Origin of the sequence: Leptolyngbya sp. UWPOB_LEPTO1 (genome assembly GCF_017302695.1) — a bacterium.
GTDB lineage: Bacteria > Cyanobacteriota > Cyanobacteriia > Leptolyngbyales > Leptolyngbyaceae > Leptolyngbya > Leptolyngbya boryana.
The window spans coordinates 1-115,343 of the sequence record NZ_JAFLCJ010000011.1 but is presented as its reverse complement, the minus strand read 5'-3'; the positions used below and the strand labels follow the sequence as shown (position 1 = coordinate 115,343).

At 47.4% G+C, this 115,343-nt stretch carries 108 protein-coding genes and 1 tRNA gene; 61 read left to right on the top strand and 48 right to left on the bottom strand.

The annotated features are described in order from the left end of the window. Positions 1-520: 520 nt before the first annotated feature. The 5 genes from J0L70_RS17445 to hpxO form a co-directional block, all read right to left on the bottom strand. The gene (locus J0L70_RS17445; protein ID WP_287455368.1) at positions 521-994 is read right to left on the bottom strand and encodes a nucleotidyltransferase domain-containing protein; all 474 of its coding nucleotides are present in this window, start codon (positions 992-994) and stop codon (positions 521-523) included. Next, positions 991-1,548 (bottom strand): SLATT domain-containing protein, encoded by a 558-nt coding sequence (locus J0L70_RS17440; RefSeq protein WP_287455367.1) that lies wholly within the window; start codon positions 1,546-1,548, stop codon positions 991-993. The genes J0L70_RS17445 and J0L70_RS17440 overlap by 4 nt, the downstream gene beginning before the upstream one ends. A gap of 279 nt (positions 1,549-1,827) precedes the next feature. Next, positions 1,828-3,060, bottom strand: a complete 1,233-nt coding sequence (locus J0L70_RS17435) for a Zn-dependent hydrolase (protein ID WP_287455366.1) — start codon at positions 3,058-3,060, stop codon at positions 1,828-1,830. Then, positions 3,057-3,557, bottom strand: coding sequence for a 2-oxo-4-hydroxy-4-carboxy-5-ureidoimidazoline decarboxylase (gene uraD, locus J0L70_RS17430; protein ID WP_268241903.1), 501 nt, complete (start codon positions 3,555-3,557; stop codon positions 3,057-3,059). The genes J0L70_RS17435 and uraD overlap by 4 nt, the downstream gene beginning before the upstream one ends. After that, entirely contained in the window at positions 3,554-4,714 is a 1,161-nt protein-coding gene (gene hpxO / locus J0L70_RS17425; RefSeq protein WP_017287003.1) for an FAD-dependent urate hydroxylase HpxO, read from the bottom strand. Before hpxO ends, uraD begins: the two co-directional genes overlap by 4 nt. 314 nt (positions 4,715-5,028) lie before the next feature. Between hpxO and J0L70_RS17420 the strand changes: the two genes are divergently transcribed. The 3 genes from J0L70_RS17420 to xdhB all read left to right on the top strand — a co-directional run bounded on the left by J0L70_RS17420 (position 5,029) and on the right by xdhB (position 9,299). Next, complete coding sequence (locus J0L70_RS17420) at positions 5,029-5,430, top strand: gamma-glutamylcyclotransferase family protein (protein WP_017287004.1); 402 nt, start codon at positions 5,029-5,031, stop codon at positions 5,428-5,430. 135 nt (positions 5,431-5,565) lie between these two features. Continuing rightward, a complete protein-coding gene (gene xdhA / locus J0L70_RS17415; protein WP_287455365.1) occupies positions 5,566-6,975 on the top strand; it encodes a xanthine dehydrogenase small subunit in 1,410 nt (469 codons plus the stop codon). Next, entirely contained in the window at positions 6,972-9,299 is a 2,328-nt protein-coding gene (gene xdhB, locus J0L70_RS17410; RefSeq protein WP_287455364.1) for a xanthine dehydrogenase molybdopterin binding subunit, read from the top strand. The genes xdhA and xdhB overlap by 4 nt, the downstream gene beginning before the upstream one ends. On the opposite strand, the gene J0L70_RS17405 is transcribed toward xdhB, so the two are convergent. Beyond that, positions 9,277-10,296 (bottom strand): DUF389 domain-containing protein, encoded by a 1,020-nt coding sequence (locus tag J0L70_RS17405; RefSeq protein ID WP_287455428.1) that lies wholly within the window; start codon positions 10,294-10,296, stop codon positions 9,277-9,279. The two genes, xdhB and J0L70_RS17405, sit on opposite strands and share 23 nt — an antisense overlap. Before the next feature lie 237 nt (positions 10,297-10,533). After that, positions 10,534-11,763 carry an LL-diaminopimelate aminotransferase gene (locus J0L70_RS17400; protein ID WP_017287009.1) on the bottom strand — a complete coding sequence of 410 codons (1,230 nt, stop codon included), beginning with the start codon at positions 11,761-11,763 and terminating at the stop codon, positions 10,534-10,536. 170 nt (positions 11,764-11,933) lie between these two features. Here J0L70_RS17400 and mrdA point away from each other — a divergent pair, with 170 nt between their 5' ends. Both mrdA and J0L70_RS17390 read left to right on the top strand, forming a co-directional pair. Continuing rightward, entirely contained in the window at positions 11,934-13,703 is a 1,770-nt protein-coding gene (mrdA, locus tag J0L70_RS17395; protein WP_017287010.1) for a penicillin-binding protein 2, read from the top strand. Between the two features lie 55 nt (positions 13,704-13,758). Then, positions 13,759-15,609 (top strand): DNA polymerase III subunit gamma/tau, encoded by a 1,851-nt coding sequence (locus J0L70_RS17390; protein WP_287455363.1) that lies wholly within the window; start codon positions 13,759-13,761, stop codon positions 15,607-15,609. A gap of 16 nt (positions 15,610-15,625) precedes the next feature. Here the strand turns inward: J0L70_RS17390 and J0L70_RS17385 are convergent, their stop codons facing one another. From J0L70_RS17385 to J0L70_RS17360, 6 genes are all read right to left on the bottom strand, one after another. Beyond that, positions 15,626-15,901, bottom strand: a complete 276-nt coding sequence (locus tag J0L70_RS17385; protein ID WP_190647393.1) for a hypothetical protein — start codon at positions 15,899-15,901, stop codon at positions 15,626-15,628. Between the two features lie 103 nt (positions 15,902-16,004). Continuing rightward, complete coding sequence (gene trpB / locus J0L70_RS17380) at positions 16,005-17,246, bottom strand: tryptophan synthase subunit beta (protein ID WP_026148491.1); 1,242 nt, start codon at positions 17,244-17,246, stop codon at positions 16,005-16,007. A gap of 33 nt (positions 17,247-17,279) precedes the next feature. Beyond that, a complete protein-coding gene (locus J0L70_RS17375) occupies positions 17,280-17,876 on the bottom strand; it encodes a hypothetical protein (protein ID WP_268241910.1) in 597 nt (198 codons plus the stop codon). 110 nt (positions 17,877-17,986) lie between these two features. Then, positions 17,987-19,063, bottom strand: coding sequence for a magnesium-protoporphyrin IX monomethyl ester (oxidative) cyclase (gene acsF, locus J0L70_RS17370; RefSeq protein WP_017287015.1), 1,077 nt, complete (start codon positions 19,061-19,063; stop codon positions 17,987-17,989). Between the two features lie 211 nt (positions 19,064-19,274). After that, positions 19,275-20,063 carry a YdcF family protein gene (locus tag J0L70_RS17365; RefSeq protein WP_017287016.1) on the bottom strand — a complete coding sequence of 263 codons (789 nt, stop codon included), beginning with the start codon at positions 20,061-20,063 and terminating at the stop codon, positions 19,275-19,277. A 113-nt stretch (positions 20,064-20,176) separates the two neighbouring features. Beyond that, positions 20,177-21,073 carry a glycoside hydrolase family 19 protein gene (locus J0L70_RS17360; protein WP_287455362.1) on the bottom strand — a complete coding sequence of 299 codons (897 nt, stop codon included), beginning with the start codon at positions 21,071-21,073 and terminating at the stop codon, positions 20,177-20,179. A gap of 274 nt (positions 21,074-21,347) precedes the next feature. Here J0L70_RS17360 and J0L70_RS17355 point away from each other — a divergent pair, with 274 nt between their 5' ends. Then, a complete protein-coding gene (locus J0L70_RS17355; protein WP_017287018.1) occupies positions 21,348-21,536 on the top strand; it encodes a DUF2949 domain-containing protein in 189 nt (62 codons plus the stop codon). Here J0L70_RS17355 and ftsE read toward each other — a convergent pair. Together ftsE and J0L70_RS17345 are read right to left on the bottom strand one after the other, a co-directional pair. After that, the gene (gene ftsE, locus J0L70_RS17350; protein ID WP_353736643.1) at positions 21,533-22,273 is read right to left on the bottom strand and encodes a cell division ATP-binding protein FtsE; all 741 of its coding nucleotides are present in this window, start codon (positions 22,271-22,273) and stop codon (positions 21,533-21,535) included. The genes J0L70_RS17355 and ftsE overlap by 4 nt on opposite strands. A gap of 124 nt (positions 22,274-22,397) precedes the next feature. After that, entirely contained in the window at positions 22,398-24,047 is a 1,650-nt protein-coding gene (locus J0L70_RS17345; RefSeq protein WP_190647386.1) for a mechanosensitive ion channel, read from the bottom strand. A gap of 488 nt (positions 24,048-24,535) precedes the next feature. Between J0L70_RS17345 and J0L70_RS17340 the strand changes: the two genes are divergently transcribed. Next, positions 24,536-24,982 carry an SRPBCC family protein gene (locus J0L70_RS17340; protein WP_017287021.1) on the top strand — a complete coding sequence of 149 codons (447 nt, stop codon included), beginning with the start codon at positions 24,536-24,538 and terminating at the stop codon, positions 24,980-24,982. A 48-nt stretch (positions 24,983-25,030) separates the two neighbouring features. On the opposite strand, the gene J0L70_RS17335 is transcribed toward J0L70_RS17340, so the two are convergent. From J0L70_RS17335 to J0L70_RS17315, 5 genes are all read right to left on the bottom strand, one after another. Further along, a complete protein-coding gene (locus J0L70_RS17335) occupies positions 25,031-25,855 on the bottom strand; it encodes a SirB1 family protein (RefSeq protein ID WP_268241912.1) in 825 nt (274 codons plus the stop codon). An 11-nt stretch (positions 25,856-25,866) separates the two neighbouring features. Further along, on the bottom strand, positions 25,867-27,429 hold the full coding sequence (locus J0L70_RS17330) for an FAD-dependent oxidoreductase (RefSeq protein ID WP_287455361.1): 1,563 nt from the start codon (positions 27,427-27,429) through the stop codon (positions 25,867-25,869). Positions 27,430-27,546: 117 nt separating this feature from the next. Next, the gene (gene lgt, locus J0L70_RS17325; protein WP_190647382.1) at positions 27,547-28,389 is read right to left on the bottom strand and encodes a prolipoprotein diacylglyceryl transferase; all 843 of its coding nucleotides are present in this window, start codon (positions 28,387-28,389) and stop codon (positions 27,547-27,549) included. Positions 28,390-28,423: 34 nt separating this feature from the next. Next, positions 28,424-28,627: a sulfur carrier protein ThiS gene (gene thiS / locus J0L70_RS17320; RefSeq protein WP_287455360.1), complete on the bottom strand. Its 204-nt coding sequence runs from the start codon at positions 28,625-28,627 to the stop codon at positions 28,424-28,426. Then, entirely contained in the window at positions 28,628-29,683 is a 1,056-nt protein-coding gene (locus J0L70_RS17315; RefSeq protein ID WP_017287026.1) for a thiamine phosphate synthase, read from the bottom strand. It lies immediately after the preceding gene. 281 nt (positions 29,684-29,964) lie between these two features. On the opposite strand from J0L70_RS17315, the gene J0L70_RS17310 reads away from it, so the two are divergent. The 3 genes from J0L70_RS17310 to J0L70_RS17300 all read left to right on the top strand — a co-directional run bounded on the left by J0L70_RS17310 (position 29,965) and on the right by J0L70_RS17300 (position 33,083). Beyond that, positions 29,965-31,605, top strand: a complete 1,641-nt coding sequence (locus tag J0L70_RS17310) for a DUF1565 domain-containing protein (RefSeq protein ID WP_287455359.1) — start codon at positions 29,965-29,967, stop codon at positions 31,603-31,605. Between the two features lie 96 nt (positions 31,606-31,701). Further along, positions 31,702-32,256 carry a phycobiliprotein lyase gene (locus J0L70_RS17305; protein WP_190647378.1) on the top strand — a complete coding sequence of 185 codons (555 nt, stop codon included), beginning with the start codon at positions 31,702-31,704 and terminating at the stop codon, positions 32,254-32,256. Between the two features lie 80 nt (positions 32,257-32,336). Then, positions 32,337-33,083, top strand: a complete 747-nt coding sequence (locus tag J0L70_RS17300; RefSeq protein WP_268241916.1) for a ferritin-like domain-containing protein — start codon at positions 32,337-32,339, stop codon at positions 33,081-33,083. A gap of 177 nt (positions 33,084-33,260) precedes the next feature. On the opposite strand, the gene rsfS is transcribed toward J0L70_RS17300, so the two are convergent. After that, the gene (gene rsfS / locus J0L70_RS17295; RefSeq protein ID WP_017287030.1) at positions 33,261-33,662 is read right to left on the bottom strand and encodes a ribosome silencing factor; all 402 of its coding nucleotides are present in this window, start codon (positions 33,660-33,662) and stop codon (positions 33,261-33,263) included. Further along, positions 33,663-34,382, bottom strand: coding sequence for a bis(5'-nucleosyl)-tetraphosphatase (symmetrical) YqeK (gene yqeK, locus J0L70_RS17290; RefSeq protein ID WP_017287031.1), 720 nt, complete (start codon positions 34,380-34,382; stop codon positions 33,663-33,665). It abuts the gene before it with no gap. Positions 34,383-34,665: 283 nt separating this feature from the next. Between yqeK and J0L70_RS17285 the strand changes: the two genes are divergently transcribed. Beyond that, entirely contained in the window at positions 34,666-35,352 is a 687-nt protein-coding gene (locus tag J0L70_RS17285; RefSeq protein WP_017287032.1) for a zinc metallopeptidase, read from the top strand. 193 nt (positions 35,353-35,545) lie between these two features. Here the strand turns inward: J0L70_RS17285 and J0L70_RS17280 are convergent, their stop codons facing one another. Continuing rightward, entirely contained in the window at positions 35,546-36,742 is a 1,197-nt protein-coding gene (locus J0L70_RS17280) for an HhoA/HhoB/HtrA family serine endopeptidase (RefSeq protein WP_190647376.1), read from the bottom strand. A gap of 642 nt (positions 36,743-37,384) precedes the next feature. Between J0L70_RS17280 and J0L70_RS17275 the strand changes: the two genes are divergently transcribed. Then, on the top strand, positions 37,385-37,774 hold the full coding sequence (locus J0L70_RS17275) for an AbrB family transcriptional regulator (protein ID WP_026148493.1): 390 nt from the start codon (positions 37,385-37,387) through the stop codon (positions 37,772-37,774). Between the two features lie 145 nt (positions 37,775-37,919). Here J0L70_RS17275 and J0L70_RS17270 read toward each other — a convergent pair whose 3' ends face one another. Continuing rightward, positions 37,920-39,842, bottom strand: coding sequence for a chloride channel protein (locus tag J0L70_RS17270; RefSeq protein WP_017287036.1), 1,923 nt, complete (start codon positions 39,840-39,842; stop codon positions 37,920-37,922). A gap of 355 nt (positions 39,843-40,197) precedes the next feature. Here J0L70_RS17270 and J0L70_RS17265 point away from each other — a divergent pair, with 355 nt between their 5' ends. From J0L70_RS17265 to clpB, 3 genes are all read left to right on the top strand, one after another. Further along, positions 40,198-40,587, top strand: coding sequence for a hypothetical protein (locus J0L70_RS17265; RefSeq protein ID WP_017287038.1), 390 nt, complete (start codon positions 40,198-40,200; stop codon positions 40,585-40,587). Between the two features lie 371 nt (positions 40,588-40,958). Further along, complete coding sequence (locus J0L70_RS17260) at positions 40,959-44,945, top strand: magnesium chelatase subunit H (RefSeq protein ID WP_017287039.1); 3,987 nt, start codon at positions 40,959-40,961, stop codon at positions 44,943-44,945. Between the two features lie 278 nt (positions 44,946-45,223). Continuing rightward, positions 45,224-47,911 carry an ATP-dependent chaperone ClpB gene (gene clpB, locus J0L70_RS17255; protein ID WP_287455358.1) on the top strand — a complete coding sequence of 896 codons (2,688 nt, stop codon included), beginning with the start codon at positions 45,224-45,226 and terminating at the stop codon, positions 47,909-47,911. Between the two features lie 88 nt (positions 47,912-47,999). Here clpB and J0L70_RS17250 read toward each other — a convergent pair whose 3' ends face one another. Beyond that, positions 48,000-48,458, bottom strand: coding sequence for a GatB/YqeY domain-containing protein (locus J0L70_RS17250; RefSeq protein WP_190647370.1), 459 nt, complete (start codon positions 48,456-48,458; stop codon positions 48,000-48,002). A 519-nt stretch (positions 48,459-48,977) separates the two neighbouring features. Here J0L70_RS17250 and J0L70_RS17245 point away from each other — a divergent pair. Further along, a complete protein-coding gene (locus J0L70_RS17245; protein ID WP_017287043.1) occupies positions 48,978-49,970 on the top strand; it encodes a ribose-phosphate pyrophosphokinase in 993 nt (330 codons plus the stop codon). A gap of 166 nt (positions 49,971-50,136) precedes the next feature. Beyond that, complete coding sequence (locus J0L70_RS17240; RefSeq protein ID WP_190647366.1) at positions 50,137-50,370, top strand: LapA family protein; 234 nt, start codon at positions 50,137-50,139, stop codon at positions 50,368-50,370. On the opposite strand, the gene J0L70_RS17235 is transcribed toward J0L70_RS17240, so the two are convergent. From J0L70_RS17235 to J0L70_RS17225, 3 genes are all read right to left on the bottom strand, one after another. After that, complete coding sequence (locus tag J0L70_RS17235) at positions 50,367-51,239, bottom strand: transposase (protein WP_190647364.1); 873 nt, start codon at positions 51,237-51,239, stop codon at positions 50,367-50,369. The two genes, J0L70_RS17240 and J0L70_RS17235, sit on opposite strands and share 4 nt — an antisense overlap. A gap of 208 nt (positions 51,240-51,447) precedes the next feature. Continuing rightward, on the bottom strand, positions 51,448-52,542 hold the full coding sequence (locus J0L70_RS17230) for a hypothetical protein (protein ID WP_268241922.1): 1,095 nt from the start codon (positions 52,540-52,542) through the stop codon (positions 51,448-51,450). A 36-nt stretch (positions 52,543-52,578) separates the two neighbouring features. Further along, a complete protein-coding gene (locus tag J0L70_RS17225; RefSeq protein WP_017287047.1) occupies positions 52,579-53,250 on the bottom strand; it encodes an Npun_F0813 family protein in 672 nt (223 codons plus the stop codon). 276 nt (positions 53,251-53,526) lie between these two features. Here J0L70_RS17225 and J0L70_RS17220 point away from each other — a divergent pair. Both J0L70_RS17220 and J0L70_RS17215 read left to right on the top strand, forming a co-directional pair. Beyond that, positions 53,527-53,599, top strand: a tRNA-Arg gene (locus J0L70_RS17220). Between the two features lie 189 nt (positions 53,600-53,788). Further along, positions 53,789-54,736, top strand: a complete 948-nt coding sequence (locus tag J0L70_RS17215) for a DUF1517 domain-containing protein (protein WP_017287048.1) — start codon at positions 53,789-53,791, stop codon at positions 54,734-54,736. A 92-nt stretch (positions 54,737-54,828) separates the two neighbouring features. Here the strand turns inward: J0L70_RS17215 and J0L70_RS17210 are convergent, their stop codons facing one another. After that, on the bottom strand, positions 54,829-55,281 hold the full coding sequence (locus J0L70_RS17210; RefSeq protein ID WP_017287049.1) for a hypothetical protein: 453 nt from the start codon (positions 55,279-55,281) through the stop codon (positions 54,829-54,831). Positions 55,282-55,477: 196 nt separating this feature from the next. Between J0L70_RS17210 and J0L70_RS17205 the strand changes: the two genes are divergently transcribed. The 4 genes from J0L70_RS17205 to J0L70_RS17190 all read left to right on the top strand — a co-directional run bounded on the left by J0L70_RS17205 (position 55,478) and on the right by J0L70_RS17190 (position 58,264). Beyond that, positions 55,478-55,657 carry a hypothetical protein gene (locus tag J0L70_RS17205; protein ID WP_026148494.1) on the top strand — a complete coding sequence of 60 codons (180 nt, stop codon included), beginning with the start codon at positions 55,478-55,480 and terminating at the stop codon, positions 55,655-55,657. A 141-nt stretch (positions 55,658-55,798) separates the two neighbouring features. After that, the gene (locus tag J0L70_RS17200; protein ID WP_190647358.1) at positions 55,799-56,611 is read left to right on the top strand and encodes a carbon-nitrogen hydrolase family protein; all 813 of its coding nucleotides are present in this window, start codon (positions 55,799-55,801) and stop codon (positions 56,609-56,611) included. A 145-nt stretch (positions 56,612-56,756) separates the two neighbouring features. After that, on the top strand, positions 56,757-57,722 hold the full coding sequence (gene pip / locus J0L70_RS17195; protein ID WP_268241924.1) for a prolyl aminopeptidase: 966 nt from the start codon (positions 56,757-56,759) through the stop codon (positions 57,720-57,722). A 242-nt stretch (positions 57,723-57,964) separates the two neighbouring features. Beyond that, entirely contained in the window at positions 57,965-58,264 is a 300-nt protein-coding gene (locus J0L70_RS17190; RefSeq protein ID WP_017287053.1) for a ferredoxin, read from the top strand. Between the two features lie 126 nt (positions 58,265-58,390). Here J0L70_RS17190 and J0L70_RS17185 read toward each other — a convergent pair whose 3' ends face one another. Next, positions 58,391-60,010 carry a SpoIID/LytB domain-containing protein gene (locus tag J0L70_RS17185; protein ID WP_287455357.1) on the bottom strand — a complete coding sequence of 540 codons (1,620 nt, stop codon included), beginning with the start codon at positions 60,008-60,010 and terminating at the stop codon, positions 58,391-58,393. A 240-nt stretch (positions 60,011-60,250) separates the two neighbouring features. On the opposite strand from J0L70_RS17185, the gene J0L70_RS17180 reads away from it, so the two are divergent. The 5 genes from J0L70_RS17180 (at position 60,251) to J0L70_RS17160 (ending at position 63,957) form a co-directional block, all read left to right on the top strand. Beyond that, a complete protein-coding gene (locus J0L70_RS17180) occupies positions 60,251-60,511 on the top strand; it encodes a sulfiredoxin (protein WP_017287055.1) in 261 nt (86 codons plus the stop codon). 51 nt (positions 60,512-60,562) lie between these two features. Continuing rightward, complete coding sequence (locus J0L70_RS17175; protein ID WP_017287056.1) at positions 60,563-61,039, top strand: Dps family protein; 477 nt, start codon at positions 60,563-60,565, stop codon at positions 61,037-61,039. Positions 61,040-61,446: 407 nt separating this feature from the next. Further along, positions 61,447-61,797: a DUF1815 family protein gene (locus J0L70_RS17170; protein ID WP_026148496.1), complete on the top strand. Its 351-nt coding sequence runs from the start codon at positions 61,447-61,449 to the stop codon at positions 61,795-61,797. A gap of 156 nt (positions 61,798-61,953) precedes the next feature. Beyond that, positions 61,954-62,835 carry an alpha/beta fold hydrolase gene (locus J0L70_RS17165; protein ID WP_287455356.1) on the top strand — a complete coding sequence of 294 codons (882 nt, stop codon included), beginning with the start codon at positions 61,954-61,956 and terminating at the stop codon, positions 62,833-62,835. Between the two features lie 207 nt (positions 62,836-63,042). Further along, entirely contained in the window at positions 63,043-63,957 is a 915-nt protein-coding gene (locus tag J0L70_RS17160) for a DMT family transporter (protein WP_287455355.1), read from the top strand. 49 nt (positions 63,958-64,006) lie between these two features. Here the strand turns inward: J0L70_RS17160 and J0L70_RS17155 are convergent, their stop codons facing one another. Then, positions 64,007-65,254 (bottom strand): methionine gamma-lyase family protein, encoded by a 1,248-nt coding sequence (locus tag J0L70_RS17155; RefSeq protein ID WP_287455354.1) that lies wholly within the window; start codon positions 65,252-65,254, stop codon positions 64,007-64,009. A gap of 143 nt (positions 65,255-65,397) precedes the next feature. Between J0L70_RS17155 and J0L70_RS17150 the strand changes: the two genes are divergently transcribed. The 9 genes from J0L70_RS17150 to J0L70_RS17110 all read left to right on the top strand — a co-directional run bounded on the left by J0L70_RS17150 (position 65,398) and on the right by J0L70_RS17110 (position 76,670). Next, entirely contained in the window at positions 65,398-66,216 is an 819-nt protein-coding gene (locus tag J0L70_RS17150; RefSeq protein ID WP_017287062.1) for an acyl-CoA desaturase, read from the top strand. Between the two features lie 424 nt (positions 66,217-66,640). Further along, a complete protein-coding gene (locus J0L70_RS17145) occupies positions 66,641-68,257 on the top strand; it encodes a serine/threonine protein kinase (RefSeq protein WP_287455353.1) in 1,617 nt (538 codons plus the stop codon). Between the two features lie 70 nt (positions 68,258-68,327). Next, entirely contained in the window at positions 68,328-68,660 is a 333-nt protein-coding gene (locus tag J0L70_RS17140; RefSeq protein WP_017287066.1) for a DUF6825 family protein, read from the top strand. 34 nt (positions 68,661-68,694) lie between these two features. Next, positions 68,695-70,542: an ABC1 kinase family protein gene (locus J0L70_RS17135; protein ID WP_017287067.1), complete on the top strand. Its 1,848-nt coding sequence runs from the start codon at positions 68,695-68,697 to the stop codon at positions 70,540-70,542. Positions 70,543-70,638: 96 nt separating this feature from the next. Then, complete coding sequence (locus J0L70_RS17130) at positions 70,639-71,364, top strand: PP2C family protein-serine/threonine phosphatase (protein WP_287455352.1); 726 nt, start codon at positions 70,639-70,641, stop codon at positions 71,362-71,364. A gap of 522 nt (positions 71,365-71,886) precedes the next feature. Beyond that, entirely contained in the window at positions 71,887-73,194 is a 1,308-nt protein-coding gene (locus tag J0L70_RS17125) for a hypothetical protein (protein ID WP_287455351.1), read from the top strand. A 158-nt stretch (positions 73,195-73,352) separates the two neighbouring features. After that, positions 73,353-73,760 (top strand): hypothetical protein, encoded by a 408-nt coding sequence (locus J0L70_RS17120; protein WP_287455350.1) that lies wholly within the window; start codon positions 73,353-73,355, stop codon positions 73,758-73,760. Positions 73,761-74,254: 494 nt separating this feature from the next. Then, the gene (gene metK, locus J0L70_RS17115) at positions 74,255-75,511 is read left to right on the top strand and encodes a methionine adenosyltransferase (protein WP_017287069.1); all 1,257 of its coding nucleotides are present in this window, start codon (positions 74,255-74,257) and stop codon (positions 75,509-75,511) included. 199 nt (positions 75,512-75,710) lie between these two features. Further along, positions 75,711-76,670: a glycosyltransferase family 9 protein gene (locus tag J0L70_RS17110; RefSeq protein ID WP_017287070.1), complete on the top strand. Its 960-nt coding sequence runs from the start codon at positions 75,711-75,713 to the stop codon at positions 76,668-76,670. A 114-nt stretch (positions 76,671-76,784) separates the two neighbouring features. On the opposite strand, the gene J0L70_RS17105 is transcribed toward J0L70_RS17110, so the two are convergent. Continuing rightward, the gene (locus J0L70_RS17105) at positions 76,785-77,219 is read right to left on the bottom strand and encodes a pentapeptide repeat-containing protein (protein ID WP_017287071.1); all 435 of its coding nucleotides are present in this window, start codon (positions 77,217-77,219) and stop codon (positions 76,785-76,787) included. A 405-nt stretch (positions 77,220-77,624) separates the two neighbouring features. Here J0L70_RS17105 and J0L70_RS17100 point away from each other — a divergent pair, with 405 nt between their 5' ends. From J0L70_RS17100 to dacB, 4 genes are all read left to right on the top strand, one after another. Then, positions 77,625-78,035 (top strand): hypothetical protein, encoded by a 411-nt coding sequence (locus tag J0L70_RS17100; RefSeq protein ID WP_017287072.1) that lies wholly within the window; start codon positions 77,625-77,627, stop codon positions 78,033-78,035. Positions 78,036-78,090: 55 nt separating this feature from the next. Continuing rightward, positions 78,091-79,404: a four-carbon acid sugar kinase family protein gene (locus J0L70_RS17095; RefSeq protein WP_287455349.1), complete on the top strand. Its 1,314-nt coding sequence runs from the start codon at positions 78,091-78,093 to the stop codon at positions 79,402-79,404. A 131-nt stretch (positions 79,405-79,535) separates the two neighbouring features. Beyond that, on the top strand, positions 79,536-80,495 hold the full coding sequence (nadA, locus tag J0L70_RS17090; RefSeq protein WP_287455348.1) for a quinolinate synthase NadA: 960 nt from the start codon (positions 79,536-79,538) through the stop codon (positions 80,493-80,495). 112 nt (positions 80,496-80,607) lie between these two features. After that, the gene (dacB, locus tag J0L70_RS17085) at positions 80,608-81,969 is read left to right on the top strand and encodes a D-alanyl-D-alanine carboxypeptidase/D-alanyl-D-alanine endopeptidase (protein ID WP_287455347.1); all 1,362 of its coding nucleotides are present in this window, start codon (positions 80,608-80,610) and stop codon (positions 81,967-81,969) included. Here dacB and J0L70_RS17080 read toward each other — a convergent pair. Both J0L70_RS17080 and J0L70_RS17075 read right to left on the bottom strand, forming a co-directional pair. Beyond that, positions 81,966-82,187, bottom strand: coding sequence for an Asr1405/Asl0597 family protein (locus tag J0L70_RS17080; RefSeq protein WP_017287076.1), 222 nt, complete (start codon positions 82,185-82,187; stop codon positions 81,966-81,968). The genes dacB and J0L70_RS17080 overlap by 4 nt on opposite strands. Then, positions 82,168-82,542, bottom strand: coding sequence for an IS1 family transposase (locus tag J0L70_RS17075; protein ID WP_017287077.1), 375 nt, complete (start codon positions 82,540-82,542; stop codon positions 82,168-82,170). The genes J0L70_RS17080 and J0L70_RS17075 overlap by 20 nt, the downstream gene beginning before the upstream one ends. Before the next feature lie 238 nt (positions 82,543-82,780). Between J0L70_RS17075 and dpsA the strand changes: the two genes are divergently transcribed. Beyond that, positions 82,781-83,311, top strand: a complete 531-nt coding sequence (gene dpsA / locus J0L70_RS17070) for a DNA starvation/stress protection protein DpsA (protein ID WP_017287078.1) — start codon at positions 82,781-82,783, stop codon at positions 83,309-83,311. A gap of 234 nt (positions 83,312-83,545) precedes the next feature. Here dpsA and hbs read toward each other — a convergent pair whose 3' ends face one another. Then, positions 83,546-83,824, bottom strand: coding sequence for a non-specific DNA-binding protein Hbs (gene hbs / locus J0L70_RS17065; RefSeq protein WP_017287079.1), 279 nt, complete (start codon positions 83,822-83,824; stop codon positions 83,546-83,548). Positions 83,825-83,952: 128 nt separating this feature from the next. Between hbs and J0L70_RS17060 the strand changes: the two genes are divergently transcribed. The 4 genes from J0L70_RS17060 (at position 83,953) to J0L70_RS17045 (ending at position 88,261) form a co-directional block, all read left to right on the top strand. Further along, complete coding sequence (locus tag J0L70_RS17060; RefSeq protein WP_287455346.1) at positions 83,953-85,278, top strand: glycoside hydrolase family 76 protein; 1,326 nt, start codon at positions 83,953-83,955, stop codon at positions 85,276-85,278. Continuing rightward, positions 85,275-85,949: an SGNH/GDSL hydrolase family protein gene (locus J0L70_RS17055; protein ID WP_287455345.1), complete on the top strand. Its 675-nt coding sequence runs from the start codon at positions 85,275-85,277 to the stop codon at positions 85,947-85,949. Before J0L70_RS17060 ends, J0L70_RS17055 begins: the two co-directional genes overlap by 4 nt. A gap of 159 nt (positions 85,950-86,108) precedes the next feature. Beyond that, on the top strand, positions 86,109-87,152 hold the full coding sequence (locus J0L70_RS17050) for a hypothetical protein (RefSeq protein WP_287455344.1): 1,044 nt from the start codon (positions 86,109-86,111) through the stop codon (positions 87,150-87,152). Between the two features lie 185 nt (positions 87,153-87,337). Continuing rightward, positions 87,338-88,261, top strand: a complete 924-nt coding sequence (locus tag J0L70_RS17045; protein ID WP_287455343.1) for a hypothetical protein — start codon at positions 87,338-87,340, stop codon at positions 88,259-88,261. Between the two features lie 89 nt (positions 88,262-88,350). Here J0L70_RS17045 and J0L70_RS17040 read toward each other — a convergent pair whose 3' ends face one another. Genes J0L70_RS17040 through J0L70_RS17025 form a run of 4 tightly spaced genes read right to left on the bottom strand, consistent with a single transcriptional unit; the run spans position 88,351 to position 91,691 of the window. Beyond that, positions 88,351-89,151 carry a uroporphyrinogen-III synthase gene (locus J0L70_RS17040; RefSeq protein WP_051077779.1) on the bottom strand — a complete coding sequence of 267 codons (801 nt, stop codon included), beginning with the start codon at positions 89,149-89,151 and terminating at the stop codon, positions 88,351-88,353. Beyond that, positions 89,148-89,858 (bottom strand): uroporphyrinogen-III C-methyltransferase, encoded by a 711-nt coding sequence (gene cobA, locus J0L70_RS17035; protein WP_190647328.1) that lies wholly within the window; start codon positions 89,856-89,858, stop codon positions 89,148-89,150. The genes J0L70_RS17040 and cobA overlap by 4 nt, the downstream gene beginning before the upstream one ends. A gap of 3 nt (positions 89,859-89,861) precedes the next feature. Further along, a complete protein-coding gene (locus J0L70_RS17030; protein WP_287455342.1) occupies positions 89,862-90,812 on the bottom strand; it encodes a homogentisate phytyltransferase in 951 nt (316 codons plus the stop codon). 39 nt (positions 90,813-90,851) lie between these two features. Then, the gene (locus tag J0L70_RS17025; protein ID WP_287455341.1) at positions 90,852-91,691 is read right to left on the bottom strand and encodes a methyltransferase domain-containing protein; all 840 of its coding nucleotides are present in this window, start codon (positions 91,689-91,691) and stop codon (positions 90,852-90,854) included. A gap of 513 nt (positions 91,692-92,204) precedes the next feature. Here J0L70_RS17025 and J0L70_RS17020 point away from each other — a divergent pair. Then, positions 92,205-92,504, top strand: a complete 300-nt coding sequence (locus J0L70_RS17020; protein ID WP_017287086.1) for a Mo-dependent nitrogenase C-terminal domain-containing protein — start codon at positions 92,205-92,207, stop codon at positions 92,502-92,504. On the opposite strand, the gene cobW is transcribed toward J0L70_RS17020, so the two are convergent. Together cobW and J0L70_RS17010 are read right to left on the bottom strand one after the other, a co-directional pair. Further along, positions 92,501-93,544, bottom strand: coding sequence for a cobalamin biosynthesis protein CobW (gene cobW, locus J0L70_RS17015; RefSeq protein ID WP_287455340.1), 1,044 nt, complete (start codon positions 93,542-93,544; stop codon positions 92,501-92,503). The genes J0L70_RS17020 and cobW overlap by 4 nt on opposite strands. 205 nt (positions 93,545-93,749) lie before the next feature. Next, positions 93,750-94,466 (bottom strand): biliverdin-producing heme oxygenase, encoded by a 717-nt coding sequence (locus tag J0L70_RS17010; protein WP_287455339.1) that lies wholly within the window; start codon positions 94,464-94,466, stop codon positions 93,750-93,752. Between the two features lie 288 nt (positions 94,467-94,754). Between J0L70_RS17010 and J0L70_RS17005 the strand changes: the two genes are divergently transcribed. The 6 genes from J0L70_RS17005 to J0L70_RS16980 all read left to right on the top strand — a co-directional run bounded on the left by J0L70_RS17005 (position 94,755) and on the right by J0L70_RS16980 (position 99,790). Continuing rightward, positions 94,755-95,369 (top strand): TVP38/TMEM64 family protein, encoded by a 615-nt coding sequence (locus tag J0L70_RS17005; protein WP_287455338.1) that lies wholly within the window; start codon positions 94,755-94,757, stop codon positions 95,367-95,369. Continuing rightward, on the top strand, positions 95,366-96,859 hold the full coding sequence (locus tag J0L70_RS17000; protein WP_287455337.1) for a mercuric reductase: 1,494 nt from the start codon (positions 95,366-95,368) through the stop codon (positions 96,857-96,859). The genes J0L70_RS17005 and J0L70_RS17000 overlap by 4 nt, the downstream gene beginning before the upstream one ends. 73 nt (positions 96,860-96,932) lie before the next feature. Beyond that, the gene (locus J0L70_RS16995; RefSeq protein ID WP_287455336.1) at positions 96,933-97,790 is read left to right on the top strand and encodes a metallophosphoesterase; all 858 of its coding nucleotides are present in this window, start codon (positions 96,933-96,935) and stop codon (positions 97,788-97,790) included. Between the two features lie 83 nt (positions 97,791-97,873). Then, a complete protein-coding gene (locus J0L70_RS16990) occupies positions 97,874-98,902 on the top strand; it encodes a response regulator (RefSeq protein WP_051077780.1) in 1,029 nt (342 codons plus the stop codon). A gap of 137 nt (positions 98,903-99,039) precedes the next feature. Further along, a complete protein-coding gene (locus J0L70_RS16985) occupies positions 99,040-99,237 on the top strand; it encodes a hypothetical protein (protein ID WP_017287095.1) in 198 nt (65 codons plus the stop codon). 64 nt (positions 99,238-99,301) lie between these two features. After that, complete coding sequence (locus tag J0L70_RS16980) at positions 99,302-99,790, top strand: Tic20 family protein (protein WP_017287096.1); 489 nt, start codon at positions 99,302-99,304, stop codon at positions 99,788-99,790. Here the strand turns inward: J0L70_RS16980 and J0L70_RS16975 are convergent. Next, complete coding sequence (locus tag J0L70_RS16975) at positions 99,787-100,584, bottom strand: fumarylacetoacetate hydrolase family protein (RefSeq protein ID WP_017287097.1); 798 nt, start codon at positions 100,582-100,584, stop codon at positions 99,787-99,789. The two genes, J0L70_RS16980 and J0L70_RS16975, sit on opposite strands and share 4 nt — an antisense overlap. A 189-nt stretch (positions 100,585-100,773) precedes the next feature. Between J0L70_RS16975 and rpsF the strand changes: the two genes are divergently transcribed. Then, positions 100,774-101,088, top strand: a complete 315-nt coding sequence (gene rpsF / locus J0L70_RS16970; RefSeq protein WP_017287098.1) for a 30S ribosomal protein S6 — start codon at positions 100,774-100,776, stop codon at positions 101,086-101,088. Positions 101,089-101,316: 228 nt separating this feature from the next. Next, positions 101,317-103,866: an amino acid permease gene (locus tag J0L70_RS16965; RefSeq protein WP_017287099.1), complete on the top strand. Its 2,550-nt coding sequence runs from the start codon at positions 101,317-101,319 to the stop codon at positions 103,864-103,866. 18 nt (positions 103,867-103,884) lie between these two features. Here J0L70_RS16965 and J0L70_RS16960 read toward each other — a convergent pair whose 3' ends face one another. The 4 genes from J0L70_RS16960 to leuC form a co-directional block, all read right to left on the bottom strand. Continuing rightward, a complete protein-coding gene (locus tag J0L70_RS16960; RefSeq protein ID WP_287455335.1) occupies positions 103,885-104,670 on the bottom strand; it encodes a class I SAM-dependent methyltransferase in 786 nt (261 codons plus the stop codon). A gap of 87 nt (positions 104,671-104,757) precedes the next feature. Then, complete coding sequence (locus J0L70_RS16955) at positions 104,758-105,234, bottom strand: DUF4279 domain-containing protein (RefSeq protein WP_287455334.1); 477 nt, start codon at positions 105,232-105,234, stop codon at positions 104,758-104,760. 39 nt (positions 105,235-105,273) lie between these two features. Next, the gene (locus J0L70_RS16950) at positions 105,274-105,432 is read right to left on the bottom strand and encodes a hypothetical protein (protein ID WP_287455333.1); all 159 of its coding nucleotides are present in this window, start codon (positions 105,430-105,432) and stop codon (positions 105,274-105,276) included. Beyond that, positions 105,432-106,835 carry a 3-isopropylmalate dehydratase large subunit gene (leuC, locus tag J0L70_RS16945; RefSeq protein ID WP_287455332.1) on the bottom strand — a complete coding sequence of 468 codons (1,404 nt, stop codon included), beginning with the start codon at positions 106,833-106,835 and terminating at the stop codon, positions 105,432-105,434. Before leuC ends, J0L70_RS16950 begins: the two co-directional genes overlap by 1 nt. 147 nt (positions 106,836-106,982) lie before the next feature. Between leuC and J0L70_RS16940 the strand changes: the two genes are divergently transcribed. The 6 genes from J0L70_RS16940 (at position 106,983) to J0L70_RS16915 (ending at position 114,036) form a co-directional block, all read left to right on the top strand. Further along, on the top strand, positions 106,983-107,582 hold the full coding sequence (locus J0L70_RS16940) for a DUF8166 family protein (RefSeq protein WP_026148500.1): 600 nt from the start codon (positions 106,983-106,985) through the stop codon (positions 107,580-107,582). Positions 107,583-108,101: 519 nt separating this feature from the next. Then, entirely contained in the window at positions 108,102-109,454 is a 1,353-nt protein-coding gene (locus J0L70_RS16935) for an FAD-binding oxidoreductase (RefSeq protein ID WP_287455331.1), read from the top strand. A 180-nt stretch (positions 109,455-109,634) separates the two neighbouring features. Beyond that, complete coding sequence (psb34, locus tag J0L70_RS16930) at positions 109,635-109,805, top strand: photosystem II assembly protein Psb34 (protein ID WP_017287107.1); 171 nt, start codon at positions 109,635-109,637, stop codon at positions 109,803-109,805. 203 nt (positions 109,806-110,008) lie between these two features. Continuing rightward, positions 110,009-111,955: a tetratricopeptide repeat protein gene (locus J0L70_RS16925; RefSeq protein ID WP_287455330.1), complete on the top strand. Its 1,947-nt coding sequence runs from the start codon at positions 110,009-110,011 to the stop codon at positions 111,953-111,955. A gap of 104 nt (positions 111,956-112,059) precedes the next feature. Continuing rightward, positions 112,060-112,950 (top strand): acetylglutamate kinase, encoded by an 891-nt coding sequence (gene argB, locus J0L70_RS16920; RefSeq protein WP_017287109.1) that lies wholly within the window; start codon positions 112,060-112,062, stop codon positions 112,948-112,950. A 42-nt stretch (positions 112,951-112,992) separates the two neighbouring features. Beyond that, a complete protein-coding gene (locus J0L70_RS16915) occupies positions 112,993-114,036 on the top strand; it encodes an alpha/beta hydrolase (protein WP_017287110.1) in 1,044 nt (347 codons plus the stop codon). Positions 114,037-114,042: 6 nt separating this feature from the next. Here J0L70_RS16915 and J0L70_RS16910 read toward each other — a convergent pair whose 3' ends face one another. Both J0L70_RS16910 and J0L70_RS16905 read right to left on the bottom strand, forming a co-directional pair. Further along, complete coding sequence (locus tag J0L70_RS16910; RefSeq protein ID WP_190647303.1) at positions 114,043-114,255, bottom strand: hypothetical protein; 213 nt, start codon at positions 114,253-114,255, stop codon at positions 114,043-114,045. Positions 114,256-114,743: 488 nt separating this feature from the next. Continuing rightward, a complete protein-coding gene (locus tag J0L70_RS16905) occupies positions 114,744-115,232 on the bottom strand; it encodes an IS110 family transposase (protein WP_287455329.1) in 489 nt (162 codons plus the stop codon). Positions 115,233-115,343 lie beyond the last annotated feature (111 nt).

Below are 115,343 nucleotides of genomic sequence, written 5' to 3'. Positions count from 1 at the left end.
AGCCAATTGTTACAGCAAGAGCGACGTGACAAACGATCGCACTGAATAGAAACTCGCTTCTCGTCAAGAATTAGTGAGAAGCTATAGGCATTTTAGTGAATTAGCCTGCCACGGGCATCAAAACGCTGCTCAAACGGGGCATTGGACTCAAGGCATTGCTGTAAAAAATCACTAATATCCTGTGAAAAATTGTAATCAGCTTTGTATGGAAGCAAGTTGTTTGTGCTGCCAAACAGGAGGGTTTTTCGATCGCGATCACTTTTGGTGAGAGGCTTCATACGTCATAAGAGTTCATGGGCTTCAACTGAAACTGACCGATAGATTTTATTAATACGGCTTAATGACTATACTATCTATCGGTTCTGCTGTTCCTTGCCAAAATGGTTAAAGTACCTTGTCCCACTGACAGCATTACAGCGAATTGATTTCAAGTACTGACAGATGAGATTTACCCCCCCACCAAAGGCTTGAAGCATAGCATTCTCAATCAGCGAACACAAATACTTTTTGCAGTTATTGGTTACTTGACTTTGTCCCGCTGCATTGAGAGCGTTATACAATCATGAATATTTTGAACTCTGTCCCAATTATTCAACTCTTGATTGATACGTTTTTCGTAATCAAGTGTAGTTACTGGTACTAGCATATTTCGGGCGAGAATGTGTTCGACATTGAACATCCAGTCAGTATTTCTAATCCACCTGCCATTAATCTTATTCTCTGGGTTGCCCATCACTTCGATGGTACAGCCATCCATAACAGCTTGGAAGAAGGCGGATCTGACGTTTTCTGCCTCGGAGTAAGATGGTTTTCCTTTTGCGTATTTTTCTAGTTTGGCAAAAATCGATATTACACCATCGCAGCTTGTAATAATATCAATGTCGCTAGTAGATTGCAGGCAATTTCTCAAATATAGATTACATCCGCCCGCAATAGCCCATGAATAGTTCAATCCATCTAATTGCCGAACTATTTGTTCAACCGTAGATATCATTGCCGTTTTCCCTCTTCAAACGAGTACTTTGACACATCTTTATTACCAGATTTTGCTCTCATTTTCCCGATCTTTCGCCAGAGTACCGATGACAGATGAGGTGCGTCGCGATTGATATCATTCAATTGCTCTCTGTATTTCTGAACCACCAGTCTAGCCTGTTCTATTGCTGAACCATCTGGGAAATCCGTTTTCCAATTCTTACATGCTCTCCAGAGAGTATGGTACCTCTTGGCTGCCTGCTCGTGACTAACAGCCTTATCCTTGAATCGAAAAACATGTTCAACAATTGTTAGTACGGACACAATAATAGCTAACACCGTAGGTGTTGCCCTTACTATTGCATTATCTTTGGGAAGAAAACCCTCGAATTGAGTGCTCAACAACCAAGCTGTTATGACTGTCAGTCCAAATGACTGGCAATAGTAAAGCATATTTGCTTTTTCATAGTAGTAGTCAGCAAGATCGAAGTGTGCACGCTTGGAATCATGACAATCAACTAAATGCCTCTCGAACTCATCTTCTATTTGTTGATATGACAAGCCAGTATTCATAAGATGTTCTACAGACAAACTATTTCGTATTTATATGCTATTCAGCACTGTTGTGTAACAATTGTTTAGATTGAGATTTCCATATGTCACACTAAATCGACACACTACACAAAAATATTTCCGTATATCACACCGTTTTGGGATGCTATACGGAAATATTTCTGCATACTACGCTTATATAGATGAATACACGGAAGATTTCAGCATATTTTCCACTTCACATTGAAAATACACCTTATGGCAAATCCGAAATTCAACTTTCGATAAGTAACACCAAGGTTACCGATACAGACGATCGAGCTTCAAAAACGTCTGTAGCAAAACATTCGTTCCCTGCGCACACTCTTCGGGTGACGTATATTCTTCTTCCGAATGGCTGATTCCCGCCCGACTCGGCACAAAAATCATGCCCATGTCAGTCATCCGCCCGACTTCTTGAGCATCATGCCCCGCGCGGCTTGGAAGCTGGATATTGGGCAGTTTGAGATCCCCGCAGATTTCCTCGATCGCGCTCATGATCCTCGGGTCTGCCAACGTCGGAAGAATGTGTAACGTCTGCCGCATCTCGATTTCTGTCAAGGTTGAATCCGCGATCGCTGCAATCCCAGACTTTAATTGTTCTACTAGCATCTCTAAATGCGATTGCGACAAATCTCGCAAATCAATTCTTAGATCCACCTCTCCTGGAACTGTATTCGTTGCATTCGGGGAAACGGTCAAATAGCCAACCGTTGCCACCTGATCACCCGGAGTCTCTGAAGCAATTTGATTCACGAGTAAAACAATCTGCGCGGCAGCAACTAAAGCATCTTTGCGGAGATGCATTGGAGTTGTGCCCGCATGATTTGGGCGACCTTTGATATTGACAGCAAAGCGGTACTGTCCAACAACACCGCTAACCACACCAATCGGAACCTGTGCATGTTCCAGCACACCACCCTGCTCGACATGCAATTCTACAAATGCAGCAATATCAGTGCGTTGAGCCGTTTCAATCCGTTCCCAATCTCCACCCACTTTTGCTAAACAGTCTTGAATCGGCGTACCATCTAATCGCACATAGTAATCTGGATCTTCATGGACTTCGCCAGACATCGCTTTACTACCAATCACCGATCGCTCTTCGTCGCTAAAAACAATTACCTCGATCGGATGATCCAGCCGAATCTTGTTCTCTTGCAATGTCCGAACGACTTCAATGCCTGCTAACACACCCAAACACCCATCGAACTTACCGCCGACCGGAACAGTATCAATGTGTGAACCCGTTGCTAAAGCAGGTGCATCGGCAATCTTACCTGCATATCGACCAATCACATTTCCCGCAGCATCAATCCGAGTCGTCATCCCTGCTGCTTCCATCCAAGCTTGAACGGTTTGACGAGCTAGTAAATCCGCATCTGTAAAAGCAAGCCGACAGACCCCACCATTTGCGAGTCTGCCAATATTAGCAAGGTCAGTAATACTTTGATTTAAACGAGCACAATTAATCGATAAAAGGGTCAAAGTCATGAGGTTACCTGTTGGATAAGACGAAAATAAGCAATCTGGGCAATTTCAGCGATCGCAGTTTGCATTTCTGCACTCTGAGAATGCTCTAAGCGCGTCACAAACGCTTCGAGAATGCTGTCCTTTGTATGATTCTTCACCGCAACGATGAAAGGAAAACCAAACTGAGCTTTATAGCGTTCATTTAACTGATGAAAGCGATCGTATTCTTCAGGGCTAAGCCGATCTAATCCCACTCCTGCCTGTTCTTTCACAGAAGCATCTGCCATTTTTGCTTTACTGCCTAAATCTGGATGGGCACAGATTAAAGCTAGCTGTTGTTCAGAGGTCATCGACTGCACGATCGAGATCATGGCTTGATGCAGATCCTCCACACTCTCGAACGGTCGCTGCTGCCAAGCTTGAGCCGCGATCGTCGGAGTCTGTTCAAAAATCTCGCCCAATGCATCGGTGAAGGCAGATTGTTCCATTTGATTGAGCGCTGAGAGTGAATAGGTCATTGCAAGGGACCTGTGAGAATCGTTTTTGCGATCGCATCGGTGACATCACTGGGCGATTCTTGCCGCAGTTGGTCATACCATTGAGCCGTCACTTCAGGATCTTTTCCGTGAATGACTTCTGCACGATTGCGCGCTTTTTTGACGATCGAGCGAGTTCGATCTTCTCTCGCTGCTTCATAGCGTTTCAACGCATCCTCAACGCTAATATTCGTTGTCAGTAAGAAATGGTTCAGCATGTAGACATCTTCGAGTGCCTGACAGCCACCTTGACCCAAATCGGGACAAGTCGCATGAGCCGCATCACCCAGTAAAGCTACTCGTCCGCGCACCATACGATCGACTGGACCAACATCTGAAATTTCTAAGCGATTGGTCTGCTCTGGATTGATTCGCTCGATCAACGTTTGAACGGGTTCAGCCCAACCTTTGAAATGCTCAGCCAGTTCAGAGCGAATTAATTCAGGCGGCGCACTCGTTCCGAGGGGTAAGGGCACATCAAAAAAGAAATACAAGCGATCTCCGCCCACAGGCATCAGGGAAGCGCGTTGATGATTGCCCACATAGATTGTCCAAGTATTCGCCGGAGTTAACGCTTCGTCGGCTGCGACTAATCCATTCCAATTCACATAGTCGCGATAAGTGGGATGCACTTCTCGATCGAGAACATATTGCCGCAAGCTCGATCGCACGCCATCTGCCGCAATCAACAAATCTCCGGTCGCTTTATGCCCATTCTCAAACTGCGCCGTCACTTGCTCTCCATGTTCCTCAACTGAGAGACAGCGATATCCCAAATTCACAGTTCCCGGAAATTTCTTTAACAGCATTGCCTGTAAATCGGCTCTGGCGACCGGATAAGGACGCTGCCCAACCTCTTCAATCAAAGGATGCAAATTAACATGATTCAGTACCTCTCCCGAAGTGCTGAGGTACTGCATAAAATCCATTTGCCCGCCGATTTCGGCAATGTCTTTCCCCATGCCAAATCGGTTCAGGACTTTCACCCCATTCGACCAGAGTGAGATGCCTGCTCCACGGGGACGCAGTTCTTGTGCCCGCTCGTATACTTCGACGGTGTGACCTGACTGCGAAAGCGCGATCGCGGCAGTCAGCCCACCGATTCCCGCCCCGATAATCACCACCTTTAGCCCATCCATACCGAACTTCCTCGCGAAATGATTATCCCGTACCTTGATTGTTACAGAATTTCAGAATACTGTATACAATCAAGCTTGCTTAAGAATAGCTTGTGATCTCATTGTGTGAATGACCACATGCTTGAAGCAAAATTATCAATTTAGTCGAGTCACCTCCGACACTGATAGGCTGAGCCATCAATCGGCTCTCACCCAGATGATAAGGGAATCTTGACAGCATGAAGAAAGGTAACAAACCTGTCTATTCTGCACTCTGATCCCGCCTTAGAGTTCTACAACATACACAAGGAGTAGTTAGTATCGTGACGAGCAATATGACCTCAAACAATCGACGTGTGTTCATTTGTGGTTCTGCCTTGCGGGGACAGCCAGACCATCAAAACCTACAAGATGCAGTCTTTATCGGTGCGACTGCCACTCAGCCGCGCTATCGGCTGCATGTCGCGGGTGACGATTGGCATCCTGCCATTCATGAGGTCGAATCAGGCGGCATTTCGATTCCAGGAGAAATTTACGAGATGACGCAAGCCCAATTTGAGTATTTAGAGGCGAATGAACCGCCGAATATGTATGCAACGGATGTGTATTTGGAGAATGGGGAAGTCGCGACGGCTTTCTTGTATCCGAAGGCACTGATCGATGAGCACAATTTGCCGGACATTTCTAATACGTATGGGGGTTGGGCGGCTTATAAGGCGAGAGAGGTGAAGGTTTAGAGAGGCGGGGAGTGGGGAGTGGGGAGATGAAGCAAAATTGTGGATTCAATTCTCAAATCTCCACTCTGCATTCTCCAATCCCCCTATCTCTCAATTCCCCTACTCCCCACTCCCCACCCTCTATCGAAAAAACCCATGACCCATCAGGCTTTAGAGAACCAATTATTTCTCACCCTCAACGGAGAACGAGTTTGCCTCAAGGGTGTTTCGCCATCGATGACTTTGCTGCAATATCTGCACCAGTCGCGGCGGACGGGGACGAAAGAAGGCTGTGGGGACGGTGATTGTGGGGCTTGTACAGTTGCGATCGTGGGTCGCAATCCTGATGGTCAGGCATGTTATCAAGCGGTCAATAGCTGCTTGATTCCGATAGGCGCGATCGCAGGTCGGGAGATTATCACAGTTGAAGGAATCGCTAACGGAAAGCTTCACCCCGTTCAAGCGGCAATGGTAGAAGCCGGAGGATCTCAATGTGGGTACTGTACACCTGGCTTCATCATGAGCCTGTTTTCTGCCTACTATGACGGTCGAGTGGATGATTTCTCAGTAGAAGGAAATCTTTGTCGCTGTACAGGTTACATTCCGATTCGCAAAGCGGCTCAGAATGTGACGAATGCTCCGCCTGCGGATCAATTCTCAGAACGATTAGAACAAGCTGCATTAGATCTCAGTTCAGTTGCCTATTCCAATCAAACGCAACAGTTCTATCGTCCCACTCAACTCTCAGAAGCATTAGAACTACTACAACAGTATCCAGAAGCAACTTTAGTTGCAGGCGGTACAGACTTAGGCTTGGAAATGAGCCATCATCGGCGATCGTTTCCGATTCTGATTTCGCTAGAAGGAATTCGAGAATTACAACACATTGAACAAGATAGTAACCGACTGACTATCGGTGCAGCCGTTCCTCTACATACAATTGAAACAACTCTGAAAGGAGTTTTTCCTAGCCTTGATGAAATGCTGCATTGGTTTGCGGCAAGGCAAGTTCGGAATCGAGCCACGATCGGCGGAAATATTGGCACTGCTTCACCGATTGGAGACTTACCTCCGGTTTTACTCGCTTTAGATGCAGAATTGACGATCGCGAATTTAGCCGAAACTCGAACGATTCCTTTATCTGACTTCTTCAAAGGCTATCGTCAAACGGATCTCAAACCCGGTGAAATCATTGTTTCTATTAGCATTCCGAAATCAATTCACGGAGTCAAACGCCTCAGCCAATCCTACAAGATTGGCAAACGCGGAACCGATGACATTAGCATTGTTGCTGCTGCTTTCGTAATTGATGTAGATCAAAACAACACCATTGTTCATGCTCGACTAGGATATGGGGGTGTCGCAGCAACTCCAATTCGAGCGATCGAGGTTGAAAATTTGCTGATCGGTCAGCCCTGGACGATCGAAACGATTCAACAAGTCAAACCCGTTTTACGAGAAAGCTTTACCCCTTTAACTGACTTCCGAGGAAGCGCTGCATATCGCAAGCTGTTGGTCGCGAACTTATTAGAAAAATTCTTTGTAGAAATGGAGGAGCTATCATGAGCGTCGGTAAACATAAGCCTCATGAGAGTGCAGAACTGCATGTGACCGGAAAAGCCATTTACACCGATGAGCAACGTCCTCCACTGGGAATGCTTTCGGTTTATCCAGTCATTGCTTCTCACGCAAAAGCAAAAATTCTCAGCATTGATACGTCTAAAGCTGCTGAAGTCGAAGGCTTTGTCACAGTGCTCACGGCTGAAGATGTTCCAGGTCGGAACAATACAGGCGTGATTGTTCAAGATGAAGTGCTATTTCCAACCGAGGAAATTAGCTATTGGGGACAAGCAGTGGTTTGGGCAGTGGGCGAAACTGAGGAAGCAGCACGCCTAGCAGCCTCGAAAGTAACAATCGACTATGAGCCACTTGAACCCATTTTGAGCATCAAAGATGCGATCGCTCATCAAAGCTTTCACTCAAAAGCAAATCCCGTCAAACGCGGCAATGTTCAAACCGCACTCGAAAACTCTGCTTTTACTTTGAGCAGCGAAGTGTCCATGAATGGACAAGATCACTTTTATCTGGAAACTCAAACTAGTTGGGTGATTCCTGATGGGGAAGGGAACTATCAAGTTTATTCTTCGACTCAGCATCCGACAGAAACTCAAGTCATTATCGGTCGAGTATTGAATCTCCCCTCGAATCAAATTACTGTGACTTGTATTCGTATGGGTGGAGCCTTTGGTGGGAAAGAATCTCAGGCGAATCCTTACGCTGCGATCGCGGCAATTGCCGCTCATAAAACAGGTCGTCCGGTGCGCGTGAAACTAAAGCGATCTCACGATATGACTTTAACTGGAAAGCGTCACGGCTTTCTCGGAACTTACCAAGTCGGGTTTAGTGAAACTGGAAAAATTACGGCATTAGATGTTGATCTCTATGCAGATGGAGGCTGGAGTTTAGATCTCTCTCCCCCTGTATTACTTCGAGCCATGCTGCATGTTGATAATGCCTACTACATTCCAGATGTTGAAGTTCGAGGTGCAATTGCTAAAACGAATAAAGTCTCAAACACTGCCTATCGAGGCTTTGGTGGGCCTCAAGGTATGATTGTGATTGAGGATATTGTCGATCGTATTGCTCGAACTCTGAATCTGCCACCTGAGCTTGTTCGTGAACGGAATTTTTACTATGGTTCGGATGAGACAAATACGACGCATTACGGACAAGAACTCTTTGATAATCGCCTCGATCGCATTTGGAGCGAAGTGCAAGCCAATGCGAATTTTGCAGAGCGAAAAATCGCGATCGCTGAATTCAACCAAGCTCATCGCTACAAAAAACGTGGCATTGCTATCACTCCTGTTAAGTTCGGAATTTCATTTAACAAGACCCAATACAACCAAGCAGGCGCACTCATTCACATCTATACCGATGGCAGTATTCAACTGAATCATGGCGGCACCGAAATGGGGCAAGGTTTACACACGAAAATGCTCCAAGTTGCCGCATCTTCGCTCGGGGTGAAGCTCGATCGCTTTCGCATGATGAATACCAGTACAGATAAAGTTCCAAACTCCTCTGCCACAGCCGCTTCTAGTGGTTCTGATCTCAATGGTCAAGCGATTAAAAATGCTTGTGAAACTTTAAAGGCTCGCCTTGCTAATGTGGCGATCCAACTGCTCGACCTAGACACGCCAGAAGATCTAGTCTTTGAAGATGATTGGATTTACTGTCGGAGCTATCCAAGTGCGAGAGTCAGCTTTGCAGAAGTGGTCGATCGAGCTTATAACGCTCGCGTTTCTCTTTCTGCAACAGGATACTATCGCACTCCCAACATTCATTGGAATCCCGAAACTTGTACAGGCAGACCGTTTTACTATTTTGCTTACGGGGCTGCGGTCAGCGAAGTAGAAGTCGATGGCTTTACTGGGACTTACAAGCTGCGTCAAGTTGATATTGTGCATGATGTGGGTGAATCGCTAAACCCACTTGTCGATCGTGGTCAAGTTGAAGGCGGATTCGTTCAAGGAATGGGCTGGCTAACGATGGAAGAGCTAGTCTGGGATGAGCAAGGACGACTTCGCACCGATGCGCCAAGTACTTATAAAATTCCAACGATTTGCGAGATTCCAGAAGCTTTTAATGTTCACTTGCTCAAACGTGCTGCTCAAGATGGAGTGATCTATGGCAGTAAAGCTGTAGGTGAGCCGCCGTTTATGTTAGCCATGTCCGTGAGAGAAGCCATTCGAGCCGCGATCGCTGCCTTTGGTCAGACCGATACGGTTTCCTTACCGTCACCTGCGACCCCTGAAACAGTCTTATGGGCGATCGAATCCGTGCGAACCCATTCAAGCCAAGAAATCACCGTCTCTTCTGAGGCGTAGAGTTAGAGGGGTTTGGTTGCCCTCGAACTTCTTCAATTTGACTCGCCGAAAAAATCAGCGTGAATTGCCGTCCCATTTCTCGCTGAATAAACTGTTCCAATAACTGCACCTGATTCGGTGTGATTTCTCCTCTTGAGCGCACACTCAAATACACTTCGGGCGGTGTCGTCAACCAATTCGTTTGAATATTGAGCAGTTCCATGCGTTGAAACGTGACCGTGCGATTGAGTAACGCCCGTTCAAGACTCATTTCGAGCTGTGCTTGACGTACCAATCGTGCAAAGCTCACTCCCAAAGGAAGCAGCAAAACAGAGGTCAGCACCAGCATCCAAATCAGAGCTTTCCGAGCACGTTTGAATGGAGCATATCCAATCAGCAAGAACGTTAGCGCACAAGAGAGCGCAATGCCCAGGAGATTAGTCAAATAGAGCAGAGTTGCGCCGAGACTCAGAGAACTATTCGTCTGCGCAAGTCCTAACCCAATCGTACACACCGGAGGCATTAGTGCAACGGCGATCGCGGTTCCTGCCAGAGTTCCAGAAATTCTCGGTTCTGCCTTAGCGTAGGCACTAATTGCCCCGGCGACCACGGCGACCCCCAAATCTAAAAGGGTCGGTCGCGATCGAGCAAGCACTTCACTTCCATAGCTCGGTAATCCAACCATCAGTCCTAGCAGCAAAGACATCAGCAAGGCTAAAAGCGTCCCGACAATCACTGCGATCGCACCCTTGCGAAATAGCTCTAAGTCTCCTGACAAAGCACCAAAAGCAATTCCGCGAATCGGTAACATCAAGGGAGCAATAATCATCGCGCCAATAATCACAGCCGCACTGTTTGAAAGCAACCCAAAAGTCGCGATCGCGCAGGAACCCATGATCAGAATGAGGTAATGCAGACTGAGTGTTGATTCGTCGAGCAATTCTGTCTGCACTTGCTGAATCCGATTCGGATGTCCTTTTTTCTTTCTAAACCTGGAGAAGCGATTGCGAATGTTCATGATCACGAGCTGATTCCTCCACTAAACAATCGAGCAGCACCAATGCACTCCCAAATTGATAAATTGATTTGAGGAGACAAATTTCCACCGCCTTCGGTTGGTCAAGCTGTTTTCCCAACTCCTTGTTCAAAAGTAGCAAGAGATCCCCCTACATTCCGCTTTCCTCTCAAACAAAGAGGAATTAAGGAAGAGTGAGATCTCTCGCAACTACAAATTCAGTACGATCGACAACTTGTGCTAAAACTTCGCCGTAATCCGCTTCATTGCCTCAATCACATTCTCGCGACTGTTAAACGCTGAGATGCGGAAATAGCCTTCACCTGCCGCCCCAAAACCTGAACCGGGAGTTCCAACCACATTACATACATCCAGCAACTTATCGAAGAAATCCCAACTTGATAATCCATTCGGAGTCTTCACCCACACATAAGGCGCATTCACTCCACCATACACAGACAGACCTGCTGCCGTGAGTTGTTCCCGAATGATCTTGGCATTTTCTAAGTAGAAGTTGACTAAGGTCTTCGTCTGGGCTTGACCAGCTTCCGAGTAAACCGCTTCTGCACCGCGCTGAACAATGTAAGACACGCCGTTGAATTTAGTCGATTGCCGACGATTCCACAGTTTCCACAATTCGACATCTGAGCCATCAGCTGCTTTTGCCGTCAAAGTTTTGGGCACCACGGTAAACGCGCATCGGGTTCCGGTAAAGCCTGCATTTTTCGAGAACGATCGAAATTCGATCGCACAATCACGCGCGCCTTCAATTTCATAAATCGATCGCGGCAGACTCTCATCGGTTACGAAGGCTTCATAAGCCGCATCAAAGAAAATGATCGTGCCATTTGCCTTTGCATAATCCACCCAAGCTTTCAGATACTCTTTTGTCGCTGTTGCACCCGTTGGATTATTCGGAAAGCAGAGATAGACTAAATCCACTTTCTGAGACGGAATCTCAGCCGTGAAGTTATTCTCAGCCGAAATCGGCAAATAAACGAGTCCAGCATACTCGCCTTTCTCATTCGCGTCTCCGGTATTCCCTGCCATCACATTCGTATCGACGTACACAGGGTAAACCGGATCAGTGACCGCGATCGTATTGCCTTTTCCAAAAATTTCCAGAATATTGCCCGTATCGCACTTCGATCCATCCGATACGAAAATCTCAGACGCATCAATCTCACAACCCCGCGCCTGAAAATCGTGTTTCGCAATTTTCTCTCTGAGCCATTCATATCCCTGCTCAGGTCCATAGCCTTTGAAGAGACCACGATCGCCCATATCTTCCACCGCTTGAATCATGGCGGTTCGACAGGCTTCCGGTAAAGGCTCAGTCACATCTCCAATGCCTAAGCGAATAATTGGAGCATCCGGATTCGCCTGAGCGAAAGCATTGACCCGGCGGGCAATTTCGGGGAACAGATAGCCTGCTTTCAGCTTCAAATAATTGTCGTTAACGGTGGCCATGTCGATTAAGTTAAATCAGGTTCAGCCCACTATTATCGTTGATTGTTCGCTTAAATCTCCGGAGCGTATCAAATCGCACTTGAAATCTCTGAAGGAGACTTGTCGGAGAACTCCGTAGTCGCAAAGTTTCTGTTACAGTAATTTCGATCCATTGAATTCGTCTTGACCTTATGGCAAACCTTTCCGTCTCTGCCAGTTCTTGGGTAAATAAAGCGCGATCGCAACGGTCTTTCCGAGCGGTGATCTTGTTTATGCTTGCCAGTGGTTTGATGAGTATCTGTGGCTTCCGGTTAGCATATTTACAACTGGTCGAAGGCAGCCGCAACCGTCAACTGGCTGACCAGAACCGAATTCGATCCATTTCGATCGTGGCAGATCGGGGAAATTTAATCGATCGCAAAGGTACGCCGATCGTCGTGAATCGACTTTCACGATCGGTCTATCTCTATCCACGCGAGCAAACCAAAGAGCAATGGCAGGTTTCGGCTGAGAAAATTAGCCAACTTTTAGAGATTCCCAAAGAAGAAATTCTTAAAAAACTAGAAGCGGTTCAATATAAATCAGTGGCTCCGGTCAGAATTTTGCGCGGCATTGACGAGAAGAAATACACCGCAATTAACGAAATCGGGCAGATTCGCGGCTTAGAAGTGCAAGCTGAATCAACTCGACAATATCCGTTTGGCAGCCTAGCAGCCCATGTTTTAGGGTACATCGGTGAAGCAACCGCAGAAGATCTCAAAGCGCATCCTGAATTTCCCAATGGCATGTTAGTCGGACAAATGGGAATTGAGCGCATTCAGGATGCAGTACTCCGTGGAACCTGGGGAAATCGCCTCATCGAAGTCGATTCGACTGGCAGAGAGCTAAAAATGCTAGGAACTCAGCAGCCTGTGGCAGGACAGCCGTTACAACTCACGTTAGATGTAAAACTTCAACAAGCCGCAGAACGAGCATTAGGCGGTCGGCGCGGCGCGGTCGTGGTTCTCGATGTCAAAACAGGAAGCGTGTTGACAATGGCCAGCGGACCAACGTTTGACCCCAACATGTTTACGCGCAAAATTAGCCAGAAAGCTTGGGATGAATTGCAAAAGAAAGAGCATCCTTTCTTAAATCGTGCCCTGCAAGGCTATCCACCCGGTAGTACCTTCAAAATTGTCACGGCAATGGCAGCCATGAAATCCGGTAAGTTCAATGCAACTTCGATGCTGCCGACCTACAGCGCTATGAACATTGGCGGCACACTGTTCCACGAGCACGGCGATGCAAGCTATGGCACAATCGGGTTTAAGGATGCCCTAGCAGTCAGTAGTAATTCATTCTTCTACCAACTCGGCATGTCAATTGGACCTGAAGCGATCGCGCAGTGGGGTGGTAAATTTGGCGTGGGCACGACTTCGACGATGGGTTTAGATGGGGCAAGTCATGGCATGATTCCGACCCCAAAGGAGAAGGAAAAGGTTTTTAACGAGCAGTGGTATGTCGGGGATACAGTCAGTACCTCGATCGGGCAAGGCATGGTGCAGATGACCCCACTCGAGATGGCAGTCATGGTGTCAACGGTGGCAAATGGGGGCAAGCGCATCAAGCCGCACTTATTTGCCCATCAGACTTATCAGCCGAATATGCAACCTGAATCGCTCGCATTTGACCCTGCTGCTTTGAAAGTGCTGCAAGAGGGATTAATTGCGGTTGTGCAAGCTGGAACGGCTCAGAGCTTGAATGATGGCTCGATTCCACTCACGGCAGGGAAGACTGGAACGGCAGAAGTGCAGGGGCAAGAAGATAACTCGATGTATGTCGGCTATGGTCCAGCGAATAATCCGCAGATCGCAGTTGCCGTAGTGGTTGAAAATGGGGGGTATGGTGCGACTGCCGCAGTTCCCATTGCCCATGAAATCTATAAAGCGTTCTTCGGTGTGACGAAACCCAAAGCCGAATAAACTCAAATTCACGATCGCTTGGTAGGATCAATCAGTCGATTTGCTGATTGATCCTGTGACCTATATTCCCCTGCATCATAAATACCGTCCCCAAACGTTCTCGCAACTTGTGGGTCAAGAAGCGATCGCGACAACGCTCTCGAATGCGCTGCTGCAAAATCGGATTGCCCCCGCCTATCTCTTCACTGGCGCACGCGGTACGGGCAAAACCTCTAGCGCCCGAATCTTTGCAAAATCCCTCAATTGCATGGCAACGAATGCTCCAACTGATCAACCTTGTGGCGTTTGTCAAACCTGCCAAGAGATCACAAAAGGGAATGCTTTAGATGTTATTGAAATTGATGCTGCGAGTAATACCGGAGTTGATAATATAAGAGAGATTATTGAACGTGCTCAATTCGCTCCAGTGCAATGTCGATACAAAGCTTATGTAATCGACGAGGTTCATATGTTAAGTAACGCAGCGTTCAACTCTTTGTTGAAAACTTTAGAAGAACCTCCGGAACAAGTTGTTTTCATTTTAGCGACCACTGATCCGCAACGTGTATTACCGACGATCATCTCTCGCTGTCAGCGGTTTGACTTTCGACGGATTCCGCTCGACAGCATGGTTAAACATCTCAAAACCATTGCGCAAAAAGAACAAATCGCGATCGCAGAGGATGCAATTTATCTAATCTCACAAATCTCGCAAGGGGGCTTACGCGATGCCGAAAGTTTGCTCGATCAATTGAGTCTCTTATCGGGCGATATTACTGTTGAGCGAGTGTGGGATCTCGTCGGTGCTGTGCCAGAGCGCGATTTGATGGCACTGATTGCAGCGATCGCGCAAAATCAGCCTGAAACTGTGCTGGATACGACCCGGAGATTGATGGATCGCGGACGAGAACCACTAATCGTGCTACAAAACCTAGCAGGCTTTTATCGCGATCTGCTCATTGCAAAAACGGCTCCGAGTCGTGGAGATTTAGTCGCAATGACTGCACCAACTTGGGCGCAATTGTGCGAATTTGCTAAATCGATGTCGATCACAACGATTCTTGCTGGACAACAACGCCTTAAAGAAAGCGAAGTTCAACTGAGAAACTCAACTCAGCCGCGTCTTTGGTTAGAAGTAACCCTAATGGGACTCTTGTCTTCATCGACCAGCACCGTTTCAAGCCAACCGATTACTCCACCTATAAAAGCAAGCGTTTCCAAACCGATTGCAAACCCTAGCATTTCCAAGCCGATCGCAGAACCGATTGCAGAACCGATTGAACCTGTTCAACCTGTTGTAGAACCAGAGCCAGAGCCTGTACAGGCAGTGCAACCTCGTGAACCTGAAAGTGCTGATGGGGATCTCGATCGCTTATGGCAAACGATCATCAGCAAAGTTCAACCCTTTGGAACCCAGGCACTCTTCAAGCAGCATGGCACGCTTCTCTCATACAATGGCGATGCGATTCAAATCGGCATTCCTGAAAAGCTGTTACCGATGGCACAGAGCCGATCAAAGAGCATCTTAGCCGCATTAACGAAGACCTTTGAAAAAGAGATCAAGCTCAGCTTAGTCATTGCCCCTACTTTGGATACACCGACTGCTCCACTTCCTGAATCAAAAGTTGAGGAACCGCCTAAACCGACTGTATCTAAACCGACTTCACCTAGCCCTGCTCCACCGCAGCCCATTGTTGAAGCCCCGATAGAAGAGCCTCCTCAAGATGTTCCTCTGTCTAGGGCAGATTGGGATGAAGACGAAGTGACTCGTGCAGCAAGAATCCTAGCAGAAGCATTTAATGGTGAATTGATCGATGCCGAAGAGCCAGAACTGGAGGTGCTTGAAACAGCAGAGCAATCCCTCGCTGCGGACGCTGCACCCTTAGAAGAGGTCGAAGAAGAGGACGATGATGATACTCCGTTCTAAAATTTCCCCAACTCTATTATTCCTTGGGCTTATCCGCTCCAGGTAATCCAGACGGAGTGTAAACAACATCAGTAGCATTGATTCGTCCCAAAATCGTTACTCCAGAAGTTGCTAGAACAACAACAATCTGAGAAATGCCATTCGGATCAATTTTTCCAGTGTTTTGATAGGTTTCGACGTTTTTAGCAACTGCAGGTGAGATAGCAGCGATCGCAGTCAAAACCGCCCCCCAAAACGTGGTGCTTTGAAAGATGCTCTTTTGGGGAGCGCTAGAAGAGTGATTCATTTGCATGACGATGCTCTGTAGAGGGTAGTGATTACATCACCTCTACAGAGCATCGCTACGGAGAGCGCATATTACCCTTTCGGGTAATTTATAACGAGCACAGAAAGCTCTAAGGATTGAGCATCTTCGAGACGGTCAAAACATCCTTGTCGCCCCGTCCCGAGCAGTTAATCACAATCCGAGGACTGCCCGAAAGCTGAGGACAAAGGGTTTCGAGATATGCGATCGCATGAGAGGTTTCCAGTGCCGGAATAATCCCTTCTAACTGCGACAATCTTTGAAACGCATCCAATGCTTGCTGATCCGTCACGCCATAGTACTCAGCCCGACCTGCTTCCATCAAAAAGCTATGCTCAGGACCAACCCCCGGATAGTCTAAGCCCGCACTAATCGAATGCGGTTCAATCACCTGACCATCCTCATCTTGCAGCAAATAGCTCATCGCACCATGCAAGACCCCAACTCTACCCGCCGTTAAGGTCGCTGCATGTTTGCCACTCGGGACACCATGACCTGCGGCTTCGATGCCAATCATTCGCACACTCAAATCAGGGATAAATTCATGGAACAATCCCATCGCATTCGAGCCACCACCGACGCAAGCCATGAGAATATCAGGCAACCCACCCCATTTTTCTTGACATTGCGATCGCGTTTCTTGTCCGATCATCGCATGGAAATCTCGAACGATCATCGGATAGGGATGTGGCCCTGCGACTGATCCTAAAATGTAATGGGTCGTCTCGACATTCGTCACCCAGTCGCGAATCGCTTCTGAAGTTGCATCTTTCAGGGTTCCTGTTCCTGATTCAACCGGGCAAACTTCCGCACCCATCAAGCGCATTCTAAACACATTCAGCGATTGACGTTCCATATCGTGAACGCCCATGTAAATAATGCACTTCAACCCAAACCGCGCACAAACGGTTGCCGTTGCCACACCATGCTGACCTGCTCCGGTTTCAGCAATAATGCGCTGTTTGCCCATCCGTTTTGCGAGGAGCGCTTGAGCGATCGCGTTGTTGATCTTATGTGCGCCTGTGTGATTCAAATCTTCGCGCTTGAGATAAATCTGTGCGCCTGTGCCATCGGGACGGGCATAATGCTGGGTCAAGCGTTCTGCAAAATAAAGCGGACTGGGACGACCGACATAATCTTTGAGTAACCCTTGAAGTTCAGCTTGGAACTGCGGATCTTGACTGTACTGCTGGTACGCAGCTTCGAGTTCTGCCAAGGCGGGCATCAAGGTTTCCGGCACATACTTGCCGCCGAATTTACCAAATCTGCCGAGTTTGTCCGGACGGTTTTCAATCGAAACAGAGCGATTAGGAGGAAGCGGAGTAGTAGTCACGAGTCGCACAATTCAAATCAGAACTTCTTTATCTTAAGGCATCCATTCGAGTCCAATTCCAAATCGGCTCTCTTTACGATCGCGCGAATTCTGTTTCTGGATGTCCGTTGAAAGCCTCAAATTATGCGTCAACGCATAGCCGATCGATAAAGTGGTGAGTCCTGTTTCTTCTACGCTAAAGGGAGCCACCCAACTTTGAGTCAAACTGATATCTGCTCCTCCTCCACGCGACAGCACAAATAACGCTCTGACTCCTAAATTTGCGCCTTCCGCTGTCTCTAAATGTCGATATCCAACTGTCGGCGCGACGTTGATATAACTGCCGAGTGGACGCACATAGTAGTGGAGATCGGCTCCCCAATTTGAGGCTCGATAGTTCGCGCTGGTAGTGAAATTTGTGCGATCGAGTCGCAAATCTTCTACACCAATGTATAGCTCAGACGCATAACCAACTCGATATCGTGTCCGAAAACTCGGATCATTGCGAATTTTGTCTGCTAAATTTGGCACTTGTTTTTGCCAACGCTGTAGCACCGGGCTGTTTTGAATCACGGTCGGATCGAGGTCAAGTTCTGCTGCAAATCCAGGCGATCCGATCAGAATCATCAACCCAATAATTGAGGCTTTCATCGTCAATGCTCATGTCTCACTCCTAACATTGAAGCGAAAATTCTGGGTAGGTTTCCATAGAAAAAGCGGCTCCATGATGGAACCGCTCCTGACCAAGGGGTTTTAGATGTCTAGCGAACTTGACCGTGGGTTGTCGTCATATCAATCGGCTTAATGAAGTACAACTTCGCAAGTTGCACACCGTTTGAGATGTAGTAAGGCAATTTCTTCAGGGTCTTCACAAATTTCGGAGCATTCGTGCTGTCGATCGCTCTTAAGTTCTCGTTGTTCTTCACGCAAGTTTCTAAGCGTGGGTAGAACTCCGGATGCTGAACGTTGAGAATAATCGGGAACACGCGACCTGCGGTTTCGTTGGTTTTCTCAATCACGGTGTACTCAAATTCGCGCGTATTTAGCCCGATTGCTTCATAGAAGTCGGTACGCTGAATATCATTCAAGTACATGGTTGCAAACACCGACAGCAAGAAGAACCGACACCACAGTTTCGCTTTCCAATCGTTCAAGAACTGGGGCTGAGTCCGCATCAAAGCATCAAAGAAGTCACCATGACGGTTCTCGTCCTGACACCAGTTGTCGAAGAACTTGAAAATCGGATAGAGTCGATCTTCAGGGTGAGCATTCAGATGATGGAAGATTGTGATGTACCGCCAGTAGCCGATCTTCTCAGACAAGTAGGTGGCGTAGAAGATGAACTTCGGCTTGAAGAAGGTGTACTTGCGGCTCTTGGTCAAAAAGCCCAAGTCAAGCGAGAGATTGAAGTCGGATAAAGCTTTGTTCAGAAATCCAGCGTGACGCGCTTCATCACGGGACATCAGCTCAAATCCTTCTGCCAGGAGAGGATTGCGGTCTTTGAGTTTGCGCGAGAGTTCTTTGTACAGCAAGAAGCCGGAGAATTCAGCCGTGCAAGAGCGCTCTAGGAATTCGACAAAGACTTTGCGGGTTTCACCATCAATGTGATCCCAGGATTGCTCAAATTCTTGATCGCGCACGAAGTGGTGACGATTGTAGTCATTGCGCAATTCTGCCACGAGTGCTTCAAATTCTTCCTCATTGACAGACAGATCCATCTGCGCCATTTCGTCAAAGTCGGTGGTGTAGAAGCGCGGCGTGAGAATGGTTTCTTTCGCTGGAACTTTGATTCCAGGGCGCAGTTCTTCAAAGCCTGGTTTTTTAAGAGAATCTACCATGAGTTTTACGATCGCGCAGTGTGGTTCATGTGCGGTGCGTGGATCTGATAAACGGTTTTACCATCAGCATTCCACGACTTTTTTACGTCTCCTAGTCTACCAAGCTTCCCGCAATGCTTCTCCACAGTTTTATTAAGAGTTGCAACGAGTCTTTACAATTTGGAACATTGGTTAAGGGGTAGGGAGGTGGGGAGTGGATTTCCCCACCTCTTTAAGCCCATCCCCGCAATCGATAGACAAAAATCCCCAGATATTCTTTCAGCGCCCGCGTTGTTCGCCGCATCTGATCTGCATCTGGGAAGAAATCGAGAATGGTCGCTTCTATCTTCGATTGAGATGCTTGATCCATCTGGAGTGCTATGTAATCGGTTGGAGCAGCGATCGCATCAATTCCTAGTTTTCTGAAAATCATCATGGCGCGGGGCATGTGCATGGCAGAAGTCACGAGCAGGATTTTTTGAATCTTTTGCGCTTTCATGATCTCTAATGAATTTACGGCGTTCTCTCTAGTGTTGAGTGAATTCGGTTCGAGTAGCATTGCCGATCGCGGAACGCCCATCGTTTCCATTAACACTGCCATATCTTCTGCTTCAGACGAACTACTCGGTCGCCAATCGATGCGTCCGCCGCTGAGGATAATTCGAGAAGCTTTTTGATCTCGATACAGTTTTGCGCCGTACAGCACACGATCGCTTTCTTCTTTCAGTTCAATCCACGGGCGCGGCGGAATTGCTGATTCAGTTGCACCACCGAGAACCACGATCGCGTCAGCCGTCGGAATTTGTTGCGGCAAGTATTGAAATTCTAAGGATTGAACGATCGCGTTGCTGACCGAGGCATTCGAGCTGAGAAACAAAATTAATCCGGTAAGCGTAACCGGAATGAGGGCAAGTCGCGATCGTTTTTTCCAAAGTAGAACCAGCGTAATCAACAGGAGAATGCAACTCAACCCCAACGGATAAAGGAAGATTGGCAGCAGTTTGGAGAGAAATAAAAACATAAGGATGCGCTTGAGACGCAGACATTCTATCGTGCCATCGCATCCGCTCAGATCACAAAAGACCTCAAATCGGGCGTTTCGACTCAGGTATCCGTCCGATTTGACCTTTTGCCCTACACGTTCAACACTTTCTTCGCAATTTCCAAATAATATTGTCGATCGGCAAACCCATTCAATCCACCATTGATCGTCCGAGTCACAGTCTCCACATCATCGCGATCAGCAAACTTGTTGATTTCATGTTTCGACCAAAACCAACCTGCACTCAAACAAGCTAAATCATGCTCAGCTAAGCGAGTCGGAGTCTCAATCAAATTCACACCTAGCGCTAACCCGCACGCCTCATAATTGGCACGACCCGTAATCTGAATCAGCCCTCTCCCTTTGAACCGACGACCATCTCCAGGATGAACATTCCCCAAATCTTCGCGACCTTCTAGATAATCACCGAGATCGATCTCTTCCAAGTAATTGAACGAACCCGATTCATGAATCAACTGCGCGAGAAAATGTGCCTGCCGCATGGGAGTCGAAATCTCATATTCCGCCATCGTCAGCAGTAAATGAGGAAAGAGCGAAGTCAGTTGATGAGTATCCGCATACGGTGCAATCTTTAATAAATGATTGAGCGTAATCGCAGGCAGCGGCGTTTCAGGAAAAATCTCAGCATAAGGATTCTGAGTCGTGCGCGCAGGCAGATTGAGAATCGATCGCAAAGCTGCATCCACCATTTGATCTTGCGGTTGAAACTCTGCACCCTTGATATTCACAATCAACTGTCTTAAGCGGTTCACTGTCTTCACCCGTGCCCCACTGACCGATTCATTCGGAAAACTACCTTGATAAGGCGCACGATCGTTCGGACGTGCCGGAAGGTTACTCAACTGGCGTAGTAGCGTATCCACATGAGCATCGATCGGCTGTAAATCTTGGCTCGTCATGCTAAATAAGACTTGCTGCAAGCGATCAGCAGCTTGTTTTCTCCAAATGATCAGTTGAGGTGATGACATGCTTAAAGTCCCTGAGAAAATCAATGGTTAAGTTTCAACAAGTTCTAATAATCTTGCTGAAACTATTTGGTTTACTCAGATTGGACAAAGATTAGATTTGAAAAGTCGGTAATTTCGGGCAACTCCCCTACCTCTCTCAATACATCTCCGTAATTTCAGGGATAGAGGTTTCTCTCTGTTCAATTCCAAAAATCCTCACCTTTAGGATGATCTATGGATTGTAAGAAACTGTTTACATAAGTTAAATTGATTTTCATAAATGGGTAGCTGTACGATGGAAGCGAAACGATCAAAATTAATTGAATTTCTCAAAACTGAACTGGCTCTGCCCAATTCAGCGATCGATTTGGCGGTACGTCATAGCCAAATCGACACCGAACCCTTGCCGATGATTCTCTGGCAATATGGCTTAGTCACCTTAAACCAGTTAGATCAGATTTTTGATTGGCTAGAAAAGGCTTAACGCTCTCGATATAATCTGCCACCACGGATTTGCACGACTGGATGGTTTGCCATCCGAATCAGATTTTCATCGTGAGTCGTCACCAGCACAGTAATGCCAATCTGATTTAGCTTCTTCAAAATTTTAATCACCTGCCACGAATTATCCGGGTCAAGATTTCCAGTTGGCTCATCGGCTAAGAGAATCGGAGGTGTACCCACGATCGCACGGGCAATGCTTACCCGTTGCTGCTCTCCACCGGACAGTTCTTCAGGAAAACAATCGGCTTTGTGAACGAGTCCCACCATCTTCAAAGCGGGCTGTAAACGGCGTTGAATTTCACCTCGTGAATAGCCTTGCGCCCACAGCACAAACGAAATATTCTCTGCCACGGTTCGGCGCGGAATCAATTTGTAATCCTGAAACACAACGCCAATGCGTCGCCGCAAGAACGCAAGTTTGTTGCCTTTTAAGCGGGCAGGATTCTCGCGATCGATTAAAACTTCCCCGTCTGAAGGACGCTCAGCCCCGTAGAGCAACTTAAGAAGCGTCGATTTCCCAGAGCCAGACGGTCCTGTAATAAATAAAAAATCACCTTTGTTGACAGACAAAGAGATTCCAGTCAGCGCTGGACTGCCATTCGCGTAAGTTTTACTCACGTGACGCAATTGAATCAGCGCTTCGGTCGATTGAGAAGCATCGATTTCACGGGTAGGGGATTGAGGCGAATTCAGGACAGGAGCCATAGAATTTGGCACGGGAAATCAACTCCATTCTTGTACACCTGAAGCCGATGTGATCCCTCCGTGAAATCTCGGGATCGCCCAAAAAAAACGCCGGGTTAGATCCCCGACGCAGTTCTATTTCGCTTTGGCTCAAGTTTTAATTTTTAAAGCTTCTCAGCCAATCCCGGAGTTGCTCGCTTGCAACATCCCGACCGCCAAGCCCAAATGCGATCGCAATTGCAACCGCGATCGCGCCCAGCAGCAGTCCAAACGCCAAATTGACAATGTTCGATGCGATCCCCATTTGCTGAAGCGCCATCGCGGCAACTAAGCCAATAATCGCAATTCGAGCCGTTTGACCTAATAATTTCGCTTGCCGACTTCCCGAACTGGTAATCAAGCTATAAGCCAAATTCGCAAGGTATAGCCCTACAGCAAAGACTGCCAACCCTGCTAGAATCCGTCCGAAAATCACCAAAATTCCGGACAAGATCGCGGTCAATGCTGGAATATTCAGCACATCAACTGCGGCAACGGTCGCTAGCAGCATGATACCGACTAAGATCACTACCCCTGCAATCTCAGAGGGGCTACGCAACCCGGTTGGCTGATCGGGCTGAAGCATGGTTTCACCCGTTTGAAATTCGGTGTCAAAGCGATCAGGGGCAACGGTCGGAGTCGTTGGAGCCGCTTGCAACCCAAGCCAGTAAAAGAGATTATCAAATCCAATACTGGCGAGAATGCCTGAAGCCAAATCGCTGATGAATTTACCCACCACATAAGCTACTGCCAAAATTGCCGCCGCTGTAAAGACTAATGGCAACGCATTCAATACTTGATTCAGCATTGCAGTTGCAGGTGCCGAAATTGCCGGAATACTCAGGGCATCTAAGGCTGCGGTGATCGTGGGAATCAAGATCAAAACATACACGATCGTTCCGAGCAACCAGGACAAAGATTGCCCGCCTCGCGCTCGATTGAGTCCCATTCTTGCGCCAATTTGATCCGTTCCGGTTGCTGCCAGTAAGTTCGTGACAATGCCGCGAACAGTTCGCGCCAAGAACCAGCCAACGACCCCAATGACAGCCGCCTTAATAATGTTGGGAAGCGCGCCTAAGATGTCATTCAGCAAGTTTTGGACAGGCTGAAGCGGGCCTTGGAGATTCAAAACGCCCAAAATCAGCGGTAAGAAAAATAGGAAAACAAACCAATAAACTGCATTTCCTAAGGTATCGCTGAGCCGAAAAGGACTGGCTTCTAAAGTGGAATCCTCTGGATCAGAGATTTTCTCATCTAGCCCAAATGATTCTGAGGTACGCACCACGATCGTTTTTGCCAAAGTTGCCACCACCCAGGCGACACCTGCTAAAAGTGCAGCCGCACCTAACTGAGGCAGAAACGCAAAAATCTGATTGAGGAAATTGTTGAGTGGTTGTGAAACGGTATTCAGACCGAGCACATTTAATGCAGCCACCAATGCCAGGATCGTGATAATCCAAAACACGATCGATGCAATGAGTTTTTCAACTTTAAAGTCGGCTCTAGTGCGACCGCCAGACATCCAATTTGCAAGCTGATCGTCTAGAGTCGTCCGTTTCAAGAGTCCACGAACAATACTCGAAACAAAGGCGGCAATAATAATACCGAGCAGGAAGATGATTAATGCCCCGCCCCATTTCACGAGAATATCGCCAATATTGACCCCAAAGACTACTAAATATGGAGCCTCTCCAGGCGGAGGAAGTTGAGCTAGGATTTGGTCGCCCATGAGTAGCTGCGCTCCCCCAAACTGATAAGTTTCATTCATGGTCTTTTGATAAACCCCTTTCGCTTACAAAAAAGCGTTGTTTGAGCGCTTTTGTATGATGCTTACAACTGTGCAATTTAGATAAGAGCAAGTGGCTTGACCGTTCAAAATAACCTTGCGAAGTCAATCGTAAAATTACTGAAATATCTCGCACAACTTATCATTTCATCCAAAAATTTACAGTTGCACTCCTAAGATTACTCGTATCTCTCACTGGAGAAAAGCTCTCAGAAACACTTTTTTGAATTTTCCATAAAGTCTTCAAGCCTTGTATGAACAAATAAGCTTGAATTGATAAGTCCGTATGTATCCTACGAATGCTGACTCGCATCCTCACGGCAGAGTATCCCATTCTAGAAATCGGGGGATCTTCCCTCTCTGGAAAGAGATAATGCAGGTCAGCATTTTTTTAGGTTTAGTTAAGAATTAATCTCAAGGCACAATTCGTTTGCCATGATCAATTTCATGGACTGTTGGGGGAGCGAAAAATGGGAGTGCCGCAGGTTTTTGAGCAGTCGATTTTGATTCAGGCGAGCGCAACGGATGTGGAGCGTTGTTTTACGGATTTGAATCTGATGCATCGCTGGTTAAATCCGGCTCTGCGCTGTGAACCGATCGAAGCTTGGTCTACGGACTTGGGCAGTCAGAGCCGTTTTGTTGTGCAGATACCGCTGTTGCGCCCGACGCTGAAGAATGTGGTAGTTGAGCGGCAGCCGGGACTGGTTGTATGGCAGTTTGAGGGATTTTTTAAGGGTCGCGATCGCTGGGAGTGTCAGCCGGAAGCGAAGGGAACAAGATTGTTGAATCAGTTTGAGTTTGAGATTCCGAATCCGATCGTGCGCTTTGGGTTTAATCAGTTTGCAGCGAAGTGGACACAGGAGGATATGGAAGCTCAATTGAGGCGATTGAAGCAGGTCGCAGAGTCATTGAATTAACTTGGGCGTTTGCAGTTCAGCCTGCTCCATCTGCCAGTTCGCTCGACTTCAATCGCTCTCAATTTGATCAAGCAATTGCTGAATCAAATCGCGATCGTTCGCCGCTGGCACTTGATCGAGATAACCCTCTAAATCCTGCCGCGCCTCAATCCAGCGATGCGTTTGAAAATAAATGATGCCGCGATCGCGCAATTCATACGCCGCATCTGGAAACAGAATTAGAATCCGCTCAATCATCGCCAGACATTTCTCAATCTTGCCCTGATTGAGATAAATGCCTTTCAAATTCGTCAACATTCGCGCGAGAAATTGCCTGGGAGAAACCGCTTCTAAAAATTGAGGACGCATCTCAACCGGCTGTCCTGCTAATTGATTTAATCGTTCCTGGCAATCTTGAGGGAATAGAATTTCTCCGTTGTGGAACGCATCGACAAAGATCTCCATCTCCTCATTCACAGCCGGACGAATCAGAAAATGCCCTGGCATCCCGATCCCGACCATCGGAAATTCGATCCGCTCCGCGATCGCTAAATACAACAATGCCAGCGAAATCGGGATTCCGGTTCGACGATCGATGACATCGTTTAAGAAGCTATTACAAGGATCGTAGTAGTCTTCAGAATTACCTGAAAATCCTAAATCCTCATATAAATATCGATTAATCGTCTGAATGATTTTGAGCGGATAGGGTTCTTCTGGCAGGCGGGCATGAACTTCCGCAGCCATGAGATCGATCTCAGTTAAATACTTCTCAATTTCTAAATTTGGATATTCCTCTTGAGCGATGTATAAAGCTGCTTTCTCAAGGTTAATTTTCTCGTCATCTTGACGTACCTCTTGATAAAACCGCTGCCGAGCTAACGAGAATTCCATCACTAAGATCCTTAATCAGTTACGTAATCTTTTCCTGAGCCAAATTGCCACGCTTCAACTCGTCGATGCCAGGTATAGTGCTGCGCTGGCGGGAGTTTGGCAATCCAGGGGTGAAAAGATTGGGAAATCGAATAGAGAACGGTATAAGTTGCCAAATTGAAATAGTGCAACATCCAATCTAGCAAAGCGAAAATTCCAACATGGGGAATGATTTTTAACACTAAGCCAGGATGGAGAATTCCGGTCTTCAGTAACGTTTGAGAAAGTGGGACAAACTGAACCACATCTTGTAAAAAGGGCTTCAAAACTAGCTCTCCCGATCGCTGCATTTCTCCAAAGACAGTGTTCAACAATTGATTGATCTGATCTGGATCAATGTTCTGATTCACTCCGACACTCATCGATCGTTGAAATAACCAAGTGACCGACAAATTAGGCTGATACGGTTGCAGCAAAGACAGAGCCGAATGATTTAGCATTTCATATCGTAGCGCTTCATCGATACCATTGGTTAAGCGCACCAGATGCCGCACCATTGCCCCAAATCCGCCAAAACTCAGAGGAGACTGACTTCCACTACTATCTCCAACAGGCAAAATCCGATCCCATTTCAAGTGCAAGGGACTGTTCTGATAGCAAGGAAAAAATCCAAATAGCGCGCGCACAAATTCTAATTGTTCAAGCTGAATGTTTTGATAGTCAGGCAGCAGATTCAGATAGTCCTCGAATAAATCTTCTAAAGAAAAGCGATCGCGATTTGCATCTAGATAAGTGAATAGATACGTTGTTCTGCCATCTCGTGCGGGAAAAGCTTCCCAAAAGTACTGACATTGCTTCTGAATCGGCGTAAAAGACGCAATCAGATCGCCTGATTCATTCTGCTCAAATCCTTTTGCACAAGTCCCAACAACTAAGCAAACTCCATCTGGTTTTTGTCCCTGTCTCGCTTGCTGAACGATCGGGGAAAAATGCCCCATTGCATCTAGCATCAGTCGGGCATTGAGCGATCGATTAACACAAACCCCATTCGCACAAATTTCTACGCTCTCAAAAGGCGTGTTCTCCAATAAAGTTCCGCCATGCCGCAGAAAAACTTGCTTCAACGTTTCTAGCAAGTAGACCGGATCAACGCCGATATTCAGCACATCCTGCACAAAGATATTTGAGCCTTCTGCAAAGCTGACTCGAACCGGATTAAATTGAGTTGCGATCGCGGTTTCTATCTCGGTCTCGCTTAACAATCCCAATTCCAGAAATGCTGCTAATTCTTTACGCGAAATATTCCATTCTTGCTCGCGTCCTTTTAAGATTCCGCGTTCGATTAGGGCAACTCGCCAGCCTTTCAAAACGAGCGCTGCACCTAATAAAATTCCAAGCGTTCCGCCCGCGATGAGCACATCGTATTCAATTTCTAAAGTGCGCTCAGTCGGGCTATACCCGTCGGCACTCGTCTGTACCACGTTCGGAACTGCGATCGCACCTTCACGCAAAGCCTTCCAGAGTGCATCGACGCGACGTAATCCTTCCAATGGATTGCCTGGAGTTTTCGCAAGAATTTGTTCAGTAAGCGACATGAATGAGCAAGAATTTGAGTTTTCCGGATTGGCTTTGTTCGCTGGAGGAAACAGCAATGGTAGATGCACCCTGACTTAATTCCCTAGAGGTCTTGCCTCTAGGGTTTTTTATGAGCATTATCGAGTCGGTTGCGAATCCGGATTTGGATCATCCACCACATCGGGGAGCGATCGCTTCATCCCATACAGCCAGAACAATCCAATCGCCCCGATCGCAATTCCTGTCAAACTGACCACTTGAGCCATTCTCAAAAAGCCCAACATCAAGCTATCAGTTCGCAGTCCCTCAATCCAAAACCGCCCCGCGCTATACGCAACCATATACGTTAAAAACAGCGTTCCAACCTTTAACCGAGACCCTTTGAAAAACAGGAACATCAGCAACGCAAAAACGCCTAAATTCCAAAGGGACTCATACAAAAAGGTCGGATGATAGTACGCAACATTCTCTAATCCCAGCGGACGGCGATCGAGCGGGATGAATAGCTTCCAAGGTAAATCCGTCGGACTACCAAAGGCTTCCGAATTAAAGAAATTCCCCCAACGCCCGATCGCTTGTCCCAAAATCAGTGACGGTGCAACTAAATCCGCCAATTGCCAAAACGAAATCTTTTTCACGCGCGCGAAAATCAAAGCCGCGATTGTGCCACCCAAGATCGCGCCATGAATCGCAATCCCGCCTTGCCAAATCGCAATCATCGAAGCCGGATTCCCGACATAATCGCGCCACTGAAAAATCACGTAATACAAGCGAGCACTCGGAATCGCAGCAAGCACTAGCCAAATCGCTAAATCACTCAGTAATTCTGGATTCACCTGCCGTCGCGATGCCAAGTATTGAGACAAATTCACCCCAATCAGCACTGCTGATGCGATGAGCACCCCGTACCAGCGAATCGAAAGCGGCCCAATTTGAAATCCAATTCCTGGCGAAGTAAATTCAGCGAGTAAAGGCAACATAAACGCAATTCATCCGAAGTGGCACTAATCAACATTAGCCGCCTCCGACGATCGTGACAATCTCTAAGCGATCGCCATCCTTCACCTCAGTCGTTTCCCAAAGCTGCCGATGCAAAATCTCGCCGTTGTACTCGACTGCAACTAAGCGCGGATTCATGCCCAAAGATTCCAAAAACTTCGGCATGTTCAATGCGGCTGCACAAGTTTTCGTCTCGCCATTCACTTGCAATGTAATCATTCACGCTTCCCAAGGATCAGGAGTAGATTGAGGTTGAAATCGCCGCTTTTGTTCTAATTGCGCGATAAAAAATTGCGTCACAAAGGTCGGTTGCTCAGCTTGCATAATTGCTCGCACAACTGAGACGCGCTGTGCTCCAGCACCAAGCACCTCATGAATATTTTGCGTATCAATTCCCCCGATCGCATACCAAGGAATCGAACAATGTTCCGCCGCATATTTCACATACTCAAGTCCAGCGGCAGGTCTGCCTGCTTTGGTTGGCGTTTCATAAACTGGCCCGACTCCAACATAATCGGCTCCTTCTGCGATCGCGGCTTTCAGTTGTTCCGGGCTATGCGTCGATCGCCCAATCAGCTTATGCTGACCCAACATTTGTCGCGCCCAGGCAAACGGCATATCGTCTTGACCTAAATGCACGCCATCGGCATCGACAGCTAGAGCCAAATCTACACGATCGTTGACAATAAACAATGCTCCATAGTCTCGGCAAAGCTCACGCAGCTTCTGAGCATTCTGAAACCGAGTCGCATCATCTGCCTCTTTGTCTCGATACTGCACCAGTCCCAATCCGCCCTTCAATGCAGCTTCAACCGTTGAGAACAAATTTTCAGAGGGAGAGGTGACGAGATAAAGCGCAGCAGAATCCAGCACTTGACGACGATGAACCGTCATTAAATGACTTTCTAAGGTGTAAACCTGATAGCGCATTTGCTTCACTGCGCTTGCCATATCGGCGCGATAGACTTTGCCGTATTCTTCTAAGACTCTCAGCGCTTCTTCTACGCGGCAAAAATTCACCTGCAACACTTGTTCAATGCTGCCTCGGGTTGCCTCGTTCGGATGAGTCAGATCCGTACCCGGATCATCCGGGGTATTGCGGGCAGCCCGTAATTCTGCTTGATGCCAATGCGCGAGTTCTTGTCGCCAGTATTTGCACCGTTCTGTCAATGCAACATCGTTTAAGCCAAAGCGACACCATTCTTCGATCACCCTGAGACCTTCACGGGCGCGATCGAGGTTCGCATCTAAAATTCGATAGAGGGCTGACTGCATAAAGAAGTGCAAGGGCGCAAATTTCCCAGATATTAATCTCTTATCGTATCAGGGGCAGAGGATGAGGCTACTTCATAAAGATTTTTTAATTTACTTGACCACCGTAGACTTACAGAGACAATAAGTTCAATCCGATCATTTCCGTGGAAACCCGCGCGTGATCAGCGTTCCAGTGATTTTACAGAGGTTTACTCAGATTCTCTGTGTAGACTGAACCTTCTGTAACCGATCCGAGAAAATCAGTCATGTTATCCGAACAAGCCGTGTGTTGGAGAACAATCGTGAATCGATGCTCTGTGTATTCCTCCGTATTCGCTGTATTAAGTGTATCTGCCTTATTCGCCATTACAGAAAAACCTGCGATCGCGAACCCACTGCCCGACTCGATTGCTCAAATCACTCCATCGGTGATTTACGTCAATCCAGCGATCGGCAACGACAATGGCTCTGGTCAAGCGAATTCTCCGCTCAAAACGATTACAGTAGCCCTCGACCGAGCAGCACCGAATACTGTCATTCTTCTAGCTCCTGGAACGTACAGTATCGCGACTGGCGAAGTGTTTCCGATTCAGCTTAAGCCGACGATCACCTTACAAGGCGATCCCCGCAATCGGGGACAGAACGTGCTGATTCGGGGAGGCGACTTTTTTCTCAGTCGAACCTTCGCTCGGCAAAATGTCACGATTCTAGGCGCAGATCGCTCAATGCTCGCTGGAGTCACCGTGACGAATCCTAACCCCCAAGGCTATGGACTCTGGACAGAATCGACCAGTCCAGTGATTTTCGCGAATACGTTTACGGGCAATACCCATGACGGAGCCTCGATCGTGGGCAATAGCGCTCCCGTGCTGAAAAACAATTATTTCTACCAAAACGGCGCAAACGGTGTCACCGTCTACGGAACGTCTCGCCCAGAGATTCAAGACAATATTTTTGAGCGCACCGGATTCGGAGTGAATATTGCTCAGAATTCTGCTCCCAAGCTACTCGGAAATCGGATTACACAGAACAAAGATGGGGTCGTGGTGCAGGGCAGTGCTCAGCCCATTCTTCGCAACAATGTGATCGATAACAACGCGCGAGACGGGATGGTGTCGATCGCGCAATCCCGGCCTAATTTAGGGAATTCTGCTGATCCCGGCAACAACACGTTCTTAAACAATCAGCAATTTGATATTAATACTCAGCGCACCACTCAAACTGTGCCCGCCTTTGGTAATCAAGTCTCAGCCAAAACGATCGGGCGGCTCGATTTCTCTGGCATTGCGGCTCCTGAAATGACGACGAATGTAGCTTCCTCGACCGGATTTGGGCAGCCTCGACCTTTGCCTCCGCTCGCCATTCGCAGTCGCCCTCTGCCTCAAGCCCGGAATAATGGTGCGATCGAGATTCCGGTTCCAGCCGCAACTTCGAGAAGTGCTCCTTTACCGCTCGCCCGCTCAAATCGCCCACTTCCCACCCTGCGAATCAACGCTGCGATTCGTCCAACTGAAATTCGCCCAACTGAAATTCGTCCAACTGAAGGAATTCCAATCCGCATTCCCCAAGTACAACCCCAAATCGCACAACCTAAACCGCAACCTGTTCAACAATCCCGTCGTGTCGCTTCTGCTTCCGGTATTCTGCCTGTTCCACGAGCGACCCCACCAATTGGCAATACAGCTGGAACCTCAGTCCGAATTTGGCGCGGCGGATCGGGTGCAGTGAGTCAAGCTTCCAGTCTTGGATTCCGATTTCGGGTCATTGTCCAAGCGAGTACAGCGTCTGAGCAAACTCAAGTGCGATCGGTGGTTGCCGATGCGTTTGCCTTAAGAGGACGGAGAGTGATGCAAGCCGGTGCATTTCGCGATCGAGCAGAAGCAGATGAATTGCTGCAAATCCTCCTAAATCAGGGATTACAAGCGTCGATCGAACAAATCTGAGCGCGATCAGCCGTCAATTCTTTCTCGACGGCTGATTTTTTCGGGTAACTGAACCTTTTACAATAGAGAGGAATCACAACCCGCTATAGGATCGTTATGGATATTGTCGAGTTTTTTGAACTTAGTGCAGGCAGATGGTCGTCGATGCGAACCAGCCATCATCCTGCCGCTCAGCAAGGGAGCGGAAAATCTACGATCGAGATCGACCTACTCGACAAATCCGATCCTGCTGTGATTCAGCTATGTGAAAAGTATCAGGTTGACCCAACTACTGCATTGCTCGGCGCACGGCTGACGTGGGAAGGCTTTCTCGATGGCGAAACGAGGAAGCAAACTGGCTCGACTGTGCTTGTGCCGATCGCAGGCGATACCCAAAATTCGGGCAAGCTACTTGGCGAAATGGGAACTACCCAGCAGACCCCGATTGTGGGACACTACGAAGTCTCAGACGCGATGGGATTAACTCTGATTACCGAATCAGACACCCTTTACTCGAAAGAGCGAATCTGGTTTGAAAGCCCAAATGTGCGCTTCCGGCACAGTGTTTTGAAGCAGGCAGGCGGCTTCAGTCTGGCATCGTTCTGTTCTGAAGTTCGCTTAGGTGCAGTCAAGCCTGATCCAAAAACAGCGGATGCGACTGCTACGAAGTAGGGCGGGATTAAACGGGGTCTCCGACTCCCCACCGCTTCAGCACGCTACCATAGCGAGTGCAGTCCTCCCCTTTTAGATCTATGAATCTTCTGACACAATTTCTCCACATTGTCGGTTCAGGTGCGAGCGCTTACATTTTGTCGAGTGGAATTCGCGATCGTCAAACTCGTCCGAATCTCCTCGCTGGCTTTCAAATGGCAGAATCGGGTTCTGTGCCATTTTTGCAGGCTTTGCGCGATCGTGCACTTGCAGAAGGCAAAACCTGGTTTGCAGAAAAGCTCGATCTCCACGCCAGCGATGAGAAACGGCATGGTCAGATCTTTGCGCATGGCTTAAAGCAGCTCAATAAAAAGGTCATCGATTTTAGTCAACTGCGCGATCGTCAAACGGACAGGAAACCGGAGGAATCGAAGCGGAGTCCCTTTTTTGATGCCTATTTTGTAGGTTACTCTCAAGAACAGTTGAAACCTGCAAATATTCCTTGGGAAGTCTTTCTTGCCAGCACTTATATTCTTGAACTGGATGCGAGTAAAGACTTTTTCAGACTTGCAGAAGCCCTACCAGAAGATGCGACGAGTACAAACTTGAAAAAGGGCGTTTTGAGTATCGCTGAAGATGAGACACGACACGCTGCTTATCTTTATGAAGTCATGGAACGTGACTTTGGAATTGCCAAAACGCAAGCGTTAATTGATGAATGGCGGACTCGCAAAGTGAATGCAATGTTTGCAGCCGTGCAAAACTACATTCGTAAAGGCGGCAAGATGGCTCAAATGGTAGAAGAAGGCGCACCTGTTGAAATGCAGCCTGAGCCTGCTGCGGCGTAAAAGGTACATTTCGAGCTATTTCGCTGCGTCTCGGCTTGGTTCAACGATCGCAATTTCCGACATTCTGAACCGTTCTGAAGCTCGTCTCCTCTAAAGATTGAGCCGAACCCCAAACCTCATAAAAAATCGAGAGATTAGAATTCTAATCTCTCGATTCACTTTATGTTCTAAATCAATTTACAAGGTGCCAAACGGAACGCGCGGTGCATGTCCCCAGAACGACTCTAGGCCATAGAATTCGCGTTCTTGAGGCATCATCACATGCACGATCACATCACCGTAATCCTCAATAATCCAAGTCCCATCCGAGAAGCCTTCGGATCGAATGGGTTTCCGTCCCATCTCTTCTTCCAGTTTGTCTTCAATCGATCGAGCAATTGCCCGGACTTGCACCTTTGAGTACCCTGTCACGACGACAAAATAATCTGCCAGAACCGACACATCGCCGACTTTCAACAACACAATATCGCTCCCTTTGCGCTCATCAGCTGCCGTAGCGACTAACTGTGCCATTCGATCTGAGCGATCGTCTAGCGTCGTATTGAGCGAAAGAGTTTGCTGGTTAGAAAGTTCTGTCATTCAGGTTTGAATTCCTTTTACGAGTTGGATTTTAGCGATCGGGTCTTTTACAACTGTTTGTTTGAACCGTTGTAAAAAGGCATTACGAGTTTGTACCGTGCGCGGATGGATCAGATGACCCGCTTGAATCAAGTGTCTGAGCGATGCATCTGCCACTCGCCAAGTTGCCTGAATCAAGTCCTGCCGACTCAAGTCTCGCAATTCTTCTAACTCAGGTGTGGCTCCCCGTCCTGGTTCTAGCCCATCCGCTAGATACACCACACAGCCGAGTAAACTCATCTCCGGACTGCCAAGCGTATGATGCCGAATTGCATTTAATACCTCAGAATCCGTTACACCGAATTCGTCCCGTGCCACGATCGCACCTGCATCTGCATGAAGTAAATGAGGATTCATCTCTTCAATCGGATCGATCTCCAAGCCTTCTGCGATCGCCATACTCAACAGTCGCTTTGGCTTAAAGAACTTTGCCAAATCGTGCATGAGTGCAGCTTGCGCCGCTTTCTCACGATCGAGATGATGCCGTTGAGCAAGCTCGATCGCGAATTGTTCGACCCGCAGGATATGTCGAATTCGAGTTTCGGGGACTTGACCTTTCAGCCAGAATAAAACTCTTGCACGCGATCGATCAGGAGGCGGAAGTAAACGTGAAAGCGCGATCGATTTATCCACCTGTGGCGAAGTCCCTTCAGTCTGTAGTGCTTTGGGCAATTCACGCATCAGTACTGCTATCTCCTGCCAGTACCTTGTGCGGGGATAAAAATTGACATCGAGCGATCCATTCCTTCCTTTCAGTGCTGTCTTTATTCTAACGTAAGTCTCTGAGTCTCGATCCCCTCTCATCGGATGCGATTTGTGACAAATTCATCGAAAATTCCGCAGCTAAAATTCAACCGTGTCGAGTTCGGTTTTCGCTCCAGGCATCCTAGATTTAGAGGTGATAGCATAGCGGATAAAAGCAGTCAATTAAGCCTCGCATAGAATTTAAGAAAAGGTAAACGGCATGTTTTTCCATTGGTCTTATCTCCTGCTGATTCCCGGCATGATCCTGGTATTCTGGGCGCAGCAGCGGGTTCAAAACACTTACCGCAAATACTCTGAGATTCCCTCACGGATGGGAATGACGGGGGCAGAAGTTGCGAAAATGATTCTAGATCGCATGGGCGTTTATGACGTGAGCGTCGAGCCTGTCGCGGGGGAACTGACGGATCATTACGACCCAAGTGCAAAAGCGGTTCGACTCTCAGAAGTCGTTTACGGTTCGAGTTCATTAGCTGCAGCAGCGGTAGCAGCACATGAATGTGGTCACGTTCTACAAGATGTGAAAGGATATGTGCCGATGAATGTTCGGGCGGCATTAGTTCCAGCCGTGAACCTAGGCGCAAATTTTGGACCACTCTTGATTATGGGTGGTTTGTTCCTAGGAGCACTGGGTGGCGTATTCATCAAAATTGGAATTGCGCTGTTTGCGGCTGTGATTGTGTTCCATCTGGTTACTCTGCCCGTTGAATTTGATGCGTCAAGCCGAGCCTTACGCTTGATCGATGAACTCGGCATTTTGCAGGGTGAAGAGAATCAAGGTGCGCGAAAAGTCTTGAATGCAGCAGCATTTACTTACGTTGCAACTGCGCTGTATGCGTTGCTCCAGTTGGTTCAGTACATCTTAATTGCGCTCGGTCAGCGCGATTAGCCTGAGACTTCAAGATTCACTAAAAAGCCGATGGATATATCCATCGGCTTTTTGTATCAATTCACTATGGTTCAATATCAATCTGATAGGGAGATAGCGTGAGGATCTGAAATCAGGGTTACTATTCTCCACTCGCCACTCCGCAAAATTCATGGGATTGACGAGTAGAGACAACATCAACGATGAACTGTCATTAATTCTGCGCCGTTTGAGTCGGGAACACCCCAGGCTGTACACTCACAGTCGTCGTATTCCCTCCGCGACTCACATCAAGCCGAAGATTTCCGCCCACCGAAGCGTTCTCCACTGCTTGCTGAACTTGATCCGCTTTTGTCACGGTTTGACCATTTACTTTCTTGATCACATCTCCATTCCGCAAGCCCGCTCTTGCAGCCGGAGAATTCGGCATCACGCGAAAAATGACCACGCCTTGATCATCTTGGACTCGGAAACCAACTTCTCGATCGCGGTTAATCTGATCCCTCAAGTCCGCTGTCAATCCCCGCATCTGAATTCCTAAATAGGGGTGATCCACCCGACCTTTAGAAATCAACTGCTGCGAGATCCGCTGAGCCGTATTGATGGGAATTGCAAAGCCTAACCCCTGCGCCCCACCAATGATCGCGGTATTCATGCCAATCACTTCCCCGCGTTGGTTGAGCAAAGGACCACCCGAATTCCCCGGATTAATCGCGGCATCCGTTTGAATAAAGCTCACCCGCTTGTCTGCTACTCGCACTTCCGCACTGGATCGCCCGGTCGCACTGATGATGCCAGCCGTGACGGTATTATCTAACCCGAGCGGATTCCCGATTGCGATCGCCCATTCTCCTGGCTTCAACCCATCCGAGTTGCCCAGTGGAACCGTCGGTAAATTATTCGCCTGAACTCGCACCACAGCAACATCGGTCAGAGAATCTTGACCCACCACTTTTCCACTGATCTCACGTCCATCTTTCATCGTGACAGTCACGGTGTCTGCACCACTGACCACGTGAGCATTCGTTAAAATCAATCCATCGCCGCTAATGATGAAGCCTGAACCTGTTCCGCGCTCAACGCGTTGCGAAGGTTGATTGGGAATTTGATTGCCGAAGAATTGGCGGAAGAAAGGATCGTTAAATACTTCGGGAACGCGCGATTGCACGGTTCGCGAAGCGTTAATCCGCACCACCGCAGGTCCGACTCGCTCCACGGCAGATGCGATAAAATTCGGGTCAGCGAGTCCAGCGGTACGATTCGTCGCTTGCGCGATCGCAGGAGGTGAAACAATATTATTGACAGCATTGCTGGAGAGTAGACGATTTCCAGCGAGGGCTGTCCCCGCTCCGACCAATGGCAGCATGAAATAGACAGCAGACTGTTTAAACGATTTGCGAGGCGTTGTCATCGGGTGTGTACTCTCCTTAATGTTGCATCTCCAAAAATTTCAATCATTTCCGTAAGCAAAGATGCAAATTGCTCTTCATCCAAATGATAGATACTTCGACTATAGTCATCAAATATGACGTTAGCGCGGCAATTTAGTTGCAACTGTGCCATATCTTTATCGCTGCATGCAGGATGCTCTCTCTATCTTTGATTTTGTCATTTCAACTTCATGACGAACACACAGCGTTGACAAGTGAGGTTGATAACTTATGAATCACAGGTGAATGAATGGTAAGAGCAGCTTACAACTTGAGCGACAAAAGGTTTTTGATCTCTAAGGTGTCGATGTTTGACGATGCCGTCAGGATTGCCGCCGTAGTTCGCTCAACGCAGTAAGTCTGCTCCTTTTTATTTTTAAATTTCCCTTCCCAAATTTCTAAAGACTACGATCACGAGAAAGAAGGGCGAAAATCGTTGCAAATTCTAAGCGAATTCGCACGTCATTTTTGTCGGCAATCTGAGACGAATTTGTGTCAAAAATCAGCGATGCCAGTGTAATATGAATTGGGCAAACTCACCGGGCACTAAATAATCTCAATTTAGTGGATTTGGGAGCGCTGATCAGATCGAATTGATGTCCACTGATTCGGATTTCGGGTTGATGACTAAGAAGAAAAAGATTGAGCCACTGACGGGGGAATCTCTGCTGAAGAAGGTGAAGGAACTCGACCATCTCAATAAAGAAGAAAAAGCGAAAGAATGCGGCTATTACACGGTGACGAAAAATGGAGTCGAACGTGTGAATATGATGAAATTCCTGAATGCATTAATCGATGCAGAAGGAATTCAATTAGATGGGAAACAGGCAACCAATGGACGAGGAGGTCGCAGTGCAAGTTACCGAATTAGTGTGCAGTCTAATGGTAATTTGTTAATTGGTGCAGCGTATACAAAACAAATGGAATTGCAGCCAGGAGATGAATTTGAAATCTCTTTGGGACGAAAGCATATTCATCTGAAACAACTCGATCGAGAAGAACTCAACGTGTAATTCTATGGAAAACATTGATTGGCAAACTGCTATTCCGGTGGGTCTAGCGATCGCGATTTTTCTAGGCGGGATGCTAATGATGTTTACAGGAGTTTGGACCAGCCGAAACCGATGAGACTCTACTTTTATAAAGTCTCATCTAGAGTTAATTCAATACGCCTACATTGGCAAGTTCAGCTTCGGTTGGACTTGTTTTTTTGGCGTGAGACAGATAAGGCGTTAACCGAACTCTCGTCAGTGCCAAATTACATGCCAATGTGATGCCTTCTTGCTCCAAAAGTCCCAGAATTTGATGCGGATTTTCGCGATCGATGACAGGAAGTTGATGCAATCCACGAGTCGCCATTCTATCTAATGCATCGGTTAATGGCTCATCTTTATAGGCATAAAGAATGTCGGTTGTACACACATCCGCGATCGTGCGATCGAGGGCTTGATCAAAATGATTCAGTTCGGTTTCCCAACGTGCGATCGCACGATTGATATCTTGCAAGGTGATAATGCCGATCAATTGGCGATCGAGATTAACCACTAATGCACTATGACAATGATTTTGAATCAATTGCAAACCTGCCTCTAAAAGTGGCATTGACTCTTCAACCTGTAGAAAGTTCGGATGCATTGCCTCTGCAACAGAAACATTTCTGAGCATTTCCTGCTTCTGTAAGCTCGTTGAAGTTGGGGCAGGATCACCTTTTGCTTCGATTTGCTGCAAGTTAGAAGGCTGTTCGGGATTCGATTTCAACAGATTCGCAAGCCAGACGCTCAATCCCACCGCTGCCATCAACGGTAAGACAATTCGATAGTCGCGGGTCATCTCAAACAGCAACAAAATCGAAGTTAAAGGCGCATTCACACTCGCCGCTAAAACTGCCGCCATCCCGACCATTGCATACGCAGGTGGTGCAGCAATGCTTCCTGCAAACATAGGGAAGACGAAAGGCAAAACTTTGCCATATGCCGCACCCAATGTCGCACCCAAAAACATCGCAGGCGCAAACATCCCCCCGATTAGCCCGCTCCCTAAACTGACCGCTGTCATGAGCAATTTCACAACTAATAATGTCATGAGCAGGAGTAACGAGAATTGCACATCTCGCAGCATCGCTTCAACGGTGTCATAGCCTACCCCTAAGATTTGCGGCAATTTTAGGGCTACTAATCCGACGCATAGACCGCCTAAAATCGGCTGCGCTTCCCGCGGAATTTTTGCCATCCAAACGGTTCCAGGAATTTTGCCCTGAAAGACATCACTTGCCCACTTTAAAGAAGTGGTGTAAGCGATCGACACAACACAAGCAAATAGCCCTAACCCTAGATAGAGCGGCAATTCTAGCGGACTGCGAACTTCATAAGCCGGCAGCGCAAATGCAGGTTGTCCTCCAAGTCCAATCTGAGCAATCAGCGCCGAAACGACCGCCGAAAGTAAGACAATACTTGCCGCAGACGTTTCAAACGTCGTCCCCAAGACCACCTCTAGCGCGAAGAATACGCCAGCGATCGGCGCATTAAATCCGGCTGCTAATCCGGCTGCTGCGCCTGCACCTAACAGTAATCGTTGGCGATCGCGCGATACTTTCAAACTCTGCCCCACTAACAACCCAAAATTCGCGCCGACTTCTACACTTGGACCTTCGGGTCCGAGAGATGCTCCAGTCCCCAACGAAACGGCTGCCGCTACTGTTTTGATAATGGGGCGAGTTGGCGACATTTCCTTGCCCGCTTGCACCGCCGCAATTAATCCTGAAATTCCTGGACTAAATTCTTTCGTAAGCCAGCGCATCAGCCCAACTAGAATTCCACCGAGCGTTGGAACACAAGCTAATGTCCAAGCCCCAAAATGCCCGATCGTTCCCATCAGGTCTTCTAGCGTCAGTCGGTGAAATAATTCAATCAAATAGCGGAACATCAATACGCCTAACCCCGCCCCACCACCGATCACAACGGCTAAGAGCAGCACGATCGTATCCGGATGAGGTTGAAGGCGATTCAGCAGACCATTGAAGCGAGATTGAGGAGCGATCGAAGAATCAGGCAGCAGAATTTTGGGCGGCGGAGTCGAGGGCACGGCAGGGGTTATCAATAATGATTAATTTTTATTTCTCATTCTCATTGTGATTGATCAAAGCCAGAGTAGACAAGTATTTTGCGAAATTCCGAAAGATTTCGACACAGGGCAAATTTTGCCCTTCCGAGAAGACGAAACTGCGAAAAAAATCGCTCTCATTTTTCCGCAATTTTGCTGAACGATCGCACTTTGCACGGAAGATCGCGGGTAAACTGGTATCAAAGGATCAAGTCTCAACCTATTACAAATATTATTTCTTAGCTATTTAAGTCTTGAAGCTATTTTTCGCTTGGATTGACTCGACTTTAAAAACGCGCCTTCCGAATGTTGTCATTTTGCTGGTTTTCTGCTGCCAATGAATGCTGATACCTTTGATCGCGGTTCTCATGCTTGCCCGGTTTGCCATCGTACAGGCAACTTTGTCTCAGTCAACTCTGTGAATGGATTACTGACCTGTCCGCATTGTCGATCGCGCCTTGTTGTAAGTATTAGCGGTCATTATGTTCGCGATCCCTTCAGCGTCAAAAAATTAAAGCCAAGTAGTCGGCAGTTGAGGAAGCAGAGCCGCCCGATTGCAAGAATCATGAGAGATTCAGGGCTTGCCAAACATTCTCCCTTGATCACAATTTTAAGCAGCTTGATTGTTGCAGGATTCTCGATCGCAGTTCTGAGTCAGCCTGGTGCACAGAAACTTCCCAATTGGGTACAGCAGACGATTTTGAAAAATACCGATCTGAAAAATTAAATATTACAAAACATTGCGAATTTATCGGGTTAATAAGTCCTTATACCTAGCTTGAAAGGTTCATCTTTACATTTCTTAATTAAGAAATGTAAAGAAAACTAGAGCACTAGCTCATAACTCTGTAACGGTTAGTAACAAAAAATTACCGATTTCTTATCAATTTGTGTCGTATATGTCCCGAAATGCGCTTTATGTATACGTTTTCTGGTAAAAACACAAATGTAGATTAAATACAGTTTGCGATCGCAAAGCCGAGCATGTAACTTTACAAACCGTTACATCTCTGCCTGAATCTGGGGTTGATCTGGATTAGGACGCTCACGTTCGCTTGTCGATTTAAGAAGAGAACACGCTAAAAGGAGTCTGACTGCATGTTCACCCACGTCAAGCCCACCGTTCGACACATTACGCCAGAGAACCTGGCAGGACGGTCATTGCTCAAGGTGGTCTATGTCGTGTTAGAGCCACAGTATCAAAGTGCGCTCTCCGCCGCCGTTCGATCAATTAATGCAAATCATCCCAAGGTCGCTGTTGAAATTAGTGGCTATCTGATTGAAGAACTCCGCAACCCGGAGAACTACGAAGCCTTTCAACGCGATGTTTCAGAAGCAAACATTTTCATTGCCTCGCTCATTTTCCTCGAAGATTTAGCGGAGAAAGTGGTTGCTGCCGTTGAGCCGCATCGCGATCGTTTAGACGCAGCAGTCGTCTTCCCGTCGATGCCGCAAGTGATGCGCCTAAACAAATTGGGTAGCTTCTCAATGGCTCAGTTGGGACAGTCAAAAAGCGCGATCGCGAACTTCATGAAGAAGCGCAAGGAAAATTCCGGCGCAGGCTTCCAAGACGCGATGCTGAAGTTACTCAATACTTTGCCCAAAGTGTTGAAGTACTTGCCGATGGATAAAGCCCAGGATGCTCGCAACTTTATGTTGAGTTTCCAATATTGGCTCGGCGGCAATTCAGACAACTTAGAAAACTTTCTGCTGATGTTGGCAGATAAGTATGTTTTCAAAGGCGAAATCGGTCATAACGTCGAATACCAAGACCCGCAGGTTTATCCGGATCTAGGAATTTGGCATCCGATGGCTCCTCACATGTTCGAGGATCTCAAAGAGTATCTCAACTGGTTTAGCTCTCGCAAAGATATTCCCGAAGATCTGCGCGACCCTCTCGCTCCAACGGTTGGGCTAGTGTTGCAAAGAACTCACCTGGTCACAGGGGATGACGCTCACTATGTCGCAATGGTTCAAGAATTTGAAGCGATGGGCGCACGGGTGATTCCAGTCTTTGCGGGTGGCTTGGATTTCTCGAAACCAGTTGATGCGTTTTTCTATGATCCGATTAATCCCGAAAACGCGATCGTTGACGTGGTTGTCTCTTTGACTGGATTTGCGCTAGTAGGTGGCCCCGCTCGTCAAGATCATCCCAAAGCGATCGAATCTTTGCGCCGCTTGAATCGTCCTTACATGGTGGCATTGCCGCTGGTCTTCCAAACAACCGAAGAGTGGCAAGATAGCGAACTCGGATTGCACCCGATTCAAGTTGCATTACAAATCGCATTGCCTGAGCTAGATGGTGCGATCGAGCCGATCATCGTGTCGGGTCGAGATGGAGCAACGGGTAAAGCGATCGCGCTTCAGGATCGAGTCGAAGCGATCGCACAACGCGCCTTGAAATGGGCAAATCTGCGTCGCAAACCTAAGCTGCATAAGCGTGTTGCAATTACAGTCTTCAGCTTCCCGCCGGATAAAGGTAACGTGGGAACCGCAGCTTACCTGGATGTCTTTGGCTCGATTTACAAAGCCATGGAAGCTTTGAAGCAAAACGGCTATGACGTTCAAGATTTGCCTGAATCAGGTGAAGCGTTGATGCTAGAAGTACTGCATGATGCTCGCGCCCAGTACAACAGCCCCGAACTGAACATTGCTTACAAGATGTCAGTTCCTGAATACGAGGAATTGACTCCCTATCATGAGCGCTTAATCCCGTCATGGGGACCAGCTCCTGGACATCTCAACACCGATGGACAAAATCTTTTGGTGTATGGGAAATCGTTTGGAAATGTCTTTATCGGAGTTCAGCCGACTTTCGGATATGAAGGTGATCCGATGCGGCTGTTGTTCTCGCGATCGGCAAGTCCACACCACGGATTCGCAGCGTACTACACCTATCTAGAGAAAATCTGGAAAGCAGACGCAGTCCTGCACTTTGGAACGCATGGATCGTTGGAATTTATGCCTGGTAAGCAAATTGGGATGTCCGATGAATGCTTCCCAGATAGCTTGATCGGCACCATTCCGAACCTTTACTACTACGCTGCCAATAATCCATCTGAGGCAACGATCGCAAAACGCCGCTCTTACGCTGAAACGATCAGTTACTTAACACCTCCGGCTGAGAATGCTGGACTATACAAAGGGCTGAAAGAACTGAGCGAATTAGTTGGCTCTTATCAAACCCTGAAAGACTCCGGTCGTGGGGTTCAGATCGTCGATACGATCATGGATAAAGCTCGGATTTGCAATCTCGATAAAGATATTGCGTTTCCTGACAATGCCAGCGAATTGAGCCAAGAAGAGCGAGATACGATCGTTGGAAAGGTCTACATCAAACTGATGGAGATTGAATCGCGGTTGTTACCTTGTGGACTGCACGTGATTGGTAAGCCACCCACGGCAGAAGAAGCGATCGCAACTTTAGTGAATATCGCAAGCCTCGATCGTCCTGAAGAGGAAATGCTGAGCTTGCCTCGGATTATTGCGAATAGCTTGAACCGCGACATTGACGAAGTCTTCCAAAACAGTGATTTGGGCGTGCTCAACGATGTTCAACTGTTGAATGATATCAACCAAGCCACTCGCAATGCTGTCGCAGCAATGGTGAATGCTCAGATCGACCAAGAAGGGCGCGTTTCTAAAACCTCGATGTTAGGCAACTTGTTTAACTTTGGAGGCAACAAGAAAGCACCTTGGATCGAAGCTTTGCATGAAGCAGGCTATCCGAATGTGGATCAAGAAGCGATCAAGCCGCTGATCGAGTTCTTGCAGTTCTGCTTGAAGCAAGTCGTTGCAGACAATGAATTGGGTGCATTGCTGACGGCATTAGAAGGGGAATACATTCTGCCAGGCCCCGGTGGTGATCCGATTCGGAACCCCGATGTATTGCCGACTGGAAAGAACATTCACGCACTTGATCCACAATCGATTCCGACTGCTGCTGCGGTGAAATCTGCGAAGATCGTCGTCGATCGCTTAATTGCTCGGCAATGTGCAGAGAATAACGGAGCTTACCCAGAAACGATCGCCTGCGTGCTCTGGGGAACTGACAACATCAAAACATACGGCGAATCGCTGGCTCAGATTCTCTGGATGGTTGGAGTTCGTCCGTTACCCGACTCCTTGGGACGGATTAATAAGCTGGATTTGATTCCTTTAGAAGAGTTAGGCAGACCTCGGATCGATGTCGTCGTCAACTGTTCCGGTGTATTCCGCGACTTGTTTATTAACCAAATGGCATTACTCGATCGAGCTGTGAAAATGGCTGCCGAAGCAGAAGAACCTTTGGAAATGAACTTTGTTCGCAAGCACGCGATGAAGCAAGCCGATGAGTTAGGCATTAACCTGCGCCAAGCGGCGACTCGTGTGTTCTCGAATGCTTCTGGTTCTTACTCGTCGAATATCAACTTAGCCGTTGAGAATGGTACGTGGGAGAACGAAGAGGAACTGCAAAACATGTACCTCTCTCGGAAAGGGTTTGCTTTCTCCTCAGACAATCCCGGCATGATGGAACAAAACGAAGCCGTTTTCCGCGCCTCGCTGAAGACTGCCGATGTTACCTTCCAAAACCTCGATTCTTCTGAGATCTCGCTCACCGACGTTTCGCACTACTACGACTCCGATCCGACCAAGATCGTGTCGAGCCTGCGCGATGACGGCAAGATGCCTTCTTCCTACATGGCAGACACGACCACGGCGAATGCTCAGATTCGGACACTTTCTGAAACCGTTCGTCTCGATGCTCGGACGAAGATGCTCAATCCGAAATGGTATGAGGGCATGTTGAGCCACGGGTATGAAGGCGTGCGGGAATTGTCGAAGCGATTGGTCAATACAATGGGCTGGTCAGCAACGGCAAACGCTGTAGATAACTGGGTTTACGAAGATACCAACACCACATTCTTCAAAGATGAGGAAATGTGTAAGCGATTGTTGGATCTCAATCCCAACTCGTTCCGTAAGATGGTCACGACCTTGCTCGAAGCAAATGGTCGAGGCTATTGGGAAACGAGCGAAGAAAACCTCGATCGACTCCGCGAACTCTATCAAGAAGTCGAAGACCGCATCGAAGGCGTTGAATAATCTCGCACTCAAATGAGTAAAAAGGCACGATCGATATCGATCGTGCCTTTTGCTTTTAACGGAATAAATTAAGTGCCGCAAGGTTTTTTTCCAAAATTCTCTGATGCAAAAGCTCAAGCCGATATTTTGGAAATCAAAAATTTACTGCCGGGCAAAAATCATCATGAAGCTGCAAACCCTGCTTCAACCATGAGACTGCTCAACTCAATACAAACTCTTGACCCTAAGTCGCTACAATGAAGGCTCAAGAAGAATGATGAATAGACCTATCGGAATACATGCAACCCACAGACCCAAGCAAATTTACAGATAAAGCCTGGGAAGCGATCGTACAGGCACAAGATGTCGTACGCCGCTATCGACACCAGAATTTAGAAGTTGAACATTTAATGATTAGCCTGCTAGAGCAAGAAGATGGGCTAGCAGCAAAAATTTTAACTAAAGTCGGAGTGGAAGCAACCCGCTTGTGGCAGCAGATCGACGAGTATGCCCGTCGCCAGCCCAAAGTCGGGAGTTCTGAACAGCTCTACCTGGGTCGTAATCTGGATGTCATGCTCGATCGGGCTGAAACCGCCCGTGTCGCGATGCAAGACGATTTTATTTCGATCGAGCATCTGATCAAATCCTTTGCAGATGATCCTCGCCTCGGCATGAAGCTATTTCGCAGCCTCAATGTCGATACCGCAAGGCTAGATACGGCAATTCGAGACGTTCGTGGTAGCCAAAAAGTGACCGATCAAGCCCCTGAATCCCGTTATTCCGCTTTAGAGAAATTCGGGATGGATCTGACCGAGCGCGCCAAAGCCGGAAAAATCGATCCAGTGATTGGGCGGGATGAAGAAATTCGTCGGGTTGTGCAAGTTCTGTCTCGCAGAACGAAAAATAATCCGGTCTTAATCGGAGAACCAGGCGTTGGGAAAACCGCGATCGCTGAAGGTCTTGCCCAACGAATTATCAATGGTGACGTTCCCGAATCGCTTAAAAATCGGAAATTAATCTCGCTCGACATGGGATCGCTGATTGCTGGTGCGAAGTATCGAGGCGAATTTGAAGATCGACTGCGAGCCGTCCTGAAAGAAGTCATTCAGTCCGATGGGCAAATCGTTCTCTTCATCGATGAGCTTCATACTGTGGTCGGAGCCGGGGCAGCAGGGCAAGGCAACATGGATGCTGGAAACTTGCTGAAGCCGATGCTAGCAAGAGGCGAGTTGCGCTGTATTGGAGCAACGACTTTAGATGAATATCGCAAATATATCGAGAAAGATGCGGCGCTAGAACGGCGATTCCAGCAGGTGATGATTGACCAGCCGACCGTTGAAGACACGATTTCGATCCTGCGCGGCTTAAAAGAGCGCTACGAAGTCCATCACGGGGTCAATATCACTGATTCAGCATTAGTGGCAGCGGCAACCTTATCGAGCCGATATATTAGCGATCGCTTTCTTCCCGATAAAGCGATCGATCTCGTTGACGAAGCTGCTGCAAAACTGCGGATGGAAATCACCTCCAAGCCGACCGAGCTAGAGCAAATCGAGCGTCGATTGAGACAGCTTGAAATGGAAAAGCTCTCGATCAAGAGCGAAGACAAAATCACAGGTTTAACCGGACTCAGCCGCAATTCTAAAGATCGCTTAGAACGGCTGGAACAAGAAATTGCAGAGCTTCAGCCCAAAAAAGACGCGCTCGATTCGCAATGGCAAAGTGAAAAACAAATTCTTGAAACGATTAAATCGCTCAAACAAGAAGAAGATCAACTGCGCGTGCAAATCGAGCAAGCTGAGCGCGCCTACGATCTCAATACCGCCGCACAGTTAAAATACGGTCGCCTAGAAGCCTTACAGCACGATCGAGAAAAACAAGAAGCACAACTCATCGAACTGCAAGCCGGAGGAAGTACGCTTCTGCGCGAACAAGTCACGGAAGCAGACATTGCTGAAATCGTAGCGCGATGGACAGGCATCCCCATTACTCGACTGCTCGAATCTGAACGGCAAAAACTTCTCAACTTGGAAGGGCATCTGCATGAGCGCGTAATCGGACAGCATGATGCAGTCGAAGCCGTTGCCGCCGCAATTCGTCGAGCGCGATCGGGAATGAAAGATCCCAGCCGTCCGATTGGATCATTCCTATTCATGGGACCAACCGGAGTCGGTAAAACAGAACTCGCGCGGGCATTGGCGCAATTTTTGTTTGACTCTGATGATGCGATCGTGCGCCTCGATATGTCGGAATACATGGAAAAGCATTCCGTCTCGCGTCTGGTCGGTGCGCCTCCTGGATATGTCGGCTATGACGAAGGCGGACAACTTTCAGAAGCGATTCGTCGCAAGCCTTACTCGGTTGTCTTGCTGGATGAAGTAGAGAAAGCCCACCCGGATGTGTTCAACATTCTGCTGCAAGTTCTCGACGATGGGCGAATTACCGATTCTCAAGGTCGCACTGTCGATTTTCGCAACGCAGTCATCGTCATGACGAGCAACATTGGTAGCGAACACATTCTCGATATCGCAGGCGATGAAGCCAAGTACGAGGAAATGCAGAAACGAGTCATGACGGCTCTCCGGAAACATTTCCGCCCTGAATTTCTCAACCGGATCGACGATACTATCCTGTTCCATCCATTGAGCCGAGCAGAATTAGGCGAGATCGTCAGACTGCAATTGCTCCGAATTCAAAGCATGTTGAGCGATCAGAAAATTACGTTGGAACTTTCGGCTGCAGCCCAGAAATATGTTGCCGATGTTGGATACGACCCAACTTACGGCGCACGTCCCCTGAAGCGAGCCATTCAACGCGAATTACAAAACCCGATTGCAACCAAACTGCTCGAAAACGCATTCGGCGAAGGAGATACGATCGTGATCGATCTCGTCGAAGGCAAGTTGAAATTTAGCAAGAAAGAGTTGGTTTCCAGTTCCCAAGCTGTGAGTACAGCTCCTGTGGCGGTGGCAGAAAGGCGGGAGTAGGGAGTAGGGGGTAGGAAGTGGGAGTAAATTTAATCTCGACTCAACTGTTTGGATCTTGGATCGTTCACCTACTCCCTACTCCCCACCTCTACGCGCCCAACTTTGCCTTCACGATCGCTTGCACCTTCTTCCCATCCGCCTTACCTTTCAACTGCTGCATCACTGGACCCATCACTTTGCCCATATCTTTCGGTGAAGACGCTCCGACATCCGCAATAATTTTCGCGATCGCACTTTCAATTTCCTCATCCGACATCTGCGCTGGGAGAAACGTCTCAATAATCGCCAATTCCTCTGCTTCTTTCTGAGCGAGATCCGGGCGATTCGCGTTTGTATATTGCTCGATCGAATCGCGCCGCTGTTTTGCAATCTGAGACAACGACTCGATCTCCTGCTCCTCAGTCAACTCCGTCTGACCCGAAGGACGAACACTCACCTCTTTTTCAAGCAGCACCTTTTTAATACTCCGCAACGTCTCCAAGCGCAATTTATCTTGAGCTTTCATCGCGGTTTTAATCTCATCGGTGATGCGATCTTTTAGGCTCATAACTGGCTAATCCTTGCATAACTAAAGCTCTAAGGATAGCTTAGTCCCTTTACTTCAACCTAGTCGTTCACCGCAAGAAATCGAATAGGGAGATAGACAGCAATCTGAACTTGGGTTCTCACCCATCTCCCCACGCCGTAAAATGAATGCAGTTGACTGCTGAAGCACATTTGTGAATTTAGAACAATGTCACTCCGCACAAAATGATGGTGCCCGTCTGCGATCGCGATCCTCGTAAATACACATTGCGAATTGCAAACAAATTTGGCAGAATAAGGTGCGATAAATACCCTTTTACTGACTCACTGATTTGGATCGATTCTTACTTGTGGTAACTTTTTCACCTAATTGGATGAAGTTCGATAGCAGCAACTGTCGGTACGCTATCAGTGGTTCGGTTTTAAACAAATATTTCGCAAATTCATCTACCATTTACGAATACTTTAGAACCACGAAATCTGAGACAACAGCTAGAAGTCTCAGTGATACTATTGCGTTGAATGCGTTCGAGGACTTGACGTGATCCATTCTGCAACATTGACTCCTCCCTCTGCTCTGCCTACGATTCCTGATAACCATCGTCTGCGGCTGCTTGCGGGATCATCTAACACTCCGCTATCCCTAGAGATTGCCCGCTACTTGGGAATGGATCTCAGCCCAATGGTGCGTAAATGCTTCGCTGACGGCGAACTTTACGTCCAGATTCAAGAGTCAATCCGAGGATGTGATGTTTATCTGATTCAGCCGACCTGTCGCCCAGTCAATGACAACTTGATGGAACTGCTGATTATGATTGATGCCTGTCGGCGCGCGTCGGCACGGCAAATCACAGCCGTTCTACCCTATTACGGTTATGCTCGAGCCGATCGTAAAACTGCCGGACGAGAATCAATTACGGCAAAACTTGCCGCGAACTTGATTACGCAAGCAGGTGCAAACCGAATTCTCGCGATGGATTTACATGCCGCGCAGATTCAAGGATATTTCGATATCCCAATGGATCATGTCTACGGTTCGCCGACTCTCGTTGATTACATCGCGAGTAAGCAGCTTGAAGATCTAGTCGTTGTTTCTCCAGACGTGGGAGGCGTTGCACGAGCACGGGCGTTGGCAAAACGACTCAATGATGCACCACTCGCAATTATTGATAAGCGTCGGCAAGCTCATAACATCGCAGAAGTGATGAATGTGATTGGAGATGTCCGCGGCAAGACTGCGGTTCTCGTCGATGACATGATTGATACAGCAGGCACAATCTTAGAAGGCGCAAAAATTCTTCGGAAAGAAGGTGCCCGTCAAGTTTATGCATGTGCAACTCATGCCGTTTTCTCGCCTCCTGCGATCGAGCGACTCTCAAGCGGCTTGCTTGAAGAAGTCATTGTGACGAACACTATCCCGATCGCAGAAGAAAATCGCTTTCCCCAGTTGACCATTCTTTCTGTGGCAAACGTGATTGGTGAGACGATTTGGCGGATTCACGAAGATAGTTCTGTCAGTAGTTTGTTTCGCTAATTAGCTTGCACAAAACCGCCGATATCGGCGGTTTTGTTTTTTAAAATGAAAGTGGGCAGTGTCTAACCTGCCCACGGAGAGGAAATGTCTCACAAGGATTTAATTTCTATCAGTTCGCGGCTGATGATATTTCCTACACTTGCTCAGTCCTTGATTCCTGAAACTTATGAGAAGTTTTGCCACTTTACTGACTGCCTGCATTGTTGCCGTTTGGATTGGCGCGATCGCGCTGATTGCTATTCAAAACGCAACCCCTGTCACCTTGAGATTTCTCACCTTGCAAACGATCGAAATCCCGTTTGGATTAGTGATTGCGTTCAGCGTCATGATTGGGATCATCGGCAGTGCGATCGCTCAACCGCTTCTCGGATTTTCTCTCTCACCCAGTGACGAAGATTAGAGCGCATACACTTGCCCGTCAATCAGCAGCCGAGTAATTCCCTTCGCTTGCAAGTGAGGGGCCGTTTTTTGCAGCACTCGGCTATCCGGCACTTTGATCACCCGTTGCGTCCGAATATTAGAAAATCGTTTCGCGACTCGGTGATTATCAAAGACGGGTAGCGTTTTTTCTTCGATCTCGTCCTTCGGAATTTGTCCCAATTCCGCAAATTCGCTCAATGGACGCGCGACGAGTTCCGCAGAGCGATCGACCACCAAATAACACGTCTTTGGAATGGCAGCTTCTGCGATCGGCAAAACCCGAATAAAGTCTGACGCACTCAGTTGAATCGAAGGCAAAATTGCTGGCTCGTCATCCTCGTCATCAAGGTCATCATCGAGACCATCGAGATCATCGAGATCGTCTTCTAAATCATCGTCATCCAGCATTCCGTCTGGGGTGGGCGTGAGATCTTCACCGACAATCGCTTCAACGGTGCTCGCTTCCGTTAATTCTGGCTCTGCTGCAACCGGAGTTGATTCTACTTCTTCAGGCTCGGAAGAGCGACGACGCGAGCGACGAACAGGCGCAGCCGGTTTCGACGGCTTTTCTTCAATCAGTTCTGGCTCGACCGTTTCTTCGGGTTCGAGCAAACTGCCTTGCACAGGAGTCTCATCGGGGGGAGTCGCTGGTTTCGATCCTCCACGAGATGCTGACCGTTTTTGCTGAATTAGACTGTCGTACTCCTCAGGCGACAACGTGCTTTTCAGAATACGGCTGATCGTTGTATTGCTGACTCCGTAACGCTCTGCCAACGTAAGCGTCGTTTCCCCGGATTGGCGATACAGTTCAATAATATGGCTCTTATCAGAATCAGACAGTCTGCTCATGCGAAACTTAGCGCACTTGCGGCGCGGCAATTACTCATCTATTCTATGCTGAAGCGATCGAGAAGGACGGGCAAATCCGAATTTTGCATTGGGAAACCAATGGCATTGATCGGGTTGCGACTTCGCTCACAAAGATTCTATGTATCTGTATTCCCCGAAGGGTAGGGCAAAAAAAAAGGAGAAGCAAGTTGCTTCTCCTTTTTTTGCTCTAAGCTCTTCTCCGGGAGCTACTCCGCCTCGATCGACTCAGATCAAACTCTAGCGCTGCGCCAATTCCAAAGAGCACGCCGCTAAATGTCCAGAAGATTTCGACTAACGCTCCACTCTGATAGTTTTCGAGTTGAGTGGTTGCGTACTTAAACCACATATCTGCGATATAAAGCGAAAATGCCGCTGCTGCAATCATTCGCCACGACTGCGAGAACCGTCCACCCCAGAAAGCAAGCAGCAACGTTGTCGCAATGATCAGAATGAACACATCCGCTAAAACGTAGAAGTAATCGAGAAAAGGTTTGAGCGGTTCGAGCTGGGTTTCAATCAGGACAACCCAAGCTGGAGCAGACTCTTCTGCGGGTTGTTCTTGCTTAGATTCAGTGGGCGCAGCCGTTGGTTTCGGAGCAGCCGGAGTCGCATTGACCACAGGAGAAGGCTTCGGAGCAGGAGCAATCGTGGCTCTTGGAGCAGGTTTTGTAGGAGCGATTTGTGCCGGAGCGATTTGTGCCGGAGCCGTTTGTGCCGGAGCCGTTTGTGCAATTGCAGGTTCACCCAAGAAAGACTGCGTTGGCAATTTTGCATTCGTTGCTAGAGTCAGCCAAGTTGCAAAAGCGATACTGATTGCTGCAATTAATCCAACAATTGCCCATTGCCAGAGATCCAAATTCAATCGGCGATCGGCAAACGCCATAATCATGCCCCACGACAAAAAGATATAAGTGGGAACAAAAAAGAAATCTCCAGGAGAAACCGCTGCCTCTCGTCCCAAATAAGTCTCCCAGAAGGTAAATAGAATCGTTCCAATGCCGTAAAACAGCATTCCTAAGCCAATCCCCAACCAAACGCGGCGACCACTCACGATTTGAGGGCTGTTCCAGTTCCTAAAACACAACATCGCCGCTGTGAAAAATGCCACAGCTTCAAACATTGAAGTGCCATAGGAATACCAATCCGGGCGACTTTGACCTGGATCTGGCACACTAAACAGTAAGGAGAACAGCAGGGCAAGGACTGCTAAAAGAATCTCTGAAAAGACGATCGCTTGAACAGAGAGAGTTTTCGAGGAAGATTTACTAGCTGAACTACTCATAAGGAATTTTCAACAAGGGGACGGTGTGCAAGGGGGTTAAGACCAGAGTTTGCCCGTGGGGGAATGACTCAGCCATTCCATAAATCGGCTGCGTTCGCCTTGCGGGAGATCTTGCAGGGCATCTAGAATACGATTGGAGAAAGATGATTTACCGAAATAGGCTTTTCCAAGACGGTGCAGTTCTTGTAGCAACACGTTGAGGAGATTCTCTTGCCAAGTTGGAGTCTGCAAACTGTTGAGGGGATTCACAGTCAAAAGTTGCTTGACTGCACTAGGAGACTCGGTTTGCGGAAATCGCCACTGCTGAAATACATGAGTGACATCTTTTTCAAACGAAGCCGCTTGCTTTGTGCCCATGAGATCTTCAATATCGATGTACATCGCTTGGAGCATCAACAAACAGGCTTGAGTAAACATCGCTGAAACCGCTCCCCCAGCGTCGTGACCACTTGGCTCATTGCCCAATTGATCGAGGCGGACTTTGCCCCAGATACTGTATCGCTCTGGTTCTTCAAGGAGAACGCAGGCTTTTCCTTGGTTGTCAGTTAAGTCTCGCCAGAAGGCGCGTGCATCTTCTTCCTGTCCAGCACTAAAGACCTGGATCAGGCGAAACGTTTGCCCTTGGTAGGACAAGATAGGAACTTTTTGATCGCGTTTGGGGTGCTGAATGCTGCTGATCTCAACATCCTGCCGTTTCAGAATGAACATAAAGCGGCTCAGGGCTAGGGGGTAGGGCACTGACGTTGTTCGTCATTATGCCTGGGATTGTGTTGATCGACACTCAAGATAAGCTCGAACTTGGGACAAACCGCATCGCATCGGTTCACTTTCTTGAATTCCCCGTTTTGTGCCTTGACTTTACATATGCTTGATAAAATCTTGTTGCGATCGTCAACAGTACAAAGCTAAAAATTTATTTTGATGTCGTTTCGCTGTCTTAAAATTGCCGTCCGCCGTTATATTGGTAAATGACTTGATTTTTTTGGATCCTTAGCTCAGTGGATAGAGCAACCGCCTTCTAAGCGGTCGGTCATTGGTTCGAGTCCAATAGGATCCGCTTTTCTAGAGCGTGCGTTTAAGTACGGTTATCTCCCCTGAAACCCTTCTCTTGGGACATTCTCAACCCATCGGGAACGCGATACAGTAGATCTGTTAGCTTAAAACTCTGTAACGAAATGTTAAAGCAGAGTGCCACCCAACCGGACTGAGACAGATCCTTGTCCGGGTAAGAGATGAGGATAAACTCATGAAACTTTCAAACCTATTTAAAACGTTGATCCGACCTGTGCTTGCGATCGCGCTCGTCTTTACGCTGGTTTTTAGTCAAGCAGATAATGCAATGGCGGCGAGCGGCGGACGGATTGGCGGCGGATCGTTCAGAATGCCGTCTCGTGGGTATTCCTCACCGGGTCGTACCTATGCGCCTCCAGGAGGCGGGGGCTATTATCCGGGTGGGGGCGGCGGATTCTTTCCGTTTGTTTACTTCCCCTTCTTTGGAGTCGGTGGCGGATTTGGCGGATTGTTTACGCTGTTGATTTTTATCTCGATCGCGAGCTTCCTCGTCAATAGCTTCCGCCGGGCAGGTGACGATAACGAATTAGGATATAGCAGCACACCGACGATTTCCGTTGCGAAAGTGCAAGTTGGTCTGTTAGCCGAAGCGCGGGAACTCAAAGCAGATCTCGATCGCATTGGTGAAAAAGCAGATACCAGTTCTTCGGAAGGCTTGGCGCAAGTCTTGCAAGAAGCTTCACTGGCACTGCTTCGCAATCCCCAATACTGGGTCTACGGCACAACAGAAGCGAAGCAAACGCGATTAGAAGCAGCAAGTGGTGAATTTAATCGGTTGGCGTTGTCGGAACGAAGTAAATTCAGTGCTGAGACGCTCTCGAATGTGAATAACCAGTTGAAACAGGCTTCATCAAGTGCACTCACCTTGGCAGACAAGGATTCAGCGTTAGCAGAGGCTCCAGGAGAGTATATCGTCGTGACGCTGCTGGTTGGAACTCAAGGAAAGTTGCAGCTTCCAGAAATTAACAGCGCTGAGGATTTGCGACGATCGCTGAGTCAATTGGGAAGTGTTTCGAGTGATCAATTGTTGGCACTGGAAGTATTATGGACACCTCAAGCTGATGGTGATGTTCTCACCCGAGACGATCTTCTGGCAGAATATCCCAATCTAAAGCTGGTTTAATGTGAACGAAAAAAGGCGGGCTAACTTCCCGCCTTTTTATTGATCAGATTCTTCTTCAAGTTGTGGATATCCGCTACGAGGGCATTCATCCGCTACCATTCTTCACGATCGTCGAAGCGAAATAATCCCCAATCGACCGCTTCTTTATCAGGACAGGTTTCAACGCCTTCTCCCATGCCATAGGGGTGCATTCCGCAGACTAAAAAGCTTTCCCCATAATACTGACCGTGAAAATGACGGCAGCCGACACAAGCAGAGTGTTGCGTCAGCATCGGTTCAACGGTGCGAGTAATTGGCTGAGTCACTTCATCGATCGCGCCTCCTATCCCGAAGTAAGCTTCCAGAACCGGACTGACTAAGTGCGTGAGATATTCCTCAACTTCATCGACAAAGGTTGTATTGATTTGAACTGAAACTTCTTCAGAGAATTCAACAAATTCAGACATCGCCTCAGTGGCATTTTGAGCAACATCTAAAAAGAATTCTTCCACTTGATTGACGAACGTTTCTAACATCTCAGTTAAGTCCTTTTGCCAGTCATTCATGACAGATCCAGTCCGGGTTTGTTACAAGGGAAATCATTTACTTAAGAAACCGATCATAACTTGAACTCAAACCCTTGACTGTGAAGGAATCTTACGCTTCTGATGAGCAGATAAATTGAAATGTAGCTTTTGTTAGAGGGCAGAATCCGCGCTCAATTTTAGAGTGAAGATATTAATTTTTGAGTTGGTGAAAGAAATGAGTCGGGCTTTAACTTCGCTACTATTGATGACCTTGCTGTTAGTGTTCGTGATTTCGCCATTCTCTGCGTTGGCAATGTTAATGATGTTTTTGGTGGTCGGCGCGATCGTTGGAATTATTTCTTCAATCGTTCAAATTGTTTTGCACCATAATCCTCAAGAGCGATCAGATTCATAGAAAACTTACAGCGATCGGGATCAACGCGGTCTAAAGTATTAAGTGAGCAATTTCAAATCCTGAGATTGCCCACTTAAAGCTGTTTTAAAAGCCCGGTACGATTTAGAGCCATTTTGAGCGCAAAACCCGTGAGTTGATCCCATGAAGTCTTATTTAGCTGCTGCTGTGCAAATGAACAGCTTGCCCGATCTGCAAAAGAATTTGGCGCAAGCAGAAGAATTGATCGAGATTGCAGTTCGACGAGGTGCAGAATTAATCGGCTTGCCTGAGAATTTTTCGTTTCTCGGAGATGAAGAAGGAAAAATTGCGCAAGCAGACGCGATCGCCGTTGAAAGCGAAAAGTTTCTCAAAACAATGGCGCAACGTTTCCAAGTGACAATTCTAGGTGGCGGTTATCCTGTCCCTGTTGAGCCTGGGAAGGTCTACAATACGGCGTTGCTCGTTGCTCCGAATGGAGAAGAACTTGCCCGTTACGAAAAGGTTCACCTGTTTGACGTGAATTTGCCCGATGGTAATACGTATCGGGAATCGGCAACTGTCGTTGCAGGAACAAGAGTCCCACCGATTCATCCTTCCAAGGATCTCGGAAATATCGGTTTGTCTGTTTGCTATGACGTGAGATTTCCCGAGCTTTACCGTCAAATGACTCAGCTTGGTGCAGAGGTTCTGTTTGTTCCGGCAGCCTTTACGGCGCATACCGGAAAAGACCACTGGCAAGTATTGTTGCAAGCAAGAGCGATCGAGAATACCTGTTATGTGATTGCCCCTGCCCAAACCGGACGACATAATTCTCTGCGACAATCGCATGGACACGCCATGATTATTGACCCGTGGGGCGTGATCTTAGCAGATGCCGGAGAAATGACTGGAGTCGCGATCGCGGAAATTGCACCCGGTCGATTGGAGCAGGTGAGACGACAGATGCCTTCGTTGCAGCATCGGGTGTTTAGTTGATTGGCTTGCAGAAGTAGGGAGTGGGGAGTGGGGAGTAGGGTAATGCAAGCTTTGTGAAAAGTTTGTGAAGAAGAGATAGAAGGAATGCTTCAACTCCCCACTCCCTACTCCCCACTCCCCACCCCACCTAACCAAGGAACCCCTCATGCGCCAACTCTATCCCGCGATCGCACCGTATCAATCCGGAATGCTCCCTGTTTCCGATCTGCATACGATCTACTACGAGCAGAGCGGCAACCCCAATGGAAAGCCAGTTGTGTTTTTGCATGGCGGCCCTGGGGGCGGCACAATTCCAACCTACCGCCAGTACTTTGATCCGTCGAAGTGGAGAATTATCCTGTTTGATCAGCGAGGAGCCGGAAAAAGTACGCCTCATGCTGAACTCAGAGAAAATACAACCTGGGATTTGGTCAGCGATATCGAGAAACTGCGATCGCATCTGAATATCGATCGCTGGTTTGTGTTTGGCGGGAGTTGGGGCAGTACTCTCTCACTCGCTTACAGTCAGACGCATCCTGATCGCTGCTTAGGATTGATTCTGCGTGGGATCTTTCTGCTGCGCCGTAAAGAGATTCTTTGGTTCTATCAAGACGGCGCAAGCTGGATTTTTCCTGATGCCTGGGAGCACTATTTAGAGCCGATCCCGCCCGAAGAACGAGACGATATGATTTCGGCTTATTATCGTCGGTTGACCAGCGAAGATGCAGAGATTCGCTCAACTGCGGCGAAAGCCTGGTCAGTCTGGGAAGGCACAACCAGCCGATTAATTGTTGATCCAAGTTTGCAGAGTAAATTTGCAGACGATGAATTTGCCGACGCATTCGCTCGGATTGAGTGTCACTACTTTATCAATCGAGGATTTTTTGAAACCGACGATCAGCTTTTGCAGAACTGCGATCGCATTGCTCACATTCCCACAGTGATTGTGCAAGGGCGGTATGATGTCGTTTGCCCTATGACTTCGGCATGGGCACTTCATAAAGCTTTGCCAGAGTCGGAATTGATTGTTGTGCCCGATGCAGGACACTCCATGATGGAAGCTGGAATTCTGAGTGCATTAATCGATGCTACGGATAGATTTGTAGCGCAGAAAACCAATGGAAAAATATAGGGGTAGAGGATTGTAACTCTCGATTGCGCCCGATTGATCGTCCTATAAGTATAAGTAGATTCAATCATGGTGATTTATTAGGAATCACGTTCAGCGATCGCGCCAAATAGCGGGTTTAACTCGCAAGTTTTCCCGTAGTATCAGAATTGGAACGAACTTGGTTACTCAACTATTGATTGGGAAAACTTAAGTCTCGGAATTTTTGGCAAATTTGCCGCTTCTACAATAGAGAGGATCACCGAATGCCTAGTTTTAAGGTCACATTAATCAACGAAACTGAAGGGCTGAACACCACGATCGAAGTACCTGATGATGAGTACATCTTAGATGCGGCTGAAGAGCAAGGCATTGACTTGCCTTACTCCTGCCGTGCAGGTGCTTGCTCAACCTGTGCAGGTAAGATCACTGCTGGAACTGTTGACCAATCTGATCAGTCGTTCTTGGATGATGATCAAATTCAAGCAGGTTATGTGTTGACCTGTGTGGCTTACCCCACATCGGACTGCACGATCTTGACTCATCAAGAAGAAGATCTCTACTAGTTCTCAGCAAAACAGGGAGCCACGTTCCGCTTCTCACGTTCGTTCTCCCCGTCTTAGTGATTTCTAGTGTTTTAAGCAGAACTCTCGATATGAGAGTTCTGTTTTGTTTTGGCACGATCTCAGCATCTAACGAGCAGAGGTTTGCTCAGTGGAATGATCACGCCAGATCGTGATCGAATTATTGATTGGCTGTAACTGGGTTCCAGGGAAATAGAAGCTGAGAATGCGATCGCTCGACCATCCCAATCGACCCAAGTTGTACGACCCAACTTGACTCATCCCAACTCCATGTCCAAATCCACCCCCGGTAAAGATAAAGCCCTTGACTCTGTTTTTATCCATCCAAGCATCGACATGAAATAGAGTACTCGCAGGCGCTTCAAATACCGTTTGAATATCATCTTTTTCAAGCTCGATCGTGCCTGCATCAGTGATGATAGCGGATTTGAGAATGCGTCCTCCATTCGATCGCGCTAAAACTTTGATGTTCTGAATTGTTTTGAAGTTTGCCAGGGGATGACGAATAGCATTGAGGTACTCTCGAAGCTCTTGATTCAGTTGCGCCATTGGCACTTCATAGCGCCAGCGGAACATATCCGTTCCATCTTCGTTAAATCCCTTCTTCTGCTTGAGAAACTCGCGGAAATTGCGCTCATCGGCAAGGGTGCGATTTTGTATATCCCACATCGGTTTGACCGAATCTACGACTGTTCTAAGATAGGGACGATCCCAGCCGTGCCAGATATCGTTAAAGCCAGAAGTGACCCCGCCACTCGTTGACGAGTACACAGCATCCACCAGTTCATTTTGGTAAGTCAACACCAACCCGCGCGTTGCGGAGATCGCTTTATCGGTTGAAGCTGCTGCCCCATCTAAGCCCCGGTAAACCTGGCATTGAGTGGTGGCACAGAGTTGATAATTGTCGATCGCAAATCGCCGTATATTTCTCAGAGCATAGGTTCGCGCTAAGACCGCTTGCGCTTCTAGAACAGGTTGCGGTGCCCATGTTCCAATTTCATGCGGAACAACCCCTCTCAGATAAGTCTCAATCCCAACAAAATTCACTAAGGTGTAATTGCCATAGGCATTGGGTTGAATTCTGAGTGCGCCACCGTAGGGACGGTTAGGATTGTCATCTTTTTCTCGATCGACTTGAATCACATTTGATCCCGATGAGATATCCAGGACATCTCGGGTATATCGAAACCCATTGATCACCCAAGTTGGGCGAGGCACTTCTTTCATAGTTCGACTTTCAATCCGTGCGGTTTGAATGCCTTTGGCTTGCAAGCTTTGCAGCAGCAACCGTCGGAGTAACGGCGTATTATAGACCTCTCGTTTTGCCCAAACTTGCCAACGTTCCGGTTGAGCAATTTCAACTTCAATTCCTTGTTTTCGCCATTCCTGAGCCTGATCTTCAGCAGATTCAAAGCTGCGATGGGTACTAAACACAACGCGCTCATCGGTCACAGGTTCAGGCAGAGACTGTGTTGCAATCTCCAGCTTCAACTCCTGAGCCGTTAACGTTTCAGGCTTGCCATTCGTATCAAATCGAACCGTTAAGCGATCTCCCGGATTCGCTTTGAGCGTCAGAGTATCTTTGGCGCGATCGCCGAATCGTTGCACAATTCCAACCTGGATTCCAACGTCCTGTTGTGCAGCAGCCGGTGTAGCAAACCCAATCAAACAAGTTAAACCAAGAGCGATCCGGGTCAGGGGTTTAAGAGAAATGAATGTCAGAGCCAAGGGGGTCAAGCCTCCGATTCGCGAGGTGGCATAGGTGAAAATCTGTAATCGATTGTAGTGGGATTTCCCAAGATCAGTTGTGTGTCATCAATTTTCGTCATCGTGTTCTTCTGCTCCGGAGATCCATGCAAAAGCTACATGAGCTGAAACACTTGTCCAGATTTGAGCAACTTCACACAATAGATTGCAAGTCGTAGTCATTATGAGTATGATATAGAGGTCAGGTGAGGACAGACATTTATGAGAATTGAAGAAATCCCCATCCATCAGATTCGCCGTCCTTTATTTCGACAAAATGACCAAGAGAAAGTCAGAGATCTGATGACCTCGATCGCTGAAATTGGACTTCAAGAACCGATCGATGTTTTAGAAGTAGACGGACAATTTTACGGATTTTCAGGCTGTCATCGCTACGAAGCTTGTAGCCGCCTCGGACATGAAACAATTTTGTGTCGCATCCGACGTGCGCCAAGAGCGGTTCTTAAGCAACATTTAGCCTAGAGATCAAGTTTGCTGCGAGATAATTTAAGTTAGACAGATCAGGAGAAAACTATGGTAAGTCAAGTGTCGATTGGGATTGAAGATACCAAGCGTCAAGAGATTGCAGAAGGTCTATCGCGATTGTTGGCGGATACCTATACGTTGTATTTGAAAACTCATAACTTTCATTGGAACGTCACGGGTCCAATGTTCCAAACCTTGCATTTGATGTTTGAGACGCAATATACCGAACTGGCGTTAGCAGTCGATTTGATTGCTGAGCGAATTCGGGCACTGGGATATCCTGCTCCCGGAACCTACAGCGAATATGCTAAGCTAAGCTCGATCGCTGAAACTCCTGGCGTTCCCAAAGCTCATGACATGATCAAATTGTTGGTCGAAGGTCAAGAAGCCGTCGTGAGAACCGCTCGATCGCTCTTTCCTTTAGTCGATGAAGCGAATGATGAACCGACTGCGGATTTGTTAACACAAAGAATGCAGGTACATGAAAAAACCGCTTGGATGCTGCGGAGTTTGTTAGAAGCTTAATCAGGTTTGCCAAGCCTTCAGGACTGAGATTCTGAAGGCTTGAGTTTGGTAGAAACAAAATCTACCGATTGAGAGTCATGCATTTCCTGATTCAGTCATTAGAATGTGCACATAGTTAATTAGCACTGAAGGCTCGGTTTCTCCACATTTTGCGACACAACACCTTTCAACCTTGCTCCCAAGGCAATTGGTAAAAAAGATTAAGAATTGCATCGTTTCTTAGACTTGTTGCGTTCGCTACTTTGGGGTTCAATTCAGTCAGTTAACATGGCAAAGACTGAGTATAAGTATCGGATTTAACATTGTCTGGAATGCTGATCTCCGTGAGGTGGAGATATTAGCAGCAAAATTAGCGGTGAAAGATTAAGAAAAGGTTTAGAATCATATGTGGTGATTGGAGGACAATTGTGTTCTTAAGACTTGCAGAACAGCACCGTCAATTCGTCAAAGACTTGGTTATGAATCTCCAGGCTTTGGCAACCGTATTGGAGAACCGGGGATATCTGGCCTCCTGTTATACCTGTGGCGGTCAAATGAATAGCGCATCGTTTATGGTGAGCCTCGGCAACAACCATCTGATTCGATTTTTGGTGTCCGATTACGGCATTACCTGGACGGAAATGAGAGACGATCGCGAATTGATGAAACTTGAAGGAGCCGAGGCAATCAGCCAGCTTCAAGAATTAGCGAATCTGGTGAAATATCAGATCAAGCCCTCTGAGTATCGTCCTACCGCAGCGGTAGAAAGCGTAATTTAGACTGGGATCGGTTGCCTAGTCGTGATCCCCTCATTTCTGTTGGTGCGCTTTCAGTGAGATAATTCAACAGAAAGTGAGGCGCATCCTTGCACAAAACCTGGTGCTCCTCATCGTGCATCGTTTTACAGCGCTTTGTGGCTGTTGTGTAAGGGTACTATGGTTTCTGATTCAGCTTGGCAGCATCAATTCATTGAAGCGAATGCGATTCGCTTGCACTACGTGACGCAGGGAGAAGGAGAGTTAGTCCTTCTGCTGCATGGATTTCCTGAGTTTTGGTATTCGTGGCGCTACCAAATTCCAGCTTTAGCAAAGCATTTCAAGGTGGTTGTTCCAGATCTTAGAGGCTACAACGATTCAGAAAAGCCAAAGAGTGGATACGATCTTGATACATTGAGTACCGATGTTCGGAGTTTAATTGAGCGATTGGGCTACGCGCGTGCTCACATTGTTGGGCATGATTGGGGTGGCGCGATCGCGTGGCGATTGGCTCAGCAGTTCCCGAATTTTATCGATCGATTGGCATTATTAAGCGCTCCCCATCCGCAGCGATTTGCCAAAGATTTGCTCAGCAATTTGGATCAGTTGCGGCGGAGTTGGTATGTGTTGGCGTTTCAGGTTCCCAATCTGCCGGAATGGCTCATTCAGTTAAATCTGAGAGAATTTGTGCGCAATATGTTCCAGGAGCAAGCGGTGCGGAAAGGCGCGTTTACTCAGGAGCAGATTCAGCAATATCAAGCGGCGTTGCAAAAACCAGGAGCACTGGCGGCAGCTGTGAATTCTTATCGGCAATTATTTTTGTCGGGGAATTGGATCGATTGGATGCGATCGCCGGATCCGATTTCTGTACCGACTCTTGTACTGTGGGGTGACGAGGATTCAATTCTCAGTCCAAAATTGATGGATGGAATTGAGCAGTGGATTTCGGCTCCATTTCAGTTCAAGCTGATTCCACACTGTGGGCACTGGATTCAACAGGAAGCTCCTCAGACTGTGAATCGAGAATTGCTGCAATTTCTGCGCAGTCCCGCTTTGGCATAGCTGCTAATTTAACGAAAGCCCAGTGTGCCTAAAATATGATCACGTCAGCGATCGCCAATCCTCATAATTTTGGAAGCAGCGAGTCTCGTGCGATCGATTCGGCTTGGAAAGATTTCGGAAAGGTCTTTCATTAAAATCTAGCCTTTTCGTGGCTTGAGCAACGCTGCCTTTTAATCTGTTGGCTGCCCGGCATGGAACTGATTTAGAATGCGAACCCGTCAGGAAGCGAAACGACTGCACACTCAACTGACGATTGTTTTAGCGATCGGGATTCTCTCCGTCTCAACCGCTGCAATTCTGATTCGACTGGCAACAAACACTGCTGGAACTTCCACGGTTGGATTTAGCCTGGTTTTAGCAGCATCTCGATTATCGATCGCGGCTTTCACCCTGATTCCCACCTGGCGATCGTTTCAACCGAGTTCACCAACTGCTGTGAAATTCGCAATTGGAGCAGGGATTGCCTTAGCGGTGCATTTTGCAGCTTGGATTTCGTCTTTGTCGTTTACGTCGATCACCGCTTCAACGACATTAGTCACGACCAATCCCATTTGGGTCGCGATCGTCAGTTGGATTTGGTTCAAAGATAAACCGAGCCGAGCGACATTCTGGGGCATTGCAATCGCAATGATTGGCGGAATTCTAATCGGGTTCAACAATACAAGCCAAGGAGGAACCAATCCCCTGTTAGGAAATGGACTGGCGATCGTTGGAGCTTGGGCAGCAAGTTTCTATTTATTGCTAGGAACAGAAGCGCAACGACAAGGATTGAGCGTGAAAAGCTATATTGCGATCGCTTACAGCGTCGCTGCGATCGCGCTGTTTCCTTTGCCGTTTTTATTTGGGGCATCTTATCTCGGCTATCCCGGCGCCACGTATCTCTGCATTCTACTCCTGGCGATCTTTCCGCAACTGATTGGACATACCAGCTTTAACTGGGCAATGCGGCATTTGCCACCCACGATCGTCACGTTGATAATTTTGCTAGAGCCAGTGGGATCGACGATTTTAGCGATCGCATTTTTCCGAGAACTTCCTGGAATACAGGTGATTTTCGGCGCGATCGTCTTATTAGTCGGTGTAGCTGTGGCAATTTTAGGGAATTCTGAAAAAGTGTCCTGATTTACATGGAACCTTCGGTATAGGGAATTGGTAGATGCACCCTGATTAATTACCCCTGACTTCGGTCGGGGGTTTTTTGTATGGCAGCGATCGCATCTTCTAGCGCGATCGCCACATGCGTCCAATGCGTTCCACCTTGGCAGAACACGACATACGGTTCGCGTAATGGGCCATCGGCAGAAAATTCCGAAGTGCTGCCATCGATAAACGTTCCGCCAGCCATCACAAGTTCGCTCTCATACCCAGGCATTCCAGAGGGAACCGGATCGAGATACGACCCGATCGGAGAATTTTTTTGAATCGCACGACAGAAAGCAATGATCTTTTCAGGCGAACCCAATTTGATTGCTTGAATCACATCGCGTCGAGGAGCCATTGGAGCCGGATTAACGGGATACCCTAATTTGTCAAACACATATGCTGTGAGGTGATTTCCCTTCATCGCTTCCCCAACCATCTGAGGCGCGAGAAATAATCCTTGGAAGAACAGGCGATTTTGCTCTAAAGTTGCTCCCCCTGAGCTACCAATTCCTGGAGCCGTTAACCGACAGGCTGCCATCTCGACTAAATCGGCTCGTCCTGCCACATACCCACCGGTTGTGACAATCGTGCCGCCCATATTTTTGATCAACGATCCTGCCATCAAGTCGGCTCCAACAGCGGTCGGCTCTTGATCAGCGACAAATTCGCCATAACAGTTATCGACGAAGCAGACCGTATTGGGATTTTGTTCTTTGACGATCGCAATAATTTTCTCAATTTCGACGATCGATAAACTGGGTCGCCAGGAATACCCACACGATCGCTGAATCGACACTAATTTCGTCTCGGGTCGAATTGCATGTTGCAGCGCGTGCCAATCGATTAACCCATCCGGAGTCAGTTCTAACTGTCGATAGGAAACGCCTAAATCCTTGAGTGAGCCTTGATTTTCGCCTCTCAAACCGATAACTTCCTCTAAGGTGTCATAGGGCGCGCCTGCGACACAGAGCATTTCATCGCCGGGACGAAGCACTCCGTAGAGCGCAGCGGAGATCGCATGAGTGCCTGAAACAAATTGGACTCGAACGATCGCCGCTTCGGCTTGGACGATTTGGGCAAAGACGCGATCGAGGACTTCTCGACCCAAATCATCATGACCGTATCCTGAAACACTTGCAAAATGGTGAACGCCCACCCGATGATCACGATAGGCGGTCAGCACTCTTTGTAAATTTTTCTTGACCTGAGAGTCAATACCAGAAAAAATTCTAGTTAGTGCTTGTTCCGCTTCTTTTAGCAGGATCGAGCCGTTCATGTCCGCCTCATTGATTAAAAGTTACAATTGATTAAAAGTTACAGTTAGAGATTGCGCTTTCCCGAACTGATCCGGGTTTTGGCAAACCGGGTCTTACATTGTCGCGCAAATTGAGCATCATAGTTCCGTTTAGAGACTCTTTCATGACTATTGCAACTTCCGAAAAACTGAAAATAGACTATCTCACCACAGGTTTCATGGTGGCGATTCATATCGGCGCTTTGTGTGCGTTTTTGCCAGGAAACTTTAGCTGGAGTGCAGTTGGATTAGCCGTTTTCTTGCATTGGCTGACCGGAGGACTCGGAATTACGCTGGGATGGCATCGCTTGATGAGCCACCGCAGTTTCCAGGTTCCTAAATGGTTGGAGTATACGCTGGTATTCTTTGGCTCCCTTGCGATGCAAGGGGGACCGATCTGGTGGATTGGGTTACATCGTCATCATCATCTTTATTCTGATCAACCCAACGATCATCATGATTCGACCAAAGGCTTCTGGTGGAGTCATATGGAATGGATGTTGCGCGACGTTCCAGCCGAAAATGAAGTTCCTAAATTCACGAAAGACATTGCAGATGATAAGTTCTATCAGTTTTTAGAGAATTATTTTGCGCTGTTGCAGGTTGCGTTGGGCGTGTTGCTTTACGCGATCGGAGGTTGGTCTTTTGTAACTTGGGGCATTTTCGTGCGCTTGGTGCTGGTTTATCACTGCACTTGGCTTGTGAATAGCGCAACGCACAAGTTTGGTTATCGGACGTATGATTCGGGCGATCAGTCAACCAATTGCTGGTGGGTTGCACTTTTGGTGTACGGCGAAGGCTGGCACAACAATCATCATGCGTTTCAGTATTCGGCACGGCATGGTCTGAAATGGTGGGAGATTGATATCACCTGGATGACAATTCGCTTGCTGGAAGTGCTCGGTCTTGCAACTAAGGTGAAGTTAGCAGAAGACAAGGCTTAGAAAAGTCTTCTAGCTGCCGTTCCTGGCTCAAGGGAACTCCATCAATCGCTGGCGAGGAGTGCAAACTCACTCGATATTGATTAGAAAATCCCGGATGCATCGTTAAGTGCGATCGTTCGGGATTTTTTGATGTCGCTTTGCCCTTCGGGATAAATCATTCCATTCACGAATTTTCGATTCGGATCAGCGATCGTGCTCACTTTGACTTTGGAACAGAGCGATGAATTTTTTGGAGGGAGTGGCGGTTATTGAATCATCGCTTGTGAAGGAGAAATCGCAGATTGTGATTTCTTTTTCTATTGGAATCCATCTGACGACAAAAAAAGCTGCCTTAATTTTTTCTATCGCAAAGACCTGTCCGGAATGTTGGGAATTGTCCTCGAAGGGGTTAGCATGATTTGGATTGCGTGCAGGAGCCGTCAGGATGAAATTGCAGATGGGTGCAACCCTTCAGAATGGGAAATATCAGCTAAATCAATTTTTAGGGCGTGAAAGTTTAGGCGCAACCTATATCGCGACTCAAACTCTGCTGCAACAACCCGTTGTTATCAAAACCCTCGATCCCAGCCTGCAAGTCACTCAAAGCTTCCCGCACCTCAAAGCACGCTTCATCGAAGAAACTCGTCTTCTCGCTCGCTGTCAGCATCCGAGCTTAGTCCGCATTCTTGACTTCTTCGAAGAAGATCACCTGCCGTTTCTGGTCATGGATTATATTCCGGGTCAGACCTTACACGATCGCGTTTCCACGACCAGCGCGCCACCCCTAACGGAAGCTGAAGCCATTCATTACATGCGGCAAATCGCTTCAGCGTTGAGCGTTGCGCATCATGTCGGATTAGTTCACCGCAATATTCGCCCCGAAGCGATCGTGCGTCGGCAAGGCACAAATCTCGGTATTTTAGTCGGATTCGGACTGGCTCACGATGTTGCCATTCCAGACCTACTGCCAGACAATCCATTCGCCCCACCTGAACGCAACTGGAGCCGAGACAATCCATTCGCGATCGATCTGTACTCACTCGCGTCAACCCTCTACTATCTCCTCTCAGGACAGTTTACAAACGGTACGCTTTCCCTCGAACAGTACTCGTGGAGTCCTGCGACTAAACAAGCCATCTTCCGGGGACTAACGCATGATCCCCAATGGCAAGTCCAGACCGTTGACGAATGGCTGCGGCTCCTCCCCAATACAACGCTGCCTTTAATGTCAGTAAACACGTTGCAAGCACAACCTCTATCCGTCCCCTCCAAATCATCCAATGGCAAAAATGGCAGCCTGTCCAGCGGTCATGCTCTCCCACCCATTCCTGCCGCAAATGTAACCGTTCCTCCTGCTCCGGTCAAAGTTTCACTCCCTGAACCTCCCACTCATCCTGCAATAGTGAACTCTTCAACCGTGAACTCTCCAACCGTGAATTCTTCAGCGGCGAATTCTAGAGCAGGTGCAGCAAAGCTTGCCGTTCCGGTAAAGGCAGCAATTGTGGCTCCAAATCGCTTGCCAAAATTCTTAATGTTCGCGATCGTCACGGCAGGCGCAATCGGCTTAGGGTTTGGAGTCACCCTCCGGCTCAGTGCCGCTAAAGCTCCGGGAAGCAGCATTCTGAATCCAGTTCAACCCTTTGCAGAAAAAGACTGGAAAGGCACATTAACCCCCAACGACCGCGCTGATATCTTCACCGAGACAGCAGGAAGCGCCAAATCTTCTAGCCCTTCTCAAAACTATATTGATCCTGAAGTTGATCAACGTTCCGCTAGCCCATCCCCCAACCTGCGAAAAGAACCAGAATATCCTTCACCCATCCAGCCTCGCTATCCGCGATCGCAGAGCAACCCGATCTCCCCGGCGCCGATTCAACCTGCGCCTGTCAAACCTGCTCCAGAACCCGTAGAAACCGCTCCAGAACCGAGCGATTCCCTGCCTGTCGAACCTGTTACCCCGCCAGTTACGCCTCCTGCACCTATCGAACCTGCCCCGGTCAAACCTAGCACTCGTGATATCGAACCGGCTCCCCCACTTCCTCGATCTGATCGTGGAGAATAATCGGTTGCGCCTTGCTCTCTCAACGTCGCACGCTATAATTCAGGCAGCGCGCTAGTAAAGTAAAGGGTTTATGAGTACTCCATTAGTTCATGCTTTCTTTGTCGGTCGAGCGATCGCGGAAGTTGTCTACGAACGTCTCGAAACAGGCGTGACCGAAGCCTTGAGCGAACTCGGTAAATTTGATGCCGAGCAGCGGGAAAACCTGCGGCAATTTGTCGATGAAGTAGTGGAACGGGCACAGCGCGAAGAAGCGATCGCGACTCAAGCCAGCACAACCACCACCATCGTTCCCACGGATTTACAAACAGGTGGAGATCTGCAAGCAACGATCGATGATCTGCGAGCAGAAATCGCCGAATTGCGGTCTGAACTTCAGCGGTATCGGACTCGTTCTAGTCAATAATTCTTTAAAGATTTCGTTTTAGTTGAGAAATTGCGTGTCTGTTTCTTCAAATGACTCCAGTTCGCCTTCGGTAGAGCCAGTCACGCCTGAGCAATCCGAGCAGCGCGATCGCCCTAATCTGTCTGACGTTACTGAGCTAAAAGCCTTGTCTTCTGCCGATCACCGCATTCCTGAGTCGCTTCCCCGTCGTCGCAAACCCCCAGAAGTCTCGTATTCCGGCAAAGCCTACCGTTGGAATCGCGAAAAATATTCGCGACAACGGCGCTTTATCGACATCTGGGCATTTGTGCTGAAACTGATGGGAGCAAGATGGCTCTACACCAAGTCTTGGAGCTACCGAGGCGGGGTTAGTGATGCCAAGAAAGCGGCGCGGCGGCAAGCTTTGGCGATCTGGATTCGAGAAACGCTGCTCGATTTAGGTCCAACGTTTATCAAAATTGGGCAGTTATTCTCAACGCGTGCAGACTTGTTTGCCGCCGAATTTGTCGAGGAGCTTTCTAAACTTCAGGATCGTGTGCCTGCTTTTAGTTACGAGCAGGTTGCCACGATTATTCAGCAGGATTTGGGCAAATCGATCGAAGAACTGTATCGGAGTTTTGACCCCATTCCCCTCGCTGCTGCAAGTCTGGGACAAGTTCACCGCGCGCAGCTTCATTCAGGTGAAGAAGTGGTCGTCAAAGTGCAGCGTCCAGGCTTGCGGAAGCTGTTTGAAATTGATTTGCAAATTCTCAAAGGAATTACACGTTATTTTCAAAACCATCCAGAATGGGGAAAAGGGCGCGATTGGTTAGGAATTTACGAAGAGTGCTGCAAGATCCTGTGGGAAGAAGTCGATTATCTCAACGAAGGACGCAACGCAGACTCATTTCGTCGGAATTTTCGAGGAGAGGATTGGGTGCATGTCCCTAGAGTCTACTGGCGATATGCCTCTCCGCGAGTTCTAACCCTGGAATATATGCCAGGCATTAAGATCAGCCATTATGACGCGCTTGAAGCTGCGGGACTCGATCGCAAAGAACTGGCGCAATTAGGAGCTAAAGCGTATCTCCACCAATTGCTGAATGACGGCTTTTTTCACGCGGATCCTCATCCTGGAAATATTGCAGTCAATCCAGACGGGGGGCTGATTTTCTATGATTTTGGCATGATGGGGCAAATTAAGCCTGTCACGCGCGAGAAATTGCTCGATACATTCTTTGGAATCGCTCAAAAAGATGGCGATCGCGTGGTCAAATCTCTCATCGAACTGGGCGCGCTTTCTCCAGCAGACGATATGGGACCCATTCGGAGATCGGTGCAGTTCATGCTCGATCATTTCATGGACAAACCGTTTGAAGAACAATCCGTGGGAGCCATTAGCGACGACTTGTATGAGATCGCTTACGATCAACCCTTCCGATTCCCCGCAACGTTTACCTTTGTCATGCGAGCGTTCTCAACCTTAGAAGGGGTCGGAAAAGGTTTAGATCCAGACTTTAACTTTATGGAGGTTGCAAAACCGTTTGCAATGCAGCTTATGACCAATGGAAATTCTCCCGATGGTGGACTCTTAAACGAGTTGAGCCGTCAAGCCGCACAAGTTGGCACGACTGCTTTTGGGCTACCTCGTCGCATCGAAGATACTCTCGATAAATTAGAGCGCGGTGATATCCGAGTCCGGGTGCGATCGACCGAAACCGATCGCATCTTACGGCGGATCAGCGGTGTGAATATGGGCACAAACTATACCTTGCTCGCTAGCGCTTTCACCGTATCTGCCACAATTTTATTGGTCAATCATCTCTATTGGATTGCCGGAATTGTTGCGGTTGCAGCTGTAGTTAGCGGCATTGCCCTGATTCGATTAATGATGAAACTCGATCGATTTGATCGAATGCCTTAAATTTTGGTGTGATTTAGGGCGAGATGTGAATAATTGAATGAGAGCAGCAGATTGACTGCCGCTTTAACTGTCTTCTACCCTCGCGCTTGAGAACTCATGAAACGCTTTTTCACTGCCGGGATGACTGATACGGGATTAATCCGATCAGTTAACCAAGATGCTTACTATGTCGATCCAGAAGAGCGATTCTTCATCGTGGCGGATGGCATGGGTGGGCATGCAGGTGGGCAAGAAGCCAGTCGAATCGCGATCGAGACGATGCAAGCATTTCTTGCTCAGCAGTGGGAGACTGACCTCGATTCTGCAACTCTTCTCCGTCAAGCCGTTTTAGAAGCGAATCAAGCCATCCTCAAAGATCAGCGGTTGCATCCAGAGCGATCGGATATGGGCACGACCGCTGTTGTTGTCATTTTCCGAGATGAAGAACCGCTCTGTACTCACATTGGAGATTCGCGCCTTTATAGGCTGCGCGGAGCCAAGCTCGATCAAATTACTGAAGATCACACCTGGGTTGCACGAGCGATGCGGCTCGGCGAACTCACGCCTGATCAAGCGAGGGTTCATCCGATGCGACATGTTTTAGCGCAATGCTTAGGTCGCCCAGACTTGGAATTTGTAGAAATTCAATCGCTTTCGGTGCAATCCGGCGATCGCTTACTGCTTTGTAGTGATGGACTGACGGAAGAATTATCAGACCAGCTCATCGCAACCCATTTAAAGACCATCCGAGCCTGTGAAAAAGCAGCCACCGCGTTGATTAATGCTGCAAAAGATCGGGGTGGACGAGACAATATCACAGTCGTGATTGTTGCAATTCCATAATTACAGAAAGGCGGGAGGAGTAGCATTATTTTCATTCAATCACTTACATTTCCTGAAAAATCAGAGATAATGTTGACTACTTAGACTTGTTAAACTGTTAGCCCCCCTATGCTTGTCTTGTGCAACAGAGTAAGTAAAAGCGTTTTTGTTATTATTTTTACCGTAGTTTGTATCATCTCTGCAGTCAGTATTGCTAAAGCTGTTTCACAAGTTGAGACACATAATAATCCACCTAAAATTTTAGTAGGCTTTCGAACAGCTGCTAAACCAGTCATGGAATTTTGTGAGGTTTTCACAAATACACTTAGTAGCAAGACAGGCTGGGCAGTTGAGCGCCGCGATATCTTACATCAGTACATTCGCAGATTTGAAGGGTTATACCGCGAGAATATTGCTATTGAGTGTGGACCGAATTCTAGGGATGCGCTTCAACTTCAACCTTGGTGAGATAGCAATCCATCTTCAAAGTTTTCAGATAAAATCTTATTCTCTTCAAAGGATTTCTATAATACAGGCACGAAATTGCTTTTAAGGAAAGACATTGCTCAAGATTTAGTGAGGTCTACCCAAGATGAGTATTGGTTCAAACTGAAGAATCTTCCCATTGTTGTTGCACAGGATACCTCAACTTTTCTGAAATTTAGTAATGTAAGCGATACTCATTATCAAAAGGTTTCTCCTGTTAATAAAACCGATAGTGTTAATGCAAGAGAATATGCTCTAGATATTTTGGACAAGGGAAAGTTATTAGCAGACGACGGGACGGAAAAGGAAATACAAGCGTATGCCAGTGACGCGGTTATTATAGAAACTCTTTTTCAGGATGGAGTGAATGAAGAAGGAGTAGTTGGAGAGCCTTATTATCAAAAGCGTAGAGACCCCTATAAGCAATATAAAAAAGAAGGTCGCGAGTTTGTGATTTTTCCTTCTCAGGAGTATCCAGCTCCAGACGGAGAAAAATATCTACCTCACCTGAGCAAGGAATTTTATGGCATTGCATTTAGAAAAACCGACGCTGATCAATTCTTGAATGTTATTGATAACAAAGTTTTAGCCGAGTTGGATAAACCAGAATCAGCCCTGGCAAAAGCTAGAGACAACATTGAGCGGTTTGAAAAAGGTACTCCGGTTATTCCACCTAATCACAACGATGCTCCAGCTATGGCATCTGAAGATCGCCCTATCAATGCTGGTATTATTGTAATCCCTCTTGGAATAGTAGTGAGTGCATTCTTAATTGTTAGAAAATGGAAAAAATCTGCAGGAAAAGCTACGCCAGCATTGCCCTACAGAAGATTACGTGGTCTTGTCTTGGATGATGTCACAAATACAACAATTCAAGGGGCGAAACTTACTTTAGAAACTGAGGGCAGACCAACAATACAGAGTAGTAATGCTGGTGGGAATTTCTTTTTTTCTGTTCAATGTCCGGAAAATACAATTTGGTTACGTGTTGACGCACGTGGATACCAAAGTTGGTCTGAATTAATGTGTTTCTCTGAAGAAGCAGGAATATTGGAGACGGAAATTAGACTTTCTCGCAAGATACAAGCACCTCAGCGTTTGGAGGAGTCTGGCAACAAACGACTAACAGAATTGAAAAGACAGAGATTGCAACTTCAATTGAGCACCTTTCAGAAAGAGTACATTACCAGAACCACAAAGCTAGCAAAACTGAGCCAAGAGTTAGCCATCGAGACAAGCACTAACAATCAGTTTAAATTGGAGCATCAAATTCAAATCGAGAAAGAAAAGATTGAAGACTTGGAAAACAAGTTATCTAGGATCGAGCACATTCTGGATAGTGATATAGATTTTTCTGAACTATAGACAGTCTCCAGATAAAACTTCTCCAGTCATTATATGGTATAAGCGAAACGGTCTATATCGAAACCCGTATCGTACACGACTTGGCAAGTTACTGGAAAGGAAAAAGGAACGTCGCGTAATAAATAAGGACGTTAGCTGTAGCCGAGTCATCCTGCCTTTTGTCGCTATCCCATTCACGATTGCAATTTGCCAAGTCTCGATACTTGTTCTGTCGAGCCGCTGGATTCGAGCAAGTGAGTCGAGGCATCACAGGATTGCTGCTGAGCGAGCACAAAACTTCGCAAGGCATAGCCGCACAGTGGGCAGCGCGGGAGGTTGCAGGGCGGCGAGCGATGCACGCGGCGGTATTTGAAGCGGGATGGAACAGTTCAGGCTTGATGGCGCATCATCGTTCTATGATTGCCAAAGACCATCGCGGACCGGGAAGAGAAGTGAGCAGTCTGGATTGGACGCTCAGCCATCAAGATTGGGGCGAACACATCTTTGACGTGAAGCGCTCATATGATTATGTAGAACATCGCATTATCCATACTGTCCCACAGGCGCTAGAAATGTTGTACTTCTAGCTTTGTCTGCAAGACTTTCTTGGCAAAAATTAGTCGCACATCGCGTCAGATTTGCGTAAAAAAGAAGCTGAAAGCGGCAGAAAAGCTGTGAACTTGTCGAAGAAACACGATTATGCTACCTCTTTTTCCGAGACGAAAAATATCCGTTCAAACTAGATCTTTCCCACCTGGCTGCTTATGACCCTTAATTCTATATTCAAGAAATATTGAGCACTAAGTCTGGGGATCGCTCTACGGATCCGGAAAAACAGAAATAGACCATAATATGAGTAACAATCGTGCAGGATTTCAAAGACTACATGAAGATGTAGTTTGAAGATAGACCTTTTTACGTGATATTGCTAGGATGCTTGCACGTAGATTAGAACGGTTCCGATCCACTTGGCTCTTCCAAGTAATTGCTTCGGCTGTTGTTTGAGAACTAAGTGGTGTAATTTCCGCAACTGTACTGACTTCTAAAGTACTAGACCCTTAAGCGAGAGAGGAAACCACCCTTGACCCGTCGTTATTTTTTCACTTCCGAGTCCGTAACTGAAGGACATCCCGACAAGATTTGTGACCAGATTTCTGACACGATTTTAGATGCAATTCTCAGCCAAGATCCAAGTAGCCGAGTTGCCGCTGAAGTAGTTGTAAATACTGGACTTGTATTGATCACTGGTGAAATTACCACCAAAGCGAACGTCAACTACATTGACCTTGCCCGCAAGAAAATCGCTGAGATTGGTTACACTGGCGCAGAAAACGGTTTTAGTGCAAATAGCTGTGCGGTGATGATTGCCCTCGACGAGCAGTCTCCTGACATTGCTCAAGGCGTTGATACCGCTCAAGAAAGCCGTGAAGAACTCAGCCAAGAAGCACTCGATGCGATCGGGGCTGGTGATCAAGGGATTATGTTCGGGTTTGCCTGCAACGAAACTCCCGAACTGATGCCCTTGCCGATTAGCTTAGCGCACCGGATTTCCCGGAAGCTCGCAGCGGTTCGCAAGACAGGTCAACTCCCTTATCTGCGTCCAGATGGTAAGACGCAAGTGACGATCGCTTACGAAGACGATCGCCCGGTTGGAATTGACACGATCCTCGTTTCGACACAGCACACTGCAGAGATCGATGGCGTTACCGACGAAGCTGCAATCCAAGAGCGCATCAAAACCGATCTTTGGGCATTGGTAGTTGAGCCTTGTTTTGCAGATATCGACATCAAACCTGATAGTGAAACTCGCTTCTTGGTCAACCCGACTGGCAAATTTGTCATTGGTGGTCCTCAAGGCGACTCTGGTTTAACCGGACGGAAGATCATTGTCGATACTTACGGTGGCTATTCTCGTCACGGTGGCGGTGCTTTCTCTGGAAAAGACCCCACAAAGGTTGACCGGAGTGCAGCATATGCTGCCCGCTATGCCGCGAAAAACATTGTGGCAGCAGGCTTGGCTGAGAAATGTGAAGTGCAATTGAGTTATGCGATCGGGGTTGCTCGTCCGGTGAGCATCATGATCGAAACCTTTGGCACAGGCAAAGTCAGCGAAGAAGTCTTGCTGGAATTGGTGAAGACTCATTTTGAGTTGCGTCCTGCCGGAATCATTCAGACCTTTGGATTACGGACTGCACCGGGCGATCGCGATGGTCGTTTCTATCAAGATGTCGCAGCTTATGGTCACTTTGGTCGTCCTGACTTAGAGCTTCCTTGGGAGCAAACCGATAAAGCGGCTGTCTTGAAAGAAGCTGCATTATCGATGACCGCAGTTGGCTAAGATTTAGCCTTCTCATCCCCTTTAGCCTCTAGTGAGACTCTCGTTCTTCTAGAGGCTTTTTTATGATTGAGTTCCTGTTTCCTGAGACACATTCAATCGATTTCGCTCAGAAATACAATTAAGCTGAATTTCGTTCTTTCTTTGAACGATTTCTTCCCGTAGAATTAAGGGCGGAATGCAGCCTTACAATAACTGTCTTATGAGAATTCTTGCCCTAGTGCCTGGCGGCATTGGCGATCAAATCCTATTTTTTCCAACGCTGGATGATTTGAAGGCGACTTATCCTGATGCCCAAATCGATGTGGTCGTGGAGCCAAGGGCAAAGGCAGCGTATCGCGTCTCTAAATCAGTCAGCGACACAATTTTGTTCGATTTTAGTGGCAGCAATAGTTTGGCAGATTGGGGAAATTTGCTCGGGGTGTTGCGCGATCGCGAATACGATATCGCGCTTTCTCTTAGCCCAGGTTGGGGCACTGGATTTCTCTTATGGCTCAGCGGCATTCCAACCCGAATTGGATTTAGTAGAAGTTCAGCCACAGAGAGATTTCTGACTCAGGCAGTCGAGTTTAGACCGGAGCAATATGAAGCCGCAGTCTATCACGACATTTTGAAGGGATTAAAGATTGATAAACCGTTAGGCGAACTTGCAGTCAGTGTGCCAACGAAAGACTTGGAATGGGCAGATGCAGAGCGCAAGCGGCTAGGACTGCAAGATGGCGGTTATGTTCTGATGTATTCAGGTGCGGATACACAGAAGAAGGGACGTTTGAAGTCTTATCCGATCGAGAATTGGCAAAAAATCATTGCAGATTTCAAGCAAAAGCAGCCGGAGCTCCCGCTTGTTCTCATCGCAGATGAAGAGAATGCAGCACTGGTCGCTGAATTGATCAAACTGTGTCCTGGAACCAAAACTTCTGCACCTGAAAATATGGGGCAACTGGTCGCCATGACCGCTGGAGCCAGTCTAGTTCTTACTACTGATGGCGCACCTATGTATGCGGCGATCGCGGCTCAGACGTTTACCTTGGCATTACTCGGCGAAACGGAACCTGCGAAGATTTTGCCAAAGAGCGATCGCGTTTTGGGCATCAAGTCGCCGACTGGAAAGATGGCAGACATTGCCCCGCAGATGGTTCTCGATCGCGTTTGGGGAGGATAAGGTCGTTCGCTCGGTTAGCAGCATCTGGAGCGTTGAACTGAGCCGAATCGCAGCGAATTGAGAAGATTTGGCTCAAATATCCTCAGTTCTGATTAGGGCATTCTGGTGAACTGATTAGTATTCGCCGCCTGCTGCAATGCCACTGCCGTAGACTTCAGCGTTCTGAATGTTGATGCCTGTCAGGATTGCGCCGAATGTTTCTGCATTGTAGAGACGCGCGCTTGACAAGTTGGCATTGGTTAAATTTGCACGATCGAGCGATGCATTCGTCAGGTTAATCCCGCTCAGATTTGTATCTTTGAGAATCGCACCTGTGAGATCTGCGCCTTCGAGATTTGCACCTGTGAGATTTGCGCCTGTGAGGTCTGCATCTCGGAGATCAGCGCCTAAGGCATGCAGTTCTTTTAAATCTGCACCTGTCAGATCACACCCGGAACATGCACCCGTTTGAATCAGTCGTTGGACATGTTGTGGATTTTCTGCTCGGATTGGAGCCGCGATCGACAGAGCAGTCGCACAAGCTAAAGCGATGCCAACTTTTGCAAACATAGCCATATCCTCCCAAAATCCGTAAGAGCAGTTTTATAAATTGAGTTCGTGCAGAGTTATATCAATAACTTCAAGACTATGAAATCGGATTCCAGAACGTCTCCCTCGATCGATAGGAATCTTGTCTCATTGAAGTTCGCCTAAAGTGCAATGCAGCGAATTTGCACTGGCTGGATTGAAGTTCTTGAACTGCCTAAGAAGCTCTATCTGCCTTAATTCTGCCAAATTTTCCTGTCCTTCGGGGAATTTCTCAACTTATCCTCACAATTCGGACAATTTAGTTCACTTGTTTTTCTCGAAGGCAAGTGGATGGATTGAGAATTGCCATGCTTGTAACACTAAACAGATATTAAGTTTGGTAAAATCAACTTTAAGTAATGTAAAAGTTAGAGGCGAAGACATCTCATGACCGGGTTTATCCGTGGGTTCTTTTCAAAACCAACATCGAATGAAGCTGAAGCATCCGCACCTGTAGAGCGCCCGAAGCGAGAGAAGGCTGTTCGTCCTGAGAAAGAAGGCGGTGCTTTCTTTTTAGATTCCAATGAAGCGCAAACGTTTGGCAACTTGGAATACATGAAGACCTCGAAGAAAATCAGACGGACTTTCCCAAAAACTGTGGACAGCCCAGAAGAGAAAGAGTTTATTCAAGAGCTTTCGGCAATGGATCGCATCGTCAATGGCAAGCCTGAAACGAATGCGGCTCCGATCGTTGAAAGCAGTCCTGCCGAGAGCAAGACCGCTGAGAGTACTTCTCGGCGCACGGCTGGATCAGACATGGACATGTTCCTCAAGATGGCGAAGGACATTAAAAAGTAGAATAGGGCGCTTTTCCTGATAGATTGAGCGTTGTAAATGCCCAGGAGTCAGGAATATGCAACCTAAAATTATTGTTCTTGATGATGATCCAACTGGATCTCAGACGGTGCATAGTTGTTTGCTTCTGATGCAGTGGGATGTAGAAACCCTACGGTTCGGTTTGCAAGACGATGCACCGATTTTTTTTGTTTTGACGAACACGCGATCGCTGACTCCTGAAGCGGCTCAGTCGATTACGCAGGAAGTCTGTCGAAATTTAAAGACCGCGATCGCTCAAACCGGAATTGAGGATTTCCTAGTCGTGAGTCGATCAGATTCGACGTTGCGAGGACATTATCCGATTGAAACTGATGCGATCGCAGAGGAACTTGGTCCATTTGATGCTCATTTCTTAGTTCCAGCCTTTTTTGAAGGGGGGAGAACGACTCGCGATAGTATTCATTATTTGAAAGTGAATGGAGTGGATACACCTGTTCATGAAACTGAATTTGCGAAGGATTCCGTTTTTGGATACAAGCATAGCTATTTGCCTGATTACGTTGAAGAGAAGACCCACGGGCGAATTCGAGCTGATCAAGTTGAACGTTTTGTACTCGCGGATATTCGATCGGGAATTCAAGCGCGATTAGATAAGTTACAAAATAATCAATGCTGCGTTGTAGACTCTGAAACGCAATGGGATATGGATCGGTTTGCGTCAGATGTATTGGCTGTGGCATCTGAAGGGAAACGATTTTTATTTCGGAGTGCAGCGAGTTTGTTAACGTCGCTCGCGAATTTGGGAGCGCAACCGATCGCACAGGCAGAAATGGCGAAATATGTGCGGGATGGGAAGCCTGGTGCGGTAATTGTTGGGTCGCATGTGAAGAAAACGACCGAGCAATTGCAGAAATTGTTAGAAGCTCCGGGGACAGTTGGAGTGGAAATTGAAGTGGGGCAGTTAGTCAGGTCGAATGATGCTCACGATGCTTTGCTCAATGATGCCGTTCAGAAAATTAATGAGATTCACAATGCTGGAAACACACCTGTCGTGTATACGAGTCGGACAGAGCTAACTTTTGATGATGCTCAGACTCGGCTGAATTTTGGGGAATCGGTTTCTGGATTATTGATGGATATTTTGCAGCATTTGCCTGCGGATATCGGTTTTTTGATTAGTAAAGGTGGCATTACTTCAAATGACACTTTGAGTAAGGGATTAGCTTTAAGAACTGCGAGACTTTTGGGACAGGTTTTAGCAGGAGTTTCGATGGTCAGAACGGATTCAGATCATCCTCAGTTTCCGAATCTACCTGTCGTGCTGTTTCCGGGGAATGTGGGAGATGAGACGGCATTGGCGACGGTTTATCGGCGGTTGAGTGGGAAGTAGGGAGTGGGGAGTAGGGAGTTTTCATTCCCCACTCCCCACTCCCTACTTCTTGGTAAATTAATCCGAAATGGCGCTTTTATTTTTGGTAGTTTAGACTATAATTAACTAAACTCTCTAACCGACGATCGCGCATGTTTACGACTGCTGCTCCTGTTAAAACTGCTCTGCCCCGCGACTTATTTAGCGCGATCGCAGATCTCAAACGTGAATTGAATGCGGTAATTTTGGCGCATTACTATCAAGATCCAGATATTCAGGATATCGCTGATTATCTCGGCGATTCGCTCGGTTTATCGCAGCAAGCTGCTCAGACTGATGCGGATGTGATCGTATTTGCAGGCGTTCACTTCATGGCAGAAACCGCGAAAATTCTCAATCCAGATAAGCTCGTTTTGCTGCCCGATTTGAATGCAGGATGTTCCTTAGCAGATAGCTGCCCGCCCGATGAGTTTGCTAAATTCAAGGCAAAATATCCTGATCATTTGGTAATTTCTTACATAAATTGCACCGCAGACATCAAAGCAATGAGTGACATCATCTGCACCAGTGCCAACGCGGTCAAGATCGTAAATCAGATTCCAGCCGATCAGCCGATTATTTTCGCACCCGATCGTAATCTTGGAAAATACGTGATCGAGCAAACGGGGCGGGACATGGTGCTCTGGCAAGGAAGCTGTATGGTACATGAAACGTTTTCTGAAAAGAAAATGGTGCAGTTAAAAATTCAGTATCCTGATGCAGAAGTAATTGCCCATCCAGAATGTGAGGAAGTGGTGCTGCGTCACGCTGACTACATCGGCTCAACCACAGCCTTGCTGAACTATTGTCAAAAGAGCGATCGACAATCTTTCATCGTGGTAACTGAACCCGGCATTATCCACCAAATGCAGAAAGCTGCACCCGATAAGCAATTTATTCCGGCTCCTCCCTTGAATCAATGCGCGTGTAATGAATGCCCCCACATGCGATTGAATACTTTGGAAAAATTGTATTTGGCAATGAAAAATAAAACGCCAGAGATCACCCTGCCCGAATCGACTCGGATTGCAGCATTGCGTCCAATTCAGAAAATGCTGGCGATGAGCGTATAATATTCAGCGATTTGTTGCTCGATTTCGGATTGCAAACAATCAAAAATTGGGCAACAAATCCATCGGTACAGTAGTCAATGCCGATGAATATTCATACCCGGAAATCGCTCCTATGAAGCTGGCTCCTCTGGTTTGTGCAACACTGGCATTGTCGATCGCGTCTGAAAGCCTTTTTGCTCCCGTCCGCGCCCAAACACCGCTATTTCCGCCGCCGCTCACCCCGCTGCCGCGCGCGACACCGCTCCCTATTCCACCTCGCACGACACCGTTGCCTGTCACGCCTCGACCCACAACACCCGCTCCCACCAATGGAGGCATCTGTCCAGCGCAATTGGGAGGAACGCTCGATCGCATTGTCAATCAGCTTCCAGCCAGTTGGAGCGTTTTAGTTCAAACTCAAGCTCCACGAGGCACACGGCAAAATCTTTATTCTCGCAATCCTTTCACTCAGCTTGTTCCCGCTTCTAATAACAAGCTGTTCACAACTGCTGCTGCGCTGACTCGGCTGGGTGCACAGTACCAGCTCCGGACTCCCGTTTTCGGCAATAGCAATACTTCAGACCTTGCAACTTTGCGAGTCATCGGTCAAGGAGATCCAAGTTTCAGTTCGGCACAGTTAAACTCGCTGACGCAGCAACTTCGCCAAAAAGGGATTCGACAAGTTGGGTTACTGATTGGAGATGACACGGTTTTTAGAGGGGCTGATTTTAATCCTTACTGGGATCAAGAAGATCGAGGACAAGGTTATGCACCGCCTGTCAACAGTTTGATGTTGAATCAGAATAATATTTACACTGGCGCAGTCCCCAATCCTGGCAATTACTTTGTCGGTGAGTTTCGGAACCGATTAGCCAATGCCGGGATTCAGGTCAAAGGTTCAACGCTGGTGAAACGGACTCCTGCACCTCCTGGAGAAGTAGAACTCGCATCGGTCATTTCCCCCCCGCTCTCACGCCTGATTTTTGAAACCAATCAGGAAAGCGATAATGCGTATGCAGAAGCGATTTTAAAAACGTTGGGACGGTTGCAAGACCCCAATGGATCGGACTCGACCGCGAGTGGAGTCACTGCTGTTAGATCGATCCTGTCTGAGTTGGGAGTCAATCCGAATCGCTATAGTATGGTCGATGGTTCAGGACTTGCCGATCGTAATCGCGCCAGTGCAGAGGCATTTGTGCAAACGTTGCAAGCGATGGCTGAAGGAGCCAACGCAGACGTATTTCGGCGATCGCTCGCTGTTGCAGGCGTGAGCGGAACCTTAAGTAGTCGATTCCGAAATACCCCCGCTCGCGGCATTGTTTTTGCCAAAACTGGAACAATCTCTGGTGTGGTGTCACTCTCAGGTTACGTTACGCCTCCAGGCTATTCTCCCGTTGTATTTAGTGTGATTGTGAATTCTGGCTATTCTGCTTCAACAGTTCGCGCTTCGGTTGACAGTTTAGTAGTGGCATTAACACGATTGCGGAATTGTTAACGACAGTTCCAGCAAGTTTCGAGCCATGCGATTTGGGTCTGACGGGGCGTTGTGATGTGTTTTGCAACGCTCCATAGTTGCACGAGCGCGATTGGAGTCTCGACTTTGACAATCAAAGGCTCATAAGCATTACAGGTACAGGCGATCCCCAATTCGCAAAGCCGGTGATAAATTTGCCAGCGATGACCGCCTTTAATCTCAATAGGATTTAAATTCATAATTTTGCGTAAAAAAATCTTTCTCAGTAAGACTCGAAGACTGGAGTTCCGAATTTGCACAGTTTTGTAAGGATACAGCCTCCGGGGGATCAGGTTCGGATTGCTCTTGAGCATTCATCTGCTTTACCCAATTAATAATAGTGTTGTGGCTAACTCCTGTTGTTCTCTCGATCGCTCTGAATCCGATGCCGTCGCGATACATTTTCAGACAGATTTGCTTGGCATCGTCGGAATATCCTTTGGTCGATCGCGCTGCGACAAATTGACGACCACAGCTTTTACAGCGATAGTTCTGTTTTCCTCGGCAGTGCCCGTTTTTATTAATCTGGGTTGAGCCACAGCTAGGGCATTTCATGACTTACTTGTGCAGCAGCATTCTAGGAGGAAGTTGATATGAATGAAACGAAAAATTTCTAGATAAAATCTTTTCTCAATTGCGATTTGAAATGAATAAAAACATACAGAATTTCACTTGATTTCTCATAGAAAATGCGCCAATTATGTAGAAGAAAGTGGTTGTACAGATATCATTCCAGCGTTTCCGAACTGTCTTGTTTTTACAGCTAAGCTCTCTAGATCATTAGGAGAATAAAATGTCCAACACGCAAGTTTTGATACGTCAATTTGGTCAAATCGCTGAAAACCCAGTTCTACTCGATCACACAACAACTGAGCCAGTTTGCGAAGGTTTGAATGCTTTGCTCGCAAGTTTTCAAGCACTGTATTTGCAGTATCAAAAGCATCATTTTGTTGTCGAAGGTGCAGAGTTTTACTCGCTTCATGAGTTTTTTGAAACAAGCTATGAGGCTGTGCAAGACCATGCTCATGAAATTGGGGAGCGCCTCGAAGGCTTGGGCGGCGTTCCAGTCGCAAGCTTCTCAAAGTTGGCTGAGTTATGCTGTTTTGCACCAGAACCGGATGGAGCCTACAGTTGTCGATCGATGTTGGAGCACGATCTAGTCGCAGAACAGGCAATTATTGACCTACTGCGTCGTCAGGCTGCTCAAGCAGAAAGCCTCGGCGATCGCGCAACGCGCTTTTTGCTAGAAAAGATTTTGTTAGCAACAGAAGATCGAGCATTCCATGTTGCTCACTTCCTAGCACCGGATAGCTTGAAGCGATAGATTTCTGGGTGGTCTAAGCCTCCTTAGAGTAAAAGTTTTTCTCAAAATCAACGCAAGAACCCCACAGCCTCTTCCCCAAAAGAAGGGGCTTTTTATCTGAATTGAGCAGTTTATTGAAATCTCTTCTCAATAAAGAAGATAAGCCAATCAATAATATGTGTCAAGAGTTGGTCACAAAAAAGCTGCTAGTCGGCGCAGCAACAGCCAACTAGCAGCTCATTTTTATGAATTGAATTATTGCGGTGCAACTTTATCTTTGAAGCCTTTACCTGCGGCAAACACAGGAACGCGAGTTGCAGGAATTTGGATCGCAGCACCCGTTGCAGGGTTACGACCTTCACGGGCTTGACGTTCCCGCGCTTCAAAACTGCCAAATCCGACGATTGTTACTTTGTCGCCGCTTGCCACGGTTTCAAGGATGGTATCGACCATTGCGCTGAGAATTGCATCAGCTTCTTTCTTGGTGACACTCGCCTTTTGAGCGATCGCATCAACTAATTCACCTTTGTTCATTTACGTGTCCTCACAATGATTCCTACATTGGTTCGCTGCATTGTAGTGCAAGATTTTCAAAAGTTCAATCGTACTATGCAAATTTGCGTCACAATAAGACACCGTAAGGGTTTGAGGGATATCCGTATATGATCGTACCAGCGACATGCTCTCCAGGAATTGCAGCAGGCATGGCTGCATTGCAGATGTTTTACAACGCCGGGACGGGGCTTTGGGACTCGGCAAATTGGTGGAATGCGGCGAATGCACTCGAAGCCACGATCGAGTATTCAAGATTAACGGATTCACTCACCTATCGAGGCAACATTTTCAATACGTTTTATCAAAAGCCGCGCTACGCAAATTTTATTAATCCCTGGTTTCGAGATGATGATGGTTGGTGGGCGATTGCTTGGATCAGAGCCTATGATCTCACAGGTGAAAAGCGGTATTTAGATCAAGCTAAGTTGATCTTTTGGGATATGACGAAAGGTTGGGATAACGTCTGTGGGGGCGGGCTTTACTGGCATAAGCGCGAATTGAACTACAAGAATGCAATCACAAATGGATTATTGCTATCGGTTGCAGCAAAATTGAACCTCCGTGAACCGGAAGACAAACGATATTTAGAATGGTCGCAAAAGATTTGGAAATGGTATCAGCAAAGCGGAATGATCAATGCTGAGAATCTGGTGAATGATGGTTTAGATTACGAGACTTGTCGAAATAATGGCAAAACGACTTGGACTTACAATCAGGGAGTTTTGATTGGGGGACTCGTCGATTTATATCGGGGGACAAATGACCCCAAATTGTTGCAACAGGCAGAAGCGATCGCCGATGCGTCGATCGTCAAACTTGCCCGAAACGGAATTTTACGCGAACCCTGCGAAGATAACAATGATTGTGGCAATGATGGACCGCAATTTAAGGGCATCTTCATGCGGAACTTAGCCGAGTTGTATCGAGTCAGCCCAAAACTGAGCTATCGAGAATTTATTACTCGAAATGCAGAGTCGATTTGGGCAAATCGCAATCAGAACGGTCAATTTGGACTCGATTGGGCAGGAAATGTTGATCAAGCCGATGCGAAACGGCAAACGAGCGCGATCGATGCTTTGAATGCAGCCATTGCCTTGAGAACAACTTGGACAGGCATTCAACCCAAATTGAGCGCTGATACAACAAAGTTCAATGTTTCAGTCGCTTGCTCAGGTCGGTATGATTTGCAATTTCGGTACGCCTCGCCTGAAAGTGCTGTGAGATATCTGTATGTGAATGGAAAAAGTTTGGTCGATCGACAACTTTTCCCAAAAACAGGTGCATTAGATCAATGGCAAACGGTCACCGTTGAGAATGTCTGGCTGAATGCAGGGGATAATGCCATCTCCGTGATTTTTAATTCGAGTAAAGGCAGCCAAAATCCCCTTTCTGTAGGTGCATTATCGATCGATGTGTCGCGCAGGTTGAAATGAACCCGATTAAACAACTCTATCGTCAGATCAAATCTGGAATCGAACTCAGTGTTTGGGAAACGTCGCTGATCAAAGAGCGTATGACCGATTGGGCACAGCTTCAACGGTATGAGCAGGCGAATCGCGATGTCAAACAGGCTGAAGTGATTTTCTTTGGCGATTCCATTACTGATCAGTGGGATTTATCGCTGTATTTTCCAAATCAGTCTTATGTCAATCGTGGAATTTCCGGGCAAACGACTCCTCAAATGCTGGTTCGATTTCGTCCTGATGTGATTAATCTGCGTCCCAAAATTGTTGTTTTTCTTGCTGGAACTAATGATATTGCAGGCAATACGGGACATATGACGATCGAACAAATTCAGAATAATTTTATGTCGATCGCAGATCTCGCAAAGGCACATCAGATCCGACTCATCTTTGCTTCGATTCTTCCGGTCAGCGAGGAACGATCCATCACTCGACCTCTTACCAAGATCCAAATGCTCAATCAGTGGATCATTGAATATTGTGAGACAAATCATCTCATTTATCTGGACTACTACAGTTCGATGGTGGATGAGCGAGGATATTTGCGATCGCACCTTGCGGAAGATGGGTTACATCCGAATGACGCTGGATATCAGATCATGGCTCCGCTTGCAGAAGCGGCGATTCAGAAAGCTCTCTAACGCCATCTCACAAATGAATTTTACCTATGCAGAAGGATGTAGCAGAAATGAATTTTACCTATGCAGAAGGATGTAGCAGAAATGAATTTTACCTATGCAGAAGGATGAAAAAGCTTTTCAGGAGGGAGAAACTAAAAATAACTTCTGCAATCTAGATTTATGGCACAACCCACTTCTCAAAAAACTGGTAAAAACTTGCTCGCGCTTCCAAGTACGATCGCGCAGCATTCTTTGCGTTTGATTCGGAGCTTTTTACCGAGATTAGGACATGCCTTAGATTTTGTCGATACGATTCCTTTGCTGAAAAATCCGATCGTCAGGCGATTTGCAGGAGTGTTGAGATTGGAGTGGTTACTTGGGCTGACAGGTCAAGTGAACCTAGAAAAAGCGGAAGCAGAAGTGAAAAAGCTTCAGCAACAATTTCCGAACGAAACACCGAGCCAAATCTCGCATCGATTGATGGTGAAAAAAGCAATTCAAGCAGGTGGTACGGGCTTAGTGACCAGCATTTTGCCTGGATTTGCTGTGGCATTTCTCGCACTTGATATCGCGGCAACAACGGCACTACAAACTGCTTTAGTCTATGAAATTGCTGCTGCCTATGGATTGAATCTGCGTGATACAGCCCGAAAAGGTGAAGTGTTAGCGATTTTTGGACTCGCACTCGGTGGCGGCAACGCATTGAAGGCAGGCTTGAAGTTTTTACGCAATGTTCCGCTTGCTGGAGCCGCGATCGGTGCAAGTACAAATGCGACGATCCTCTATTCCGTCGGTTATGCCGCAAGTCGATTCTACGAAGCCCAGATCCAAGAAGCTTCTGAAGTTCCCAAGACCGAAACCTTGAAGACGATTCAGCAACAGAGCGAAGCTTATCTCAATGTCGCGATCGCTCAGCAAGCAATTGTGGATCAAGTCCTTGCACATATGCTTTTAGTGAGCTATCCAGAGAAAACATGGGAAGATATTTTGCCTGAGTTAAAACAATTGCAGTTAGAACCGTCTTCAATGAAGACGATCGCAGCTCACTTAAAGTCACCTCAGCCTTTAGCTAGCTTGTTGGATCAACTGAACTGCGATTTTGCCGCTCCTCTATTAGCTCAATGTCGTCGGATTGCAGAGAGTACAGGCGGAATTTCTCAGCCAGAAGCAGATGTGTTGAACGCGATCGAGCAAAAGTGTCAGACTTCATTCATCGACGCTTAGCGATCTATTTTAAACAGATCTTAAAGGATTGACGTATTGAAAGAAGTTTCTAAGCGCCAATAGGATTTATCTCGATCAACTGCAGCCAAAAGGACAAAACTCGCGTACATTACAAGATGGAGAATCGAGGGTGTTTTTATCGGGGTGGTCGCCTTTGTCATAAACTTCTACAAGATTTGTATCGTATGTTCTCAAAAAACTACGGGACGGGTTCCTTGCGAGTTGCGACCCTTGCACTAGCAGGAACGATTGGACTAGTTACGTCTGGATGTGAAAATTCGACGCTCTCCAGTGTCCCCCAAGTACAAGCTGGACCGACTCCACCTCGGCAGCCACAGATTGCACCAGTCTCTGAGGCGCAAGATTCCAGTTCAGCCACTAGAACGCGAAACTTCACGGTTTCAGATGGAATGAGAACAGTTGGAACGATGACGATCGCTGCAGATGGAACCGCAATTCTGAAAATTCAAGATCCGAAAACTTCGGCTGTCGAATATCACGGCAACTTCTCTAGTCCAGCTGCTCTTGACGATCGCAAAGCGCCTCTGCCCGAAGTCAATCAGGTCTATCCACTCACGCCTGAAGGGCAGAGTGAGAATCGCTGCGTGAGTGGGGATACAGCTTGCGAATTTCCGCTCAGCCAAATGACCCATCAAGTCTCGGAAGTCGCTGTGCAAGATGAGAGTCTGGTCAACCATGACGATCGCTTTATCTATCAAGACTTTAGCTCTTCTTTCTTCCAACAAGTGCTAGAAATCAATCGCGATTGTGGACTCAGTATGGTGGCTGCTCCCTGCTCTACTCGCGTTTATGCTTTCAAAGACGGCAGCCTGACGACGAAATTTATTGACACTGAATCGACAGAAGAATACACAATGATGTTCCAGCAACCTGTGACAGAGGAAGTTGCTTTCAGTTATCTCGCAATCTTGAATGATGGTAAAGCAGTTGACTTCACTTCATCTACATCTGACCAACCCCATTCGCAAAGTTGTCCTGATGACACTACACGCACTGCCTCCTACTGCAAAGCTGAACTTCTTTTTAATGCAGATGGAGCCGTGTCAGGAGTCAAATTGACTCATATCAAACCGAAACGGAATCGTTAGCAGGAATAGATGGGGAAGTGTATACCGCCCGCCACGCTAAAGCAAGAGGACTAGCTGAATAGGGAGCAATACCCCGATATCAACTTTGCTCAAGTGTCCATTTTCAGACTTGCCGATCGCACAACTGCTTGAATTAACCCTTCCAAGGTAAATTCTTCGGCTTCAATCTCAACGCGCCCTAACAAGGCTCGACAAGTTTTAGAAGTCTGTGGACCGATCGACGCGAAACGTACCTTTTCTAAATGTTGGCTCCAATTATCCCCGATCGCTTTTTGCAACAATTCGCAGAAATGCTTGACGGTTTTAGAACTCGCGAAGGTAACGATATCAACTTTGTGAGCTTGAATCGCCGCGATCGCAGTGGCATCAGGAATTCTCGGACAAGTGGATTGATAGGCGGCAACTTCTGTGACAATTGCCCCGCGATCGCTAAATGCACGCACGAGCACATCCCGCCCGCCTGTCTCAACGCGCGGAAACAAAATTTTCTTTCCTTCGACCGAGACTGGAAAATTGATCACCATCGAATCCGCCACAAAATCTGGCGGGATAAAATCTGGCTGTAATCCGCGTTGTCTCAATCGCTGAGCCGTTTTCTCGCCCACCACGGCAATCTTAATGCCCGACAGTCCCCGGACATCCTGAAGTTGAGAACCCAATCGCTCAAAGAAATAATCGACTGCATTCGTCGAAGTCAGAATTAGCCAATCGAATTCGTTTATTTTCGCGATCGCTTGATCTAATCCCGCCCAACTCGACGGAGGCACAATCTCGATCGTCGGCATTTCCAGCACACTTGCGCCATAGTTTTGCAGCGAGTAAGCGAACTGACTCGACTGTCCTGCGGCGCGGGTGACGATGATAGTTTTGTTAAAAAGAGGCAAATTCATAAAAACGATCGCAGTCGAACGACTTCCCCAATCACGATCACACAAGGCGATAATCGCTGGGGTGTCACCTGCGACAGGATTTCATCGAGTGTACTACTCCAGATTTCTTGTTCAGGATGTCCAGCCCACCGAATAATTGCGATCGGGGTCTGTTCTGATTTTCCCTGACGACGTAGCTCTTCGACAATTCGTGGTAAATGTTTACCTCCCATTAAGATCACGAGCGTGTCAATTTGAGCCAAGACTTGCCAGTTTAATCGCTCAGGTTCATGCGCTGTAATCACCGTAAATCCACGGCTTAAGACCGGATCAGTCAAGGGGATATGGGCGAACAGCGGAGCGGCTAAAGCTGAGGAAATACCGGGAACAACTTCATAGTCACAATTTGCCGCTTTGAGCGTTTGAATTTCCGAAGTGGTTCGTCCAAAGATGAACGGATCGCCACTTTTGAGCCGAACGACTTTTTTCCCCTGTTGACAGTGCTCAACGAGTAAGCGATCGATATCTTCCTGCTTCATGCTAGGTTGTCCCCCTCGCTTCCCAACATTCAGCTTCAAACAGGTGTCCGCCACCAATTCTAAAAACTGCGAATCGACCAACGCATCGTAAACGAGAACTTCAGCCTGAGTGAGCAACTGATACGCTCGCATCGTCAAATTTCCAATATCTCCGGGTCCTGATCCCACTAAAAAAACTTTGCCTGACATCGCTTAACCCAGAAAACAAGCAGCCGGAAAAATCAAATACTCTAAGAAAAACAGCTTCCAAATGACTTGATAAAACCGAGCAACTTCTACTTTGTCGTGTAAGTCAATTTTGTAGCTGCGAAACCACAAGGTTGCTAATACTGTCAGATGGCTCACCATCAAAAAAGGCGCATTGACACCCGGTAAAAAAGGCGCGATCGCCACAATCGATAGATAACACCCGGTCAAAACTGCCCGCGATAAATTGAACACCGGGCGCTGTCCCAGTCTCAAGGTCAATGTGCGAATGTTGTATCGTTGATCGCCTTCTGTATCTGGCATATCTTTGAAAATTGCGATCGCAAACGTAAACACCAAAATAAAGATGGTCAACGCCCAAACTTTCGCGGGAATGGGAAAGCCCTGATTGAAATGCAAGAACAATCCCAAATTCACGATCATGCCTCTGACCGTAAAGATGCACAGCGATGCCCAAAACGGAAATCGCTTCAATCGTACGGGCGGCAAAGAGTAGAGTGTGCCGATCGCTAAACTCAGCCCAACCATTCCGAACAAATAAGGACTCTGGGACGCGGCAACTGCGATCGCGATGATTCCTGTCAGTACCACCAGCAGTCGCCCTTGCCCAACCGAGAATTCGCCGGAAGCTAAGGGAAGATGGGGCTTATTAATGCGATCGATCTCGATATCTTCAAGTTGGTTCAACCCCACAATGTAGACATTGCCACACAGACAGGCAATCAGAGGCGCGATCAACAAGGTCGGATGCAGCAATAATTCGCGATTGCCAGCAAGCACGATCAGATATAGCCCCAACACACTTAATGACGTTCCAATCACTGTATGAGGGCGCGAGAATTTCCAGAAAGCATAGAGCCAAGGGGCATAGCGTTGAACGAGATTCGATGATTTATTCGATGACTTGTTGGATGATTTGTAAGAAGTTCGACTCATAACTTTCTGGAATCTTGACCCCTAAACCCTACCGTGGTTCTAAACTTTCTTGCCGCAAAGCAAGCCAAATTTAATTAATCCGCGTTTGTACCCTTGCTGCATTGATCCCAGCGAGAGCGCGGCTTGAATGGTTGTCCAGCCCGATGTAAGCAAGCCAAAAATTGCACCAGGTGTAAAAGCGGAATCGATCACAACATTCCAAAATGGAGCCACAGCCGTTGACCAGTCTGCGGTTTGGATGTCGTGCAGTCCGATCTCTTGCGCGATCGCGGTGTATTCCGGCAATGAGATCACATACGGCAAGCAATACACGCGATAAATCTCAGCCAACCGTTTGCGATCGTCGATCGTCAGCGGCACTTGATCCGTCGGACGATGACACCAAGTTGCCATAATAAACGTCCCACCCGGTTTAAGCACTCGATAGCATTCGGCTAAGAATTTCTGCTTATCCGGCATGTGTTCGCCGCTTTCCAGCGACCACACTAAATCAAAGGAATTATCCTCGAAGGGCATATTCAGCGCATCAGCGACTTGAAAATTGGCGGAAATCTGAGCCACTCTCGATCGTTCTTTTGCCCGATTTGCCTGCACTGGACTCAGGGTGATTCCCGTTGCTTCCGCTCCAAATTTTTCAGCTAAATAGAGCGAACTTCCTCCGATGCCGCATCCGACATCCAGGATTTTCTCTGCTTTTGTGATCCCCGCCCACTTCAGTAATTCTTCGATCAGATCAATCTGTGCCTGTCTGCGCTCCTTTTGGGTCTTGCCGTCTGCGCCGTAATAGCCGTGATGCATGTGCTCGCCCCAAACTTGCTCCCATAAGCCAGAGGCCGCATCGTAAAACTGCTGGATTTGCTCAGATAAGGTTGAAGTCATAGACAGCCCTAGGAAATGTATTCAATCTATCAAATTGATTGATAAGAATTCGAGCATTTTAATCTTAAGAAAATCTATTGATTATGAGAATTGAAGATAGTAATAAAAAATACGAATTTGCACAGTTGATGCTGTAGCCCTATGTTTATGTCTAAGGATGAATACCAACAGGAGTACTTTTGCTTGGGGGTGAAGAAAAAACTACCCTGTTGGATGCTGTGCGCTGCTTTCGGGGATCGCTTTAATTAAGAATATCTTGAAAGAAAAGAGATAGAAAATCGGATCGAAATCTAATGCATAGGTTGAGAGATTCATACATAGATATGGGTATGTTGAAGCTGAAATAAGCAGAATTGATTCACTGAGTTAATTCATCAACACTTCAACTAACTCTCTTCTGAAGTTCACGGAAATCTAAGACTGCTTGTGTATCTTGTAAGTGAGAAAACACAAGTTCTTCTCTTCTTCTCTCTGTTGATGGCTACTCTCTCTCGTTTGTCTGGAAGGTCAATTATGTCTGAAACCCATTTCGACTCCAACTTGATCGCTCGCCCACCTCAAAAGTTCGATTTCCTACAACCACTCCGCAACTGGTTCGACTCGATTCAAATCCACGATCGTAGAGCTGCTCACTTCGTCTGCAAACTGATTCCAGCACAATGCCCGTTTGAACGCGATATCAAGCTGTTTGGACGCACGATCGCGCATATCCCCCCCATGTGCAAATTGAATCCCCTGTATGACCAATTTGTCGGTCTAAGATTCCGAGCATTGTGCTATTTAGTCGATGAATGCGGCGAAATGGTCGTCTAAGCAAGCTTCGAGATTAATTGAGTCGAATCGAGATCTTTACCAATAAAGACCAGTCGAGTTTGTCTCAGTTCATCAGCTCGCCACGGTCGATCGTAGAAATGCTCAAACCTGGAACCCACCCCCTGCATGACGAGCCGCATTGGTTTATTTGGCACTGCCACGAACCCTTTGACTCGATAAATCTCCTGCTCCTGGACGAGTTTTTCTAAACGCGATCGCAACTGTTCCGGATCAAAGGCTTGATCCAAAATTAAATGAGTCGAGTTAATCTCATCGTCATGGTCGTGTTCTTCTTCTGTATCGTGATGACTCGGACGCGCTTCTAAATGATCTTCTACCGCCGCATTGAACCCTAGAAGCAAGTTTGGATCAAGCTCTCCTGCCCGCCCATTTTCCACAATTTTGACAGCTCTTGGAAGCTCCTGCTCGACGAGCGATCGCACATTCTCCTGAGCCTCACGGTCTACGAGATCCGTCTTATTTAAAATCACTAAATCAGCGCAAGCTAGCTGATCTTCAAACAATTCTTGCAGCGGCGTTTCGTGGTCAAGATTGGGATCGGCTTGTCGCTGTGCTTCGACCGCTTGCAAATCCGCCGCAAGCGTTCCGGTTGAAACCGCTTCGCAATCGACAACGGTGATCACACCATCGACTGTAGCTGCATTACGAATTTCATGCCAGCGAAATGCTTTGATCAACGGTTTTGGTAAAGCTAAGCCAGAGGTTTCAATCACGATCGAGTCTAAACTGTCTCTGCGCTTGAGCAATTCCAACATCGTGGGCAAAAACTCTTCTTGCACTGTGCAGCAGAGGCAGCCGTTCGTCAATTCGACAATATTACTCGTCTCATTAGTCGTCTCGTCTTCGGGGCAAACCTGGCAAGATTTCAGAAGTTCGCCATCGATTCCCATTTCTCCGAACTCATTGACCAACACAGCAATTCGCCGTCCCTGATTATTTTGTAACAGGTGACGAATCAGCGTAGTCTTTCCACTTCCTAAAAAGCCAGTAATGACAGTAACCGGAATCTTCGCAGCCATAAATTCAGTCCATTTAGTCTAAAGCTTAGATTCTCAGAAGTTGGATGTTTGCAAAATCCCGACTTCTCGCATCACGCGGAATCTTTCACGATCGCGCTAATCATACCAATTCCAACAACGAATCCTGAAAACTTGATGGGTTTCTTCACCAAGCCTCCAGGATTCAAAAAATGAGAATTTAATCTCAAGACTCGAATTATTCAGCCTATTCAGCCGTTGCCAACTCTGTGCTGCCGCGTGCGCGTCTGCGGGTCAACGCATTGAACAATGCTTGTCCAATTGCTTTGATCAGGTTGCCTTCTAGCTCTTTGAACATGTGCATGTTCATGCCAAACGCATCGTTTGCTTCTTCGACAATTCGATCAGCAGTTGCTTCATCAATATCCATCGAATCCAAACGTGCCCGATACTCTTTCTTGAAGGCTTTCTCATCAGAGATATATTTGAACTCATAGAAGTTCGTGCCTTCGCCTTCTGTGAGATTCATGCCGTTTTGAGCAATTTTCTTGAGAATTTGACCACCCGACAAGTCGCCAATATAGCGCGTGTAAGAGTGAGCAATCAGCAACTCAGGATTGCTTTGTCCGACTTGATGAATTCGAGCGACATAGGACTGAGTGGCATCCGACGGAGCGACTTGATCGCGCCAGTTCTTACCGAAGTAGTAAGCAAGATCCTGTTCTAGCGTTTCTTTCCGTTCAAGCTCTGGGAAGTAGATTTTCGACAAGATCGGATGATCTTTGTGTCGGCGCATCTCTTCTTCCATTGCCGAATAGACAAAGTAAAAGTTTGCAACGAGCTTGCGATAAGATTCTTTCTCAACCGTTCCTTTCAAAAAGCACGCGATGAATCCGGTGTTTTCCGCCATCGTGTGAGCTTTCTTGGTTCCTTCGCGAAGTTTTGTTGCTAAATTACTGCTCATTCTAAACTTCCCAACACTGTAAATTTAAGTGATCTGCTGACGTGTCATTTTACAGATGATCCCAAGTTTTAGCTTAAGGGCTTGTCTCCATTGCTGTGTAAGGCTTTGAATCAAGAACTTAATGGTGACCGTAGAAATCATCATGTTGCGCTATTTGTTAAGGTAATCCGTTTTGATGAGCGTTTTTATTACAAATTCTTACATCGGATGCAAGCTGCTCCTCGATACGAGATTCACGTTACTTTAATTTCAGCACTCTATTTTTTAGTAAATGCTACTTTTTAGTAAATGCTACAAGATGCCCTGACTTGGATTCAAAATCTTGGCGCGACAGGCGCGATCGTGTTTATCCTGCTCTACATGTGCGCTGCTGTTCTCTGGATTCCGGGAACGCTGCTCACGCTAGGGGCAGGGCTTGTCTATGGACTTTTTCTTGGTTCACTTTATGTAGCAATTGGGGCGACTTTAGGCGCGATCGCAGCTTTTCTAGTCGGACGATATGTTGCGAGAGATTGGGTATCTCAACGCATTGAAGCCAATGCGAAGTGGAAAGCGATCGACCAAGCAGTTGCAAAAGAAGGATTGAAAATTGTTATCCTTACCCGATTGTCTCCCGTATTTCCATTCACGTTATTAAATTATGCGTTTGGTGTGACCCAAGTTTCATTAAAAGATTATGCGATCGGCTGTTTCGGCATGATTCCTGGAATCATCATGTATGTCTACATCGGCTCGCTTGCGGGCAATCTAGCAACTTTAGGCAAAGCACCCTTGAGTTCAGAAGCACAACTAGCGCAATGGGGACTTCGAATCGTTGGGCTAATCGCTACAGTAGTCGTAACAGTCTATGTGACACGAATTGCGCGAAAAGCGTTGCAAGATAGCGGGGTCGAAGATTCATGAGCCTGATTTCTCCTGATGATGTTCACAATCAACTCTTGGTTTCGCGGGTGCATCCGCCGGATTGGGTGCATCCGCAACCGAGCGATCGCTATGATTTGGTGGTTCTAGGCGCAGGAACGGCAGGTTTAGTCGTTGCAGCAGGAGCCGCCGGACTGGGGATCGGACTGAAAGTGGCGCTGATCGAAAAACATTTAATGGGCGGAGATTGCTTGAATGTCGGCTGTGTTCCGTCTAAATGCATGATTCGATCGTCGAGAGTCGTGGCTGAGATGCGAGATGCTCGATCGTTTGGTGTGATTCCTCCGGATACGATTGAAGTCGATTTTCCGGCTGTGATGGAACGAATGCGTCAATTGCGAGCAGGCATCAGTGAAAATGATTCAGCCGATCGATTTAAAAAATTAGGCGTGGATGTCTTTCTGGGTGAAGCGAGCTTTTTGGATCGCGATCGCATTCAAGTGAGCGATCGCGTTTTCAACTTCAAAAAAGCCGTGATTGCGACTGGAGCACGGGCGCGTGACCCTGAAATTCCAGGATTAGCAGAAGCAGGATATTTAACCAATGAAACAGTTTTTTCATTAACCGATCGTCCTCGTCGCTTGGCTGTGATTGGCGGCGGTGCAATTGGCTGTGAATTGGCACAGACCTTTCAGCGCTTAGGCTGTGAAGTGATGCTATTTCATAAACATGCTCGGTTACTCGATCGAGAAGATCCTGACGCTGCCGAACTGCTTCAGCAAGTTTTTCTCGAAGAAGGCATTCGCGTGATCTTGAATTGCAACATTGATCAAGTTAGATCTTCTCCTGATGGGAAAGTGATCGATGCAAACGGCGAGAGCTTTGTCGTCGATGAAATTCTTGTGGGTGCAGGTCGTGCCCCGAATGTAGAAGGATTGAATCTGGAAGCGGTGGGGGTGAACTACGATCGCAAAGGTGTCAAAGTCAACGACTATCTGCAAACGACCAATCCGCGCATCTATGCAGCAGGTGACATCTGTATGGATTGGAAATACACACATGCGGCAGATGCGGCAGCACGAATTGTGATTAAAAACGCTTTGTTTTCACCGTTTGGGTTTGGTCGATCGAAACTCAGCAGTTTGACCATGCCTTGGGTCACTTACACCGATCCCGAAGTCGCGCATGTCGGGATCTACGAAAGCGATGACGCTGAACTGATTAAAATCACCTTAGATAAGGTCGATCGTGCGATTGCCGATGGAGAAACCAACGGCTTCATCAAATTACTGCATCGAACAGGATCAGACGAAATTCTTGGAGCCACGATCGTCGCGCGTCATGCCGGAGAAATGATCAGCGAAATCACAACCGCGATCGTCGGGAAACGCGGACTCAACACGTTATCTACGGTCATTCATCCTTATCCCACTCAAGCCGAAATGATCAAAAAAGCCGCAGATGCCTACCGCCGAAAACTGCTCACTCCTACTAGCCGAAAACTCTTAGGACTGCTCACCAAATTTTCTTAAAGCGTTCATGAAGGCTTCACCGCTGACATCGGTTCAGAATTGTTAAGCTAGGAGCGCGCTATAGCCAGATGATATGCAGCCCCTATTCACCCAGTCGCTTAAGGTCGAAACCCTAAATTTCACGATCGACAACCTTCCCCCTCACCTGCATGGGACAACACTCGTTCAACTCTCTGACCTGCACTTTGACGGAGAGCGATTATCTGAAAAAATTCTGAATCAAGCGATCGAGATTACCAATCAAGCCGCAGCCGATTTCATCGTCATCACAGGCGACTTTGTGACTGATGATCCGCAGCCGATTTATGAACTTGTCCATCATTTGCAACAGTTAAAAGCCAGATCAGGAATTTATGGCATTTTGGGCAATCACGACTTATATCGCCGCGATAGTCAGCAAATTATCATTGATGCTCTAGCCAACATTCATATCCAAATTCTCTGGAATGAAATCGTTTATCCGGTTGGATCAGAACTTGCCCTAGTTGGACTCGCAGACTTTTGGTCGCCTGCCTACAAACAATCTAGCGAAGTCATGGAGCAACTTCCTGCCGACTTGCCGCGCATTGTGCTCGCTCACAATCCCGACTGCGCCGAATCCCTACAAAAATGGCGAGTCGATCTGCAACTTTCAGGACATAGCCACGGTGGGCAAATCATCATTCCAGGCATTGTCAATATTTCAGCCTTTTGCGCCTATCTCTATCGCATCCTTCCCAAGAAAATCAAGTACAGAATTCCAGTTCTCGCTGCCTGTTACCGAGTTATGAAACATTGGGAATGGGTCAAAGGACTGCATCACATTGGCAAGAATCGACTTTATGTCAATCGTGGATTAGGAACTTACTTTCCAGGTCGATTGTTCTGTCCTCCCGAAGTGACGATCATCACGCTGAATGCTAGCGATTGTGATTCTCCATCCCCGCGCTGATCAATTTCCTCGGTTGCGTGACCATACTGGAAAAGGCAATTTAGTTTTGCCTCCTATTGTTCAGTGACTTAGGCGTTTCCCGTGTGAATGACCTAGACTTGGAGCGACCCACCATCTTGGTAGTAGACGATCATCCTTCGAGCCGGATGACCGCTGTAGCTTTGCTTTCTGTAGAAGGCTACGATGTCATTGAAGCAGAAAGCGGCGCGACTGCACTTGCACAACTTCAGCAAACGAATCCTGACCTGATTTTGCTCGATGTGATGATGCCAGGCATGGATGGGTATGAAGTGTGCCGTCGCCTCAAAGAAGATGAACTCACTCGTTTAACGCCAGTCGTCTTTATTACAGCATTAGACGATCGCCGATCGCGGCTCCGCGGCATCGAAGCCGGGGGCGACGACTTCTTGACCAAACCCTTTGATCAATTAGAACTCTCGGCACGAGTCAAATCGCTCGTGCATCAGAAACGCCTGAATGAAGATTTAGATCACGCGGAAAAAGTGTTGTTCTCAATTGCGAGAACCGTTGAAAGTCGCGATCCAAATACTGGAGATCACTGTGAAAGACTGGTGATGCTGGGAAAAGCATTCGGTGAATTTTTGGGATTAACGCGATCGCAAATTCGCGACTTGATGTGGGGTGGATATTTGCACGATATCGGCAAAGTAGGCATCCCCGATGCTGTGCTGCTGAAAACAGGACGACTCACTCCTGAAGAGTTTCAGATTATGAAACAGCATGTCCTGATCGGCGAAAAAATCTGTCAACCGCTGCGAACCATGCGCGGCGTTGTCCCGATCATCCGGCATCATCATGAACGTTGGGATGGGTCTGGCTATCCGGATGCCTTGAAAGGCGATGACATTCCTTTTTTGGCACAAGTGTTTCAAATCCTTGATATTTATGATGCGCTGACCAGCGAACGCCCCTATAAAAAAGCATTTTCACCTGAAGAAGCGTTGAGAATCATTGCAGAAGAAACAAGAAAAGGCTGGCGTAATCCAGATTTGATTGCAGAATTCAGCGATTTTATTCAAGCGATCGAACTGCAATTCAAGAGTGAACCGATTTGGTTTGAAAAATATGTCAAAGCAGTGAATCGTATCTGACAGTTAAGCTGTATCAGAATTACCTTACTTTTCAAAAAGCTTGTTCTAAAATAGGCTCAAGGGTCAAGTGTAGAGCGCTTTGAATGCGATCTGAAGATTCATGAAGTGTGTGATTTAATCATTCTTTTGGAGGCGCGATGTTAGTCATCCTAGCGGGCGAACAACTCCTTTCACCCCAGCAAGTTTGCCAGAACTGCTTAATGGCAGATCAAAGTGGACAACCCAGATGGCGGCAGGGTCAACTGCGTTGCGGGCAGGCAATTTTGAAACTGGGGGAAAAGACCCCAGATCAGTTTGAGTGCCAGATGGGATTTCGGGTGGCAAATATTGAATAAGGTGGAAGTGCGCTATTCTGGGCGTATCCCAATTCATCTGAATACGAACGAGGAGAACTGAGTTATGACGTGGCGCGGCTCTACAACGGTGTCTGATCGCATTTTTGCTTGTCTAGTGTATCTCTTACCCTTATTAGATGTAGTGGGCTTCGTTGGGCGGATCTTGCTGGCGACGGACTCGTTTCTCAGTCCACTGGTTGCGATCGTTGCCTTGCCCCTGGCTCCACTCCTCTCGATTTACACCGGATTCATTCCGTTAATTGTGTTCTTTGCGCTGTTCCTATTGGTGGTGCGCAACGAAAATGTGCCGCACTTTATCCGATTCAATACCATGCAAGCGATTCTGTTTGGAATTTTATTGAGTCTGGTCAGCATTATCTGGCAATTTGCGCTATCCCCTATTTTTGGTATGGGCTTGTTGACGCAAACGCTATTCAACGCTGTCTTTTTAGGGATGATTGTGGCAGTCGGGTATTCGATCGTGCAATCTGCATTGGGACGTTATGCAGAAATTCCCACGATCTCAGATGCCGTCTATATGCAGGTGCGTTAATCCTGTAATTGGGCTTGGCGAACGGGTAAGCGTTCGCCAACCGTATTTTCTAAGAAGCCGATGCCTTCGATTTCAACTCGAACTCGATTGCCAATCTGCATGGCTCCCACACCTTCAGGAGTGCCCGTTAAAATCACATCTCCAGGGAGTAGGGTCATCACTTGGCTAATGTAGGAGACTAGGAAATCCGGTGAAAACACCATATTTCCGATCGAATCAGATTGAACGGGGGCTTCATTCAAAAAAGTTTGGATGCGCGCATCGGGATTAATTTCTCTGACAATCCAAGGACCTAAGGGGCAGAACGTATCGAAGCCTTTGGCTCGCGTCCACTGCCCATCTTTTTTTTGTAGATCTCGGGCAGTGACATCGTTTGCGATCGTATATCCCCAAATTTTGCTGTGGGCTTGTTGAGGGGTGCAGTCTTTTGTGCGATCGCCAATCACTAGCGCTAATTCTCCTTCATAATCGACTCGCTCAGATTGCGGTGGATACAAAATCTCAGCGTCCAACGGAATGATGGTGGTGGTGGGTTTGAGGAATAAAAGCGGCTCTTGGGGCACAGGGGTTCCCATTTCAGCGGCATGACTGGCGTAGTTTTTGCCGACTGCAATAATTTTCGAGGGCGCACAGGGGGCAAGCAGCCGATATTCAGCGGCATTTAGTCGATGCTCTGTCAGTTGTCCTCGATGCCAAGGGGGAGCGTCTAAAACTTGAACAGTGCGATCGATTTGCAGTAAGCCGTAATAGATTTTGTCGTCAGGGGTTTGAACGCGGACATAACGCTGTGCCATAAGAAATTAATCGTATTTTGCTAGACCGGGGAATAGAGCGCGACGAATCATTCAGAAACTGGTATAGAATTGTAATTCCTTGCCCTTTCATTATTGGGGTTTCCCAACCTAAATCAAGCGATTTTTGTCTGATTGTTGGGCGATGCTGATCACTCGAAAGAGCCATTTAGACCATAAGGAGTCGATTTCATGAGCCAGTTGTACGAAACGATGTATATTTTGCGTCCTGACATCGGGGATGAAGCAGTCGATCAAGCGATCGAGAAGTATCAATCGATCTTGAAGGAAAACGGTGCGGAGATCATCGAAACTCAGCATCGGGGTAAGCGTCGCTTGGCTTACGAAATTGAAAGACAGCGCGAAGGTGTTTATATCCAAATGAATTTTAAGTCAGATGGAAGCCCGATTGCTCAAATGGAACGAGCAATGCGCTTGAGTAACGAAGTGATTCGCTATTTGACCGTGAAACAAGAAGAACCGAAAGCGGAAGCTGTCGAAGCTTAGGGCTAATCATTAATTCATTAACATCTGGTGCAGTTGATTCAGTGCCAGATGTTTTGTTTTGAGGGTCTAGACTTCATGCAGATCAATGCACCTGATCAGAACCCAAAATCGCTCAACCTGATGGGGACTGATTTTAGTTTTCTTTGAGGAAATGTTAAGTTTTCCATCGATTATGAGCGTTGAGTTGGGAATGCTTGGAGGAGAAAGATTGCAGCCTAAAAGCCCTCTATGATATTCAGTTCCGAATCTTTTTCTCGGTGGAAGTTTGAGCCAATTTCAGCGAATCCTGGTTCGATCTTGCCTCCGATTCTGCCAAGAACGTTAACCTCGTTTGAAACTTTGGGATTCAGTTTAGGGGGAGTGCTGCTTTGGTTAGGAACTGCGCCAGCGATGCATGGAGCGCTTGGGATACAAGCTCTCTCAGTCTGGATCATCAGTACAATTGCAGGAGTGATGTTAAATCTGCAAGTGCGGCATTTGGGGCAAATCTATCCTGATGTTTCAGGTGGAACGCCGAACTATACGACTCGATTATTAAAGGCGTATCCAGCGATCGCTCAATATAGCGCGATCGGTTACTGGCTTGGATGGGTTTCCATTCCTCCGATGAATGCGATGATTTTGACGGATTTGATTCAGACAAATCTCGATCCCATCTCAATTCACATCCCAACGACTTTCTTCAGAGTTCTCTTTACGTTACTGCCCTACATCCTTGCGTTCAGCGGAACGAGAGCTTTGAGTATCCTGCACTCGTTTTTTGTGCTGCCTGCGATCGGACTGATCATTGCTTTTTGTGTGTTTGGATTCAGTTGGCTAACTTTCTTCGCGCACAACTCAACGATCGTGCCGATGCAAAGTGCAAGCTTTTCGCTGGAAGGTTGGATGAAATGGTATTTCATGGCAGTGTATGCCGTCTATGGGGCTGAAACGGGATCTTCATTTGTCGCAGATAGTCAGCGGCCTCGATCGACCTTGAATTTTATTGCAGGTGCTGCTGTTTTATTACCGCTTGTCTACATCGCTGGCTCTTGGATTATCAATCGTCTCAGTCCTACTGATGCCACCTCGACCTTTCTGGTTCTAGTGAATTCGGCGCAACCTTTCTGGGGAGATGCTGCTCCATTGCTGGTGACGATGTTAATTGCAAGCGGTGCTTTGCTGAGTTCTGCGACTGCTGTTTCTAATACGTCTCGAATTCTCTATCAGTTGGCACGCGATCGCTATATTGCTCCAGTTTTTGGGGTCGTTTCACAGCGAGGAGTATTTGCACCTGCACTTTCTCTAACTCTGCTGTTTAGCTTGATATGCCTGGTCTGGGGAAATGTTGATCGAATCATCATGATCACAGGCACGGGCTATCTGATTGCGATGATCGCGTTCCATCTGGGAATGTGGCATCAGCGTAAGAGTCCAGAGTCTCTTTGGGCAAAAGCATCGCTCTTTTTCTTGTGCATTGAAGTCACGGCACTGATTGTCGGTGGAATGGCTTGGAGTTGGCAAGATTTACTTCTCGGGCTGTCGCTTCCTTTCATCGTTCGATTGCTCAGTTGGGGAATGCAGCAAGTTAAGTTTGCTCCATTTCAGTCTGAATGGTGGTTTCGGCTCTATCAACCCAAATTGCTTTCGGAACAAACAGATTTCCTCTCAACTCAGGTGATTTCGCTCCTGGTCATCATTGCTATGACGACGAGTATTAGCTGGTGGGTGAGATCAACATTAGATAATGTAGCAGCAAGCATTCAGTCTTCTCTGCTGATTTTGGTGCTACTCGTGGTGGCATTCTTGGGAGTTGCGATCGCCTGTTGGAGTAGCTTACCGCAGGTTTTAGCCATTGATGAAGCAAGAGAAATGTCCGAGAAAACTCAGGCAGAACTTTCGATCAAAACTGAGAAGTTAGAATCGACTCTGCAAGATTTACAAAATGCTCAGTTACATATGGTGCAGAGCGAAAAGATGTCTGCACTGGGTCAAATGGTGGCAGGAGTAGCGCATGAGATCAACAATCCCGTGAATTTCATTCACGGTAATCTCTCCTATGTCAAAACTTCTACGCAAGACTTGCTCACTTTGGTTGAAACTTATCAGCAGACTTTTCCGAATCCCCCTGCTGTGATTCAGGATCAGCTAGATGAGATTGATCTGCCGTTTCTGACTGAAGATCTGACAAAGCTTTTGCAATCGATGCAAGTTGGGACGAACCGGATTCGGGAAATTGTTTTGTCGCTTCGCAACTTCTCCCGATTAGATGAAGCTGAATACAAAGCAGTCGATGTGCATGAAGGGATTGAGAATACGCTGCTGATTTTACGCCATCGGTTACAAGCTACGACAAAGCATCCAGCGATTCAAATTACTAGGGAATACGGTGATTTGCCACTGGTTGAATGCTACGCAGGGCAACTCAATCAGGTCGTCATGAATCTGTTGAGTAATGCGATCGATGCGTTAGAAGAGGTGAATCACGATCGAACCTATGAGGAGATTGAGAAGAATCCGAGTACGATTCGCATCCGGACGGAGGTGACTGAGAAAAACTTCGTCAAAATTATGATTGCGGACAATGGGCAAGGCGTTCCAGAAAGTGTACGGTCTTCTTTGTTTAATCCGTTTTTTACGACGAAACCTGTTGGAAAAGGAACCGGGTTAGGACTTTCAATTAGCTATCAAATCATTGCGGAGCGGCACAGAGGTAGGCTTTACTATGATTCAACGTTTGGAACGGGGACACAGTTTGTGATCGAAATTCCAGTGTTGCAACCTGATGTCTTGACATAACGCTCTGAAGTTGAGAGTTCAAGCGCGGTTAGCGATCACGTAGTAGATCAGTTCTTCGTGCCAAATACCTTGATCGGTGGCGAGTGATGCGATCGCACGATCGTAACTTGCTTTAATTTGCTCAAGGATTGCTGGGTCTACTTGAGGTAGCGGATTATCAATGTGCAGCCAGAATTTTCCGCTCCATCGGCTTTGGGCTTGTTCGACTGTCAGATATTTTCCAAGCTGGTGTGGATGGATTTCGATGGAATGAAAGCCGATCGATCCGAGTAAGTTCTGAATTCGCTCAGGGGTTCCAAGCAAGTAATGCAGGTTTGGCAGGGTGACACCATGAGCGGCACAGGATTCTACGATCGTATCTACAAGGTAGGAGTTCTCAGAGGAGCAGCTAAAAGCAATGAAGCCATTAGGTTTGAGAAAGTAATACCAGTTTTGCAAAATTTTGGAGATGTTGGGAAAAAGCACGATCGCAAACGAACAGTAGATGGCATCAAATTGCTCTGGTTCAGCTTGGTAAGCTTCGACATCAATTTCAAGCAATTGAATGTTAGTAAGGCGTTCTGCGGTGATTTTCTGTTGGGCGATTTTGAGAAGTTCTGCGGCGATGTCGATTCCGATAACAGATTTGACGTGTTTGGCAGCAGCGATCGCAATGTTACCTGTTCCAGTCGCAACATCTAAGACCGCATAATCAGGATGCAATGGAGTGTAGCTTAGTAAACGGACTGCGCGACTATAAGTGAGTTCATTATCATAGTCAGTCCTAGCATTGTAAAAATCGGCAACTTGCTTTTGATAATTCATATTTGCAGATGTGAAAGGTTCTCATTGCTAGGTATGAATTGACTTTGCATTGTATTGCCTGACATCGTTAAGGTTTGAAATAGCATCTTAGCTTTTGCTTGATGCTCCTTCTAGTTGAGACTGGGGTTGAACTGAGTTTGGTTCAACGTAATCATCAAGCATGATTAGAATTGAAACCTCGATCGACAACTGAGCTTCAGCAGCAGCAATCACCAATTCAGTTGGCAGTGAAGATCCGCCCTGATCTTCTTCTCGAATCGTGCTGATATATAACTCCGCGCGGCAGCTTGAACGATCGAGTGTTGCGATCTCAGGTGCAAGTTGTTTCAACTGAGTTGCAGCATTCTGGAGAGATTCGCCATCTTGAATCGCTGCTAAATCTAACTGCCAGAGATCGACGGGTTGTACTCTCCGTTTAGAAACACGATCGCCCTGCCGCAAACTTCTTGTTGGCTCACTCCCGAACATTTGAATGAGGTGTTCCGCGGGGGGCAACATCCCTGATAATCTTAAGGGGACTTCAATCGTACTCATCAGCAAAGTGTTGAGGGATTGACTCATCATAGCTCAAGAAACTCATCGGCTAATTCGAGCAATTCTTCATTAAGTAAAATTATCTGCGCCTCCTCGACCTTCAGATCGTTTGACATCCTCAATGTATTTGCCAAATTCTCGACGCTGCGACGAGTTCATTCCTATTTGCTGTGCAACCGAATCGACCATTTGACGATCGTTTCGGTTTGCACCTCGTCCTCGCTCCATTACATCAACTCACGCACATCGGTCACTTTTCCTGTGACTGCTGCTGCAACAACCATTGCGGGACTCATGAGTAAAGTACGACCCGATGCTGAACCTTGCCGCCCTTTGAAGTTGCGATTGGAAGAAGATGCGCTGAGTTGCCGACCTTCTAATTTGTCAGGATTCATTGCGAGACACATTGAGCAACCCGGTTCACGCCACTCGAACCCAGCTTCGACGAAAATACGATCGAGTCCTTCTTTCTCAGCTTGGACTTTTACCCGCTCTGATCCCGGAACGACAAACGCTTTTACACCTGCTGCAACTTGTCGCCCTTGAGCGACTTTTGCCGCTTCTCGCAGGTCAGAAATACGCCCGTTTGTACAGCTTCCAATAAAGCAGACATCGACTTTGGTTCCTTGCAGCGGTTCACCCGGCTTCAAGTCCATATATTGATAAGCTTCAAGCGCGATCGCTCGTTCATCTTCTGGCATCGTATCTGGAGTAGGAACGGGATCGCTAATGCCAATTCCCTGCCCCGGTGTGATACCCCAAGTTACAGTTGGAGCAATGTCAGCCGCGTCGAAAACTACAACATCATCGAAAACAGCATCGGCATCGCTACGGAGACTATTCCACCATGCGATCGCTTGATCCCATGCTTCGCCTTTGGGTGCGAAATCTCGACCGTTGAGATAGTCATAGGTAACTTGATCCGGATTGACATATCCGCATCGTGCGCCTCCTTCGATCGACATATTGCAAACGGTCATGCGTTCTTCCATACTCATTTGCTCGAACGTGGTGCCAGCAAATTCGTAAGCGTAGCCCACGCCGCCTTTCACCCCAAGTTTGCGAATGATGTGCAAGATGACATCTTTGGCAAACACGCCAGGATTGAGCTTGCCGTTGACTTCGATTTTTCTGACTTTTAGTTTGGACAACGCTAAGGTTTGAGAAGCTAGCACGTCGCGGACTTGACTGGTTCCGATCCCAAATGCGATCGCGCCGAATGCTCCATGTGTCGAAGTATGGCTATCTCCACATGCGATCGTCATTCCAGGTTGCGTGAATCCCTGCTCCGGTGCAATCACATGTACAATTCCCTGCCTGCCAGAACCGACTGGATAGAAGCGAATATTGTTAGCAGAAGTATTTTTTTCAAGCTCCTGCAACATTTCTTCTGCCATCGAATCGGCGAAGGGGCGCGCTAAGTTGTCGGTTGGGATGATGTGATCAACGGTGGCAACGGTGCGATCGGGGAATAAAACGGATAAACCGCGTTCTCGCAGCATTGAAAACGCTTGAGGACTGGTCACTTCATGAATGAGATGGAGTCCGATAAAAAGCTGAGTTTGACCCGACGGTAAAATTCCGACCGTATGTAAGTCCCAAACTTTATCGAACAGTGTTCCAGTACTCATGATGGTTTTGTGGTGGCGTATACAAGCAGGAATTTATCTTATCGTACTGATGTGGAGACTGGGGAGGCGAAAGCTAAAAACAATCAAGTTTGTAGTACAAAAACTCGCATAGCGGTAAAATGCCTGTGAATGCTTGAGGAGTCGATCATGCGATTAGGAAAGATTGTTAAATCGAATTCACACTGCGATTATGTGGTGCAGGTGGACGATAGCCTGGATTTTATCGATGCGCCTTCTCCCGATGATTACGGCTTTGGCACATTTGTCAAATTGGAAGACGATCGCCATTGGGCAGTCGGGATCGTCTACAATTCTCAGCTCTTTAATCCGCTATTTCTCAATACGGGCATTCGCTTGACGAGTGAGCCTGATCCTATGTTTACGCCTGATCAAGTTCAGGAAGTCCGAACGTTGTTGTGGACGGTTTTAGTGGGGGAATTGAATACGCGTTCGGGTAAACCGTATGGGGTTCAGGGAATTCCGCGCGTTGTGGTTCCGGTGAATACGCCAGTGCGGAGGATGACGTGGGAGGAGATTTATCACTTTCATCTGAATGAAGAAGGTCGATCTCAGTTTTGTTACTACAGCCATTTGCTGAACTGTGGGGGCACGTTTTCGACTCAGTTGACGCATCAGGTTTTAGAGGAGCTGATTGAGAAGCAACTTTTTAAGGGAGCCGAAGAACGGGCGTTGATTGTGCTTTGTCGAGAGCTAGCTTGGAAAAATACAATGGGGGCGATGCGGTAGAAGTAGTGCTAGCCCTGTTGCTTCCAAATCGCTTTGGGATTGACTGAATTGAGGGAGATGCAGCGGCGATTCATTGGTTCGATGACAGTCATTTGGGTCTAATTCATCGGAGCTTGGCAAATTGCGATCGATAACAGTTCTGCTCAAAGTTGTACGGCTTCTCTCTGTTGCTAAAAATGGGCGAGGAAGTGAAGGGTAGATAGTAATCTTGACCAGTGCTGTTGATCTCATAACGCAGAACGAACAATGCTACTAGAACATCCCTTGAACTGTCCCGAAACAGTCCTGAATTTAATCAATCAACTACTTTTCTCTGAAGCTTAGGCTTTCGCGTATATAGAACTCTCAAAGCTTTGCCTTCAGATGATTTCTGTATACCAAATCTTTTCTACCCTATTTGGCTGAACTGCTCTACTGGCAAATCTCTCGTCATCCAAACTCCAAAATGGATTGTCTCATACGAATTTCCCTGCAAAATCCCTTTATAGTCGAAACAGCAGATAATTCAGGAATTTGGCGATGACCACCACGACTCCGAATGCGATCGCATCGGTTCTCAGCGATTTAGCTGGACTTGATATTATTACCGACGCAACCCAAGTTGCAAAGCTCTCTCACGATTACTACCACTTTAGCCCTGTCTTACAACCGCAATTGCAGGACAAATTTGGCGATGCGGTTGTTCGTCCGGTAAATGAAGCGGAAGTACTCAAAATTGCTCAAGCCTGCGTGCGTCACAAAGTACCTTTGACCGTGCGGGGAGCCGGAACGGGTAACTATGGGCAATGCATTCCACTTGAAGGCGGGGTGATCCTCGATATTACGAAAATGACGGCAGTCAAGTGGATGAAACCTGGCGTGGTGCGTGTCGAAGCGGGTGCAAAACTTGCTGCATTAGATAAGCAAACCCGCGAAATCGGCTGGGAAATTCGCATGGCTCCCTCGACGTATCGAACTGCGACGATCGGTGGATTCATTGGCGGCGGCAGCGGGGGCATTGGCTCAGTTACGTATGGGCAATTACGCGATCGTGGCAATCTCCTTGCCGTTCGAGTAATCACGATGGAAGACGAGCCGCGGATTCTTGAACTACGCGGCGATGACGTTTACAAAGTCGCTCATGCTTATGGAACGAATGGGATTATCACCGAATTAGAAATTCCCTTGGCTCCGGCTTATCCCTGGTCAGAAATTATCGTCAATTTTCCCGATTTTATGAGTGCGGCGCGGTTTGGGCAAGCGCTCAGTGATGCAGACGGCATGATCAAAAAGCTGGTCTGCATTTGTCCCGATCCGATTCCTCAATACTTTGCTGCACTGAAAAGTTATATTCCTGCCGGAAAACACGCTGCTTTGTTAATGATTTCTGAGACTTGTTTAGAGCCACTTGCCGAATTCGTCAAAGAATTTTCCGGCGAAATCACGTATCAAAAACCGGCTCAAGAAGCCGGAAAAGGGATTGCCCTGGCTGAATATACTTGGAACCATACAACCCTACATGCGCGCAGCGTCGATCCGACGATTACTTATCTACAAACCCTCTTCCCCGACGACAAGAACTTGTCTTTGCTTGAGGAAATGTATCACCATTACGGGGATGAAGTCATGTTTCATCTGGAATTTCTCAGATATGGAGGCAAAGCCCGCCCCGCTTCGTTGCAATTGGTTCGCTATACAACCGAGGAGCGCCTGAACGAAATTATTCGAGATCACGAATCGAAAGGCGCATTTATTTTTAATCCGCACACCTATTTAATTGAAGATGGCGGGATGAAAATGGTGGATCTCGCACAACTGCAATTCAAAGAGCAAGTCGATCCATATGGCTTATTAAATCCAGGGAAAATGCGGGCATGGCTTGAACGATCGTAAGCGGCGTTGCGACTGCGCTGAATGATTGTAACCATTGCGCTGTCTGGTTTCAGCTGCAAAATGGGCTGACGCGCAGTCAGAATTAACTCTCGTAACGAATATTAAATCTTCCTGCTGAAGGTATAGAGCATTTACCATAACTTTGCTAAAGTTAACAAAACACTAAGGGGAAATTGACCCATGCGATATGTCAAAGAAGAGAGTGGATTGCTGAATAATTTTGCGATCGAGCCGAAAATGTACGAAGCCGAACCGCCGACCCAAAATCAGAAACGCAATTACATTTTTCTTGGAATCGCTGCCGTAGTCTTGATTGGTGGATTGGTTGCTGTCGCCGCTGCCGTTTCCTAAACAAAAATTCGCTCTACAGTAGATTTAAACGAACCAGGTCGCTTACCTTAGTAGGTAACCTGGTTTTTTCGTAGGATTTTTCTTGGGACAATCCATAAATTTACGTAAACCTCAGTTTCATCCTGAACATCGGTCAGATTCGACGAAGAGATTTAATATCATCTCGTCTATACTGCGCTTGACAAGCGATTCTTGAAATGCTGATGTCTGTCATTGATCGTCACCCCCTCGCTCAAGATATTCCTGTGAACGAGATCGTCTCTCAGGCTGTTCCCAGTCTGAACCAACAGATCTATCTGCGCCTACGGATGGCGTTAAGTCTAAATTTGCGCCGTCAAATTCTGATGGTCGTTTGTGATGATGCTGCCTTACGTAGTCAATTGGCTACACAGCTTCAGGCTGAGCTTGCTCAAGAGACTCCTGCCACTTCGCTCGTCAGTCTAGACCTCGATTTAGAAAATCCTGATATTCTGGCGCATGTCCAAGCGGGGATGCCCAATTATCAAATCACGGGCATCGATCGCTTAACGCGCCAGCCTGTTCATATTCAAAGAACATTTCTCGATTCGCTGTCTGCGATCGCGCTGCAACTGCCCAAACTCGACTTCAATCTGGTTCTTTGGCTGACGCGTCCTTGGTGTCGCTCGATTCAGCAGACTGTGCCCAACTTCTGGCAATGGCACACGGGCTTATTTGAGTTTGAAGGTGATCCGTTCGGAGATAATTCGGTACAAATTCCGCCGCCTGCAACTGCGCCAACTAACGGACATCGCAAACTTAAGCTGGATAATGAGCTTTCAGATTTCGTGCTGGCTTCAGTCATGCAGACGATCCATCTTGAGGATCAAGCATCGATTGGCGATATCTTGCAGACGAATCATCCTGATGCGAAACCGCTACAATTCTTGCAGCAGATTGAAGATCTGCATCAACAACGGGCTTCAGCCGCGACGATCGCTCAGTTATATCGCGACCTCGGAGATTGGTATCGCGATCGCCTCGATCCGGTGCGTCCCAGTTCTGGGGATTTAACGATCGTGATTCGCGCCTATGAGCAAACCCTGAAACTGATCGACATGAAATCTGAGCAAGTGCCCGATTTGCTCAATGACATCGCCAATTTGTATTGGATCAAAGCTCGCTCTGGAGAGGGTGCTGTCGAAACGAATTTAGAGAAAGCCTTAAAAGCTTATCAATTCGCGATCGATCGTACTGATCCGGCGATTCAGCCGCAGACCTATGCGATGATTCAGAACAATCTCGGTTCGGTTTACAGCGACTTAGCAGGTCTGCGATCGCCCGAAGAAAATCTGCAACATGCGATCGCGGCATACAAAGCCTCGATTGAACATCGCCCCTTTGACACTGATCCGGCTCGCTACGCCGCGACTCAAAACAATTTAGGAACCGCGTATTGGAACTTGGCGCAGCATCGTATGCCCATGTTTAATCTGCAATCTGCTGTCTTGGCATATAACGAAGCCCTGCGCTATTACACTCCAGAGCGTGAGCCGATGCACTACGCGATGCTGCAAAACAATTTAGGGACTGCCTATTGGAATCTTTCCCGCTGCGATCAAGCGGTTCAAGAGTTAGCGATGGCAGAAGACTTTTTGCACTTAGCGATCGGGGCTTACCGAGTGGCGCTGATTTATCGCACCCTAGAGGCGGCTCCTAGCGCTTATGCCGCGACTCAAAATAATCTCGGCACTGCCTACTGGCACTTAGCAAATCAAGACACGACGCATTATGACGATCAGGCAACCTACATGCTTTGCGCGATCGATGCGTATCAAGAATCCCTGAGTGCAGTGCAATATTTAACTGCAAATCTCTCTTACGCGCCGACCCTCAGCTTCGATCTGTCGGCAACGCATCATCATATTGGGCTGGCTTACTATCAAATGGCGACTGATCAACGTGCCAGCCTTGAGACGAAAGAGCGATCGCAATTTCTGCATCATGCGCTCAAACATCAGGTTCGAGCGGCTCAAGGCTGGCAAGAGCAGCCGGACTTCCAACCGAGTGCGGTTGGGCAGTTGAGTCAAATCGTCAAAGGCATCTACGAGCGTGAAGGGATTCAGGGGCAGACGCAAGCCTTATCGCAAATTCCGCCCACATTTTTACCCCAAGTGATGCGAGAGCTTTAGGACAAATTCTTAAGTTGTCTAGAAGAGTAATTTAGATAACAATTTGTAGGTGTTATAGTGCGCGATCGTTAAATAACGCACGATTACCCCCACAGATCAGTTCTATGCTCCAAGACAGCGAACAGTTTGAAACCGCCGATACCCGAGTCCGCATTCTTAGCGAAGCTCTGCCCTATATTCAGCAATTTGCAGGACGGACGATCGTTGTGAAGTACGGCGGAGCCGCGATGAAAGAAGGCGCGCTCAAAGAGAAAGTCATCCGGGATGTTGTCTTTATGGCTTGTGTCGGATTACGTCCGATTCTCGTTCACGGGGGTGGCCCTGAAATCAATTCTTGGCTGAATAAATTAGGGATTGAAGCTCAGTTTAAGAATGGACTGCGTGTGACCGATGCGGCAACAATGGATGTGGTCGAAATGGTCTTGGTCGGTCGCGTCAATAAAGAGATTGTGTCTTTGATCAATCAGGCTGGCGGTTCTGCGGTTGGACTGTGTGGCAAAGATGCGGGGCTATTTGAAGCGCGTCCTGCTGACGAGGAAGGGATTGGATTTGTGGGAGAAGTAACCCGAGTCAATCCTCAAATTCTTAATTCGCTCGTGAACAATGGTCATATTCCGGTGGTGTCCAGTGTGGCAGCGGATGAGTTTGGGCAGGCATACAATATCAATGCGGATACTGTCGCCGGGGAGATTGCAGCAGCCCTCGGAGCTGAGAAACTGATTTTACTGACGGATACTGCTGGAATTCTGCGCGATTACAAAGACCCATCGACCTTGATTCCGCGATTGAATATTCAGACGGCGAGAAAGCTGATCGATGAAGGCATTGTTTCGGGCGGGATGATTCCGAAAGTCAATTGCTGTGTGCGATCGCTGGCTCAAGGTGTGAAAGCTGCTCATATCGTGGATGGACGGATGCCGCACTCGCTGCTATTGGAGATTTTTACCGATACGGGAACGGGTTCGATGATTGTGGGTTCAGAATTTGCGCCGTAAAGTCGGGCACTCTGGATTTATCTGCCTTTACTGGTCTGCACCATGCCTAGAAACTTTTTTACTCAAATCGGTTACTCGATCGCTGCAAATTCTCTGCCTCAGCGCACGAAGTTTCAGGAGGATCGACTACCGATAAAAAATGATGGCTGTCGATCGCAGTTTCTCTTACATCCCGCTCCGACGACGAAAGTCTGTCTGTTTTTTCACGGTTTTACGGCTGCGCCTTATCAGTTTTTACCAATGGCGCGGGTGTTTTACCAGGCGGGCTATAACGTGATCATTCCGCGATTGCCTGGGCATGGGCAGGCGGGCGACTGGAACGGCAAGAATCCACCCCCGTTGCCAACGAATGTAGAGACTTACAAGAATTTTGCGCTGGAGTGGTTCCGGCAGGCTCAGGGGCTAGGCGATAGAGTTGTGGTGGGCGGATTGTCGGGTGGGGGGACGCTTGCAGCGTGGCTGGCTCTGGAAAAAGCGAGTCAAATCGATCGTGCTTTACTTTTTGCTGCTTATCTTAGTAGCAGTAACAAAGTGATTGATCTATTTGTCAAAACGTTCAATACCTATTTTGAATGGCAGAGTGATGAGCCTGGAGAGCCGATCGGGTACAAAGGGTTTACTTTTCCAGATCTAAGAGTCTTTCTCGATTTAGGGAGTGAGGTGCTAAAACGGTCGAAGTCGGCAGCGGCTCCTCCAATGTTTGTCGTTTCAACTGATGCGGATCGGGCAGTGAGCAATACGGATCACACAGTCTTGTTTGAGAATCTATTAGTCCGTCAGCCGAAAACTTGGTATTACAGATTCGATCGTGAGTTGAATATCCCTCACACGATGATGACGAAAGCTGAGGGAAATCAGTGGGAAAATCTGCTGAATGTGATGGCAAAAGCGTTTGTGCAGAGTGATTTGGCTTGGGCAGAGATCGAAGAAATTGCTTATCGAATGACTGAAGGTAAAACTTGTAAGCAAGCCGTTGCAGAGTTGAATCTCACGAGTAAAGCTTCTCCTGATTTACCGGCGTTGATGACGATGATCGACAAGCGTGAAATTGTGATCAAACGCAATCCAACTTGGGGAAATGATTGATGTATTTCATTGAAACGGACGGAGAAAATAAAAGCGATCGCTCTCTTTGCGTCCAACAAATCCTGTTAGCGGGGAAGAAAGCTCAATCAGAATGTCTCTTAATTGCTTCTCATCCAGTAATCGAGGTGGATTCGAGGCTTCATAATGTCCTTGGATGAATCCAACACTTAACTGTTGTGGCGCTTTTGCTTGAAGGACTTGAATAATTTTGGCTCGCACTTCGATATCTTCTTGAATGCGATCGAGATATCTATTAATTTTTTCATTTGAGTCTTCGCCAAAAGGCGATTAAAGCAAGCTTCTAGCTCAAATAGATTGACTGCTCCAGGATATTGAGCCTTTAGTGTTACTAATCGTTCTAATGTTTCAGGGCGCATAACATCATTTCTCCTTCAACTGCTGCTTTCTCGGCTGCATGAGTTAATCGACCAGCAACAAATAAAACTTTAACTGAACGCTCAAATTGAGCTTTCCCCAAATGAGTGTGACCTAAATTAATGAGCTAGGCAGCAACACCATTTGGTAAATTTTCGTGTTTGCTAGCTTTACACTCACCTACTAGGGGATAAGGAGCTTCGCAATAGATATCAATTCCTCCTGCACCCCCAGCAGCATTTAGATCAAGGCTAGCTTTGAGATTGTTTAGAGAGTTTTGAAATCCAAGTTCTACAAAGCTTCTTCTCACTAGTTTCTCAAAGCGATCGCCATCACTTGAATTCCCAGACTTGCCAATGCACCTCGACGACAAAGCGAAATGCCTCTGCTGGGGAACGCTCAAGTAACTCAGCCACCAGTTTGTGGCTCATCTGTCGTCGGTCTTCTGGGGCAATCAAGCCAAATTGATGCGCTTTCATGCGAATTTGATTCTGCACCGCCGAGCGCTGCTGCACCAGTTGCGATCTCGTTCGACTCAGCAGGCGACGCTGTTCCTGTTCTGGCGTGGGCACTCGGATGCCGCGCAAGCGTCCCGCTTCCAACTGGCTCGCTAATTTCTGGGCATCGCGTTTGTCCGTCTTAACGCGACTGTGCGCTGAGACTTCGACCGCCGCTGCATGGACAACGATGTTGTCGATCCCGTGCAACTTCAACACACGGTGCAACACATACCCAGAAAATCCGGCTTCGTAGGCACTGTGGAGAGTGGCTTCAGGAAAAAATCGTAACAACTGTTGTGCTAGTTCTGAAATGCCCCCCAAAAACTAGACCACTCCAAGAGCGACAAGAAACCGTTTAAGGAGTAGGATCAAGTGCATGTCAAATCAAGCCAAGAAATACAGCCCGCAATTCAAAGCCAAAGTCGTCCTCGA

Bases quoted from the DNA above. Each gene is read 5' to 3' on its own strand.
- J0L70_RS17445 (WP_287455368.1), bottom strand. From the start codon at position 994: ATGATATCTACGGTTGAACAAATAGTTCGGCAATTAGATGGATTGAAC.
- J0L70_RS17440 (WP_287455367.1), bottom strand. From the start codon at position 1,548: ATGAATACTGGCTTGTCATATCAACAAATAGAAGATGAGTTCGAGAGG.
- J0L70_RS17435 (WP_287455366.1), bottom strand. From the start codon at position 3,060: ATGACTTTGACCCTTTTATCGATTAATTGTGCTCGTTTAAATCAAAGT.
- uraD (WP_268241903.1), bottom strand. From the start codon at position 3,557: ATGACCTATTCACTCTCAGCGCTCAATCAAATGGAACAATCTGCCTTC.
- hpxO (WP_017287003.1), bottom strand. From the start codon at position 4,714: ATGGATGGGCTAAAGGTGGTGATTATCGGGGCGGGAATCGGTGGGCTG.
- J0L70_RS17420 (WP_017287004.1), top strand. From the start codon at position 5,029: ATGACCTCAAACAATCGACGTGTGTTCATTTGTGGTTCTGCCTTGCGG.
- xdhA (WP_287455365.1), top strand. From the start codon at position 5,566: ATGACCCATCAGGCTTTAGAGAACCAATTATTTCTCACCCTCAACGGA.
- xdhB (WP_287455364.1), top strand. From the start codon at position 6,972: ATGAGCGTCGGTAAACATAAGCCTCATGAGAGTGCAGAACTGCATGTG.
- J0L70_RS17405 (WP_287455428.1), bottom strand. From the start codon at position 10,296: ATGAACATTCGCAATCGCTTCTCCAGGTTTAGAAAGAAAAAAGGACAT.
- J0L70_RS17400 (WP_017287009.1), bottom strand. From the start codon at position 11,763: ATGGCCACCGTTAACGACAATTATTTGAAGCTGAAAGCAGGCTATCTG.
- mrdA (WP_017287010.1), top strand. From the start codon at position 11,934: ATGGCAAACCTTTCCGTCTCTGCCAGTTCTTGGGTAAATAAAGCGCGA.
- J0L70_RS17385 (WP_190647393.1), bottom strand. From the start codon at position 15,901: ATGCAAATGAATCACTCTTCTAGCGCTCCCCAAAAGAGCATCTTTCAA.
- J0L70_RS17375 (WP_268241910.1), bottom strand. From the start codon at position 17,876: ATGAAAGCCTCAATTATTGGGTTGATGATTCTGATCGGATCGCCTGGA.
- acsF (WP_017287015.1), bottom strand. From the start codon at position 19,063: ATGGTAGATTCTCTTAAAAAACCAGGCTTTGAAGAACTGCGCCCTGGA.
- J0L70_RS17365 (WP_017287016.1), bottom strand. From the start codon at position 20,063: ATGTTTTTATTTCTCTCCAAACTGCTGCCAATCTTCCTTTATCCGTTG.
- J0L70_RS17360 (WP_287455362.1), bottom strand. From the start codon at position 21,073: ATGTCATCACCTCAACTGATCATTTGGAGAAAACAAGCTGCTGATCGC.
- J0L70_RS17355 (WP_017287018.1), top strand. From the start codon at position 21,348: ATGGAAGCGAAACGATCAAAATTAATTGAATTTCTCAAAACTGAACTG.
- J0L70_RS17345 (WP_190647386.1), bottom strand. From the start codon at position 24,047: ATGAATGAAACTTATCAGTTTGGGGGAGCGCAGCTACTCATGGGCGAC.
- J0L70_RS17340 (WP_017287021.1), top strand. From the start codon at position 24,536: ATGGGAGTGCCGCAGGTTTTTGAGCAGTCGATTTTGATTCAGGCGAGC.
- J0L70_RS17335 (WP_268241912.1), bottom strand. From the start codon at position 25,855: ATGGAATTCTCGTTAGCTCGGCAGCGGTTTTATCAAGAGGTACGTCAA.
- J0L70_RS17330 (WP_287455361.1), bottom strand. From the start codon at position 27,429: ATGTCGCTTACTGAACAAATTCTTGCGAAAACTCCAGGCAATCCATTG.
- lgt (WP_190647382.1), bottom strand. From the start codon at position 28,389: ATGTTGCCTTTACTCGCTGAATTTACTTCGCCAGGAATTGGATTTCAA.
- thiS (WP_287455360.1), bottom strand. From the start codon at position 28,627: ATGATTACATTGCAAGTGAATGGCGAGACGAAAACTTGTGCAGCCGCA.
- J0L70_RS17315 (WP_017287026.1), bottom strand. From the start codon at position 29,683: ATGCAGTCAGCCCTCTATCGAATTTTAGATGCGAACCTCGATCGCGCC.
- J0L70_RS17305 (WP_190647378.1), top strand. From the start codon at position 31,702: ATGGATATTGTCGAGTTTTTTGAACTTAGTGCAGGCAGATGGTCGTCG.
- J0L70_RS17300 (WP_268241916.1), top strand. From the start codon at position 32,337: ATGAATCTTCTGACACAATTTCTCCACATTGTCGGTTCAGGTGCGAGC.
- rsfS (WP_017287030.1), bottom strand. From the start codon at position 33,662: ATGACAGAACTTTCTAACCAGCAAACTCTTTCGCTCAATACGACGCTA.
- yqeK (WP_017287031.1), bottom strand. From the start codon at position 34,382: ATGCGTGAATTGCCCAAAGCACTACAGACTGAAGGGACTTCGCCACAG.
- J0L70_RS17285 (WP_017287032.1), top strand. From the start codon at position 34,666: ATGTTTTTCCATTGGTCTTATCTCCTGCTGATTCCCGGCATGATCCTG.
- J0L70_RS17280 (WP_190647376.1), bottom strand. From the start codon at position 36,742: ATGACAACGCCTCGCAAATCGTTTAAACAGTCTGCTGTCTATTTCATG.
- J0L70_RS17275 (WP_026148493.1), top strand. From the start codon at position 37,385: ATGACTAAGAAGAAAAAGATTGAGCCACTGACGGGGGAATCTCTGCTG.
- J0L70_RS17265 (WP_017287038.1), top strand. From the start codon at position 40,198: ATGAATGCTGATACCTTTGATCGCGGTTCTCATGCTTGCCCGGTTTGC.
- J0L70_RS17260 (WP_017287039.1), top strand. From the start codon at position 40,959: ATGTTCACCCACGTCAAGCCCACCGTTCGACACATTACGCCAGAGAAC.
- clpB (WP_287455358.1), top strand. From the start codon at position 45,224: ATGCAACCCACAGACCCAAGCAAATTTACAGATAAAGCCTGGGAAGCG.
- J0L70_RS17250 (WP_190647370.1), bottom strand. From the start codon at position 48,458: ATGAGCCTAAAAGATCGCATCACCGATGAGATTAAAACCGCGATGAAA.
- J0L70_RS17240 (WP_190647366.1), top strand. From the start codon at position 50,137: ATGAGAAGTTTTGCCACTTTACTGACTGCCTGCATTGTTGCCGTTTGG.
- J0L70_RS17235 (WP_190647364.1), bottom strand. From the start codon at position 51,239: ATGAGCAGACTGTCTGATTCTGATAAGAGCCATATTATTGAACTGTAT.
- J0L70_RS17230 (WP_268241922.1), bottom strand. From the start codon at position 52,542: ATGAGTAGTTCAGCTAGTAAATCTTCCTCGAAAACTCTCTCTGTTCAA.
- J0L70_RS17225 (WP_017287047.1), bottom strand. From the start codon at position 53,250: ATGTTCATTCTGAAACGGCAGGATGTTGAGATCAGCAGCATTCAGCAC.
- J0L70_RS17215 (WP_017287048.1), top strand. From the start codon at position 53,789: ATGAAACTTTCAAACCTATTTAAAACGTTGATCCGACCTGTGCTTGCG.
- J0L70_RS17210 (WP_017287049.1), bottom strand. From the start codon at position 55,281: ATGAATGACTGGCAAAAGGACTTAACTGAGATGTTAGAAACGTTCGTC.
- J0L70_RS17205 (WP_026148494.1), top strand. From the start codon at position 55,478: ATGAGTCGGGCTTTAACTTCGCTACTATTGATGACCTTGCTGTTAGTG.
- J0L70_RS17200 (WP_190647358.1), top strand. From the start codon at position 55,799: ATGAAGTCTTATTTAGCTGCTGCTGTGCAAATGAACAGCTTGCCCGAT.
- pip (WP_268241924.1), top strand. From the start codon at position 56,757: ATGCGCCAACTCTATCCCGCGATCGCACCGTATCAATCCGGAATGCTC.
- J0L70_RS17190 (WP_017287053.1), top strand. From the start codon at position 57,965: ATGCCTAGTTTTAAGGTCACATTAATCAACGAAACTGAAGGGCTGAAC.
- J0L70_RS17180 (WP_017287055.1), top strand. From the start codon at position 60,251: ATGAGAATTGAAGAAATCCCCATCCATCAGATTCGCCGTCCTTTATTT.
- J0L70_RS17175 (WP_017287056.1), top strand. From the start codon at position 60,563: ATGGTAAGTCAAGTGTCGATTGGGATTGAAGATACCAAGCGTCAAGAG.
- J0L70_RS17165 (WP_287455356.1), top strand. From the start codon at position 61,954: ATGGTTTCTGATTCAGCTTGGCAGCATCAATTCATTGAAGCGAATGCG.
- J0L70_RS17160 (WP_287455355.1), top strand. From the start codon at position 63,043: ATGCGAACCCGTCAGGAAGCGAAACGACTGCACACTCAACTGACGATT.
- J0L70_RS17155 (WP_287455354.1), bottom strand. From the start codon at position 65,254: ATGAACGGCTCGATCCTGCTAAAAGAAGCGGAACAAGCACTAACTAGA.
- J0L70_RS17150 (WP_017287062.1), top strand. From the start codon at position 65,398: ATGACTATTGCAACTTCCGAAAAACTGAAAATAGACTATCTCACCACA.
- J0L70_RS17145 (WP_287455353.1), top strand. From the start codon at position 66,641: ATGAAATTGCAGATGGGTGCAACCCTTCAGAATGGGAAATATCAGCTA.
- J0L70_RS17140 (WP_017287066.1), top strand. From the start codon at position 68,328: ATGAGTACTCCATTAGTTCATGCTTTCTTTGTCGGTCGAGCGATCGCG.
- J0L70_RS17130 (WP_287455352.1), top strand. From the start codon at position 70,639: ATGAAACGCTTTTTCACTGCCGGGATGACTGATACGGGATTAATCCGA.
- J0L70_RS17110 (WP_017287070.1), top strand. From the start codon at position 75,711: ATGAGAATTCTTGCCCTAGTGCCTGGCGGCATTGGCGATCAAATCCTA.
- J0L70_RS17105 (WP_017287071.1), bottom strand. From the start codon at position 77,219: ATGTTTGCAAAAGTTGGCATCGCTTTAGCTTGTGCGACTGCTCTGTCG.
- J0L70_RS17100 (WP_017287072.1), top strand. From the start codon at position 77,625: ATGACCGGGTTTATCCGTGGGTTCTTTTCAAAACCAACATCGAATGAA.
- J0L70_RS17095 (WP_287455349.1), top strand. From the start codon at position 78,091: ATGCAACCTAAAATTATTGTTCTTGATGATGATCCAACTGGATCTCAG.
- nadA (WP_287455348.1), top strand. From the start codon at position 79,536: ATGTTTACGACTGCTGCTCCTGTTAAAACTGCTCTGCCCCGCGACTTA.
- dacB (WP_287455347.1), top strand. From the start codon at position 80,608: ATGAAGCTGGCTCCTCTGGTTTGTGCAACACTGGCATTGTCGATCGCG.
- J0L70_RS17080 (WP_017287076.1), bottom strand. From the start codon at position 82,187: ATGAATTTAAATCCTATTGAGATTAAAGGCGGTCATCGCTGGCAAATT.
- J0L70_RS17075 (WP_017287077.1), bottom strand. From the start codon at position 82,542: ATGAAATGCCCTAGCTGTGGCTCAACCCAGATTAATAAAAACGGGCAC.
- dpsA (WP_017287078.1), top strand. From the start codon at position 82,781: ATGTCCAACACGCAAGTTTTGATACGTCAATTTGGTCAAATCGCTGAA.
- hbs (WP_017287079.1), bottom strand. From the start codon at position 83,824: ATGAACAAAGGTGAATTAGTTGATGCGATCGCTCAAAAGGCGAGTGTC.
- J0L70_RS17060 (WP_287455346.1), top strand. From the start codon at position 83,953: ATGATCGTACCAGCGACATGCTCTCCAGGAATTGCAGCAGGCATGGCT.
- J0L70_RS17055 (WP_287455345.1), top strand. From the start codon at position 85,275: ATGAACCCGATTAAACAACTCTATCGTCAGATCAAATCTGGAATCGAA.
- J0L70_RS17050 (WP_287455344.1), top strand. From the start codon at position 86,109: ATGGCACAACCCACTTCTCAAAAAACTGGTAAAAACTTGCTCGCGCTT.
- J0L70_RS17045 (WP_287455343.1), top strand. From the start codon at position 87,338: ATGTTCTCAAAAAACTACGGGACGGGTTCCTTGCGAGTTGCGACCCTT.
- J0L70_RS17040 (WP_051077779.1), bottom strand. From the start codon at position 89,151: ATGAATTTGCCTCTTTTTAACAAAACTATCATCGTCACCCGCGCCGCA.
- cobA (WP_190647328.1), bottom strand. From the start codon at position 89,858: ATGTCAGGCAAAGTTTTTTTAGTGGGATCAGGACCCGGAGATATTGGA.
- J0L70_RS17030 (WP_287455342.1), bottom strand. From the start codon at position 90,812: ATGAGTCGAACTTCTTACAAATCATCCAACAAGTCATCGAATAAATCA.
- J0L70_RS17025 (WP_287455341.1), bottom strand. From the start codon at position 91,691: ATGACTTCAACCTTATCTGAGCAAATCCAGCAGTTTTACGATGCGGCC.
- J0L70_RS17020 (WP_017287086.1), top strand. From the start codon at position 92,205: ATGTCTGAAACCCATTTCGACTCCAACTTGATCGCTCGCCCACCTCAA.
- cobW (WP_287455340.1), bottom strand. From the start codon at position 93,544: ATGGCTGCGAAGATTCCGGTTACTGTCATTACTGGCTTTTTAGGAAGT.
- J0L70_RS17010 (WP_287455339.1), bottom strand. From the start codon at position 94,466: ATGAGCAGTAATTTAGCAACAAAACTTCGCGAAGGAACCAAGAAAGCT.
- J0L70_RS17005 (WP_287455338.1), top strand. From the start codon at position 94,755: ATGCTACAAGATGCCCTGACTTGGATTCAAAATCTTGGCGCGACAGGC.
- J0L70_RS17000 (WP_287455337.1), top strand. From the start codon at position 95,366: ATGAGCCTGATTTCTCCTGATGATGTTCACAATCAACTCTTGGTTTCG.
- J0L70_RS16995 (WP_287455336.1), top strand. From the start codon at position 96,933: ATGCAGCCCCTATTCACCCAGTCGCTTAAGGTCGAAACCCTAAATTTC.
- J0L70_RS16985 (WP_017287095.1), top strand. From the start codon at position 99,040: ATGTTAGTCATCCTAGCGGGCGAACAACTCCTTTCACCCCAGCAAGTT.
- J0L70_RS16980 (WP_017287096.1), top strand. From the start codon at position 99,302: ATGACGTGGCGCGGCTCTACAACGGTGTCTGATCGCATTTTTGCTTGT.
- J0L70_RS16975 (WP_017287097.1), bottom strand. From the start codon at position 100,584: ATGGCACAGCGTTATGTCCGCGTTCAAACCCCTGACGACAAAATCTAT.
- rpsF (WP_017287098.1), top strand. From the start codon at position 100,774: ATGAGCCAGTTGTACGAAACGATGTATATTTTGCGTCCTGACATCGGG.
- J0L70_RS16965 (WP_017287099.1), top strand. From the start codon at position 101,317: ATGATATTCAGTTCCGAATCTTTTTCTCGGTGGAAGTTTGAGCCAATT.
- J0L70_RS16960 (WP_287455335.1), bottom strand. From the start codon at position 104,670: ATGAATTATCAAAAGCAAGTTGCCGATTTTTACAATGCTAGGACTGAC.
- J0L70_RS16955 (WP_287455334.1), bottom strand. From the start codon at position 105,234: ATGATGAGTCAATCCCTCAACACTTTGCTGATGAGTACGATTGAAGTC.
- J0L70_RS16950 (WP_287455333.1), bottom strand. From the start codon at position 105,432: ATGGAGCGAGGACGAGGTGCAAACCGAAACGATCGTCAAATGGTCGAT.
- leuC (WP_287455332.1), bottom strand. From the start codon at position 106,835: ATGAGTACTGGAACACTGTTCGATAAAGTTTGGGACTTACATACGGTC.
- J0L70_RS16940 (WP_026148500.1), top strand. From the start codon at position 106,983: ATGCGATTAGGAAAGATTGTTAAATCGAATTCACACTGCGATTATGTG.
- J0L70_RS16935 (WP_287455331.1), top strand. From the start codon at position 108,102: ATGACCACCACGACTCCGAATGCGATCGCATCGGTTCTCAGCGATTTA.
- psb34 (WP_017287107.1), top strand. From the start codon at position 109,635: ATGCGATATGTCAAAGAAGAGAGTGGATTGCTGAATAATTTTGCGATC.
- J0L70_RS16925 (WP_287455330.1), top strand. From the start codon at position 110,009: ATGTCTGTCATTGATCGTCACCCCCTCGCTCAAGATATTCCTGTGAAC.
- argB (WP_017287109.1), top strand. From the start codon at position 112,060: ATGCTCCAAGACAGCGAACAGTTTGAAACCGCCGATACCCGAGTCCGC.
- J0L70_RS16915 (WP_017287110.1), top strand. From the start codon at position 112,993: ATGCCTAGAAACTTTTTTACTCAAATCGGTTACTCGATCGCTGCAAAT.